108 protein-coding genes, 1 pseudogene, 1 riboswitch and 1 other annotated feature (2 of these 111 only partly in view) are annotated in these 115,343 nt (G+C 49.9%); of the genes and pseudogenes, 39 read left to right on the forward strand and 70 right to left on the reverse strand.

Annotation, left to right across the window (positions count from 1 at the left end; genetic code table 11):
• The 6 genes from KNP04_RS03875 to KNP04_RS03900 form a co-directional block, all read right to left on the reverse strand.
• Positions 1-74 carry the 5' portion of a GAF and HD-GYP domain-containing protein gene (locus tag KNP04_RS03875; RefSeq protein WP_214874712.1) on the reverse strand. 1,162 nt of this gene lie to the left of the window's left edge, so 74 of the gene's 1,236 nt are visible here — the first part of the coding sequence; its start codon is at positions 72-74; the stop codon falls past the left edge of the window.
• Positions 75-200: 126 nt separating this feature from the next.
• Positions 201-665, reverse strand: coding sequence for a 6,7-dimethyl-8-ribityllumazine synthase (ribH, locus tag KNP04_RS03880; RefSeq protein WP_214745735.1), 465 nt, complete (start codon positions 663-665; stop codon positions 201-203).
• Positions 666-670: 5 nt separating this feature from the next.
• On the reverse strand, positions 671-1,846 hold the full coding sequence (gene ribA, locus KNP04_RS03885; RefSeq protein ID WP_214874713.1) for a GTP cyclohydrolase II: 1,176 nt from the start codon (positions 1,844-1,846) through the stop codon (positions 671-673).
• A complete protein-coding gene (ribE, locus tag KNP04_RS03890; protein WP_214874714.1) occupies positions 1,846-2,487 on the reverse strand; it encodes a riboflavin synthase in 642 nt (213 codons plus the stop codon). Before ribE ends, ribA begins: the two co-directional genes overlap by 1 nt.
• On the reverse strand, positions 2,487-3,551 hold the full coding sequence (gene ribD / locus KNP04_RS03895; RefSeq protein ID WP_214874715.1) for a bifunctional diaminohydroxyphosphoribosylaminopyrimidine deaminase/5-amino-6-(5-phosphoribosylamino)uracil reductase RibD: 1,065 nt from the start codon (positions 3,549-3,551) through the stop codon (positions 2,487-2,489). Before ribD ends, ribE begins: the two co-directional genes overlap by 1 nt.
• Before the next feature lie 154 nt (positions 3,552-3,705).
• Positions 3,706-3,847: riboswitch (FMN riboswitch) on the reverse strand.
• An 80-nt stretch (positions 3,848-3,927) separates the two neighbouring features.
• The gene (locus KNP04_RS03900; protein ID WP_214874716.1) at positions 3,928-4,740 is read right to left on the reverse strand and encodes an undecaprenyl-diphosphate phosphatase; all 813 of its coding nucleotides are present in this window, start codon (positions 4,738-4,740) and stop codon (positions 3,928-3,930) included.
• A 453-nt stretch (positions 4,741-5,193) separates the two neighbouring features.
• Here KNP04_RS03900 and KNP04_RS03905 point away from each other — a divergent pair, with 453 nt between their 5' ends.
• Positions 5,194-5,835, forward strand: coding sequence for a homing endonuclease associated repeat-containing protein (locus KNP04_RS03905; protein WP_074036465.1), 642 nt, complete (start codon positions 5,194-5,196; stop codon positions 5,833-5,835).
• Positions 5,836-5,880: 45 nt separating this feature from the next.
• Here KNP04_RS03905 and KNP04_RS03910 read toward each other — a convergent pair whose 3' ends face one another.
• Positions 5,881-7,560, reverse strand: coding sequence for a sensor domain-containing diguanylate cyclase (locus tag KNP04_RS03910; RefSeq protein WP_214874717.1), 1,680 nt, complete (start codon positions 7,558-7,560; stop codon positions 5,881-5,883).
• A 297-nt stretch (positions 7,561-7,857) separates the two neighbouring features.
• A complete protein-coding gene (locus KNP04_RS03915) occupies positions 7,858-8,688 on the reverse strand; it encodes a DegV family protein (protein ID WP_214874718.1) in 831 nt (276 codons plus the stop codon).
• A 160-nt stretch (positions 8,689-8,848) separates the two neighbouring features.
• Between KNP04_RS03915 and KNP04_RS03920 the strand changes: the two genes are divergently transcribed.
• From KNP04_RS03920 to KNP04_RS03930, 3 genes are all read left to right on the forward strand, one after another.
• The gene (locus tag KNP04_RS03920) at positions 8,849-9,547 is read left to right on the forward strand and encodes an ABC transporter ATP-binding protein (RefSeq protein WP_214874719.1); all 699 of its coding nucleotides are present in this window, start codon (positions 8,849-8,851) and stop codon (positions 9,545-9,547) included.
• Between the two features lie 12 nt (positions 9,548-9,559).
• Complete coding sequence (locus KNP04_RS03925) at positions 9,560-11,881, forward strand: ABC transporter permease (protein ID WP_214874720.1); 2,322 nt, start codon at positions 9,560-9,562, stop codon at positions 11,879-11,881.
• Between the two features lie 84 nt (positions 11,882-11,965).
• Positions 11,966-12,691: a DUF4261 domain-containing protein gene (locus tag KNP04_RS03930; RefSeq protein ID WP_214693859.1), complete on the forward strand. Its 726-nt coding sequence runs from the start codon at positions 11,966-11,968 to the stop codon at positions 12,689-12,691.
• Positions 12,692-12,729: 38 nt separating this feature from the next.
• Here KNP04_RS03930 and KNP04_RS03935 read toward each other — a convergent pair whose 3' ends face one another.
• The 5 genes from KNP04_RS03935 to KNP04_RS03955 all read right to left on the reverse strand — a co-directional run bounded on the left by KNP04_RS03935 (position 12,730) and on the right by KNP04_RS03955 (position 15,597).
• Positions 12,730-13,002 carry a GNAT family N-acetyltransferase gene (locus tag KNP04_RS03935; protein ID WP_214874721.1) on the reverse strand — a complete coding sequence of 91 codons (273 nt, stop codon included), beginning with the start codon at positions 13,000-13,002 and terminating at the stop codon, positions 12,730-12,732.
• Positions 13,003-13,896 carry a DUF5996 family protein gene (locus KNP04_RS03940; protein ID WP_214874722.1) on the reverse strand — a complete coding sequence of 298 codons (894 nt, stop codon included), beginning with the start codon at positions 13,894-13,896 and terminating at the stop codon, positions 13,003-13,005. It lies immediately after the preceding gene.
• A 14-nt stretch (positions 13,897-13,910) separates the two neighbouring features.
• Positions 13,911-14,312 (reverse strand): (4Fe-4S)-binding protein, encoded by a 402-nt coding sequence (locus KNP04_RS03945; RefSeq protein ID WP_214874723.1) that lies wholly within the window; start codon positions 14,310-14,312, stop codon positions 13,911-13,913.
• A gap of 87 nt (positions 14,313-14,399) precedes the next feature.
• Positions 14,400-14,726, reverse strand: a complete 327-nt coding sequence (locus KNP04_RS03950; RefSeq protein ID WP_074036441.1) for a thioredoxin family protein — start codon at positions 14,724-14,726, stop codon at positions 14,400-14,402.
• Between the two features lie 19 nt (positions 14,727-14,745).
• Positions 14,746-15,597, reverse strand: coding sequence for a DegV family protein (locus KNP04_RS03955; protein WP_214874724.1), 852 nt, complete (start codon positions 15,595-15,597; stop codon positions 14,746-14,748).
• Positions 15,598-15,839: 242 nt separating this feature from the next.
• Here KNP04_RS03955 and tnpB point away from each other — a divergent pair, with 242 nt between their 5' ends.
• Complete coding sequence (gene tnpB, locus KNP04_RS03960; RefSeq protein ID WP_214874725.1) at positions 15,840-16,928, forward strand: IS200/IS605 family element RNA-guided endonuclease TnpB; 1,089 nt, start codon at positions 15,840-15,842, stop codon at positions 16,926-16,928.
• Positions 16,929-17,145: 217 nt separating this feature from the next.
• Here the strand turns inward: tnpB and KNP04_RS03965 are convergent, their stop codons facing one another.
• From KNP04_RS03965 to KNP04_RS04010, 10 genes are all read right to left on the reverse strand, one after another.
• Entirely contained in the window at positions 17,146-17,565 is a 420-nt protein-coding gene (locus KNP04_RS03965; RefSeq protein ID WP_214874726.1) for an RDD family protein, read from the reverse strand.
• Positions 17,566-17,579: 14 nt separating this feature from the next.
• Complete coding sequence (locus KNP04_RS03970) at positions 17,580-18,656, reverse strand: nitric oxide synthase oxygenase (protein WP_214874727.1); 1,077 nt, start codon at positions 18,654-18,656, stop codon at positions 17,580-17,582.
• A 95-nt stretch (positions 18,657-18,751) separates the two neighbouring features.
• Complete coding sequence (locus KNP04_RS03975; protein ID WP_214874728.1) at positions 18,752-21,583, reverse strand: EAL domain-containing protein; 2,832 nt, start codon at positions 21,581-21,583, stop codon at positions 18,752-18,754.
• Positions 21,584-21,729: 146 nt separating this feature from the next.
• Positions 21,730-24,651 carry a type I pullulanase gene (gene pulA, locus KNP04_RS03980; protein ID WP_214874729.1) on the reverse strand — a complete coding sequence of 974 codons (2,922 nt, stop codon included), beginning with the start codon at positions 24,649-24,651 and terminating at the stop codon, positions 21,730-21,732.
• A 236-nt stretch (positions 24,652-24,887) separates the two neighbouring features.
• The gene (locus KNP04_RS03985; RefSeq protein WP_214874730.1) at positions 24,888-26,546 is read right to left on the reverse strand and encodes an FAD-dependent oxidoreductase; all 1,659 of its coding nucleotides are present in this window, start codon (positions 26,544-26,546) and stop codon (positions 24,888-24,890) included.
• A 12-nt stretch (positions 26,547-26,558) separates the two neighbouring features.
• Positions 26,559-27,845 carry an arsenic transporter gene (locus tag KNP04_RS03990; RefSeq protein WP_214874731.1) on the reverse strand — a complete coding sequence of 429 codons (1,287 nt, stop codon included), beginning with the start codon at positions 27,843-27,845 and terminating at the stop codon, positions 26,559-26,561.
• Positions 27,846-27,878: 33 nt separating this feature from the next.
• Positions 27,879-28,157 carry a Fe-S cluster assembly protein HesB gene (locus tag KNP04_RS03995; RefSeq protein WP_074036419.1) on the reverse strand — a complete coding sequence of 93 codons (279 nt, stop codon included), beginning with the start codon at positions 28,155-28,157 and terminating at the stop codon, positions 27,879-27,881.
• Positions 28,154-29,920 (reverse strand): arsenical pump-driving ATPase, encoded by a 1,767-nt coding sequence (gene arsA / locus KNP04_RS04000; protein WP_214875158.1) that lies wholly within the window; start codon positions 29,918-29,920, stop codon positions 28,154-28,156. Before arsA ends, KNP04_RS03995 begins: the two co-directional genes overlap by 4 nt.
• Before the next feature lie 4 nt (positions 29,921-29,924).
• A complete protein-coding gene (arsD, locus tag KNP04_RS04005) occupies positions 29,925-30,284 on the reverse strand; it encodes an arsenite efflux transporter metallochaperone ArsD (protein ID WP_483297963.1) in 360 nt (119 codons plus the stop codon).
• A gap of 12 nt (positions 30,285-30,296) precedes the next feature.
• Positions 30,297-30,614 (reverse strand): ArsR/SmtB family transcription factor, encoded by a 318-nt coding sequence (locus tag KNP04_RS04010; protein ID WP_214874733.1) that lies wholly within the window; start codon positions 30,612-30,614, stop codon positions 30,297-30,299.
• Positions 30,615-30,813: 199 nt separating this feature from the next.
• Between KNP04_RS04010 and KNP04_RS04015 the strand changes: the two genes are divergently transcribed.
• The 8 genes from KNP04_RS04015 (at position 30,814) to KNP04_RS04050 (ending at position 38,851) form a co-directional block, all read left to right on the forward strand.
• Positions 30,814-32,295, forward strand: coding sequence for a SulP family inorganic anion transporter (locus KNP04_RS04015; RefSeq protein ID WP_214874734.1), 1,482 nt, complete (start codon positions 30,814-30,816; stop codon positions 32,293-32,295).
• Between the two features lie 69 nt (positions 32,296-32,364).
• Positions 32,365-32,778 (forward strand): universal stress protein, encoded by a 414-nt coding sequence (locus tag KNP04_RS04020; RefSeq protein ID WP_214693889.1) that lies wholly within the window; start codon positions 32,365-32,367, stop codon positions 32,776-32,778.
• Between the two features lie 112 nt (positions 32,779-32,890).
• Positions 32,891-33,097 (forward strand): PLD nuclease N-terminal domain-containing protein, encoded by a 207-nt coding sequence (locus KNP04_RS04025; RefSeq protein WP_078147432.1) that lies wholly within the window; start codon positions 32,891-32,893, stop codon positions 33,095-33,097.
• A complete protein-coding gene (locus KNP04_RS04030) occupies positions 33,094-33,942 on the forward strand; it encodes an ABC transporter ATP-binding protein (RefSeq protein ID WP_214874735.1) in 849 nt (282 codons plus the stop codon). Before KNP04_RS04025 ends, KNP04_RS04030 begins: the two co-directional genes overlap by 4 nt.
• Positions 33,942-34,700, forward strand: a complete 759-nt coding sequence (locus KNP04_RS04035) for an ABC transporter permease (RefSeq protein ID WP_214874736.1) — start codon at positions 33,942-33,944, stop codon at positions 34,698-34,700. The genes KNP04_RS04030 and KNP04_RS04035 overlap by 1 nt, the downstream gene beginning before the upstream one ends.
• A gap of 92 nt (positions 34,701-34,792) precedes the next feature.
• The gene (locus KNP04_RS04040) at positions 34,793-36,427 is read left to right on the forward strand and encodes a C39 family peptidase (protein WP_214874737.1); all 1,635 of its coding nucleotides are present in this window, start codon (positions 34,793-34,795) and stop codon (positions 36,425-36,427) included.
• 197 nt (positions 36,428-36,624) lie between these two features.
• Entirely contained in the window at positions 36,625-37,839 is a 1,215-nt protein-coding gene (locus KNP04_RS04045; protein ID WP_251129857.1) for an exo-beta-N-acetylmuramidase NamZ family protein, read from the forward strand.
• 124 nt (positions 37,840-37,963) lie between these two features.
• Positions 37,964-38,851 carry a CAP domain-containing protein gene (locus KNP04_RS04050; RefSeq protein ID WP_214874739.1) on the forward strand — a complete coding sequence of 296 codons (888 nt, stop codon included), beginning with the start codon at positions 37,964-37,966 and terminating at the stop codon, positions 38,849-38,851.
• 81 nt (positions 38,852-38,932) lie between these two features.
• Here the strand turns inward: KNP04_RS04050 and KNP04_RS04055 are convergent, their stop codons facing one another.
• Entirely contained in the window at positions 38,933-39,331 is a 399-nt protein-coding gene (locus KNP04_RS04055) for a hypothetical protein (RefSeq protein WP_214744182.1), read from the reverse strand.
• 144 nt (positions 39,332-39,475) lie between these two features.
• On the opposite strand from KNP04_RS04055, the gene KNP04_RS04060 reads away from it, so the two are divergent.
• The 3 genes from KNP04_RS04060 to KNP04_RS04070 are packed head-to-tail and all read left to right on the forward strand — an operon-like array spanning position 39,476 to position 42,640.
• Complete coding sequence (locus tag KNP04_RS04060) at positions 39,476-40,408, forward strand: ABC transporter ATP-binding protein (RefSeq protein ID WP_214874740.1); 933 nt, start codon at positions 39,476-39,478, stop codon at positions 40,406-40,408.
• 11 nt (positions 40,409-40,419) lie between these two features.
• Positions 40,420-41,553 carry an ABC transporter permease gene (locus KNP04_RS04065; RefSeq protein ID WP_214874741.1) on the forward strand — a complete coding sequence of 378 codons (1,134 nt, stop codon included), beginning with the start codon at positions 40,420-40,422 and terminating at the stop codon, positions 41,551-41,553.
• Positions 41,540-42,640: an ABC transporter permease gene (locus KNP04_RS04070; protein ID WP_214874742.1), complete on the forward strand. Its 1,101-nt coding sequence runs from the start codon at positions 41,540-41,542 to the stop codon at positions 42,638-42,640. The genes KNP04_RS04065 and KNP04_RS04070 overlap by 14 nt, the downstream gene beginning before the upstream one ends.
• A 39-nt stretch (positions 42,641-42,679) precedes the next feature.
• Here the strand turns inward: KNP04_RS04070 and KNP04_RS04075 are convergent, their stop codons facing one another.
• Positions 42,680-45,364 (reverse strand): sensor domain-containing diguanylate cyclase/phosphohydrolase, encoded by a 2,685-nt coding sequence (locus KNP04_RS04075; protein ID WP_353047899.1) that lies wholly within the window; start codon positions 45,362-45,364, stop codon positions 42,680-42,682.
• 200 nt (positions 45,365-45,564) lie between these two features.
• On the opposite strand from KNP04_RS04075, the gene KNP04_RS04080 reads away from it, so the two are divergent.
• The 3 genes from KNP04_RS04080 to KNP04_RS04090 all read left to right on the forward strand — a co-directional run bounded on the left by KNP04_RS04080 (position 45,565) and on the right by KNP04_RS04090 (position 49,037).
• Positions 45,565-45,873 (forward strand): PadR family transcriptional regulator, encoded by a 309-nt coding sequence (locus KNP04_RS04080; RefSeq protein ID WP_214874743.1) that lies wholly within the window; start codon positions 45,565-45,567, stop codon positions 45,871-45,873.
• A gap of 4 nt (positions 45,874-45,877) precedes the next feature.
• Positions 45,878-47,062 carry a chromate efflux transporter gene (chrA, locus tag KNP04_RS04085; protein WP_214874744.1) on the forward strand — a complete coding sequence of 395 codons (1,185 nt, stop codon included), beginning with the start codon at positions 45,878-45,880 and terminating at the stop codon, positions 47,060-47,062.
• Positions 47,063-47,216: 154 nt separating this feature from the next.
• The gene (locus KNP04_RS04090; protein WP_214874745.1) at positions 47,217-49,037 is read left to right on the forward strand and encodes an acyltransferase family protein; all 1,821 of its coding nucleotides are present in this window, start codon (positions 47,217-47,219) and stop codon (positions 49,035-49,037) included.
• Between the two features lie 20 nt (positions 49,038-49,057).
• Here KNP04_RS04090 and KNP04_RS04095 read toward each other — a convergent pair whose 3' ends face one another.
• Positions 49,058-49,555 (reverse strand): YdcF family protein, encoded by a 498-nt coding sequence (locus KNP04_RS04095; protein ID WP_214874746.1) that lies wholly within the window; start codon positions 49,553-49,555, stop codon positions 49,058-49,060.
• Between the two features lie 183 nt (positions 49,556-49,738).
• On the opposite strand from KNP04_RS04095, the gene KNP04_RS04100 reads away from it, so the two are divergent.
• Both KNP04_RS04100 and KNP04_RS04105 read left to right on the forward strand, forming a co-directional pair.
• Positions 49,739-50,032, forward strand: a complete 294-nt coding sequence (locus KNP04_RS04100) for a hypothetical protein (RefSeq protein ID WP_074036371.1) — start codon at positions 49,739-49,741, stop codon at positions 50,030-50,032.
• Positions 50,033-50,166: 134 nt separating this feature from the next.
• Positions 50,167-51,438, forward strand: a complete 1,272-nt coding sequence (locus KNP04_RS04105; protein ID WP_214874747.1) for an alginate O-acetyltransferase AlgX-related protein — start codon at positions 50,167-50,169, stop codon at positions 51,436-51,438.
• Between the two features lie 197 nt (positions 51,439-51,635).
• Here KNP04_RS04105 and KNP04_RS04110 read toward each other — a convergent pair whose 3' ends face one another.
• The 17 genes and pseudogenes from KNP04_RS04110 to KNP04_RS04190 all read right to left on the reverse strand — a co-directional run bounded on the left by KNP04_RS04110 (position 51,636) and on the right by KNP04_RS04190 (position 81,986).
• A complete protein-coding gene (locus KNP04_RS04110) occupies positions 51,636-53,066 on the reverse strand; it encodes an MBOAT family O-acyltransferase (protein ID WP_214874748.1) in 1,431 nt (476 codons plus the stop codon).
• A 58-nt stretch (positions 53,067-53,124) separates the two neighbouring features.
• Positions 53,125-54,234, reverse strand: a complete 1,110-nt coding sequence (gene wecB, locus KNP04_RS04115; protein ID WP_214874749.1) for a non-hydrolyzing UDP-N-acetylglucosamine 2-epimerase — start codon at positions 54,232-54,234, stop codon at positions 53,125-53,127.
• 80 nt (positions 54,235-54,314) lie between these two features.
• A pseudogene (gene tagH, locus KNP04_RS04120) lies at positions 54,315-55,088 on the reverse strand (teichoic acids export ABC transporter ATP-binding subunit TagH); the annotation flags it as partial.
• 13 nt (positions 55,089-55,101) lie between these two features.
• Positions 55,102-55,899, reverse strand: coding sequence for an ABC transporter permease (locus KNP04_RS04125; RefSeq protein ID WP_214693935.1), 798 nt, complete (start codon positions 55,897-55,899; stop codon positions 55,102-55,104).
• Positions 55,900-55,916: 17 nt separating this feature from the next.
• Complete coding sequence (locus tag KNP04_RS04130) at positions 55,917-57,206, reverse strand: nucleotide sugar dehydrogenase (RefSeq protein WP_074036359.1); 1,290 nt, start codon at positions 57,204-57,206, stop codon at positions 55,917-55,919.
• Between the two features lie 145 nt (positions 57,207-57,351).
• Positions 57,352-58,650, reverse strand: coding sequence for a glycosyltransferase family 2 protein (locus tag KNP04_RS04135; RefSeq protein ID WP_214874750.1), 1,299 nt, complete (start codon positions 58,648-58,650; stop codon positions 57,352-57,354).
• Positions 58,647-59,000 (reverse strand): hypothetical protein, encoded by a 354-nt coding sequence (locus tag KNP04_RS04140; RefSeq protein ID WP_214820851.1) that lies wholly within the window; start codon positions 58,998-59,000, stop codon positions 58,647-58,649. The genes KNP04_RS04135 and KNP04_RS04140 overlap by 4 nt, the downstream gene beginning before the upstream one ends.
• Positions 59,001-59,011: 11 nt before the next feature.
• Positions 59,012-60,973, reverse strand: coding sequence for a hypothetical protein (locus tag KNP04_RS04145; protein WP_214874751.1), 1,962 nt, complete (start codon positions 60,971-60,973; stop codon positions 59,012-59,014).
• A gap of 60 nt (positions 60,974-61,033) precedes the next feature.
• Complete coding sequence (locus KNP04_RS04150; RefSeq protein WP_214874752.1) at positions 61,034-63,199, reverse strand: glycosyltransferase; 2,166 nt, start codon at positions 63,197-63,199, stop codon at positions 61,034-61,036.
• A complete protein-coding gene (locus KNP04_RS04155; RefSeq protein WP_214874753.1) occupies positions 63,196-66,279 on the reverse strand; it encodes a CgeB family protein in 3,084 nt (1,027 codons plus the stop codon). The genes KNP04_RS04150 and KNP04_RS04155 overlap by 4 nt, the downstream gene beginning before the upstream one ends.
• A 221-nt stretch (positions 66,280-66,500) precedes the next feature.
• The gene (locus KNP04_RS04160; RefSeq protein WP_214874754.1) at positions 66,501-68,567 is read right to left on the reverse strand and encodes a bifunctional metallophosphatase/5'-nucleotidase; all 2,067 of its coding nucleotides are present in this window, start codon (positions 68,565-68,567) and stop codon (positions 66,501-66,503) included.
• A gap of 241 nt (positions 68,568-68,808) precedes the next feature.
• Entirely contained in the window at positions 68,809-70,920 is a 2,112-nt protein-coding gene (locus KNP04_RS04165; RefSeq protein ID WP_214874755.1) for a heparinase II/III family protein, read from the reverse strand.
• Between the two features lie 171 nt (positions 70,921-71,091).
• Positions 71,092-73,656, reverse strand: a complete 2,565-nt coding sequence (locus KNP04_RS04170; protein ID WP_214874756.1) for an immunoglobulin domain-containing protein — start codon at positions 73,654-73,656, stop codon at positions 71,092-71,094.
• Between the two features lie 226 nt (positions 73,657-73,882).
• A complete protein-coding gene (locus KNP04_RS04175) occupies positions 73,883-76,561 on the reverse strand; it encodes a hypothetical protein (protein WP_214874757.1) in 2,679 nt (892 codons plus the stop codon).
• Between the two features lie 631 nt (positions 76,562-77,192).
• Positions 77,193-78,509, reverse strand: a complete 1,317-nt coding sequence (locus KNP04_RS04180; RefSeq protein ID WP_214874758.1) for an Ig-like domain-containing protein — start codon at positions 78,507-78,509, stop codon at positions 77,193-77,195.
• 215 nt (positions 78,510-78,724) lie between these two features.
• Complete coding sequence (locus tag KNP04_RS04185; RefSeq protein ID WP_214874759.1) at positions 78,725-81,454, reverse strand: S8 family peptidase; 2,730 nt, start codon at positions 81,452-81,454, stop codon at positions 78,725-78,727.
• Positions 81,455-81,614: 160 nt separating this feature from the next.
• Positions 81,615-81,986, reverse strand: coding sequence for a nuclear transport factor 2 family protein (locus KNP04_RS04190; protein WP_251129823.1), 372 nt, complete (start codon positions 81,984-81,986; stop codon positions 81,615-81,617).
• A gap of 118 nt (positions 81,987-82,104) precedes the next feature.
• Positions 82,105-82,336 (forward strand) — a binding site (T-box leader).
• 54 nt (positions 82,337-82,390) lie between these two features.
• On the opposite strand from KNP04_RS04190, the gene trpE reads away from it, so the two are divergent.
• Together trpE and KNP04_RS04200 are read left to right on the forward strand one after the other, a co-directional pair.
• Positions 82,391-83,722, forward strand: a complete 1,332-nt coding sequence (gene trpE, locus KNP04_RS04195) for an anthranilate synthase component I (protein WP_214874760.1) — start codon at positions 82,391-82,393, stop codon at positions 83,720-83,722.
• On the forward strand, positions 83,719-84,294 hold the full coding sequence (locus KNP04_RS04200; RefSeq protein WP_214874761.1) for an anthranilate synthase component II: 576 nt from the start codon (positions 83,719-83,721) through the stop codon (positions 84,292-84,294). Before trpE ends, KNP04_RS04200 begins: the two co-directional genes overlap by 4 nt.
• Before the next feature lie 3 nt (positions 84,295-84,297).
• Here KNP04_RS04200 and KNP04_RS04205 read toward each other — a convergent pair whose 3' ends face one another.
• The 8 genes from KNP04_RS04205 to KNP04_RS04240 all read right to left on the reverse strand — a co-directional run bounded on the left by KNP04_RS04205 (position 84,298) and on the right by KNP04_RS04240 (position 90,213).
• Positions 84,298-84,993 (reverse strand): ferredoxin--NADP reductase, encoded by a 696-nt coding sequence (locus KNP04_RS04205; RefSeq protein WP_214874762.1) that lies wholly within the window; start codon positions 84,991-84,993, stop codon positions 84,298-84,300.
• Positions 84,994-85,080: 87 nt separating this feature from the next.
• Positions 85,081-85,833, reverse strand: a complete 753-nt coding sequence (locus KNP04_RS04210; RefSeq protein WP_214874763.1) for an iron ABC transporter ATP-binding protein — start codon at positions 85,831-85,833, stop codon at positions 85,081-85,083.
• Complete coding sequence (locus KNP04_RS04215) at positions 85,830-86,888, reverse strand: iron chelate uptake ABC transporter family permease subunit (RefSeq protein WP_214874764.1); 1,059 nt, start codon at positions 86,886-86,888, stop codon at positions 85,830-85,832. Before KNP04_RS04215 ends, KNP04_RS04210 begins: the two co-directional genes overlap by 4 nt.
• Positions 86,885-87,889, reverse strand: a complete 1,005-nt coding sequence (locus tag KNP04_RS04220; RefSeq protein WP_214874765.1) for an ABC transporter permease — start codon at positions 87,887-87,889, stop codon at positions 86,885-86,887. The genes KNP04_RS04215 and KNP04_RS04220 overlap by 4 nt, the downstream gene beginning before the upstream one ends.
• 9 nt (positions 87,890-87,898) lie before the next feature.
• Positions 87,899-88,909: a siderophore ABC transporter substrate-binding protein gene (locus KNP04_RS04225; protein WP_214759601.1), complete on the reverse strand. Its 1,011-nt coding sequence runs from the start codon at positions 88,907-88,909 to the stop codon at positions 87,899-87,901.
• Between the two features lie 229 nt (positions 88,910-89,138).
• The gene (locus KNP04_RS04230; protein ID WP_214820890.1) at positions 89,139-89,357 is read right to left on the reverse strand and encodes a hypothetical protein; all 219 of its coding nucleotides are present in this window, start codon (positions 89,355-89,357) and stop codon (positions 89,139-89,141) included.
• Between the two features lie 5 nt (positions 89,358-89,362).
• A complete protein-coding gene (locus tag KNP04_RS04235) occupies positions 89,363-89,650 on the reverse strand; it encodes a hypothetical protein (protein ID WP_214820892.1) in 288 nt (95 codons plus the stop codon).
• Positions 89,647-90,213, reverse strand: a complete 567-nt coding sequence (locus tag KNP04_RS04240; protein WP_214820894.1) for a zinc dependent phospholipase C family protein — start codon at positions 90,211-90,213, stop codon at positions 89,647-89,649. The genes KNP04_RS04235 and KNP04_RS04240 overlap by 4 nt, the downstream gene beginning before the upstream one ends.
• A gap of 116 nt (positions 90,214-90,329) precedes the next feature.
• Here KNP04_RS04240 and KNP04_RS04245 point away from each other — a divergent pair, with 116 nt between their 5' ends.
• From KNP04_RS04245 to KNP04_RS04270, 6 genes are all read left to right on the forward strand, one after another.
• On the forward strand, positions 90,330-90,857 hold the full coding sequence (locus KNP04_RS04245) for a TetR/AcrR family transcriptional regulator (protein WP_214820896.1): 528 nt from the start codon (positions 90,330-90,332) through the stop codon (positions 90,855-90,857).
• A gap of 1 nt (position 90,858) precedes the next feature.
• Positions 90,859-91,167, forward strand: a complete 309-nt coding sequence (locus KNP04_RS04250) for a DMT family transporter (protein WP_214820898.1) — start codon at positions 90,859-90,861, stop codon at positions 91,165-91,167.
• 11 nt (positions 91,168-91,178) lie between these two features.
• On the forward strand, positions 91,179-91,511 hold the full coding sequence (locus KNP04_RS04255) for a DMT family transporter (RefSeq protein WP_214694091.1): 333 nt from the start codon (positions 91,179-91,181) through the stop codon (positions 91,509-91,511).
• Positions 91,508-91,867, forward strand: a complete 360-nt coding sequence (locus tag KNP04_RS04260; protein ID WP_214874766.1) for a nuclear transport factor 2 family protein — start codon at positions 91,508-91,510, stop codon at positions 91,865-91,867. Before KNP04_RS04255 ends, KNP04_RS04260 begins: the two co-directional genes overlap by 4 nt.
• Before the next feature lie 69 nt (positions 91,868-91,936).
• Positions 91,937-92,536 (forward strand): short chain dehydrogenase, encoded by a 600-nt coding sequence (locus KNP04_RS04265; RefSeq protein ID WP_214874767.1) that lies wholly within the window; start codon positions 91,937-91,939, stop codon positions 92,534-92,536.
• Positions 92,537-92,655: 119 nt separating this feature from the next.
• Positions 92,656-93,114 (forward strand): hypothetical protein, encoded by a 459-nt coding sequence (locus KNP04_RS04270; RefSeq protein ID WP_214874768.1) that lies wholly within the window; start codon positions 92,656-92,658, stop codon positions 93,112-93,114.
• Positions 93,115-93,155: 41 nt separating this feature from the next.
• Here the strand turns inward: KNP04_RS04270 and KNP04_RS04275 are convergent, their stop codons facing one another.
• The 6 genes from KNP04_RS04275 to KNP04_RS04300 all read right to left on the reverse strand — a co-directional run bounded on the left by KNP04_RS04275 (position 93,156) and on the right by KNP04_RS04300 (position 97,067).
• Entirely contained in the window at positions 93,156-93,518 is a 363-nt protein-coding gene (locus KNP04_RS04275) for a VOC family protein (RefSeq protein ID WP_214874769.1), read from the reverse strand.
• Between the two features lie 3 nt (positions 93,519-93,521).
• On the reverse strand, positions 93,522-94,289 hold the full coding sequence (locus tag KNP04_RS04280; protein WP_074035973.1) for an ABC transporter permease: 768 nt from the start codon (positions 94,287-94,289) through the stop codon (positions 93,522-93,524).
• On the reverse strand, positions 94,289-94,990 hold the full coding sequence (locus KNP04_RS04285; RefSeq protein WP_214874770.1) for an ABC transporter ATP-binding protein: 702 nt from the start codon (positions 94,988-94,990) through the stop codon (positions 94,289-94,291). The genes KNP04_RS04280 and KNP04_RS04285 overlap by 1 nt, the downstream gene beginning before the upstream one ends.
• A 124-nt stretch (positions 94,991-95,114) precedes the next feature.
• The gene (locus KNP04_RS04290) at positions 95,115-95,525 is read right to left on the reverse strand and encodes a WapI family immunity protein (RefSeq protein WP_214874771.1); all 411 of its coding nucleotides are present in this window, start codon (positions 95,523-95,525) and stop codon (positions 95,115-95,117) included.
• A gap of 32 nt (positions 95,526-95,557) precedes the next feature.
• Positions 95,558-95,962, reverse strand: a complete 405-nt coding sequence (locus tag KNP04_RS04295) for a hypothetical protein (RefSeq protein ID WP_214874772.1) — start codon at positions 95,960-95,962, stop codon at positions 95,558-95,560.
• 388 nt (positions 95,963-96,350) lie between these two features.
• Complete coding sequence (locus KNP04_RS04300) at positions 96,351-97,067, reverse strand: GntR family transcriptional regulator (protein ID WP_214694104.1); 717 nt, start codon at positions 97,065-97,067, stop codon at positions 96,351-96,353.
• Positions 97,068-97,241: 174 nt separating this feature from the next.
• Between KNP04_RS04300 and KNP04_RS04305 the strand changes: the two genes are divergently transcribed.
• The 5 genes from KNP04_RS04305 to KNP04_RS04325 are packed head-to-tail and all read left to right on the forward strand — an operon-like array spanning position 97,242 to position 101,184.
• Positions 97,242-98,561 carry a 6-phospho-beta-glucosidase gene (locus KNP04_RS04305; RefSeq protein ID WP_214820919.1) on the forward strand — a complete coding sequence of 440 codons (1,320 nt, stop codon included), beginning with the start codon at positions 97,242-97,244 and terminating at the stop codon, positions 98,559-98,561.
• Positions 98,558-99,877 carry a PTS sugar transporter subunit IIC gene (locus KNP04_RS04310; RefSeq protein WP_214874773.1) on the forward strand — a complete coding sequence of 440 codons (1,320 nt, stop codon included), beginning with the start codon at positions 98,558-98,560 and terminating at the stop codon, positions 99,875-99,877. Before KNP04_RS04305 ends, KNP04_RS04310 begins: the two co-directional genes overlap by 4 nt.
• 29 nt (positions 99,878-99,906) lie before the next feature.
• Complete coding sequence (locus KNP04_RS04315; protein ID WP_214875161.1) at positions 99,907-100,206, forward strand: PTS sugar transporter subunit IIA; 300 nt, start codon at positions 99,907-99,909, stop codon at positions 100,204-100,206.
• Positions 100,203-100,496, forward strand: a complete 294-nt coding sequence (locus KNP04_RS04320) for a PTS sugar transporter subunit IIB (protein ID WP_214694114.1) — start codon at positions 100,203-100,205, stop codon at positions 100,494-100,496. The genes KNP04_RS04315 and KNP04_RS04320 overlap by 4 nt, the downstream gene beginning before the upstream one ends.
• Positions 100,489-101,184: a carbohydrate deacetylase gene (locus tag KNP04_RS04325; RefSeq protein WP_214874774.1), complete on the forward strand. Its 696-nt coding sequence runs from the start codon at positions 100,489-100,491 to the stop codon at positions 101,182-101,184. Before KNP04_RS04320 ends, KNP04_RS04325 begins: the two co-directional genes overlap by 8 nt.
• A gap of 35 nt (positions 101,185-101,219) precedes the next feature.
• Here the strand turns inward: KNP04_RS04325 and KNP04_RS04330 are convergent, their stop codons facing one another.
• The gene (locus KNP04_RS04330; protein WP_214874775.1) at positions 101,220-101,780 is read right to left on the reverse strand and encodes an AAA family ATPase; all 561 of its coding nucleotides are present in this window, start codon (positions 101,778-101,780) and stop codon (positions 101,220-101,222) included.
• 133 nt (positions 101,781-101,913) lie between these two features.
• Between KNP04_RS04330 and KNP04_RS04335 the strand changes: the two genes are divergently transcribed.
• Positions 101,914-103,104: a S1 family serine peptidase gene (locus tag KNP04_RS04335; protein ID WP_214874776.1), complete on the forward strand. Its 1,191-nt coding sequence runs from the start codon at positions 101,914-101,916 to the stop codon at positions 103,102-103,104.
• An 11-nt stretch (positions 103,105-103,115) separates the two neighbouring features.
• Here KNP04_RS04335 and KNP04_RS04340 read toward each other — a convergent pair whose 3' ends face one another.
• Both KNP04_RS04340 and KNP04_RS04345 read right to left on the reverse strand, forming a co-directional pair.
• Positions 103,116-103,280, reverse strand: a complete 165-nt coding sequence (locus KNP04_RS04340; protein ID WP_214694121.1) for a hypothetical protein — start codon at positions 103,278-103,280, stop codon at positions 103,116-103,118.
• Between the two features lie 19 nt (positions 103,281-103,299).
• A complete protein-coding gene (locus KNP04_RS04345) occupies positions 103,300-103,524 on the reverse strand; it encodes a YobA family protein (protein WP_214874777.1) in 225 nt (74 codons plus the stop codon).
• A 118-nt stretch (positions 103,525-103,642) separates the two neighbouring features.
• On the opposite strand from KNP04_RS04345, the gene KNP04_RS04350 reads away from it, so the two are divergent.
• Entirely contained in the window at positions 103,643-104,518 is an 876-nt protein-coding gene (locus KNP04_RS04350) for a tetratricopeptide repeat protein (protein ID WP_214744284.1), read from the forward strand.
• Positions 104,519-104,553: 35 nt separating this feature from the next.
• Here KNP04_RS04350 and KNP04_RS04355 read toward each other — a convergent pair whose 3' ends face one another.
• From KNP04_RS04355 to KNP04_RS04385, 7 genes are all read right to left on the reverse strand, one after another.
• Positions 104,554-105,303, reverse strand: a complete 750-nt coding sequence (locus KNP04_RS04355) for an SDR family NAD(P)-dependent oxidoreductase (RefSeq protein WP_214744286.1) — start codon at positions 105,301-105,303, stop codon at positions 104,554-104,556.
• A 118-nt stretch (positions 105,304-105,421) separates the two neighbouring features.
• Complete coding sequence (locus KNP04_RS04360) at positions 105,422-107,128, reverse strand: methyl-accepting chemotaxis protein (protein ID WP_353047900.1); 1,707 nt, start codon at positions 107,126-107,128, stop codon at positions 105,422-105,424.
• 181 nt (positions 107,129-107,309) lie between these two features.
• The gene (locus tag KNP04_RS04365) at positions 107,310-109,154 is read right to left on the reverse strand and encodes a methyl-accepting chemotaxis protein (RefSeq protein WP_214874778.1); all 1,845 of its coding nucleotides are present in this window, start codon (positions 109,152-109,154) and stop codon (positions 107,310-107,312) included.
• Positions 109,155-109,284: 130 nt separating this feature from the next.
• Positions 109,285-109,497, reverse strand: a complete 213-nt coding sequence (locus tag KNP04_RS04370; protein ID WP_074036279.1) for a DUF2922 family protein — start codon at positions 109,495-109,497, stop codon at positions 109,285-109,287.
• A gap of 26 nt (positions 109,498-109,523) precedes the next feature.
• Positions 109,524-109,736, reverse strand: a complete 213-nt coding sequence (locus tag KNP04_RS04375) for a hypothetical protein (protein ID WP_074036277.1) — start codon at positions 109,734-109,736, stop codon at positions 109,524-109,526.
• 27 nt (positions 109,737-109,763) lie between these two features.
• Positions 109,764-109,904, reverse strand: coding sequence for a YvrJ family protein (locus KNP04_RS04380; RefSeq protein WP_214694127.1), 141 nt, complete (start codon positions 109,902-109,904; stop codon positions 109,764-109,766).
• A 68-nt stretch (positions 109,905-109,972) separates the two neighbouring features.
• Positions 109,973-110,182, reverse strand: coding sequence for a hypothetical protein (locus KNP04_RS04385; RefSeq protein WP_214744297.1), 210 nt, complete (start codon positions 110,180-110,182; stop codon positions 109,973-109,975).
• Between the two features lie 317 nt (positions 110,183-110,499).
• Here KNP04_RS04385 and KNP04_RS04390 point away from each other — a divergent pair, with 317 nt between their 5' ends.
• Positions 110,500-110,943 carry a MerR family transcriptional regulator gene (locus tag KNP04_RS04390; RefSeq protein WP_214816838.1) on the forward strand — a complete coding sequence of 148 codons (444 nt, stop codon included), beginning with the start codon at positions 110,500-110,502 and terminating at the stop codon, positions 110,941-110,943.
• Between the two features lie 48 nt (positions 110,944-110,991).
• Here the strand turns inward: KNP04_RS04390 and KNP04_RS04395 are convergent, their stop codons facing one another.
• From KNP04_RS04395 to KNP04_RS04405, 3 genes are read right to left on the reverse strand one after another with little or no spacing between them, the layout of a single operon-like run.
• A complete protein-coding gene (locus tag KNP04_RS04395) occupies positions 110,992-111,336 on the reverse strand; it encodes a YxeA family protein (protein ID WP_214874779.1) in 345 nt (114 codons plus the stop codon).
• A gap of 13 nt (positions 111,337-111,349) precedes the next feature.
• Positions 111,350-113,182, reverse strand: a complete 1,833-nt coding sequence (locus KNP04_RS04400) for an ABC transporter permease (RefSeq protein WP_214874780.1) — start codon at positions 113,180-113,182, stop codon at positions 111,350-111,352.
• Entirely contained in the window at positions 113,169-113,930 is a 762-nt protein-coding gene (locus KNP04_RS04405; protein ID WP_214874781.1) for an ABC transporter ATP-binding protein, read from the reverse strand. The genes KNP04_RS04400 and KNP04_RS04405 overlap by 14 nt, the downstream gene beginning before the upstream one ends.
• Before the next feature lie 106 nt (positions 113,931-114,036).
• Here KNP04_RS04405 and KNP04_RS04410 point away from each other — a divergent pair, with 106 nt between their 5' ends.
• Positions 114,037-114,723: a response regulator transcription factor gene (locus KNP04_RS04410; RefSeq protein ID WP_214874782.1), complete on the forward strand. Its 687-nt coding sequence runs from the start codon at positions 114,037-114,039 to the stop codon at positions 114,721-114,723.
• Between the two features lie 12 nt (positions 114,724-114,735).
• On the forward strand, positions 114,736-115,343 hold the 5' end (the start) of the coding sequence (locus KNP04_RS04415) for a sensor histidine kinase (protein WP_353047901.1). Its footprint extends 763 nt past the window's final position; 608 of the gene's 1,371 nt are visible here — the first part of the coding sequence; it begins with the start codon at positions 114,736-114,738; the stop codon falls past the right edge of the window.

Raw genomic sequence — 115,343 nt, forward strand, 5'->3', positions numbered from 1 at the left:
AGTGACGAAAGCAGGTGATGGAGTCGCTCTTGTTGTTGTAACTGTAACGTCAATGATTCATGCGAAGTTGCCATGTGCCAAACCTCCCTTTTGCCTGGAATATATGCAATCGTTCCATGAGTTTATTTTACCCAATTTTCAGTCTTTTTACCCTGCTTATCCCAATTGAAAAACCGGGCGACGATGCACCCGGTTCTTCATCAAACTTGCTTCAATAAATTCGCCATTTCAATGGCTGACGTTGCTGCTTCCCAGCCTTTATTTCCTGCTTTCGTACCAGCCCGTTCAATCGCCTGCTCGATCGTCTCCGTCGTCAATACGCCAAAAATGACCGGGACCTCCGATTGATAGCTCGCCTGTGCGATTCCTTTCGCAGCTTCATTGCACACATAATCAAAGTGTGGCGTCGCACCACGGATGACGGCCCCTAGTGTGATGACCGCATCATATTTTTGACTCATCGCCATTTTTTTCGCAACGAGTGGGAGCTCAAACGCACCCGGGACAAATGCAAGTGACACGTCTTCTTCTTTCACCCCATGACGCTTCAACGCATCTTTCGCACCGTCTAGAAGACGCATCGTAATCAAGTCGTTGAATCGACCGACGACGATTCCAATCTTTAAGCCTTCTCCTACTAAATTACCTTCAAATGTATATGTCATCTCATTCATCCTCCAATATGGTTCATTTTGAGTTGTTTCGTCATGCGATAAGATTCGTTTGCTTCGTGCTCCCCAACATGAAGCGGGACACGTTCGACAACGGTGATGCCACACGATTCAAGGGCATCGACTTTTTCAGGGTTGTTCGTCATGAGTCGTACTCGGGTCACCCCGAGGTCGCGGAGCATCGCCGCACTGACACGATAGTCACGCATGTCAGGATGGAATCCGAGTGCCTCGTTCGCCTCGACCGTATCTAACCCTTCCTCTTGTAAGGCGTATGCTTTCAGTTTGTTCACGAGTCCGATCCCTCGACCTTCCTGACGCATATAAAGGACGATGCCCGACTCCCGTTCGATTCTCTCGATGGCGGTATCAAGTTGCGGGCCACAGTCACATCGGAACGACCCGAAGACGTCTCCCGTCAAACATTCCGAATGAATCCGAACGAGCGGGACGTCTGTAATCGTCTCGGTCACGAGTGCCACATGCTCTTGTCGGTCGAATCGATTCTTGTATCCGATCATCCGAAACGTTCCTTTCGATGAAGGGAGTGATACGTCCGCTTCACGCGTGACAAGGCTCGTTTCTATATACCGAACCAATGCTTCGATTGTAATGAACGCCAAATCATGACGTTTTGCGACTTCAACCAAGTCCGGGACGCGCGCCATTTCTCCGTCTTCACGAATGATTTCACAGATGACGGCTACCGGCTCACTGTCTGCAAGTCGTGCCAAATCAACAGATGCTTCCGTGTGACCACGGCGTACCGAGACCCCTCCTTTTTTGGCGATGAGCGGGAAGAGATGTCCCGGGCGTTGAAAGTCAGATGGGCGTGATGACGGGTTCGCTAATTCACGAACGGTATGGGAGCGCTCGCTCGCCGATATGCCTGTCGTCGAATCGATATGATCGACACTGACCGTGAACGCCGTACCATGTGGGTCCGTGCTATTCGTCACCATTGGTGCGAGCTCAAGGCGTGCCGCTACTTCTTCGGCGATGGCCGCACAAACAAGTCCTTTCCCTTCTGTGATTAAAAAGTTCATCGTCTCGGGTGTCATTTTGTCACCGAGCACGACAAAATCACCTTCATTCTCACGATTCTCGTCATCGACGACGATGATGGGACGTCCGCGTCTTAATTCCTCAATGGCCCGTTCAATCGAATCAAACATTACCATCCCGCCTTTCCATAACCTTGTGATGCCAAAGATTCGAGTGTCATCTTCGACTGTCCGACTAGTTTTTCCATATATTTTGCCAACAAGTCACATTCCAAATTGACGGTGTCACCGACGTGCTTCGACCCGAGAACGGTCTCACTATACGTGTGCGGAATCAACGACAGCGTAAATCCACGTTCGGATACGTCGAATACGGTCAGACTCGTTCCGTCCACCGAAATCGAGCCTTTTGGCACGATGTATGGGAGAAGCGAAGGGTCGCATTGAATGTCGACATATACGGCATTTGCGAGTGGACGCTTCTTGGTGATGCGCCCGACGCCGTCAACATGTCCGGACACGAAATGCCCGCCGAATCGTCCGTTCGCCGGCATCGCTCGCTCGAGATTGACGCGTGTTCCTGGTTTCACGCCATCTAGGCTGGATGCTTTCAGTGTCTCTGGCATCACATCAACGGCGAATGTCGACGCATCAAATGTTGTGACCGTCAAACAAATCCCATTTACCGAAATGCTGTCGCCGATTTTTACGTCATCGAGCACCTTCGCTCCCGATAGGACGAGTCGTAAGGACCGACCGTTTCGTTTCACCGATTTGACCGAACCGATTTCTTCTACGATTCCTGTAAACATCAGAGCGCCCCCTTTCGAAGGACGACTTTCAAATCAAGTCCAATCGTCTCGACCTGATTAATCTCAAAACGAGAAATCGCATCCAGCGAGCCTTCCTGTTGTGAACGGTAGACACTATTTTTTCCGCCGAACACGCGCGGTGATTGATAGGCGACCCATTCATCTACGTACCCTCCGTCAAGAAGGGACGTGACAAGTGTCGGTCCCGCCTCGATCAATAAACGTCCAACCCCGTTCGCGTAAAGTGTCTCGAGCACGTTTCCGAGCGACGTATAATCGAATAACTCGATTCCCATGGCACGAACCTGTTCCCGTTTCTCTCTGTCGTCTGACGAAGTGAACAAGAGCACTGGGACGTCTTCGGCCGTTCGTGCAAGCGTGCTTGCGAGTGGCAAGCGAAGGTCACGGTCGAGGACGACTCGCTTCGGTTGACGTGTCTCACGGTCTAATCGAACAGTCAGTGCCGGGTCATCCGCAAGCACCGTTCCGATCCCCGTTAAAATCGCATCAGTTTTGGCGCGTAGTTCATGGACGTCACGACGGGCTTCCGGACTTGTCACCCATTGACTCTCACCAGAATCCAAGGAAACTTTTCCATCGAGACTCGTCGCCGTCTTTAAGATGACGTATGGTCGCTTCGTCTCAAGCGCTCGTAAGAACGCTGGATTTAGTGCCCGTGCCTCCTCTTCAAGTAACCCGACTTCCACCTCGACGCCAGCCGATTTGAGACGCATGATCCCTTTCCCGGCAACGAGTGGGTTCGGGTCTTTCATGGCGATGACGACTCGTTTGACTCCGGATTCAACAATCAAGTCGGCACACGGTGGTGTCTTCCCGTGATGCGAGCACGGCTCAAGCGTGACGTAAAGTGTCGCCCCATACGCTGCCGCACCTGCCATCTTGATTGCGTGAACCTCGGCATGCGGTTCGCCCGCCTTGAGATGGGCACCTAGCCCGACGACGCGACCGTATTTGACGAGAACGGCGCCGACGAGCGGGTTCACACCCGTCTGTCCGTCGGCAGATTTCGCCAATTGGATGGCTTGTTGCATGTACTGTTTCATCGTTCTCCCTCCTTTTTTCCGTACAAACAAAAGACCCTAAGGAACGGTCCTTAGGGTCTTGGTGGGAGGGTTTCGTCGTTTTTGGGCAAGCCAAATAAACGTTTTCTTTACAGAAAAGCGTACGACGAATTACAGGTCATGTGGACCTGTTTTTTTGTTCCTTCTCCCATCCAGACTATACTGTCGGCTCTAGAGTCTCACTAGATCCACCGTTCGCACACGTGCGCCCGGGTCACGGACTTAGGGCATGGCCCATCACCGCCGGTTGGGAATTTCACCCGACCCCGAAGGAATATTTGTTTGTACAGATTTACTGTATCGCAATTGTTTTTATTTCGCAAAACAAAAAACGCTACCCGTGAGAGTAGCGCCTCGATTATGCGAGAAAGAGGACGACAAGAAGCCCGACAATCCAGCAATAATATGAGAAATACTTTAATTCGCCTTTTGCCATGATGTGCTGGAACCACTTCAACGAAATTGCAGTCAACGCATAAGAAGCGATGAACGCCAAGATGAGCGGACCGAACAAGTCACGTGTTTCTGGGTTCGTAAATAACGCCGGACCGTCCAAAATCATCGTTCCGAGACTGATTGGAATGAACAAGAAGAATGAAAAGCGAAGTGCTGATTCCTGCTTGATCCCGAGTAACATCGCCATGACGATGGTTGCTCCAGAGCGACTGATCCCTGGGATGAGCGCCACCGCTTGGGCGAGTCCAATCAAGACGGCGTCACGTAACGTGATCCCGCCGTCCCCTTTATTCCCGCGCATGTTTCGAATGAACCAAAGCGCGAGACCTGTGATGATGAGCGTGTAGCCGACCGTCGCGACGCCACCGAGTACTTCTCCAATCCAATCACCAAAAATGACACCGAGCACACCGGCCGGAACCGTTGCGACGAGCAGCAATCCAATAAACTTCACATCGACCATCGTCTCATCTGACCGATCTTTTTTGAATAGGAACGTCCACAAACTGACGATGAGGCGGACGATATCTTTACGATAGACCGTTAAGACCGCGAGGAGCGAAGCAAAATTTACGAAAACTTCAAATGACAATCCCGGCAAGTCGATGTTAAATAACTCTTGGAAGATAACAAGATGTCCACTCGATGAAATCGGGATCGGCTCCGTGAATCCCTGGATTAATCCGAGCAACGTATAAAATAACCAAACTGTCATAATGGTAATCCTCTTTTCTGTTTTTCACTCAATGCGCCTATTTTAGCAGAATTGGACTTTCGTTGACCAGCTGTTAAAAATTTTTTGATGTAATTTCAATATTCGATTGATTAGTCTGAAAATTAAATTTATTATAGAAGGGTACTCATCTGGAGCGAAGGCGATGACCCCATTTCTCCAGTTGGGTACTTTTTTATAAAAATATGACATTTTTGGTTGATTAAAACTTTTTGTTTACATTTATCTCGAAATTCGATTTAATTTGTAATAGAACTGTTACCATTTTTTGAAATGTTTATCTGTGACTTTAGACCTATCCAATTCTTAGAAATTGTTTGATATTTTTCAAAATCACGTTAATAAATCCGAAAAACCATCCGATAGTATGATTGTAGGAGCATTTTTTTCATCTTTGTCGGTTCAGAATTGAGTCCACGGAAGGAGGAACCATCATTGAGTCAAACGCTAACCACTAAATCCCATCACCTGTCCACCGAACAGCAGAGGATGATCCATTGCATCCGCCTTCTCGGGGACTTGTTGAAGGAACGTCCACGCCGCTCTGTCTACCGTCGCTTTGCCATGGAACAGAATTGGCCATCTCCTGAATCTATCATCAGACAGTTCGGGTCATGGGCTGAGGCACTTGCCATCGCAGGCTATGAATGGCATGGAGAAGCAACTGTCGAATTGCCAGACAAAATGCCGAAGTATACACGTGAGGACATTATCGAGACGCTTGCACTTTATTCGCGAGACATGGGCTCGATCATCACCTTGAAGAAGTATCAGCAATGGCGAAAGCTCCATCCGAAGGCACCGAGCCACTATCACATCGTCAAGACGTTCGGTTCGTGGCATGATGCCTGTGCCGAGGCAGGACTTGAGGCGAGTGTCACCTATTCGAAAACAGAATTATCCAACGCGCTACGTGAAGCCATTCAGGAAATGGGCTTTTCCCTCTCGTTCGAAGCATATCGGGAGTGGGCGAAGCGTAACAACAAGCCTTCGACAAAAGCGATCCTGCATCGCTACGGCTCTTGGTCAGCCGCCGTTCACGCGGTGGAATCAGAACTTTATAATACGAACTCATAATCTTTTCATACAAAAGGAGGATCCGCCATTTGGTGGATCCTCCTTTCATCTGACTTCTGTGGATAGTTCTTGATAGTGGGCAACCCGATCACGACCATTGAACTTAGCCCCGACATACATAGCTCGGTCCGCATGCCGAAGTACCGTATCAAGGTCTTCATATTCATGAATCGTCTCAATCCCAATACTCGCCGTCACCGTGATGCGCGTCCCTTCCGTACCAAAATCGTGGCGTCTCAGCGCTTTCCGTATCTTTTCACCGACCAGATGGGCTGCCGCCTCATCCATTCGGGGGAACACGAATACAAATTCTTCCCCGCCATACCGCGTCACCAAATCCGTCGCCCGAACGCTGCGCGTGAACAATTGTCCTGCCTCAATCAATACCTCATCCCCGAACGCATGTCCATACGTATCGTTAATCGACTTGAAATGATCCAAGTCAACTAGGAAGAGCGAGAGTGGATAAGAAGCCACGTCATTCAATCGTTCTTTCGTCCAACTACGTAACGCCCGCTGATTATGTAGACCCGTCAACGGGTCTGTCAAACTCTCATACTGCAGGCGATCCCGCTCATCAATTCGCTCGATCGACCACGACAATGTTTTAAGGAGCCGGTTCACTTCGATGGCAATCGGTGTTTCATACGCGCCGTTGGCTGTCGTCGATACCATACAGCTGACGGCCGTTGCTGCTCCCCAAACGGGCTGGATGACGAGCGCTGAATGATGCAGCTCTTGTTGCTGTTGCTGTAGCTCGGGATGCCATTCATGTAACGAGTCATAGACGAAACATGGCTCATCTTCGTCATGATAACGCTCGATCGTATAGGCGTCCGGCACACTCGGGATGATGCGTCCCGTCATGTCGTAAAACGTTCGCTCCCCTTTTCGGTTAACCTGCAGCCATCCACGTTCGACTTCCACAATATCACGCAGTCCGTTCCAAAACTTTTCAATCAACAGTTGCTCGCTATCGACACGGTATAGCTGTTCTTTCAATCGCTCGACCTGATCGACTTTTGTTTTCGTCTCTTCTGTCTCCGTTGCTTTTGACATCGTCATTTTTAAGACGGATAGCACGAAGAACGTGACGATGAGTCCGACGTACCCAAAGACAAGATACGATTCGATGGCGATCATCGTGAACAACAACTCGAGTGACACGACAAGCCAATCGAATCGGATCAATCGCCACATAATTGGGAACGGGATCCGCTCCCCGACCATGAAGTAAGACAAGGCAAAACTCATCGTCAGGACGAGGAAAAGTGTTCCTAAGAACGCCAACATCGCTACTCCCTCTTGCATCAAATGAACAGGCTCCCCGATGCGTCCACCGAGCCCGATATAAGCCAGTCCCGGTAACAGGACGAGAAGGCACTCGATCACCGTATTCAGCGGATAGAAATGTAAGAAACGCCGCCGCCCGACCCGACGATTGAACGTCCTCGCTTGAAAGGTGAACAAGAGGAGTTGACCCATCAGAAGGGCCGGGGCAAGCCCGTAGAGGAAGAACGTGATAAAGACAAACATCTCATGGAATGTAAAATGGAGATGTCTACGCTTGAGTGGATTCATGACGAACAAAGCGCCTAGCGTATAGATAAACCAAAACAACGGCCAGTCGAACGTTTCTAGGTGATGTAAGGTCAAATACGTCACACCTGTGAAGACGATTGCCCATGCGAGCCAGCTCCGAACTAGATACTTCCGAAATCGCATCGTCTTCTCCCCTTTTCTCGTTCATTTTTTCTAGTATGACCCGTAATGCAAAAACATTCCAGCAATTGTTTGAAAGTTGAGACAATGAAATATTGAAAAGATTCCCAATCAGAAGTTTTATAGACATGAATGTCGGCAACAGTCAATGAAAGGAGGCTATAACGATGGATCTTTCCATGTTCCTCATCACGTTCCTACTCATTTATTCGCTAACAATCACATTTCTATTTTTACGAAAGCAAAAACAGAATTGAAGCATACAAAAGGCGATTCTCTCACGAGAACCGCCTTCACGTCTTATTTCGCTTTCAAATACGAGATTCCAATCGACCCAGATCCGGTATGCGCACCGAGGAGCGGTGCGAGTGTGTCGACCCGAATCGGAATGTTGTCACCGAGTCGCTCTTTCCACTCTTGTGCGAGTTCAGGAACGTTGCCGTGGAAAATCGAGACGTCTTTACACTCACCAGACTCAATCGCTGCACGCAACACTTCGAATAAGTGAGCCTGTGCTTTCTTATACGTGCGGACCGTCTGATACGGGACAATCAACCCGTCCTCGAATCGGAGCACCGGTTTCAATTGAAGCATGTTACCGATTAACGCTTTCGATTTTGAGATTCGTCCGCCTTTTTGCATCTGCGTCAAATTTTGAAGCGTCAGCTCGATGCGTACGTCCTCGACGCGTTCTTTCATGTAGGCCTCCACGTCTTCGAGTGCGTCGCCTCGTTCGACTCGTTCAATCAACTCTTCAAGCATGAGCCCCATCGTATAGATTCCCGCTCGTGAATCAATAGCGAGTAACTTGAATTCTGCTATTTCAGCACCTTGTACAGACGCCGAGTACGTTCCACTCAAGTCAGAAGACAGATGAATCGCAATTCCCATGTCGTACTCTTTCTTCAACTCCTCATAAAGTGTGACAAAATCTCCGATGGCTGGCTGGCTCGTCGAAACGCGCTCCCCGGCATCAATCCATTCATAGACGGTCGTGGCATCGACTTCAATCCCATCCTTATACGGTTGATCCCCTTTGACGACATAGAGCGGGACGATATGAATATCCGGGTGGTTCACTAAAGCATCTGGAAGGACGATCGTGCTGTCCGTGATGTATGCGATTTTCATGAAAAGTTCTCCCTTAAAAAAGTTTTTAGTACCTGGTTATATTATTTTATCACAGGTGAAGCGGTTTCACTATTTTTTCAAAACATCCTATGTGTAACTTGTCCAATCTGACTTCGAAAAGGGTACATGATACATAACGAATAAAGGAGGCGAACGAGACATGATCCAGCTCGAGAACGTCAATAAAATCTATAAGACCGGCGACGTGGAAACAGCTGCCTTGAAAGAGATTGACCTAAGCATTCGTGACGGCGCGTTCGTTGTCATCCTCGGACCGAGCGGAAGCGGGAAAAGTACGCTACTCAACGTCATCAGCGGACTCGATACCGTGACGAGCGGCAAAATCACGTTCGGAGACACGGTGCTCACCGGCTTGTCCCCCGAACAGATGACAGCGTTTCGGCGCGACCATCTTGGATTCATTTTTCAACAATATAATCTCCTTCAAAACTTGACCGTCTATGAGAATGTACAAATCGGGTCCGATTTGACGAAAGACCCGCTCCCCATCGATGAATTGCTCGACCAAGTCGGGCTCGCAGCAGCGCGAGACAAATATCCCTATCAATTATCCGGTGGTGAACAACAACGGGTGTCCGTCGCCCGGAGTCTCGCTAAAAATCCAGCCATCGTCTTCTGTGACGAACCGACGGGATCGCTCGATGAGGAGAATTCGAAGAAAGTGCTTGAGCTGTTGGAGCGGTTGAACGAGACGTATCAAAAGACGATCGTCGTCATCACACACAATAACGGAATCAGTGACATGGCAGACGACGTCATCAAGATGAACTCCGGTCGGATCGTCGAAGTGACCCATAATGACACCCGCGTCGCGGCGCGCGACATTCGTTGGGGATAAGGAGGTGGCGACATGCTGTACAAAAATGTGTGGAAGACGCTCGGCAAGAAATGGATGCAACTGCTCGCCATCGCCATCATCATCATCATGAGTTCGCTCACGTACACGATGATGTTTTATGGGATTAGCGGAATCGAAGTCCCGACCGAAGAGTACTTGGAAGAATCGAACCAAGAAGACTTCGCTATCGAGATGCTCAACCGGGTGACGGAAGATGAATTACGTGATCCCGATGTCGCCGCACTCGCTGAAGCCGGAATGTTCACACTAGCTGACATTAAGCAGGCAGACGAGGAAACGTTCAATCGTTTAATTGCATCACGCATCGGTGCGGTCGAACAAGAGATGCCAGAGGCGACGATTGAACTCCGTGACCTAAAAGCCATCACGTACACACTCGGTGACGCGGAACATCGCGGTCTCTTGCTAAAAGAATCCGATACAATTAACCGCTCCTATGTGGAGGCAGGAGCAAGACCAAGCACGAACGACGAGGTCGCCCTGAACAAAAAATATGCTGAAGAGAACGGGATTGAAATCGGGGACACAATCGATTTAGGAAGACCGTTCACCGTCAGCGGGTTCGTTCTCTTTCCGGACTATACACTCCCCCTCTTCGACGACAATTTTTTCAATCTAGATCCCGGCTCCCAAACGCTCTTACTCATGACAGATGAATCGTTCGAATCGACCGTCGGACAAGAATCGTTCCGCCTCTCCGGTGTGACGGACCAGACCGTCATGACCGATCTCGACCTACCGTTTGTCGTGTCTGTCATGGAGACGGAAAATATTATCCGAAGCGGTGCGATTTATAGTGAAATCTCATCTGGGAAAGCGATGGCGCTCGGACTCAGCCTCTTTATCGTTTCCATCGCCGTTATCATCGTCGCTATCCTGATCTCGAATATGCTTGAAGCGGAACGCGGTCAAATCGGACTGTTGAAAGCGATCGGATACAGTCGTCTACAAATCGCAGCACCTTATCTCGTTCTCATCTTAATCTTCGCTTTCTTCATGCTAATCATCGGCTATTTCCTTGGTCTTTATTTTGCAGACCCGTTGAAAGAACTGTATCTCGATTTTTATCTCTTACCGTCCATCACCATCGCGCAAAGTCCACTCGTCTTTTTAACGGCCGTATTTGCGCCACTGCTTTTCTTCGCACTTGTCGCGGGAGCGGTTATCTACAAGATCATGGGAGAAAGCGCCCTCGCCCTCCTATCGCCTCGGGACAATGTTTCCTTGAATCGCCTGAGCCGGCTCGTCAGTCGACTACTAAAACGAGCGAGCGGCAAGACGAAGTTCAAATACTTGTATGCGGTCAAGAGCACGGGAAGCTTCCTCATTTTCTTCCTCGGCATCTTGTTCTCGACCATCCTCATCGTCTTCGCCCTCATGATGAACGGGGCCGTCGATCGAATGACCGTGGGTGGTTTGAATGAAGCAGTGTATGAATACGAAGCCTATACGGACGGTTCACCGGCAATCGAAGACGGACAAGAGCCGTTCCTCACTTATCCGTTCGCATTTGTTGAAGAGAAATTGATTACGTTGAAAGGTTTAGAGATTGACAATACCTTGTTCCCGCTACGTAACGAAGATGGTGACACATTGACACTTGAACCCGACGGACTGATTGTCTCCTCATCCCTCGCCCTCAAACTCGGGCTTGAAGTCGGTCAGGACATCGATATCGAACTGAACGAAGAGACGCTGACCTATCCGATTGTCGGGATTGCTGATGAATTCTCTGGAGACTTCGCCTATTTACCTCGGGCGACGTTAAGTGAATTGCTTACCGACGGCGCGGCGGATGAGTTGTTCAATGGCATATATGCAACGGAGCGTCCGAACGACTCAGACTATCCGACCATCCTGTCCCGTCAAGGATTGATTGAACAATCCGAGTCCATCAATCAATATATGAATTTCATGATGAATGTCTTGATTGGTGGTGCGTCTCTCATCGCCTTCAGCATCCTGTTCGTCCTGACGGCGCTGACGGTCGAGAAGAACTACTACGTCATCTCTTTATTGAAAGTGATGGGATACCAAAAACGGGAAGTGCGTTCGATGATTCTAAACAGCTACTTCATCTATGCGCTCGTCTCGGCCCTCTTGAGTATTCCAATCGCCTTGTTGACGCTTCGGGTCATCATCGTCGTATTCGCAGAGGATTACGGGCTTGTCCTCCCGCTTGAATTCGAATGGATGTATATCGTCTATACGCTCGGTGCGATCGTTCTCCTCTTCTTCTTGAGCACGTTCGTCAGCCGACGGAAGATTGATCAAATCCCACTTCAGGAAGTATTAAAGACATATCAAGAATAATTTATGCCAAAATAGGGCATAATAAGAGATAGACCAGGCCTCTCTAGAAGAGGGGCCTGACTTTTGCAGAAAAGGATGATTGACATGAATCGTACACAAGTAATGCTCGCCATTCCCGGGAACTGGTCTTCCGCGGAAGGCGTGAACGAACAAATCAGTTTACATAGTGAAGGCTACACAATGGCCGGCTTATTGCTACTCGAAGATGAGACGGGCAAAGCGTTCACCGTAGAAGTCGTGGAACGTGACCCGGCTCTCGCCGAGGCCATGATCCACGCGAGTTCTGGTGGATTCACACCGAAAGTCGCAAAAGGAATCGCCCGTCACACGCATGTCGTCTACTTGATTGTCGACGTCAACGATTTGACAGACGTCGCCGCCGCGCGTCGTGCCGCGAATGCCGTCTTGAATGCTGGTGGGGTCGGTGTCATGGTCGAGTCGGCTGGTGTTTCCTTCTCGAAAGACGAATGGCAAGAGTCAAAAGAAGAAGACCTTGCGCTTGACTACTCGCTGTTGACGGCGATTACAGAAGAAGAGAATGCTTATATGTCGTGGGGAATGAAAGCGTTTGGACATGCGGACGTGGCCGTACCGATGACACTCGAGATCGAAGATGCCATCCACGTGATTCACTCGTTCAACTTTCACCTTATCTCAGGCGGAGCGATGTTCGGTGATGGCGACCATTTCGCATTCGAAGACGGACGTGCTTTCACGGTCGAGATGGGTGAAGACGAGCGGACGACAATCGACAACTTGTTGCACAACCCGTTCGGATTAATCTACCTCGTCCCACAAGCAGCAGAATAACAAAATGGAGCGCCCAGTGGCGCTCCATTTTTATATATTCACGTCGCCAACACGTCGTGATACTCCTCGTGACGGTCGAACTGATTTTTCGTGAACGGACAGAGCGGGATGATTGTTTTCCCTTGCTCCCGTGCATATTCGACGACAGTGAGGACGAGCTTCTCCCCGACCCCTTGTCCTCTCAGGTCATCACTCACATACGTATGGTCGACAATCAGTTTGTCGGGTCCCGTCGGTACGTAATGTAATTCTGCAGATGGCTTCGCCTCCTCGCCGACATAAAACGTATTTTCTTTTTGTTTGATGTCCATTCACTCAGCACTCTCCTCGTCTAATTTTAGTGGGATAAAGAAATGATCACGCGTCGTCCACTCCATCTCACGCATCAAAATATCAAACGAGGTGGACAAAAAGTCTTGTACGTGACCACTCGTCGCTTCATCAAGTGGCAAGAAAAATTCGCTCTTCTCCGCATCATAATAACCCGCTTCCGGCTTCAATGTCTCCGTTGGTAACGATCTGAACAAAAACGGATACGGTAACACAAAATAACTCGGACGATCCGTCACGTCGTCTCCGAGCCAAAATCCAAATTCGACAAATTGTTCATCGAAGGCGACACGTTCGATTATTTTATCTTCCGGAAACGGATGTTCAATCGGATAGATGACAAGTGATGAGACATCAAACGTTCCCCAAAAGAGAGCCGGTTTGATTTTCCGACATCGCAATTTCGATAAATATGTTAGTTGTTCGTGCGCCGCCCGCTGAAACAGTCTCAATCCTTTCCGAGCATACGTCGCGTCATAGTCGAGCGGTGTCTCATCCGTATCGAGTAACCCTTTGAAGGCCATCTCTTGTGGTTTCGGATTGATGGTGATGTGTACCCCGTGTTCACGAAGGCGCGCGAACAAGTCATCATAATAAGACTTAATCGTTTTGCCCGCTTCAATCGGAATGGCGTCCGTCTGTTCCTCGACATGGACGACGAGGCAAGACGTCAATAAGTCCACATCAATCTGTAGCGCCCGCTCTCCTTCAAATAACAACCCTGTCGTGAAACCTTGCACCGTGAGCGGCAACGAGACGTGTCCCCATTGCGGTTCCGGTGGTGCCAGTTTGAGTTTGATCTTTCCGAGAAGCTGCGAAATCAAATGTAAGGTCAATTTCGTATCGTGCCATTCTGAATGCAGTGGAATGTGCATCCCCCATCATCCTCTCATCCTTTACACGCACCACTATGGTCACAGATCGGACGTTTCCCAGATTGTCCGCATCCACATAGTGTCGCTCGGTAAGTCGAAATGACCTCATCGCCTTGATTGATTTGAAGATCACCCCGCACTTCGATTTGTTGCCAATCGTTTAATTTTACGGATGTCGGTACATCTGGTGTCTCCGCATCCCCTCCATCTTTTCGGACGAATTGGAGGGCACCGCTCGGACAACGTTCAATCACCGTCGCGACATCTGGTGCCTCGGCACCATCCGGTAAAATCCACGGTTTTCGTTTCGTATCAAACACTTCCGGTAACCCACGGACACATTCTGCCGCATGTACGCAGAGCGACACATCGTAGTACACATCAATCGATTCTCCCACGTATTGTTTGCCTCGCATCGAATCACCCCTTATGTGTTTGCGGGTCTTTACCCGTTCACTTACGAAAAAAACCCATCATCCTCTAAATAGGATGATGGGTTGATTTTAGGCTTGTCTCATTTCTTGCATGCGTTCGAGTTGATGCGTCAGTTCACCAATTGGGACGAATCGTGCCCGGCGTAGCATCTCTTTCCCATTGATGAAAAAGAGGACGACCGGTACCGTGAAAATGGAGAAAGATCCCGCAACTTCCGGGACTTCGTCCGAATCCACCGCGACCGCCTCGATGTCGGGGAATTGATGAAGCATCTCTTCGATTTGAGGTTTCAGCGCATGACAGACACTACATCCTGGATGTGATACGTAGACGAGCAGTTGTTCCGTGCTCGCAATCCGTTCATTCAATCCAGTCAAGGTTGTCATTGCTTCCATCTTACATTCCTCCTATTGATTAAGCGTCGAGCCACAAGACACCGACCGTCTCAAACCCAGCATGTACCGCGATCGATGGACAGAATCGTGTCCGTACCACTTCAAGACCTGGTAATTTTGACTCGATGAGCGTGACAAGGTCGTCTTGCATCTTCGGTGCGAGTGCCGTCTGGACGAACACCCGGTTATCCTTCACACCGTTCTCCGCGTGGCGACGTTCGAGTTCACCGACCATTTCCGCATAGGCTTTCTTCAACGAGCGCGCTTTTTTGAACGGGATGACTTTCCCTGTCTCATCGAGCGTGATAATCGGTTTAATGTTCAAGATGTTCGCAAGGAACAGCTCACCCGAAGAAACGCGACCGCCGCGGCGCATCGTTTCCATGTTTCCGATAATCATGAAGAAGTTTTTCTTATCGCGCCATGCTTCAAGCAATGCGACAATCTCTTCGACGGATTTGCCTTCTTGTTCAGCAGCTTTTCCGATTCGAACGAGCTCTTGTTGCGCTTCGAGCGCAGCGTGCGAGTCGATCGTATACACTTTGAAGTCAGCCGCCTCTGCCGCTGCTTTTGAGTTTTTCGCCGTGCTGCTCAATCCGTTTGAACAGTGGACGGCAATGGCGCAGTCATATCCTTCTTCTTTCAAGCGTTCGTAGCGGCCGATGAAATCTCCGAAAATCGGTTGTGACGTCTTCGCTTCTTTCTTTTGGTCAATCATATACCGATGCAAGTCTTCAAGCGAGAGATTTGTTTCACTATAGCCGTTGCCATCCACAATCAATTGAATCGGGACGATATCGACACCGAGACGTGATGCCTCTTCTTGTGAGAAGTTGGCCATACTGTCGGTAATCCATGCGATTTTTGTCATAACTAAAAAGCCTCCAATGGTCGTTCATTTTAACTAAATCAGGCGAGAATTCTCCCTCCTCTAAGCGTCTCGGGGCGTAGCCCAGCGTAGGCGGGAGATGAATCGCCCGGTCCAATAGTCTTCTCCTCCTGTGACAGATATGACGAACAAAAGTTCGTGATTCCGTCAGATTCTCCCTCCCCCTCCGCGGGTAACGGATGAGGAAGACACATCACGATCTTCTGGAGGGAGAAGGGACGGACATGCTGAAAGGTTTCACATACAGGCTCCATCCGACGCCTGCACAGGCCGAGTTCTTCATCAAGACGATCGGCTGCGCCCGGTTCATCTACAACAAGCTGCTCGAGGACCGCATCGCCATCCGCGAGGAGGCGAAAACGGGGAGCGGAACGAGACGGAAACCGGCGACACCCGCCTCCTACAAGCCCCTGTTCCCGTTCCTCGCCGAGGCGGACAGTCTCGCGCTCGCGAATGCGAAGCTGAACCTGGACACCGCGTTCGCGAAGTTCTTCGCCGGGACGGGCGGCTTCCCGGTGTTCAAATCGAGACGACGGTCGCGCGCCTCCTACACGACGAACAACCAGCATGGCACGATCCGCATCGAGTCGGGAAAAGTCCGGCTGCCGAAGGTCGGGTTCGTGCGGTTCACACAACATCGCCCGTTCGAGGGCGTCATCCGGTCCGCGACGGTCTCGATGACAAGGACAGGCAAGTTCTTCGTCTCCATCCTCGTCGAACAGGACGATGAACCACGGATCCCAGCCAAGAACAAGGTCGGGATCGATCTTGGCCTGGAACACTTCGCCGTCATGACGAACGATGCGATGGTCTCCGAAAAGGTCGAAAACCCTCGCTTTCTCCGACAATCCGAAGCAAAGGTCAAGAAGGCACAACGCGCGCTGTCGCGAAAGAAGATCGGGAGCAAGAATCGTGAGAAGGCCAGGTTGATCCTCGCCAAGAAACACGAAAAGATTGCCAACCAACGCAAGGACTTCCTTCACAAACTATCGAGACGGATCGTTGACGAGAACCAAGTCATCGTCGTGGAGACATTGAAATCGAGCAACATAATGAAGAACCGACGCTTAGCCAAATCGGTTGGCGATGTCAGTTGGTACGAGTTCGTCCGGCAACTCGAGTACAAATCAAACTTCTTCGGACGAACGCTCATCAAGGCAGACCCTTGGTACGCATCCACTCAGATCTGTTCCACTTGCGGCGTGAAAGGTCAGAAGAAGGCGATGGATGTCCGTGAATGGACATGTGCCTGTGGCGCGCATCATGACCGTGACATCAACGCGAGCATCAATCTGTTGATGCTGGCAAACTAAAACGAATTCCTTCAGGGTGGGAACCACCCAACGAGCTTGGTAAACAACCGTGGCTGGTAAGAGCACGGTCTTCCCAAGAAGCTCCCCCTTCAATTTGCGAAGCAAATAAGTGGCGAGTAGTTCACTCCAACCTCATTATACCTTATTTTCTATCCCGATTCCTAGCCGACCGAATGAGACGCAAAAACAGAGCGACACGCGGTCGCCCTGCTTCTTTTCACTTTGTCGAAATCAGTTTCGTATGGGCGAATTCGTCATGCGGCAGTTCGAGGTTTTTATTCGACTTCATCTGTTGAAGCGCTCGAATGAGTGGGATCCCAAGCGTCGCTGGATAAACGACGTCTTTATAAAGCGTTCGTTTGATGACCTGCTCAAAGGAGAGCGGGCGTCCGTCCGCACTCACGACTTTAATTCCGACGACCCGGTCTCCGAGTGTCTGACCGTTTTGGTACAGCATACAGTAAACCTCTCCGGCCATCGTCACAACGGTCGGTAAGTAATACCGCTTCACTTCCTTGTCGGGCCATACCTTTTTACGGATGGCCTTTTCAATCAATTTGGCCGGCGTCTGAAAGACGACTTGGTCGATTTGACCGGCGACGGCTCGTTTCCAAAGTGGGACTGCCACAGCAATCATCCTTTCTCTCGGTTCTAGCCTTTTATTTCCTCTTTTACCGGCTGACGAAACCCAGAGAACGGACATCCGCTTCGTGCGAACAAGTTCGGCGTCTTGATGATGTTGTCATAATGTTCATGGAAGACGTGCGTCGTCGCAGGCGATAGAGGCGGGATGAGCCAGCTCCACTGCCCTGTGACGTCACGCCCCGCTTCCCGTTCATTCTTTTCGAATCGTTTGAACTGTTTGGCGGCGGTATGATGATCAACGATCGTGACACCCGCCCGCTCGAACGACTGGAGGACGGCGATATTCAATTCAACGAGCGCGCGGTCCCGCCAGAGCGAGCGCTCTTTCGACGTATCAAGCCCGAGTGAGCGGCCGACGAGCGGCAACAAGTCGTAGCGATCCGTGTCTGCTAAGTTACGCGCACCGATTTCTGTCTCCATATACCATCCGTTGAACGGCACTGACGTAAAACGGAGACCGCCGATTTCAAGTTCCATGTCAGCGATAGCCGGAATGGCATGCCATTTAATCGGGCGACCATCAAACAAGTCAAACTCCTCGTGAACGATGTCGACTTCGAGCACGGCATCACTCGGCAAGTCATATAGACGAACGTCCTGACCGTCCGTAATCATGAGCGGTAACTTATCAAACGGCGTGCCGGTCCCGACCCATCCGAGTTGTTCTGCCCGTTTCGTCATCGCCACGGACATCGGGTCCCCGATGATTCCTTCCGGTGTCTCATATCCGGCATACCGAATCAATTGCGTGTTCAACAGTTTGAACTTGTTCGGAAGGACCGTCATCGTCGAGCGGATTTTTCCACCGTTTGTGGCGAAATGAAGATGTTCCACAAGCCGAGCGTAGACGTCATCAAACGTTTTCGCATCCCGGGCATCGATCACATGAAGCGTCTGCCAAAACAATCGTCCGATGCAACGGTTTGAGTTCCGCCATGCCACTTTTGCGCCTTCACACAACTCCTCCGTCGTCAACGAATACGTACCCGTGCGTTCAATTTCTTGTTCGATTTCTCGCAAACGTTCAGAAGGGTCATCTTGCCACTGTCGCATCCACTCGCTCGCTTGTTCATACAAATTCATGTCTTAAGTCTCCTCATTTGTTCTCTCTTCTCCATCTTAGAGAAAAGGAGACCTTCGTTTCAACTATCCGTCCTCGTACGTGACAGGTTACGTCATCACGAGCCATCTGCTTGATGAACGAGTTGCATGTAATCGGTGATTCCTTCGTTCCCCGTCACTTCCGTTTCAAGGGAAGTGAGTTGCGTCTCAATCATCAGGCTCGATTCGTATGCAGCGGCGTATTGGTAAACTCCATTCGTCACTTCCGTCATCCGACGCAAGCGAACGGGTAAATCCGCTCCAGACGCGAAACGAATGATGAACTCAACCTCGCCATCTAAAGGAAGACGGAGCGCAGCGTAAAAATGAAGATGCTGGTCCGAACGCGATGTCAACACAATCGAAGAGATTCCGACCGATACGGGTTGCTCGCGAATCGTCGTGATGGTGATTCCCGCTTGAATGTAGCGATTCGTCGCCATCTCGTGGTCATCGAGCGGGTCGGCAATCAGTTTTCCGGTATGCATCATCTTCTCGAACACCTCTCCACGGACAGGTGGACTGAACAGATACCCTTGAATCGTTTTGCATCCGAGTTGACGCAACAGCAATAAATCATCCATCTGTTCGATACCTTCCACGACGACTTCGAGATCAAATTCTTTTGCCAAGACGACAAGACTATGAATGATGGCGCGGGCTTGCTTGTTCTCGGATACGCCGTGACCGAAAATCCGGTCAATCTTGATCGTGTTGACTTGGAATTGTTGCAAATAGGCAAGTGATGAGTACCCTTTCCCGAAGTCGTCGAGTGCGAGCTGAATCCCGAGTGCTTTCAGTGAAGAAAAGACGTTCATGATATGGTGCGTTTCATCTAGTTGTGACGTCTCGGCCACCTCAATTTCAATCCAATCTAACGGGACATCATGTCGCAGACTTGCTCCTTCAAACGTATGCAGCAACTGCTCGTGATACAAGTACTTCGGGGAGACGTTCAACGAGATGGGGACCTTTTTCGGTAACGTCGCCAAATAGCGAAACACCTCATCAATCAAATAGTCCGTCAATCGAATGAACAGATTGCTCTCTTCAGCGAGTGGGATGAAGTCGAGCGGGGACACCACACCCCATGTCGGGTGATCCCACCGCATCAACGCCTCCGCTCCCGTGATTTCTCCCGTCCACGCATTCACTTTCGGTTGATATAAGAGATAGAATTCATTTCGATCAATGGCGTTCGGCAAGTCACGCAACAATTCGAACCGCTTCAACTCATCGAGATTCATGTGCGAGGCATACAACGAAATGGGAGCCGCTCCCGACTTCCCCGCTCGCCCCATCGCCATATAACTACGGCGAATGAGTGTCGTCTCGTCATCCGCGTCGTTCGGATAGCGACTGACCCCGATTTGCATATTCGGGTACACGGAATACGGTTCGAGTTGAAAACAGTATTTGGATAAAGTCGTGAGTCGCTTCCCGATTTGAAACAACTGTTCATCCTCGTGATGACCCGGCATGATGACGAGATACGTATCCCCGTCCAAATGGCCGACGACCGCTTCGTCCGGTACACTTTGGAGCAATCGGTGACCCGTTTGGATCCGCCATTCATCGCCATATTCATAGCCGAAAGCTCGATTGATGTCCCCAATCCGATTGAACGTGACCGTGAATAGGACGAATGCAAGCTCCGTCTGAATCAATCGAGTGATGGACTGAAACATCGTCTCGCGGTTCGGAAGATTCGTCATCGGGTCGAATTCAATCAGTCGAAGGACTTCCGCTTCCTGTTCCCTCACTTCGGTCAGATCGCGAATCAACGCCTGAAACCCTCGCACGCGTCCCGTCTCATCGTACAGATGCTGACGAACCTCCTGAATCCATTTCTGCTTCTTCCCGACAAAAATCCGATATTCAAGCTGAACCGGGGTCTCATGACGTGTTTTCTCATTTGCGCGATTGACTTTTTCCAAGTCATCTTGATTGATGACGACTTTCCAATAATCTGGATGGGCATTGAACTGTTTCACCGAAAAACCGAAGATGGTTTGATACTGTCCTGTCGCAAACTCGATTTGGCGCGTGTCGTAACTGTAATCACAAATCGCCATGTCCGAAGCCTCACAGACACGACGCAACAGCTCATCTTTATCAGTCAATTCATGCTCGATGCGTTGCTGGTCTTTCGTCGAAAAAATAACGTACGTGAACACATTCCGTTCGAGAGACAGTGCACCCCGTACCGTTACAGGTAATTCTTCATTAGTCACCTGATGAAGAAGGCGAATCTCAATCGCGAAGTCTGCCCCTTCTCCGGCTGTTCGCAATGTTCGAATCGCTTGTGTGAGTCGTTCCCAATCATCAGAATGGACAATTTCACGAATTTCGTCTAGCGTCATATCCTTCAAGCGTCGTCTCGAAAGACCAAGGAATGATGACACTTGCGAAGAGAAAGAAAACGTATCCTCACCAAGATGTGCCTCGATCATCATGAGTCCTGGCACTTGTTCAAGCAATTCACGTCCTACTTTCATAATGGCATAACGATTTTGCGTCTCCCATTCCGCGCTCATGTCTTTGACAATCCCATATACGCCTTGAATGAGTTGATCTTTATAAAGAGGGGTACACGTGACCGCAAGTTTACGTTTTTGCCCCTCATATGTTTTGACTAGTTCAAAATGAACCGTTTCTCCGACTAACGCCTGCCCGTGATAGGGAGCAAACTCTTCTGACTCCGCCGGGGAAAGGGCGAGATTGTCAAACAAAAGTCCCATCTTTTCGTTTGAATCGATCAAGCGACCGTTTGTATCGAGTACGTAGATGGCATAAGGATATTGTTCAATCAACAAGGAGTCCACATGAAATGCAGGGATTGCTCCTTTAGAAAGGATTTCCGTGTCGTCTCCATTGACGCGATGAATCCACTTCTTGAAAATCGCCATACAATCTCTCCTTTCGAAAGAGATGGAAATTCCAAACGTAAACTCTCGTGTTCATACAAAAAGACTAGTTTTTTAAACATTAATTACCAAATACCCATAATCGTGCCATACGAAAACCCCACTTGTTTACAAGTGGGGTCAATGAATTAGTTACGCTCGAGAACAAACGTATGGTATGCAGGGACTGTGACTCTGCCCGTCGTACGTTTAATCGTCTTCGTTCCAGCGCGGTCCCCGTCGACAATCACGTTCCACGTTCCTTTTGGAAGTTTCACGGATACAGCGTTCGGGTTTGCGTTATGTGTGATGTACAAGTCGTTCTTTTGTCCTGGTGCGTTTTCATCAATCAAGTACGTGATGACGTTCGCCTCAGACTTGTAGAATTTCAAGAAGCGCTTCACATCAGTCGCTTTCGTCATGCGGAGACCAGGATTTGCTTTCCGCATCTCAATCAAGCCTTTCATGTATTGGACATCCGCCTTACGGTCGGCTGCCCGCTTCCAGTCGAGCTGGTTGATCGAGTCCGGCGATTTGTACGAGTTATGGTCGCCTTCTTTCGTACGCATGAACTCCTGACCAGCGTGAAGGAATGTCGTACCTTGGCTCGTCAAGAGAATGCTAGAAGCGAGGCGGTGCATGTCTGTACGCACTTCTTCAGAGGCGTCAGGATTCGTCAATTCTAACTTATCCCAAAGCGTATGGTTATCGTGCGCTTCGATATATGTGATCGCTTGCGTCGGTTCTTTCGTGAACCCTTTGATCATGTCGTTATACGTGATTTCACCGACGATTCCTGTCTTCACGCGGTTCTCCATACCTTCTTTTCCGTTGATGAAGCCATTGTCCTCATCGTAGAAGACGCTACCTTTCAATCCATCACGGATGTTGTCATTGAAGTGAGCAACACCAGGCATGTCGTAGGCGTTCTTTTGGTTCGCTTTGAGTTCGGCGTCAAGTGGCGTGCCGAGATCCCAGCCTTCACCGAAGACGAGAATCGATTTGTCGACTTTATTCAATTCCGCACGAACTTTGTTCATCGTATCGACATCGTGGATTCCCATCAAGTCGAAGCGGAAGCCGTCCCAATGGTATTCTTTTGCCCAGTAGACGACTGAATCGACAATGAGTTTTTGCATCATCGCACGCTCAGACGCTGTATCGTTCCCGACACCTGTTCCGTTTGCGAAGTCGCCACCTGCCGTATAACGGTAGTAGTAACCCGGTACGATTTTGTGAAGGTTAGATGCTTGCGCGTCGAACATGTGGTTGTAGACAACATCCATGACGGCACGTAAGTTGTTGTCATGTAGCCCTTGAATCATTTCTTTCATCTGACTGATCCGCACTTTGGCATCGTAAGGATTCGTTGAATACGATCCTTCTGGTGCGTTGTAGTTTTTCGGATCGTAGCCCCAGTTGTATGTTGCCGTCGGGTTCGTTTCGTCGACAGAAGCGGTGTTGTAGTCATAGACCGGGATGAACTGGACGTGTGTCACGCCAAGGTCTTTGACGTGGTCGAGTCCCGTCTTTGTCGCTGTCTTCTTCCCGTTCTCAATCAAGCGAGTTCCTGGTTGAACGACACCGAGGTATTTGCCTTTATGGCGGATTCCTGAATCGTATGTGTTCGATGTGACATCAAAAATCGAGAAGTCGCGGACATGTGTCTCATAGATGATGGCGTCCGTCGCATTTTTCAACTTCGGCTTCATCGAGTTCCAACGTTTCGGATCTGTTTCTTTCAAGTCGACGATGACCCCTTGGTCTCCATTTACACCGACAGCTGTCGCATACGGATCGACCGCACGGACTTTCCCTGTCGCATGTGTCACTTGATACGTATACCCGACACCATCGAGGTCACCGCGTACTTCAGCCACCCACGTGCCACGTTCCCCACGTTTCATCTGGATGACTTTTTTCAAGTCTTTGTCGTTCGCTGGTCGGTCTTTCGGCATGTTCCATAGCTCGAGCTCGACTTGCTGAGCTGTCGGTGCCCAAAGAACAAATTGAGTTTTTGATTTTTGGTACGTGATGCCGAGTTTTCCATTATAGGCATACTTCGCATCAAACTCTTTTGAACGAAGTACTTTTCCTGCTTGAAGCGTCTGTTCACCAAACTCAGGATGTGAGGCTTTGATGACTTTTGCTAAATCGATATCTTCTTTGAATTCAATTGTGACTGATTTGTCACCAGCCTTTGTGATGGCAGCGACAGTTGCACCATCTACCGTCACTTCATCGATGAACGCATCTGTAATGACGCGGTTCGTCGTGAGTGTTGCTTGACGGAACGTGTCCGCCGAGAATGAGACGAGTTTCGGTGAGCGATCGATTTCAGGTTCTGAATAGTAAATCGTTGAATCTCCTTCAACGAGCCAAATTTCTTTCGCTGAACCAAGAACGAAGCGATCTTCCCCGTCTTTCTCCGTCCATTCTCCTTTTTTCGTGATCAAGCCCATAAGTTTTTTCGACTCTGGGTTGGCGAGCTTGACGTTCGCCACGCCACCGAATGCATCTGTCTCGTCAAACGCGATGCTCTGACCGTCCCCACCGTCTGGCCAAGTCCATAGGCCCCATTCCGTGTATGTATTGTCGTAACGGAAATAGTGAACTTTCATATCGATTTCCGTTGAAGTCGTCTCCCCGTCTGGGTTCGACGTATAAATCTTCGGATCACCTGACTTGATCCACACTTCTGCGACACCATCTTGAATCATGTCGCTTGTGATGAAGCGGTCGTTCTCTGACCCTTTATCTTTGTCCCAGTTGTCCGTTCGAACGATGAGACCAATTTTTTCAGGTGAATCGACCGGGAATTCGTAAGCCGCCACCTTTCCGAATGCATCTTCCCCATTAAACGTGAATCCTTTGTTCGGGAAGTAATCTGGGCCATTCGCCCAAAGCCATAAGTTCCAATCCTTTTCGTTATCCGGCGCCTCTTGATAATGGACGACGACGAGTGTCGACTTCCCTTTTTCTAAAGCGGACGTCGGCATCGGAAACATTGACAGAATTAGTGCAAACGTTAGCACAACTGCCCATACGGGTTTCCATTGCTTTTTGACCATGAGGGTCCCTCCTTGTAGCACTATTTTGAGAAAACGCTTACACAAAAAATTGTAAACGGTTTCCTTTATCGAAGCAACGTTATTTTAGAAAAGGGTCAATTGGCATCATTCTTCTTACAAATCAACTAAGAACAATGAACTAAAAAGACAACCGTCAATATTCATCACGTTCTTTCTGCTGTTCCGTTGAAAGGTCAATGTACAAAAAACGACGCCCGCAATGGACGTCGCCTTGTTTAGTTCCCGTATTTTTTGAACAACTGATAGTTCTTGTTCCCGCCTGACAAGTTGTACACGTCAGTGAATCCGAGGTTGCGGAGCACGTTTTGTGCCGCGTTCCCTGTCACCCCACCGTTACAGTAAACGACGGTCGGCTTTTCCTTGTCCATGTCTTTCGCCGCTTCGCGGAGGTTACCGAGTGGGACGTTGACCGCACAATCGACACACGCCTTCTCGAACTGCGCCGCTTTACGCGTATCGATGATTTGCATGTCTTCCCCTGCATCGATTCGTGTCTGCAGCTCGGCCGGTGTGATGAGTCGTGCCGCCTTGTCGATACTGTTTGAAAGGACCATCCCTGTATACATGACCGGATCTTTCGTCGTCGAGAACGGCGGTGCGTATGCGAGGTCGAGGTGGAACAAGTCATCCACTTTCGCCTTCAGTGTAATGGCCGTGACGAAGACGTCGATTCGTTTGTCGACTCCTTCGAACCCGACGATTTGGATGCCGAGCAATTGACGTGTCGAACGATCCGCGATCGCTTTTATCGTCATGTCTTTCCCACCCATGTAGGCAGGCTTATCCGGTTTCGTGTTATGAAGCACCTCGATGTCGTAACCGAGTTCGCGTGCTTCCTTCTCGGAAAGTCCCGTCTGCGCCACAGAAAGTCCGAACACTTTGAAGATACCCGTTCCGAGAATACCGCGATGCTCGAGATGACCGCCTGTGATCACGTCCCCAGCGGTCCGCCCCATCTTGTTCGCTGTCGAACCGAGCGGGCGCCAAATTGGTTTTCCTGTCACAATCGAGAAGCTCTCCGCGACGTCCCCGGCCGCATACACGTCCGGGATGTTCGTTTCCATACGTTCATTGACGGCAATCGCACCCGTCTCACCTAGTTTGACTCCCATGTTCATCGCAAGCTCGACGTTCGGACGGACGCCGACCGATAAGATGACGAAGTCGGTCTCGATCGTCTTGCCGCTATCCGTGACGACACGCTCCACATGTCCATCACCGACAAGTTCCGTCACCGTCTCCCCGAGCATAAGTTCGATTCCGTTCTTCTCGAGGTGTTCCTCGACGCGGCACACCATGTCTTTATCAAGTGGTGGCATCACCTGCGGCACGCGCTCGATGATTGTCACGTCCACACCACGAAGCTTCAACTGTTCGGCCATCTCAAGACCGATGAAACCGGCACCGATGATGGTCGCATGTTTCGGGTTCGTCGAGTCGACGAACGAACGTGTCGCTTCGGCATGCTGAATGTTTCGGATCGGGAAGACGTTATCCGACTTCACACCCGGAATCGGTGGAATGATGCTTGTCGCCCCTGTCGCAAGGACGAGGACATCATAGGAGTCCGTGAACGTGTCACCTGTCTCTAAGTTTTCCACCGTCACCGTCTTCGCGTCCTTGTCGACTGTCGTCACGTTATGACGTGTCATGACATCGATGTTGTAGCGTTTCTTGAAGAACGCCGCGTCACGAGGTGTCAAATCGTCACGTGACTCCACTTCTCCGCCGACGTAGTACGGAATGCCGCAACCTGAGTACGAGATATCATAATCCCTGTCGTAAATCGTAATCTGGGCGTCCTCGTTATTCCGACGTGCTTTCGCTGCGACCGATGTCCCGGCAGCAACTGATCCAATGATGACTAATTTCATATAACTCACTCCTTAATAAAGTAATAAGCTGATATAGAGGCCGAACAACGTGATGGCTAATGTCGGAATCGTCAAGATGATCCCGACTTTGAAATACTCACCCCATCCGATTTTGAGGCCTTTCGTGCGGAGCACATGGAGCCATAGAAGCGTCGCAAGCGACCCGATTGGGGTAATCTTTGGTCCAAGGTCGGACCCGATGACGTTCGCATAGATTAACGCTTCCCGAATCTGACCGGTCGTATGCGTCAAGTCGATGGCGAGCGCATCAATCATGACGGTCGGCATGTTGTTCATGACAGACGATAGAATCGCTGCCAAGAAACCCATCCCGAACGTCGCACTGAATGCGTTCACTGCAAACCAGTCAATGAAGTTGGCAAGTACTTGTGTCAGTCCCGCGTTTTGTAAACCGTAAACGACGATATACATCCCGAGCGAGAAAAAGACGATGGCCCAAGGTGCACCTTTGACGACTTGAGTCGTCTCTACGGCAGATGATCGATTCGCCATCACGAGGAAGAACAAGGCGATGACACCGGCGACGAGCGAGACCGGGATGCCGAGCAAGTCACTCGTGAAATACCCGATGACTAGCAAAGCGAGTACGACCCACGACAAGCGGAACATCGTATGGTCTTTAATGACCGACGTCGGTTCGGCCAACTGAGACGCGTCATATTGTTTCGGGATGTCTTTTTTGAAATAGAGATACAAGACGAGTAGACTACCTGCGACTGCGAACACGTTGACGAATACCATCCGCGCCGCATACTCAGCAAACCCGATACCGAAGAAGTCAGCCGAGACGATATTGACCAGGTTCGAGACGATGAACGGGAGACTTGCCGTGTCGGCGATGAAGCCGGATGCCATCACATACGCCAACACGACCGCGTCCGGCAGTTTGAGTGCTCGCACCATCGCCAAGACGATTGGTGTCAAAATGAGCGCGGCCCCGTCGTTCGCGAACAATGCTGCGACGAGCGCGCCGAGTAAGGTGATGTAGACAAACAGCTTCACCCCACCGCCTTTAGCGATTCGTGCCATATGTAAAGCGGCCCATTCAAAAAATCCAATCTCATCTAAAATAAGTGAGATCAAAATCACGGCTATGAACGTGAACGTTGCGTTCCAGATGATGCCCCATACCGTTCCGACGTCATCGAGGTTGACGACGCCTGAAAGGAGGGCGATGACGGCCATCGCCATCGCCGAGTAACCGATGCCGAGGCCTTTCGGTTGCTTGATGATGAGAAAGAGCGTCACCAAAAAAATTAAACTAGCAATCCACTGCACAATGAGTTCCTCCAATAATCTCTATTTATTTCATTAACAAGATGGTTGTAAACCGTGCAACACGAGCGTGATGCCATCTTCTGTCGATTCGACGTCGAGCGTAACATTTTCCGCCAACGCTTCTGCTTCCTTCGCAACAGCAAACGTGAGCGTGTCGAATTGCTTCACTTCGTCTGTCTCTTCTGGTGTCGCAACGGCTAGACCGAGCGTCGGTCCACAGCAACCTGCCTCTGTGATGATGCGGACAGATTTCGTTTCCTCCTCTTCAAGTGCCGTCTTCAAAAAATCGATTGCTTCGTTTGTGATGTTCATTGTATTTTCTCCTTTAATAATTGAGATAATGCCGAGTATCCAACCGGCAGTTGTTCTTGCCATGCGAGAATCGTCGGGCGTGGATTATTGTTCACACGTTCGAGCCATGTCGCCTCGCTCGCGACTTTCGATGTCAGCAGCTTGCTTGTGACGTCGAGTGGCGTAAACGATTGATTGACGACCCAAGCGAACGGTTGAATCGCTGCCCGTTGTAAGTCGGCCGTGAGACGCTCCGCTTCATATACCGGCGTCGCCTCAGGCAGTGTCGTGATGATGATGTGCGTTTGTTTCGGGTCGCGCAGTTTCGGCAGTAACGTTCGGACCGCTTCCGGAACGACGCCGGTCGACCGTTCAAGTTCACGATGATAGCTCTCCGTCGCATCTAATAACAGAAGTGTATGCCCAGTTGGAGCTGTATCGATGACGACGAAGCGGTCTCTCGCTTTCGCCACTTGATCAGCAAAGGCTCGGAAGACGGCAATCTCTTCTGTACACGGTGAGCGCAAGTCCTCTTCGAGCATCATGCGTTGCTCTTCGTTCATGTCCCCTGCTTCCCGGAACACATCCGTCCGATACTTCTCAATCTCGGCTTTCGGATCAATGGCATCGACGGTGAACGTATCTGAAACGTCTGCGCCAATTGTGAGTGCGACATGAGCGGCCGGGTCTGTTGTCGTCAAATGGACAGCATGCCCTCGTTCGTGAAGCGCGACAGCAAGAAGCGAGGCGAGTGTCGTCTTCCCGACCCCACCTTTCCCCATCGTCATAATCACGCTAGGACCGTCCGCTTCCATTTCGTCGACGAGTTGATCGATCGAGCCGTAACGACTCGTATCATAACGTGCATCCGAGATCACGACCGACTCCCCGCCCACAAAACGCTGGAGCGCCGAAACCCCGACGAGATTCTCATACGCATACGGGAGCGTAAACGTCTCGAGGTCGACGATTCCATGCGGGAGATCATCGAGTGCTTGTTGTTGACGTTCGATGAACCGCTTCGTGTAACGGTCTGTCCCTTTACCTGACTCGACGACACCGTTGATGATGAGCTGCATTCGCTCGATGCCGATGGCCCGAAGCTCGGTCGCGGCCCGTGCCGCTTCGACAAGCGTCGACTTTTCGGGACGAGCGACGAGCAATAACGTCGTCTCGTTGTCATCGATGAGCGTCTCGACGGCTCGTTTGTACTGCACTTGTTTATCCGCAAGACCAGCCAATGGACCAAGACAAGACGCACCCGTCGTATTCGTCTCTAAAAATTCATCCCATGCGCTCGGTAGGGTCAGTAATCGGAGCGTATGCCCGGTCGGTGCCGTATCAAAGATGATATGGTCGTATCGTTCCCGTGCCGCCTCGGACGTCAACAGATCCGTGAATTGATCGAACGCCGCAATCTCTACCGTACAGGCGCCAGACAACTGTTCTTCCACCGATTGGATGGCAACGTCCGGTAAAACGCCCCGATACGGACCGACCATGCGTTCCATATACTGTTTTGCCGCCTGTTCCGGGTCAAAGTTGGCAATCGCAAGCGTCGTTCCTGTAACGAGACGCGGTGTCTCATCGAGCTCCATCTCAAAGACGTCTTGTAGATTACTCGCCGGGTCGGTCGAGACGAGTAAAATCTGTTTTCCACGATTGGCGAGCGTCAAGGCGAGACTCGATGCCGTCGACGTCTTCCCAACGCCACCTTTCCCGGTCAAAAACACATAGCGGGTCGGTTCAATCGTCTGAAAATCAAATGGCTTCACTGTGAGCATCTCCTTATTTTTTGAGTGAGATTCGAACTTTCGGTTTTTCTCCATCTTGTTTGGTGAATGCGGCAATCGGTAATCCCGTCAATTCCGCCATCTCTTCATTCGTCAAATAGGTGCCCCGTTTCACAATCTCTCCGTCGACGAGCGTCATCGGGAGCACATCGAGCCCGTTCATGATTTCAGCTTGGACGATGGTATTCTCGACGAATCGGTTCGGTTCCGATGCGAGATTATAGCGTGACACATCAAAGCCCCGTTGCTGTAACACGTAATGGATAGTCGCCACCCGTGTCAGTTCCGGGTCGATGGACGGTCCACACAATCCGGTCGGACAACACATGGCTGGTTCGAACACTTCAAGTTTCATCTTCATCTCTCCTTAAACGGCACAATTCGGCTCGCAATCACAGCTCGGCTCAGTCGTCTCTAAATTCGCTAATAAATCTTTGACGAGCGGATAAAACGGACTCGTCTCGTTCAATCGATAATGGATCCACTGTTTGTCCCGACGCTCGAGCAAGAGCCCCGCCTGGCGTAACATCTTCAAATGGCGACTGATTGCTGGTTGCGAAATATCGAAACAATCGACGAAACTACAGGCGCACTGTTCGCCTGCTTCCATCTGTTTCAACATCGTCAATCGGGTCGGGTCACCTAGCACTTTGAGAACTTTACTTAATTCTTTCACGGTATACATGACTACTCCCCACCTTTCATATAACTTTTCCGTTATATAACCTATACGTTATGAAATTACCATAGTTTTTCACACGAATCAATTGTCATTTTGGACTAGATTCGGTATGATGAAACACGTTGAAAATGAACGGATTCCATTATTTTGATTTTCGTGAGACTCGAAAATCAAATCATTTTATACAGAAAGGTGTGTTCTTTTGGAAAGATTGAATACGTTGAAACATGAATGGTTCGGAAACGTCCGAGCCGACATTTTAGCCGGGATTGTCGTCGCTTTGGCGCTCATCCCGGAAGCCATCGCCTTCTCCCTCATCGCTGGCGTCAACCCGATGGTAGGGCTTTATGCCTCATTCATCATCGCCATGGTCATCTCGATTGCCGGAGGTCGTCCAGCCATGATTTCCGCTGCGACCGGTGCGATGGCGCTCGTCGTCGTCTCGCTCGTTGCCGACCACGGTCTGCAGTATTTGCTCGCTGCCGGTATTTTGACCGGAATTATTCAAATCATCCTCGGTTATCTCGGCATCGCCCGCTTGATGAAATTCATTCCCCGTGCCGTCATGGTCGGTTTCGTCAACGCGCTTGCCATTTTGATTTTCCAAGCGCAGTTGTCAAACTTTGAAGGGGAAAGCTGGATCATCTGGGCAATCGTCGCGGCGTCACTCGCCATCATCTTCTTGTTCCCACGTGTCACGAAAGCAATTCCTGCGCCGCTCGTCGCCATCGTCGTCATGACGATTCTCGCGATCACGCTCGGTCTCGATACGAAAAACATCGGGGACATGGGAACGATCTCAGCGACACTTCCGGACTTCTTATTCCCGGATGTGCCGTTCACGCTTGAGACACTCATGATCATCTTGCCGTACTCGATCTCACTCGCGTTCGTCGGCTTGATTGAATCGCTCTTGACGGCCCAAATCGTCGATGACATGACAGGAACGGACTCGAATAAGAACCGCGAGTCGCGTGGTCAAGGGATTTCGAACATCATTGCCGGATTCTTCGGTGGGATGCCAGGATGCGCGATGATCGGTCAATCGGTCATTAACGTCTCCTCAGGTGCGCGCGGTCGTCTCTCGACATTCACCGCAGGACTCGCCCTCTTCATCATGATCATGACGATCAGTGATGTGCTCATGCTAATTCCTGTCGGCGCGCTCGTCGGTGTCATGTTCTTCGTATCGTATGCGACGTTCGACTGGGGCTCGCTCAAAGCGATGCGTACCGCTCAAAAGTCAGACACGGTCGTCATGCTCGTCACGGTCATCGTCACGGTCTTCACGCACGACTTGTCACTCGGTGTGCTCGGTGGAATTTTGACGGCTGCGATTTTGTTCGCTGCCAAAATTTCGAAAATCGACCTCGGTCGCCACGTCACGTCACATCGCGTAGACTATACGGTAAACGGACAATTGTTCTTCGCCTCGACGTCTGAATTCGTCAACCAGTTTGATGTGACAGAAGACGTGGATGCAGGTGTCAAACAGGTCACCATCGATTTTGCGAATACGCATCTTTGGGATGACTCGGCCATCGGCGCCATCGATAAGGTCGTCTTCAAATACCGTGAAGTCGGAATTGAACCTGAACTTCTCAATTTGAATAAAGACTCTGAAAAACTGCTCAACACGCTCGCGCTTCATTTGAAGCAACAAGACGCGAACGCAGGACATTGATTCGGCATTCCCCCGCTTCACCAAATCACCTATACTAAATGTAGAACGTGCGAAAGAGGAGGAGTTTTCATGGGAAAGGTATTTTTAGCGGCAGATGGTTCTGCCCACTCGAAACGTGCGCTTGAAAAGGCGATTCAACTCGCAAAGGCGTCCAATGCGTCGATTGACATCGTCCATGTCATCAGTGCGAAAGAATCAAAAGAGGCCGCCCTCAACTCGACGGGCAAAATCGACTTGGAAACAAAACGGAAGCAGATGCTCAAACCGTTGTTCGATTTGACGGAAGCAGAAGGCATCCCTTACGAGTACATCGAACTTCGTGGTGAACCGGACGTTGAGCTCGTCAAATATGCGAACCACGAGCCGTACGAATATGTCGTCGTCGGATCGCGTGGATTGAACACGTTCCAAGAGTTCGTGCTCGGTAGCGTCAGTCATAAACTCGCCAAACGTGCACTCGCTCCTGTCATCATCGTCAAATGATTCATCTTCCCCGTCTCTTCGTGAGATGGGGATTTTTTGTGTCTCATACAGGGGACGCCCTGTTCGTGTAGAATGTGTAAGGACAGTCTAATTACTGAAGGAGGTTCTCGCTATGGATATCGCAAACGACCCGAATACACTTTTTCTCATCCTGTTACCTGTACTCATCCTGCAACTGATCTTACTCGTCGTCGCTTTGATCGACTTGTTCAAACGGGACATGACGAACGGCCCGAAATGGGTATGGCTCCTCGTCATCGTCTTCATCAACATTCTCGGCCCGATCATCTACTTCTTATGGGGACGGACGCCGCGATGAAAGTCACACGGTTAACCAAACGATTCGGTTCCTTCACGGCCCTCGATGATGTCAGCTTTGAGCTGCGCCCAGGTTGCACCTCGTTACTCGGAGAAAATGGTGCCGGGAAGACTACTTTGTTGAACTTGCTCGCCCGCGTCACGGACCCGACGAGTGGCGATATGAGCGGACATGACCAGATTCGGGTTGGCTATTTGCCACAACGCCCTGCCCTCTATCCGTCCCTCACGCCTGTCGAGACGATTCGCTACGCTGCTGAATTGACGGGAACGAAACATATTGATCCTATCCAACTATTAAAACGCGTCGGTCTTGAGCCGGTCGATCGTCCAGCCTCGAACTTATCGGGCGGGATGCGTCAGCGTCTAGGCATCGCCCAGGCACTCGTCCATGACCCTGAATTACTGTTACTCGACGAGCCGGTCTCAGCTTTAGATCCACGCGGTCGACGGGAAGTGCTCGACTTGTTGAGCGACTTGAAACGAGAGCGAATGATTCTCTATTCGACACACGTCCTCCCGGATGCTGAAGAAGCGAGCGACTGGGTGCTCTTGCTTCGACAAGGTAAACTACTGATGGAAGGCACGGTGACCGACTTGCTCGGATCGAAATCCACGATTGAATTACGTCTCTTCGACGACCCGACGAGTGGGACAGATTGGAATACGCTAGCCGGTGTGCGTCGTGTGACGAAGAATGGCTCGACGTGGACGTTCGAGTCGACGAACCGGTATATCGCTGAACGTGCAATCTTGAACCGGATCCTTGAACTGAACGTCACCGTCCAATCGTTACACGTCGGGCATCCGTCACTCGAGTCCTTGTTCTTGGAGGTGAACGCCTGATGCGCACGGCAATTTTCAAACAAGAATGGCGGGAGTCGTGGGCGAACAAGCGACTCATCTGGATTCCGATCGCTCTCATGCTCCTCGCCTCCATGCAGCCGCTCACGCTTTATTTCTTACCCGATATTCTCGCATCCGGTGGGAACTTACCGGACGGTGCCGTCATTGAAATTCCGACACCGACACCGGAAGAAGTATTGATTTCTGTCAGCGAACAGCTTCGCCAAATCGGGCTCCTCGTCGTCTTATTGTCGGCGATGCATACGTTCAGCCATGAACGGACAAACGGGACCCTCGCCTGGCTCAAGTCGTTACAAATCCCGACGTCACGCATCGTCGTCAGTAAATGGGGACATTACGCCCTACTAAGCGTCGGCAGCATCTTGCTCGCACAAACGGCAGCCGCCTATTATACGGTCATTTTGTTCGACGCATTCGATTGGCTCGACTTTCTCATATCGACCACACTCCTCATCTGTCATTTTGTTGTTCAGTTATCGATTTTCTTCCTTATCGCCGCGATGTTGGAAAGTGGTGTCGTCGCGGTCGTGTTGACGCTCGGCCTCCATTTCGTCATGTCGCTCCTCATCGGTTGGGTCGACCTCGATTGGATGCCTTGGATGCTCGGGCCGCTTTCGAGCGAAGTGCTCCTGACAGAAGTAGATCTCATGTGGCCGCTCATGACCGGAATGCTCGTCGTCATCCTCTCGCTTTATGTGGCGTCGAAACGTCTTCGGTTCATGAGCCATTCGGCGTAAACGTCTGATCCTTCAATTGAATCCTTTGACTCAGCTTGACATTGGATAAATATGGGTATCTCTTCTGTATTCGTATGGAGGAGGTTCAATCGATGGCATGGAAAAGGAAAATCGGTATCGGATTTTTAATGGGTGCCTTATGGGTGAGTCCCCAACTCGTTTCCGCTGAAGGGTCGTTTCAACAGACCGAAGACGGGATTGTTTACACGTCGAGTGACGGGACGCTGTTGACGGGGTGGCAACAAATTGATAGCAATATATATTATCTCGATGCGGAAGGGATCCTTCTCACTGGATGGCAACAAATCGAAGAAGCTACATATTATTTTGAAACGGATGGTCGCCTCGTCACCGGCAGCTATTCCATCGACGGAACGATCTATACCTTTGGTGAAGACGGAAAACTGCTGACCGGATGGCAAGAACGAGATAGGCTCCTCTATTATTACGATGAGACTGGTCAGCCCGTCACAGGATTCCAGACGATTGACGACAAGCGCTACTATTTCACAGACAAAGGCGTTCGCCTCTCCGGTTGGCAGCAAATCGCCGGGGCAAAGCATTACATCTTTTCAGACGGGACGATTCGTACCGGTATGTATACGCTCGGTGGAAAATCATATTTCCTGCTGAATGACGGAAAAGTCGCGACCGGATGGCAAACAATCAAAACCCGTTCCTACTACTTTGGAAATGACGGGGTCCGTCGCCAAGGCCTGGCCTGGGTCGGGAAAGACGTATATGGATTTCACCCGACTTACGGACATAGCCTGAAAGGGGCATATCGGTTGCGCGACCGCAATTACTTATTCGATTCAACAGGAAAGCGGCTATATGGGTTACAACGGATTAATGGCAAAACATACGGTTTCCATCCCCAGTATGGATATCGTCTAAAAGGGAAATTCAAGATGGGCAACGAAACGTACTTCTTTCATTCGACCGGCGTACAAGAGACCGGATGGAAATACTCGACACGCTATGAGTACTTCGCACCGGCACTGACGAAGAAAACGGACTGGCAGCTGATCAAAGGACAATGGTACTACTTCGATGCCAATGGACGCATGTACCAAAACAAACGTGTCGGCAATGCCTCGTTTGATGCGAAAGGAGTCTATTCCCCTCGGCTATCGATGTATAAGATGAGCGTCCCAATCTATCGTCAGTTCCCGATGGGGTATCCGTCCGGTTGTGAATTCTTCTCGCTCAAAATGGCGCTTGAAGAAAAAGGTCGTGCTGTCAGCGCATCGACCTTATACAACGAGATGCCGAAGAGTATGTGGAACGCGCGTTATGAGAATCGGTTATATCGCTGGGTCGACCCGAACGTCATGTTCACCGGCGACCCGCGCCGTACATTAGGCAAATACAAGAACTACGGCATTTACCCGAAAGGCATGATTGGATTTTCTAGTAAATATCGCCCGGTAAAAGACTTGTCGGGGCAAGGGCTCGCTTCAATCGAACGTGAGCTGGCGATGGGCAACCCCGTCATCGTCTGGGCAAGTGTCGACTTCAATAAACCTTACGGCTATTTCAATTGGTACACTGCTTCAAACAAGAAGTTCACCGGTTACGTCAACTATCATGTCATGTTGGCGACCGGTTATGACAAATCAAATCTATATATCAATGACCCATATCGCGGTCGACTCGTCGTCCCGAAATCGAAAGTGAGTGCCGTCATGGGCGCCACGGGATGGAAAGCGCTCGCGGTTAGATAAGTAGAAACGTGTCTTTCATGAGAGAGACACGTTTTTTGCTGTCTAATTAGGAGAATAGTACGAAAATCAGAAATATAAATTCCTATTTTAATTCATAAATATTGAAATTAAATTTCTAAATGGTACACTCCCTTTATGTATTTGAAGCGCTTACATTTTTCTAAGGAGGAACTCTCATGAAAAAATGGATTGGTGGTATGGCAGTATTGACGCTACTCTCGACTTCAATCGTCTTGCTGGATGCGGACGCGAAATCTGAACCGAAAAAGCCTAAGGTCGAGCTTGGTGTCGACCGCTTGATGGAGAATCCGGATATCTTGAAAGGAAAACGAGTCGGGCTGATCACAAATCCGACCGGGATCAACGCGGAGCGGACGAGCATCGTCGATTTGTTCGATCAGTCCGATGACTTTGAATTGACGGCACTTTATGGACCTGAGCACGGCGTTCGAGGGGATGCCCAGGCCGGCTCCACTGTCAGCTCTTACATCGATGAGGTGACGGGTTTGCCCGTATATAGTCTATATGGCGCCACAAAAAAACCGACTCCTGAAATGTTAGAACATGTGGATGTGCTCGTCTTTGACATTCAAGACGTCGGGACTCGCTATTATACGTATATCTACACGATGGCCTATGCGATGGAAGCCGCTGCCGAGAATGGGATTCCATTCGTCGTCCTCGACCGCCCGAACCCTCAAGGTGGTCTTCGCGTCGATGGTCCGGTGCTCGACCCTGACTATTCCAGCTTCATCGGGCTCTATCCGATTCCCTTGAAGCATGGAATGACCGTCGGCGAACTCGCGCAGTTGTTCAACAGCGAGTATCACATTCAGGCCGACCTCGAAGTCGTCAAAATGAAGGGATGGAAGCGTTCGATGATGTATGAGGATACGGGGCTTCCATTCGTCATGCCGTCCCCAAACATGCCGACGACTGACACAGTCAACGTCTATCCTGCGACCGGATTATTTGAAGGAACGAATTTATCTGAAGGGCGCGGGACGACAAAACCGTTCCAGTTGATCGGCGCCCCGTATATACAAGCACACGAGTATGCGAAAGAGCTGAACGACCTTGACTTGCCTGGTGTCGCTTTCCGGGCTGCCTCGTTCACGCCGACATTCTCCAAACATGCGGGCAAACTGACGCACGGGGTCGAGGTCTATGTCACCGACCCGACTCGATTCGAATCAACGAAAACTGGGATTGCGATGATTCAAACGGCACACGATTTGTATCCGGATGATTTTGAGTTTTTAGCGAACGACTTCATCACGAAGTTGACAGGAAATGTCTATGTGAAAGACATGATTCTCGAAGGAGCTCCGCTTGATGAGATCCTGACTAAAGTCGAGGACGAACGGGATGCATTCCTCCCAATCCGAAAAGAGTATTTACTGTACAAATAATGAAGGGAGGATGGGCTCACAAAGAGACCATCCTTTTGTAATGAAATGGTAAAACCAAAAATCAACCAAATAATATAGAATATAAGAAGTTTAACAAAAGGAGTCGATCCATTTGAGAAAAATCATGACCGCTATCCTCTTGACCTTCTTCATGTCGCTATCGGCAACGTTGTCGCAACAATCCATCGTTGCACATGCGTATACGGAAGTATCGGTCAATACGAAAGGGTATGTGACGAATATTAGTAAATTATACGCGCGCCCCACACCATCGCTCGGTGCCACACGACTGAATGCCATTCCTCGTGACGGCTCGATGCACGTACGCACCACCTTTTTTGTGAATGGAGAGCGTTGGTACAAGATTCAATGGGGCAGCGGCTATGCCTATGTGCCTGGGGATTATGTCCGTTTGTCTACTGCCGAAGTTCGTTTCACGACTCCAACCTACGTCAAACCTTCGAGCGTGTATGTGAAGTCTGCACCGCTGACGACTTCGTCGAACGTCAAATTTTTACGCCAAGGCACGGCACTCGAAACAATCTCGTATCGCTATACGGGAACGTCTCGATGGTATAAAGTCCGTTACGGCTCGTACGTCGGGTATCTTCAAGCCAAGCATGTCAGCTTCACGTCGCCAGTCAACGTGTTAACAGAGACGAACAAAGAACGACAGGCAGCCGGCTTATCGCTACTCGCCGCTTCGAACGAAGCAAACCGTGTCGCACAAGTCCGAGCGGATGAAATGGCTCGGACAGGTCAGTTCTCCCATACGTTGAAGGAGAACGGTACGCCTGGTGATACATTACGTGCCTATGGCGTGTCGTACCGGGGATGGGGAGAAAACATTTATAAAGGCTCGAGCGACCCGGTCCGGGCGGTGGACGCCTGGATGAACAGCAGCGGTCACCGTGCCAACATCTTGAACGCGAACTATACACATCTCGGGATTGGGAAAGCGACCGATGCCCAAGGATCGACCATTCACGTTCAAATCTTTTTGACGAAATAATCAATGGGAGCCAGTCACGTCGGTGGCTGGTTTTTTGGCACAAAAATGAGCGGGTCTGCACCCGCTCCACCTCCTATCCACTCATACCTCATGCTCTTTCACGAGCACACGAAAACGCGGTCGGACGGTCAATTCGATTGACGTCACGGTCCGCTTCCGGTCTTCTGCGAGGACGATCAATAGCTCCGCATGGTCACGTCGGTCTTCTAAGATTTCGACCTTGCTGACGGTCCGAAGCAACTGATAGTAAAGGAGTTCCCCGTCTCGGTCTTTCACATTGATTTCAAACTCGTGATAGCTCGGGGAAATTTTAAAGTAGAACGTTTCCTCTTTTTTATTAGTGAATCGAAAAATCGACTCGTCATAATAAAACGGTAACGTCGAATCCATCCGTTTCGGTTCGACTGTACAAAATGCAGACAGTACGATTTCGTCCGGGAATAACGCCCCCTCATGTTTATTGAATTGCCACCCTTTCATCCCAATCCCTCATTTCAACACAATAATTATCTGAATAATTAGATTATTGCACATTTTCATGAATCCGGACAGGTATATTCGTGACAATCCACGAACACCTATATGTAGAATGATGAGTCTTTCACATGAGAAAGGAGTACATCTATGTCGATCATCTCGCTCGATCATGTCACGAAACGGTTCGGGGACACAGCCGCCTTGAACGACCTTAGTCTGAATGTCGAAAAAGGCGAGCTGTTCGGTCTTCTCGGTCCGAACGGTGCCGGTAAGACGACGGCCATCTCCGTCATGTTGAATCTATATGAGGCGGATTCCGGATCCATTCACATCTTTGGACAATCGATGCCGAAAGACGAACTGTCCATTAAGCGACGTGTCGGGATTGTTCCGCAACACGTCTCTGTCTATGACCAGCTGACCGTTTATGAGAACATTCAATTCTTCGCCGAATTATACGGATTCAGTCCAAAAGAAGCGAAACAAAAGACCGAGGCCGCGATTGCGTTCGTCGAACTCGATACCCATCAAAAGAAACGCCCACCTGAACTGTCCGGCGGTCTCCTCCGCCGCCTCAACATCGCATGCGGAATCGTCCATGAGCCGGAACTCATCTTCATGGATGAGCCGACCGTCGCCATCGATCCGCAATCACGAAACACAATCTTAGAGAACATCCGTGAACTGAACCGTCGTGGGGCCACAATCATTTATACGTCACACTACATGGAAGAGGTCGAGCTACTCTGCGACCGTATCGCCATCGTCGACGAAGGGAAAATCATCGCCGAAGGGACGCAAGATGAACTGAAAGACCGCGTCATGACGCTCGAGACGGCCCGTATCAAAGTCGATGCACTCACGCCTCATCTGCTCGAACGGCTCGATGCACTCGACCACGTTCAAAAAGTGCAATATGAGGAACCGTATATCGAAGTGTCGCTCGATAAAGATACGCCGCTCGCCCCACTCCTGGATACGCTTCATCAGGAACATGTTCACTTCACGTCCATCACGGTCGACCGTCCTTCCCTCAATACCGTCTTTTTGGCATTGACCGGGAAGACGCTCCGGGAATAGGAGGTCCTTTCATGTGGACTTTTATCAAATACGATGTGAAACAGCGGCTCCGGGATCGTGCGACACTTTTTTGGATGCTCCTCTTCCCGCTCATCCTCATCTTCGGACTTGGGACGATGCTATCGGCCGTCTTCAGTGACACGTTCAAACTCCCCGTCACAAACGTCGCGTACGTCGAAGCATCGACCGACCAGTATCGAGAACCGCTTGAGAACTTTTTGAACGATGAAGACATTCAGGCGTTCATCCGCCTTGTCCCTTATGAAGACATCGCGTCAGCCGAACAAGGGGTGAACGATGGGGATGCAGACGTCATCTTACGGCTCGACGGCAGTGACCTCACGCTGTTATATGAAGAACCGACGACCGTCGAGTTTGACGTCCTTGAAGCCATTCTCGGTCAGTATACGGCAATCGCCAACCAACAGATTACGCTCGCGGAGTCCGGTCTTTCGGCCCCGTATGAGAATGAGGCGTGGCTTGATACAGAGAGCGTCGATTTAGCGGGACGGACCCCTTCGTCGCTCGAATATTTCACCGTCACCATCTCCATCATGACCGCTCTATTCGGTTCGTTTTATATCACGGCGATGGCACGGGAAGAACAACCGAATATCGGCAGCTATTTACGAATTCAAGCCGCTCCTGTCCGAACGATCCAATATCGACTCGCTCGGACGTTCAGCCGCTACGTCATCATTTTGCTTCAGCTCATCTTGTTATTCTGGTTCAGTCATTTCGTCTATCGGACGTTTGATTTGGCAAATATCCAGTTCGGTTATTTGATTCTCGCTTGGCTCGCCTTAACCGCATATGGGGTCGCCATCGGGTTTGTCATCGTCAACCTGCCGAAGTTGAGTACGACGACGAAAGATGCGGTCGTCAACGGATTTGTCGCCATCATCATGATTTTATCAGGCGGCTATGTCCCCGGATTCGATCAAGTAACGCTGAACTATGCGCCGTGGGCCGCATATGTGTTCATGCCGATTTTTATGCGCGACGGGATGCTCGCCGTCATGCTTCGGGAAGGCGACATGAGCGTCTATTGGGAAAGCCTCGGTTTACTTGGGATTCATTTGCTCATCTTTATCGCACTCAGCTATCTTCTATCGAAAGGGGTGAGACGTCATGGTACTCATTAGACACGTGGCCAAACGGATGCTCCGAAAGAAAGGATTATGGGTGTTCACGTTTGTCTCGATGTTCGGGTTTGCGCTCATCCTCTCCTTCGTCGGTGGGACGTCGAGTCTTAATGCGTCGATTGGAATTGTCGATGAGGACGGGGGCATTCTCGCCGAACGTCTCATTGAAGAAGCCGAACGTTTTGGCCGCGTCACCATGCTCGAGACGAGTGGAGAAGACGTCTTGTTAGAAGGAGAAGACATCGTACTTCTCATTCCTGAAGATTTTACAGAACAATCGTTCAACGGCGATATGCCTCGCCTCTCGTTCTTCGCAATCGCCGGTAGTGACGCCGCTCTAATCGAACAGGCATTGAACGGTCACTTGTCACGTGAACGCCAGCTTCTTGAGGCGAGTGGATATGACGAAGCCACATTCACCCAACTCGCGACCGAGGAGACAGATAACGGGTACACGCTCTCTAGCGAACCGTTCCAAGAGAGCGTCGCCACGACTGCACGCACACAAGCTTTTTTCGGTCTATTATCGTTCATCATGATGTCGACGTTCCTCCAGTTCATCCCGATGTTTGTCGCGGATGACCGGGACGAGAAGATTTATGCCCGCCTGTTCGCCTCACCGGTGACACCTCGGCGGTATTTCGCATCACTTCTCCTCGCTTTCTATCTCGTCGGCTTCGTCTATGTCATGCTTTTGATCGGCGTAAGCCTCGTCCTTTACGGGGAAGACGTGTGGACCCATCTCCCGACCGTCTTCGCCTTGTTCTCGGCCTATCTGCTCGTCTGTCTGGCATTCGGTGGCCTCATCGCGGTATTTGCGACGAATCGAGAGAAGGCGAACATCTTTCAAATATCGGTCACGATGGCATCCGCCATCACCGGAGGTGCGTTCATCAGTTTGCTTTGGTTACCGGATTCGTTGAAGCTCATCGGACGCTTCCTACCGACATATTGGCTAAATAACGGGATCATTACGACGTATGAAGGACAGTTCCCGCTCCTCTCCATCCTCGTCATGATTGGCATGACCGGCATCGTCTTCTTGTTGACGGTTCTCGTATTGAAGAAGCGTCCGCTTACCGTTTGAAAAAGCGAGTCCTCCCAAAATAAGAGAGGACTCGCTTGTTTATTGTTGTAGGGTTGGGACGACTTTTTCAAAGAAGACATCGACGAGCGTCGGATCGAACTGTTTGCCCGCCTCTTGTTGAATGATGGCAAGCGCCTCATCAATCGACTTCGCCTGTCGATAAGGACGACCCGTCACCATGACGTCGAACGTGTCTGCGATCGAGATGATGCGGGAAGCGAGCGGAATCTCATATTCACTCATCCCTTTCGGATATCCTTTCCCATCCCATCGTTCGTGATGGGCCAAAACAATTTCAGACAGGGCGACATATTCAGGAACCGTACTTAAAATATTGTAACTGACCTCAGGATGTCGTTTGATTTCGCGCCACTCGGATTCCGTCAAGGCACCCGGTTTATCTAAAATATCGTTACTAATCGCTACTTTTCCGATGTCGTGCAAAATAGCGGCCGTACGAATTTCATTTACTTCGGCGCTCGTGAAGCCCATCGCTTCTGCGAGCTTTCCAGACAAATTCGCAACACGCTGAGAGTGCGCCTCTTCACGAGGAATTTTTTCATACAGCGTCCGCATGATCAGTTGAATCGAGTGATGACGGCGACTCTGCTTCTCAGACACTTTATGGTGATACATTCGGTCTTCCGCTAAGTTGAAGACGTCTGTTAATCCAATGGTCGCGTCGTGCTTGACCGCCTCACCGAACGATGCTGAAATCGGAAGCCCTTCTACCGTTTGTCCGAGGAAGAGCCGGCTCAAACGATCGGACAAGTGCTTCGCCTCATCAAGTGTCGTATTCGGCGAGATGACGACGAACTCATCCCCACCGATACGTGCCACCTCATCTTTCGCTCGCAATTCATACCGTAAAATATTCGCCGCTTCGACGAGCAGCCGGTCTCCTATTAAGTGTCCGAACGCATCGTTCGTTAACTTCAGTCCGTTAATATCGATGACGATCAATGACAATGGATAAAACGCATCGTCGTCATAACGTTCCAGCGCTTCTTCAAAGTAACGACGATTTTTGACGCCCGTCAACTGGTCGTGATAACTTAAATACTCGATTTCCTTCTCATACTTTTTCTTCTCTGTAACGTCACCGATATAGCCGTGCCAGAGGACATGACCGTCAGCAATCTTCTCAGGGCGGGACGATCCTAGAATCCAAATTATTCGTCCATCCTCGGCCAATACACGAAACTCCGCGTCCCAAATCGTCAAATTCCGATACGATTCATCAATCGACTGCATGACGTGAGGATAGTCATCGGGATGCATCCGTCGGAAGACGAGGCCGGCATCTGCCTGCACTTCTTCGGCAGTAATCCCTAGCATGTCTTCAAAACCTCGACTGAAGAATGGGAAGTTGAAGCTACCGTCCGGCAACAACTCAAACTGATAGATGGCTCCCGGAATTTGGTCAGATAGTTTTGTCAACAGACGGTCCCGTTCGGCCAATTTTTCTTCCAACTGAACGCGATCCGTCACATCTTTCGCCACGGCGTAAATATAGTTCCCTTGAAGCTTACAGTGCCATTCAATCGAACGATAGGTGTCATCAATCGTTCGGAAGCGATTGACGAAGCGGAACAGTTCTCCCCTTTCTTCGAGTTCTGCAAAGCCCGCTTCTGTGATGACATCATCGTCTGGATGAATCAAGCTAAGAAAATCCATATTTTCAAGTTCATCAAGCGAATAGCCAAGCACCCGCTCCCACGTATCATTCAAATGTAAGACTTGGCGCGTATGGAGCGCCATAATGCATTCCAGGTCAAGTGTCGTAAATCCATCGAACATCGATTTCTTCGTCTCCCCGACTTGGTGATCCGCTTTGACCAATTGTTCGAGCACATGGACCAGATACAACTCGACAAGTCCAAGTCGATTCGCCGATTGACCTTTGCTCATAACAATGGTCAAGTCCCCATAGAAAACTCCGTCTTTTTCGATTTTAAAGAGGACGACCTCTCCGAGTGAAAAGATACGAAGTAAATTGTTGACGAGCCGTTTCGGAAGTGCACCGTCAATCAACGGATCGATTCCCTCAAACACAATGGGATTTGATTGATTGAATAACTCTTTTCGTTGCTTAGTCATCGGCCACTTCTTCCCTACCGGATGAAACCCTAACACATCGAGACTTCGTTCTAACATCTCGTCCATGCCTGACAACGCGACCGTTGTATAAGTTTCCCCGTCGGTCTCCATCAAGTTGAGTGCGACGGCTTTCGCTCCAGTGAAATCTCGAATCTGGTCAAGAAACTGTTGGTTCATCAATAAGTCGCTTCCCGTTGAAACGAAACGATGCGATACGTTCACGAGTTGCTTCAAGGCATTGTTTTCTTGTACATGCCGGGTGATGTCATGGAACATGACGGAGACAAAGTCTTTTCGTTCACTAAAGACGGACATCTCGTACCATGATTTATTTCGGCGTGAGAAATGTTCAAACGTCACGGTACCGCCATCGCTGACGACCCGTGCCACTTGAATCATCCACTCCCGCTCGCTATATTCAAAATCTTTCAGTGCCGTCGACACTTTCTGCCCGATAAAATGTTTTCGTTTTCCCTTCATCATCTTCTCAAAGGCGGCGTTCACTTCAAAGAATTCATAGTCAATCGGCTCCGAAGCGTCGTCGTAAATCACTTTAAACTCGACGTAGCCTTGGGGCATATGGCGTAACAATGTAGCGTATGAAGAATGGATAGGGTTTGTCACGTCACTTCCTCCTCAGCAATTAATCTCAACATCTAGTTTACCTCATTTGTGATTGATTCCCTATTTTTTCCGAACTCATTCCCATCTTCTTATTATAAGTTTTCGTAAACTGTATACAGATCCCTTGTTACCTCCTCGATCATTTGTTAGACTGATTTCGAAAATCGATATCGGAATTCGATAACAAGGAGATGACACGTATGGAAGACCGCGTTCTACGGAAACTGTTCCTCGGATTCATCCACATTCATATCTTGCATCATGCTGCGGAACATCCGGTGTACGGAGCATGGATGGTCGATGAGCTAAGGGAGCACGGATATGAAATCAGTGCCGGTACGCTCTATCCGATTTTACACGGGATGGAGAAAGACGGTCTCCTCGTCCGGGAAAATGAGACGGTCGATGGACACGTCCGCAAAAATTATGTGACGACCGGAAAAGGGCTCTTGGTGTTGCAAGAAGCCCGTCAAAAAGCTTATGAGTTATTTAAAGAAATTAAGGAGTGAAGATATGACGACACAACGTGTGACGTTCAAGACGTTACTAGAGATTTTATTCGTTTCGACCCGACTCGGGCTGACATCGTTCGGCGGACCGGTCGCCCACCTCGGCTATTTCCATGAGGAATATGTGAGACGGCGCAAATGGATGGATGAGAAAGCATACGCCGATCTCGTCGCCTTATGTCAATTCTTACCTGGACCTGCAAGTTCGCAAGTCGGAATCGGCATCGGTATCGTCCGTGGCGGGATACTAGGTGGCATCACCTCGTTCATCGGCTTCACGACCCCGTCGGTCATCGCGCTCATGCTGTTTGCTTTGGCACTGTCTGGTCTCGACGTCTCCGATGCCGGTTGGTTGTACGGATTGAAAGTCGTCGCCGTCGCCATCGTCGCCCATGCGATTTTAGGCATGGCGAGTAAGCTCACACCTGATCCAAAGACGAAGACGATTGCCTTCTTCGCACTTGCCGGCGTATTACTTTGGCAGACGACGTTTAGCCAAGTGCTCGTCATTCTCGTTGCTGCTGTCGCTGGATTCTTGTTGTTCAAGCCAGATCGTCTCGATGCGAAATCAAGCACGTTCCCGATTTCAAAACGCCTTGGTGCCGTCTTGCTTTCGGTATTCGGGGCACTTCTCGTCATCTTGCCGATTTTACGGGAAACGTTTGAAAACCAGGCGATTGCCTTGTTCGATAGTTTTTATCGCGCCGGTGCACTCGTCTTCGGTGGCGGACACGTTGTCTTGCCACTTCTCGAGCGTGAACTCGTCCCAGCAGGTTTCTTAAGTGAAGAAGCGTTCCTCGCAGGATACGGTGCCGCACAGGCTGTTCCGGGACCATTGTTCACATTCGCTTCCTACCTCGGGACAGTCATCAATGGGATTCCGGGTGGGATTTTGGCGACAGTCGCCATTTTCTTGCCGGCGTTCTTGCTCATTCTTGGGGCACTTCCGTTCTGGGATGCGCTCCGCCACAACCCGAAAGTCGCTGGAGCCTTGATCGGGGTGAACGCTGCGGTCGTCGGTATTTTGATTGCGGCATTTTATAGCCCAATCTTCACAAGTACCGTCAACGGTGCGATCGACTTCGTCTTTGCCGCTTTCTTGTTCGTCATGATCGCCTATTGGAAATTACCACCTTGGGCACTCGTCATCGTCGGCGTCATCGGTGGAATATTGATCAATCTGGTGTAATCACTAAGGGACCTTGCGTCCCTTTTTTTGTGGACTTTTTCGCTTAGTTGATTGTTAATCTTTTGAAACCATTCCCTCTCCTCCACTCGTTATACTGAAGAATGGATTCTAAAAAAAGGGAAATGTCCGCTTTGACTAGAAAGGAAGTGGGGGCATGAAACCACTTAAACATACAACGTATATGCCCGGTCTGGACGGCTTACGCACGTTCGCTGTTTTGGCTGTCATTTTATATCATTTAAACGTACCTTACATATCCGGGGGATTCCTCGGTGTCGATGTCTTCTTCGTCCTGTCCGGTTATTTGATTACCGGTATTCTCATTCGAGAGTGGACGAAGAGCGGCACGATCGACTTAAAAAGATTCTATATCGCCCGTTTCCGTCGACTGCTCCCGGCGCTCGTCTTGATGTTGTCTCTCGTGATGACATACGTCACGCTCTTTGACCGCTCGTTGCTTGAGACGGTACGGCAAGATTCACTCGCCGCGCTCGCTTACGTGAACAACTGGTGGTACATCTTCCATGAAGTGTCATATTTCGAGAGCTTCGGGAAACCGTCACCACTTCAAAACTTATGGTCTCTCTCCATTGAAGAACAGTTTTACGCGGTCTGGCCGCTCATTTTACTCGTCGGCCTCGCCTTCCGGAAACGATTGCTTCAATTGGTCGCGGCACTCTTACTCGTCTCCGCGACATGGATGGCGTTCCGCTACGTTCCAGAAGCGGACCCGAGCCGTGTCTACTACGGGACGGATACACGCCTGTTCGGTCTGCTCATGGGTGCCATGCTCGCATTCGGCTGGCGACCAGATACGTTCAAAGCGGTCATCCCAAACATCGGACGACATATTTTGAATGTGGCTGGTGCGATTTCTCTCATCGGAATCGTCGGGATCATCGTCACGGTGAATGCGTATGACGCGTTCCTCTATTATGGAGGCTTCTTGCTCGTCGCCTTCTTGTCCGCAATCTTGATTGCCGCGGTCGCCCATCCGGCGACGATCTGGTCACGCCTATTTGGAAGCGCTTGGCTTCGTGTGATCGGCACGCGGACGTACGGGATTTATTTATGGCACTATCCGGTCATCATCTTGTCGACGCCACTCGAACGACTTGGAACGTTTTCACCGCTCCTTGCGGTCGGTCAAGTCGCCCTCACGCTGTTGATCGCCGAGTTGTCGTATCGCTATATCGAGACACCGATTCGGCGGAACGGATTTATCGCCTCGTTCCGTCAACTCGTCTCGACACCGACGCACCCAAGTGCCCGTTTCGCGGCCACGGCTTGTGCGACGGCACTCTCACTCGTACTCGTCGGCAACTTGACCATCTTGGCCTTCTCTGAATCAAAGCCGGCACAAGATGAGATTCCGATAGTAAAAGTGCCGATGCCAAAAGAAGAGACACCTGACGTACCGAAAGAACCCGAAACAGACGATTCGGAAGAAGCGGTCACAGAGGTGACGCCTCCACCAACTGAAACACCAGAGGAAAAGAGTTGTCCACCGGCCCTTGCGATCGGTGATTCGGTCATGCTCGGATTGAACGAGTACTTGGCAGATGCGTTTCCGAATATGACCATTGATGCTGAAATCGGGCGCCAAGTCCGCGATGCCATTCCGGTCGCATCTCAGTATGCATCGTATAACGCGCCAGGTCATGTCGTCTTCCTTCATCTCGGAACGAACGGGGCGTTCAAAATGGAACAACTCGACACGCTCCTCAAACAGTTCGAGCGCGCGGACCATATTTATTTAATCAATACCCGCGTCCCTCGTCCGTGGGAGAGCGAGGTCAATGAGAAGCTCGCTCGGGCAAGCGAACTTCACGAGAACGTTTCTCTCATCGATTGGCATGGTCAATCCGTCGGGAAGGAATCTTATTTCGAGAGCGATGGCGTCCATCTGAATGTGGAAGGCGCCGAAGCGTTCGGTGAAGTTTTAAATCAAGAAATCGGCTGTCAATCAAACTAGGCTCTTGCGGATGCAAGAGCCTAGTTTTTTTCTTTGAACAGGTAGCGGACGAGTAGTTTCACATAAGCTAACACCTCACGGATCACGTATCGCCCTTTTGCAAGTGGCGGAGTCGGTGCATATAGGGCATCGCTCTCGAGTTGGAAATAGAGCTTCGCAATGAGACGTGCTCGCGGAACATGAAAGTCATTCGTCACGATGGTGAGCCCCGTCTCGCCTTCCCAAAACGGTCGGCTATGCCGAAAGTTTTCGATTGTCGAGGTAGAGATCGCTTCAACATGGATCCGGTATGGTTCAATGCCACGCGCCATCAGTTCCCGTTCAATCACAAGTGCCTCGGCCATACCTTCGTCTGGTCCTTGTCCCCCAGTTGCAATGAGTTCTACAGTTGGATGCGCCTTCGCATAGTCAGCCGCGACGTCAATCCGATGCCGGAGCGCTCTCGATGGAGAGGTACCGTTGACCTTTGCTCCAAGAATCAATACGAAGCGATAATCCCCCGTTGCGTTCGTTCTCATGTGGTCACCTACATTTCATACATTCTCTTATAACCATACTCTAAAGAAAGAAACGAATGCACGGATTCGGCACTTTTACAAATTTAAGTAAATATGTTGGGATTAATATGAAATAAGATTCCCAATATCCAAAAAATGTTTTATGATAATGGTAATGAGACTTTGAAAGGGGACAGGTGACCCATGACTGATTCTGATAAATGGTTGTCCACCCGCTTCTTATATACACGTGATGCACGACTGTTCGCAGAGATTGAAGTCATTGAGCTCGACCCGTCGCACTATAAGTTCGTCATTCATCCGACACCACTCGGAGCCGATGAATCGTCTTATATGCGACAAGGTCCTCTCGACTCGGATCACCTTCCTTCTGCGTTCGCCGATGTGAGTCGGGTGTATGCAAGACAGCTTGATTGTTTACGTGCCGCAACCCGACTCGTGTCGTCGATCGGACCGGCCCGCTTTACCGCTCACTAAAAACGTTTAGAGTGACGTCATGTCGCTTTAAGCGTTTTTTCGTATCACTTTGCTGATACATAATTGTTACAGTTACAGAAGCAAATATATGGTAGAATGAGACTCGGATTAATCTAGTAACAAAGGAGTTCTCTATGCAAAACTTAAACGTTGATTCTCATAAACAGGACCCCCGCTCCAATCGAAAAAGACGCAATCATCCGAAAATCATCCTTCAACTCGTATTGATTTTATCCTTTGTCGCCTTTTTGGTCGGAGGTGCCTATTTGACGCTCTCTTCTGAGAAACGAGACGTATCTGACATGGAAAACCGAAAGCTTGCACAAAGCCCGGATTCTCCTACATTTGCACACATCATGTCAGGTTCATATATGAAACAAACGGAGTCTTTCGTCACCGACCAAATCTTCAATCGCGATGCTTGGATCAGCTTGAACGCTTTTTTAAATAAAGATGTCTTTAAGCAAACCGTCAAAAACGGAATCTACGTGTCAGATGACGGGACGATGGAATCTCCGATGAAGGAATCGATTGATACCGATACGCTCGTGAACGACTTGACGACGTTTACGTCCCGCCTCGAAGAGCGTGGCACTGAGGTATATTTCGGACTCGCTCCGAACAAGGCTTCGATGGCGAGCGTCGAACCTCACATGCCAGACTATATGGGCAATGAAGCCCCTCGTATTTACCAAACGGTCCGTGATCAATTGTCGACAGTGCCCGGTCTGAACGTGATGGACTATCGGAAGTCATTGAACGAAGCGCAACAGTTAAGTGACGTCTTTTTCAAGACCGACTATCACTGGAACATGAACGGGGCCTATGCGGCTTACGCACAGACAGTCAACACGATGTCGAAAAATCATCCTGAAATGGGTCTAACCTTAAAACCGAACCAACTTCGGACGAAAACGCACGAACAACCTTACTACGGTTCATACGCACGAAGCACGACACTCCAATACGTGAAAGATGGTGACACGTTCGAATGGATGGTACCGAAAGAAGGCTTCACGCCGAGTTCGGTCTGCTTCAATCGGGCGACCCCTTGTAAACCGATCACGAGCATCATCAACAAAAAGCCACTCAAATCGGAAGAAACGTATACGGAAATGTATTCGCTCTTCCTCCATCGGAACTGGCCAATCGTGACGATGGACCAGGAACAACCGGTCAATGACACCCGGACGCTCATCTTGAAAGACTCGTATGCGAATCCGATGCTCACCTTGTTACCTGAGCATTTCGGACATGTGTCCGTCATTGATGTCCGTCATTTCGAGGAGTCTACTATCGAATCATATGTAAATGAGAACGACATCGACGTCGTCTTGTTCATCCACAACGTCAACTTGAACGAGTTCGTGGACCTGTATCATGAAAAATTGAATGAACCCACATAAAAAGTCGTTCTCCATTGTGAGAACGACTTTTTATACGTCATACAAGTTTTGTTTAACTCGTACTTTCGGCGACCCTGGTTTCCGCAGAGAGTCCCGGAGCCGCATCGCAAACATCGCTGCTGGGTCTCCGTCGGACTCTTATTCTGCAGGAGTCATGTCGCCACGGACGAGTCAAAACCTTGTACTCTCTTTTTTCGTTAGAATCTGAAATAAATAAACGGGTTAAAGCTACTCGCGACGACATACGAAATCGCAAAGATAAAGATGGTTGCCAAGAATCCGATTCGCATGAAGCCAGCCGTGTAGTTGACCCATAGTTTTCTACTGTTTTGTTCAAGCAAGAGCACTTTCTCGCCGAACCATTTCGGAATCGGTGTCGCAGCAATCATCGCAATCGATAGAATCACCCCGTATTGAACGAAGTAGAACATCGCTTCCTGATCCCATACCGGTCCACCGTTCAAATGGAACATGGCCGACAAGTACGAAAGCGCGTATGGGAAGTTATCGGCTCGGAAGAAGACCCAACCGATGATGACGACAAATAGCGTGAACGCATGCGCAAGTGCCGCTGGGAGCGCTTTTAGCCAAGCACCGAGGAACGCTCGCTCCAACATGATGAATACGCCATAATAGGCGCCCCATGCGATAAAGGTCCAACTCGCACCGTGCCAGACACCGGTCAGTACCCAGACGACCGCTAAGTTGCGATAGAGCTTCCACGCACTTCCCCGATTCCCGCCGAGTGGGATGTATACGTAATCTCGGAACCAGCTACCGAGTGAGATATGCCAGCGCCGCCAAAATTCAGAGACGGACTTCGAGATGTACGGATAGTTGAAATTCTCGAGGAAGTGGAACCCAAACATCCGACCTAATCCGATGGCCATATCGGAATATCCGGAGAAGTCAAAGTAGATTTGGAGCGAATAGGCGATAATTCCAATCCAGGCGAGCCCCATCGACATGTTGTCTGTACTTTGTGAGAAAATCTGGTCCGCCACGTATCCGGCATTGTTCGCGAGAAGCATCTTTTTCGCCAAACCGATGACAAACCGTTGCACCCCGCTCGCAAAGTCATCCATCGTCTCTTTACGATCATTGATCTCATCTGCGACCGTCTGATAACGGACAATCGGTCCGGCAATCAATTGTGGGAACAAGGAGATGTATAAAGCAAGGTCGAGAGGGTTCCGTTGAACTTTCCCATCCTTCCGGTATACATCGATCACATAACTCATCGCTTGAAAGGTGAAGAAGGACACACCAATCGGAAGTGGAATTTTCGGGTCGGTCAATTCGAGTCCCGTGATGGCATTCACGTTTTCGATGATGAAGCTCGTGTATTTGAACACAGACAACAGGAGTACGTTGGCCGCGACCATGAGCCCGACGATCCACTTCGCTTTCTTCTTCTCTTCCCGATAGCGGTCAACATAGATTCCGAACAAATAGTTCATCACAATCGACGTCAGCATAACGGCTGTATAAATCGGTTCTCCCCAAGCGTAAAACAAGAGACTGGCAATCAGCAGGATCGTGTTTTTCAAAAAACGTGGAGATACATAGTATAAGATCAAAACAATCGGTAAAAACCAAAATAAAAAAATCGTTGAACTGAAAAGCATGGATTCCCTCCTTTCTCAAAAAAAGAATAGACTGCCCCGAGGGACAGTCTATCATCAATCAACGTGTGAAACGTTCGACGATTGCGTCGACGATTCGGCGTGACGCCTCCCCGTCCCCGTAAGGGTTAGACGCTTTTGCCATACTTTCATATGCGGCTTGATCCGATAACAATTCATCGGCGAGTCCGAAAATGACTTCTTCCTCGACTCCAGCGAGTTTCAACGTTCCTGCTGCAACGCCTTCCGGACGCTCTGTCGTGTCGCGAAGAACGAGAACCGGTACACCGAGTGACGGTGCTTCTTCTTGTACGCCACCTGAATCCGTCAAGATGAGGTGCGAGCGTGATGCGTAGTTGTGGAAATCAAAGACATCGAGCGGTTCAATCAAGTGAACGCGGTCTAGGTCATTTAAGATTTCACCAGCAAGTTCGCGTACGATCGGGTTCATGTGAACCGGGTACACGACTTCGATGTCATCATACTTTTCAATCAAACGACGAACCGCGCGGAACATGTTGCGCATCGGCTCTCCAAGGTTTTCACGACGGTGTGCCGTCAAGAGGACGAGACGCTTGTCTTGACCCGTGATCTCGTTGAGTAACTCACTGTCGTAGTCTTCTTGAACTGTCGTTTTCAAGGCATCGATTGCCGTATTCCCTGTCACGAAAATATCGGCTTCTTTCTTGTTCTCACGAAGCAAGTTTTCAGCTGATGTGTCCGTCGGAGCGAAATGAAGGTCTGCCATGACGCCTGTCAATTGACGGTTCATTTCCTCAGGGTAAGGTGAATACTTGTTGTATGTGCGAAGCCCTGCTTCTACGTGACCGATTGCAATCTGGTTATAGAATGCAGCGAGTGATGCCGCGAACGTCGTCGTCGTATCACCGTGAACGAGAACGATATCCGGTTTCGCTTCTTTCATGACTTCATCAAGTCCGTGAAGGACACGTGTCGTCACATCGAAGAGCGTTTGGTTTTTCTTCATCACGTCCAAATCATAGTCCGGTGTGATTTTGAAAAGTTGAAGGACTTGATCGAGCATCTCACGATGTTGAGCTGTGACGACGACAATCGGTTCGATCCCTTCACGTTGTTTGAGCTCTAACACGAGCGGGGCCATTTTGATAGCCTCAGGGCGTGTACCGAATACGGTCATAACTTTAATCATACAGATTCTCCTTTAAGCGTTTTTCGCGGCAAGATAATCGTCTCACCGACGTCATCCTGGTCCACAATCGTCGTACGTTGCGCCATCTTCTGTTGCTTGAATTCCGATTGACGCTTCGCATCCAACGTGCGGAACCATTTCAAGAATTTCATATACTCGTCTGCGACCTCATCCACGGGTCCATATTCGCGAATCTCTCCGTACTCGAGCCAGATGGCTTGTGTACAGAATTGACGCACTTGGGATACCGAGTGACTGATGAAGAAAATCGTCTTCCCTTGATCTTTGAACTCGTTCATCTTGACGAGACACCGATCGGTGAACGTTTGGTCCCCAACGGACAACGCTTCATCGATGACAAGGATATCAGGGTCGATGTTGATGGAGATGGCGAAGCCAAGACGTGACTTCATCCCGCTCGAGTACGTTTTAACCGGTTGATCGATGAAATCGCCGATATCGGCAAACTCGATAATTTCCGGGGTAATGTCTTTGATTTGCTGCTTGTTCATCCCGAGCATGAGACATTTCAGTTCAATGTTCTCCATCCCCGTCAAATTACCGTTTAGTCCAGAGGAGATGGCAATCAATGACGGTTTGCCTCGAAGCTCGATCCGTCCGTGTGTCGGTGGAATCACGTCAGAGAGAAGGTTCGACATCGTCGATTTCCCAGAACCGTTAATCCCTAAAATCCCGACCACCTCTCCGGGCGGAACTTCGAACGTCACGTTACGAAGCGCATAAAACTGTTTCCCGTTCGCACGGTTGAACAAGACTTCTTTCAATTTGTCACTTTGCTTACGATACAACGTGTATCGCTTCGAGACATTTTCGAATTTGACTTGATAGCTCATACGTCACTGCTCCTTAAATATAGTCGATAAAGTAGCGACGGAAACGCACGTGAATCGCTGAACCAATGAGGAACGTCACGAGGGTGAAGCCCCAGAAGTAAAGACCATAAGTGAGATTTTGCATAATCCAATCCGTTCCGAGGAACATCGAGCGATAGCCTTCTACAAGGTAATAGAGCGGGTTGGCCATCAAAATCAATTCTAGTTTCCCGGACGGTTGCCAAAAAATCGGTAACAGATACAGCATCATCCGAATAATTTGTGACAGCAAATTTTGAAAATCTCGGATGATTGTGGCTAATGCGGAAGTCAACAATGCGAACGCATATAAAAACGCAAGCGCACTGATCAATAAGTACGGGAGGAACAAGATGTTCCATCCTTCACTGATCCCAAACGCCATCATTAAGATAAAGGCGATGACGACCATGGCCACGTGTCGGTATAGCTCCGACAAAATGACATAGGCCGGAATCGTACTGATTGGAAAACTCATCTTCGAGACGAGGGCAATCTTAGAAAAAACGGATCGAGATCCGCTGACAATGGCCGGTCCAAAGAAGAACCATGGCACAATCCCTGAGACGAGCCATGGTAAGAACGGGACATCCCCAACGTCTCGACCCGCACGTAAACCGAATCCGAAGACGAGCCAATAGATGGCGATTTGAATAATTGGTGTGATGATTTCCCACAAGTAGCCAAAATACTGCATCGAGTAACGACTTTTCGTTTCATAGACAGAGAGTCTCAAAATGAGATAGAGACTCTCCCAAAGTTCAATGAAAACTTGTTTCGATGCTTTGATCATATTGGGCACCTAACGGTTTAGGCCAACGTGACTTTCCCGTTGACGTAGTTGTAAAGGTTTCCGTAGTTTACAACGGCAAGGTCGCTGTCATCGGCCTTCACGATATTACGTGTGTCGAAGATCATTGGGCGACGCATCGCGCCGTTCAATTCTGCGAAGTCGAGTGCTTTGAACTCGTTGTGGTCAACGAGGACGAGGACGAGGTCCGCATCTTGGATCGCTTCTTCTTTCGAGACGAGGTCGAAATGTTTCGAAGAAGAGACTTCGACGTGTGGGTCGTGGACGGCTACGTTCATGCCGTCAGCGAGCATCAATTCGATGATGTCGACCGCTGGGCTTTCACGCATGTCGTCGACGTTTCCTTTGTACGTTACGCCGAACGCCGCGATTTTCGCATTGTCTTGTCCTGCGACGAGTTTCTTGACGTTCTCGACGACGTAAGCAGGCATCGATACGTTCGTGTCACGTGACAACTTGATGATCTTCGCGAGGTCTGGTTGCTTCGCGACGATGAAGTATGGGTCGACCGCGAGACAGTGGCCACCTACACCCGGTCCTGGGCTATGCAAGTTGACGCGTGGGTGTTTGTTTGCCATCTCGATGACGTCAAGCACGTTGATGTCGAGGGCGTTACATACTTTCGCGAGTTCGTTCGCGAGGGCGATGTTCACGTCACGGAATGTGTTTTCCATGAGTTTAGACATCTCAGCCGTTTTGGCATCCGTCTTAATGATTTCACCTTTAACGAACGTACCGTACACTTTTGCACCAGCTTCCGCACATGCTTCCGTGATTCCACCGACGATACGGTTGTTGTGAACGAGCTCATGCAAGATTTGTCCTGGGAGGACGCGCTCTGGGCAGTGTACGAGGAAGATGTCTTCGCCGACTGTGAACCCAGCAGCTTCGACGAGCGGCTTCACATGGTCGTCCATCGTACGTGGCTCGATTGTTGATTCCACGATGATGACGTTTCCTTTTTCAACGTGTGGAAGCACGCGTTTCGTTGCTTCAAGAACGTATGTGAGGTCACATGATTTGTGCTCGTCGTCGTTGTTTGGTGTCGGTACCGCGATGATGAACGCGTCCGCTTTTTCTGGCTCGAGTGACGCACGGAATTTACCGTTTGCGACAACTTCTTTCACGACTTCACCAAGACCTGGCTCTTCGATGTGAATCTCGCCACGGTTCAATTTATCCACGACGGACTGATGAATGTCTACACCGAGTACGTCTACGCCATACTGGGCGAAAACGGCTGATGTAGGGAGTCCGATATATCCTAATCCGATTGTACAAACTTTCATAATTGAAATAACCTCCATAGATTAGTGACACGTGTCACCGAATGTTGCAAAACATTTCATATTGTTTAGGATTTCACCAAAAATCAAACCCATTATACTCCCGATACGAATTGAGAAGCAATTACATTTTCATGACAATACTGTATTAACGGGATGGGACCGAGTAAGATTTTACACCTAAATGATGTTCTGTGCATAATGCGACGGCACGCACATCCCCACTACTATAACAAACTTCAGGCAATATTGACCAATTCGGTAGCGACATATTCGCAAACGTCAGTCGCTCAAATTGTTCATCCGTCACATGGCTCCGCAGTTCCTGACGCGTATACGGCGCCATCAAATAGACACGGATGACGACGTCTTCGGGGAATTCGGCAATGAGTGTGCCGGCCCGCTCGAGGTGTTCGCCGATGACGATCCCCCGTTCCGCTGCATGTTGATTCAATATACTAAATGAAAAATAACGAAGCGCTGCTTCCCGTACCGACGCACGGATATACGCGCGTTGTTCAGGAACCGTCTCATAAAATAAACTCATCATCGAGGTCTGAGCGTCGATTTTCCGCTCGATGAAGCGTCGAATCGAGGCTTCTTTCGTCGGAATGGCATCGAGCCGCTTGATGACGGAAAGACGTTGGTCGACCGAGAAGTCTTGACTGACCGCTTGGCGAGAGACAGAACGCTCTCGCACTTGGCGATAATAGATCGCATCCGTCTCGGAAGGCAATATCTTCACTTCAGGCGTATACGTGGAGAACAGCGTTGAGAAATAAACGACATCTTCCCCGCTCCTTAAGGTCGGTTCGTAACGCACTTGTTTCGCATAGACGGCTGGGACAAGTTTACACGCGTTGAGCGTCAGGAGTTGTGACATTTGCTCGTACGTTGTCTCTTGTCCTGTCAGGCGTTCGAACTCCCGATGGAGGGGTGAAGGAAGTGCTTCGCCCGATGGACTACGGTCTTGAATATCGGCAATCACGATTCGATTCGGTAATGCTTGTTCGAATAGTCGCTCGACATAAGTCGGGCTGAACGTATCGTCCTCGTCTAAAAACGTCACATACTGCCGTGTCGACGCGTCAATGCCTTGATTTCGGGCGATACTGACATTCGCCTCTTCAACTTCGAGACGGACGACGTCGACATCTCGACCGAACGACTCACTGACGGCTCGCAATGCCTCACGGTTCGGCCCGTTGAAGACGAGCACCCATTCAATCAATGAGGCATGGATCGTTTGGGCTTCTAGTGACGCAAGGCAAGCACGCAACAATTCTTCCGAATCATGTGAAGCGACGATGACACTGACGCCACGCTTGATGGAAGAACCGTCGAGCCAATTCGGGGTCGGCATCGTCTCAAAGTGACGATTGACGGTCTGCGCCCATGCCTTTTTCTCCAATTGGATGTCGTTTAGCTGTTCCTCATACGTTTTCATGATGGATTCCCTTCACGCTCAATCTTTGTGATGAGCTTACCGGCGAGCGGGATGGCTTTCGCACGATCAATCACATGCTTCATCCGCTCCACTTCTTCCGTCATCGTTTTCACTTTGTTCTGCTCAGAAGCTGCCGTCTTCCGCCACTTTTCGGCGTTCGCTTGGGCTTGACGCAATTCTTTTTCGAGTTCTTTCATCTTTTGGACCGTGTTCTCTTTTCCTCGAATCTGTTTCGCGCCCTCTTCGAGCACTTCTTGTCTCAACGTTTCCATCTGGTCTGTCATCATTTGCAACTGCTCACGTAAAAAAGCATTCTCACGTTCTACATATTCAACTTGTTGACGTTCCATACTCGATGTCCTCAGCTTTCTATGTCCCATGCACCCATTCGGAGACGGACCGCATGTTGATCATTTTGGAATTTGATGGCGAGCTTCATATACTTGGCGTCCAACTCTTTCGGGACACGTTGTTGTAACGTGTTTACTCCCGTCCGAAGCGTTTGACCAAAGGCTGCCTTCTTCAGATTTTTCTTTGCATCATATTGCATGATGTACAATTCAATCGGCGTGTCTTCATCTGACAACAATTCAATCGTCCCTGACACTTGGATGAACGGTGCGTTCCCGAGCGTCGCATCCTTTAAGAACTCACTTGACGGAGGTGAACTGAAGCTCTGGTTAAAGAGCTGGATATATCCATTCTCTCCATGTAACGGCTCGACGTCGACCTCTGCCTTGAATTGATTCTCTCTCAGGCGAAACAACTCTGTGTTGAACGGGACGAAATAGTGATAGATGAACGGTTTGATCGTCACCGATCGCGGTTGGTGCGCTTCTGGAATCTCCAGTTCGACCTGTTCCGTTTCAATCGCCGTCTCTTCCAACAAATGCGACCAGTTTTGCGCCGTCCAGTCATTCCAAATGGACACGACCTGATGGTTCGGCTTGTCGCCCTTCGGCATCGCTTGGCGGACTGAGTCTTCCACGTGAAGGAGCTCATGCATCCGCTCGACTTGGCTCGGCACGACCGCATCGAGCATCAACCGCCAGTTCAGTGGCGCCGGCGTGACGGTCGGTAAGAGCGGTGAATCGCTCCAGGCGAAACTCTCTTTGACCAGATGTGGAGGCGTAAGGCCGAACACTTCATCGAAGGCGACCTTCATGAGGTGACCTTGTCGTTTCAGTTCATATGGTGCTTCTAGAATATGGCCCAGCACGTCACGGTCGAACAGTGGTTGAACGAGCAACATCTCATCCATGAAACCTTGTCGTGCATACGCATGGAAGTGCTCCACTTTCAACTCGAACCACGCCGCCTCGAGACGTCCGCTCCAATCCCGGTCTTCATACGTGTCAAACAATCGTTCCAGCATCGCCTCGACTTGTTCGCGCTCTGCTTCACCAAACCCTTCGAACGGACGAATCGCCCGTCTCGAGAGTTGTTGTTTCGCCTCATGCTCATCCATCGTCTCTTTTAAGAAAATATGCTTGCCGTAAAGCCAGTCCGAACCGTGTTTCCCGATTTCAACGTAGTCCGTATCACGTGTCCGTCCAGTCGGAATCGACTCGTACGCGCTCAAGTTCCCTTCTGTCACATCGAACGACTGTGCCACTCGTTTCGATAGCGACAAGTGGATGTCTGTCACCGGCGGCTCCGCCTCGACAAGTTCGGCTTCCTCAAATAATTGGCGTGCCAGTTCTGCTTCGTTTCCATCTAATGAAGGAACGTGAAGGCGCACCGTCTTCCCTGCCTCGAGTGCAAGCTTGGTGAAGACGAGGTCAAACGCCGAACCCGCAAACGGAAGATTCAAAGTTTGATAAGGTGGAATCGATTGACGTAACGCCTTGATCCACGTCGCATCAAAATCTTCCCGTAATGTGTTCGTCCCCATCGGCAGGTCGTCCCATTTCTCGATGGTCACGTCCCCATCTTTGACAGTGAGACGCTCGCCTGCAGCGAGTCGCTTCACGCCTTGGATGCGCGTGTTACGTCCAAACACATGACCGACAAATCGCATTTGCGAGACAGCTTCAGACGACACTTCCGTTTTACCGGCCCGCTCTGCCACTTGACGGAGCGATGTACCGACGACAATCGGGTCCGTCGTGTAGTAGACCGGGATGACGTTATTGAATGGGACCGTTACGGTGAACGTCTCTTCGAATTGAAGGGAGATATAGTGACCGTGTGGCTCGTCACGTGTTGCGTCAAACCAGCCGATGCGTGCATCGAGCGGTTTTTTCGACAACACATGGGTCACCCCGTCACGCTCTGTCAACTCGACGTGTCGGGTAGTGGCTTCATACAAAAAATAACTCATGGGATGCTCCCCTTCTCTTTGTTTTCAAAAGAAGCAAACCCGCGATGGCGGGCTTGCTGATTATGAATGGACGGCATTCAGTTCTGCTAGTAAGAGCTCCTCTAATTTCGGAGCAAGCGTTTCAATCGCGAAATGGTGATGCGCATACGCTTTATAGGCCTCTGTCGCTTCCAAAAGACGCGCTGAGTCCCCTTTGAACGAACGAATGATGTCGACGCCTTCTAACACGTTTTCCATCAACACATCGTCCGGATAAATCGTCTCACTTCCCGTCCAATGACGGATAATCGGATACGTACCAGACGTCATCGCTTCAGCCGGTGCCAAGTGGAAACTTTCCAAGTCACTCGTCGACAGCACGAAGCCGATTTTCGTCAACCATTCCGGAACGTCATCTCCGTGTCCGTCAAAGCGGACGCTCTCTTTGAAGATTGGTTGCTCCAATCGCTCGAGCAAGCGGTCGTAGTAGGCACGCTCGTCTTCTCGCTTGTTGATCCAGTAGATGTCGTTTGGATGATGGCCTTTGATAAAGAGTTTGTATCGTGGGTCATCTTGTAACAACGTTTCGAGCATATCGAGCGCAAGGTCGAGACGCTTCAATTTCGGGTTGACCCCGATCATACCTAAGTGGAACGTCAAGTCTTCCGTTTCTTTCGGTTGGACGAGACGCTTCCCGTCGACCGCGTTATAAATCATCGTCATCTTGTGACGCGGGATGCGGAAGAGACGATACATCTCCTCAAGCATATATGGCGACACTAAAATGATGCGGTCGATGTTATGAAGATTGTATTCACGTGGGAACGGTGTTTCTTTCTCTTGGCGGTGGATGCGGACGATCATCGTCTGGTGCGGCTTCTTATGATGCGAGTACCAGACGGCATTCCCGAGACCCCATTCACAGAAGATGATGTCTGCTTGCTCGAGACATGCCTTACTGTGATTCACGTCATGAATCTTATGTCCTTCCCATTGGTCAATCAAGACGTTGAAGCGCGGGTTGTTCTGGAAGTAGTCCATGAACAGGCGCAAGAACTTGAAGTCATGACCAGCGAAGAGAAGATTGATCTTTTTCATCGACCAAAGCTCGTCACGAAGACGTGCGTACGTGTTACTGAACGTATAATACTGCGACATCTCATAGAGACGCTTCGCCGCGTCAGCGTACACATCCTCATCTGTAAGCGCGAGACGCGCCTTCTCAATGAATGCTTCTTCCGAGTTGACGAAGAGCGGATAGTCTTCCCCGAGAATGAGTTCGTGCATCGGGTTACGGTTCAAGAGGACCGGTTTACCGAGCGAACCGTATTCGAGCAATTTCGTCGAAAGCTCAAGACTCGCGTCGAGTTCAGGATGACGCCACGATACACCGATCGCACTACGGTCGATGAGCGTCTCGACGTCCGCTCGCGGAATCCCTTTGAGCCAATGAATCCCTTCCTCCGACTTCAGACGCGCTAACGTCTCTTGTTTGAAGTTCGGGTTGTTCGGGTCTTGGTTGAACTTGTCGCCCGCAATATGAAGCTCGGCCGGATACGTCTCGCGTAACTTCGCGAATGCGTCTAAAATCTCGGTCGTGTACCAAAGCGGCGCGAACTTCCCTGTATAGACGAGGCGGTCGTTCGGTTTCATGAACGTCGGCTGCGTCCCCTTCCCGTTCGGAATCATCGGATTCAGAATCAAGAACGGGCGGTCCGTCGGCAAGAACGACTCGAAGTACGTCTTCATCGCCTCGGTTTGACAAAGCATACGGGCCGAACGCGACGCAATCTGACGAAGGCGTGCGAGTTCTTCTTCCGACGCTTGTGTATGGTCGTGCGTGAAATCCGTGATATATGTCCACGTCTTCGCCATCGTCTGTTCATATTGAGACAGATCATACGCCAACTGGAATCCACGGACGAACGCCAAGTCATATCCGTCTTTTGTCATCAACTCATCGATCACTTGTGCTGCCTCATCCGCTTGAAGGACGCCACGTTCGTGATAAGGCGTCCCTTTCTTCGGTGAGTTCGCTCCGAACAAATCGATGAAGCGAACGTTCGGCAACTCTTTGATGCCTGCCGTGACTTCTGGTTTGGTGATTGAGCGTTTGAGGAGGACATCGACGTGAATCGATGGGTCCTGCTTCAACATCGAGACGACGGAAGTCAGCCAGATGGCCGACCCGTCAATCAAGTTTAAGTTGACATCCCCATAAACGAGGACGCGAAGTGGTGTCGTCATAATTGTACCTCCTGAGCGACTGCTGTTGGCATCTCGCTCCCTGCTTTTACATATTGATATGGGTCTGTACTAAAGATTCGTTCACCGGATTGAGCCAACTCTTTTAGCGTCGCATCTGTCGCGAGGACGTCAAGCGCTTCCCGGACACTATAGAAGCGGAGAACGTCCGGCTTCATGATCGAACGTGAAGGCGTCGCGTCGAACACATAGCGATATGTGCCGTCCGAATCGACCTTCTCGAGCGAATCGTTCCAAGTGAAGTAGTCCTCTTTCGTCAAAATGTTCGCTTCCGCATAGCGCGTCGCCAACATGTAGTCGGAGATGTAAGAAGGACCATAGTAATCTGTCGTCTGAATGTAGGCCATCCAATCAAAGCCGTCCATGATTTCAGACAAGGCGTTGTACTGCGGCAAGTAGCTGAGCATGAATGTCGAGATATCCTCGGTGTTGTATGCCTCGTATACATCTAAATGTCCTTCGAACTTGTCGAGGAAGACGACGAGATGTTTGTGCTCATAATCCTGTGCACGGAACGTGTCGACGACACGGTTCATCTCTTCTGTCGAGCGGACGAATGCGACGAGCGCGACTTTCGGATGGTCGACGCGATACGGAAGACCGATCGTGCTGACGACTTGTGCGAGACGTTGCGTGTACGTGTGGTTCTTGAGCACGTGACGCATGCCACCCATCGCCACGTCCTCATAGAACGCATCGTCAGTGAGCAATTTACGGAACGTCTCTTCGAGCATCTCATCGCCCTCATCGAGGAAGACATAGTCGCCGAGCATCTGCTTGACACCGACCGAACGCGTACTGACGACCGGTGTCGCACATGCAAGTCCTTCAAAGACACGGCGTGAGAACATCGTCGGTGAATCGTTGACCGAGTTGACGTTCAGCATGACTTTAAAGCCTTTATACGCTTTGGCGATTTGATTATATTTCAAGCTACCACGGATCGATTGACGGAACTGTTCAGGGAACTGAAGCTGGTCCGTCTCGCCACGCTGGTTCATCTCGTAGTTGCGGTCATAAATGACGAGACCATACTTGTCAGCAGCTGCGAACAAGCGGTCCATGTCAATCCGACGCGACTCGTGACGATTGGCGTAATAAGAGCCCGCGAAACAAGCGTACGGTTCACGCGTGCCCGGAAGGCGAATCGGGTTATGCTCTTTCGGCTGTGCCGCAAACGGCAATGCGCCGACACGATCATGTCCGCAGTCACGCTTATAGTTCTCGAGGATGTTCGCATCCGTCGTATAGACGAAGTCGAAGCGTTTCGCCGTCTCGATGAAGCGGTCGTAGTGAATCGGGTCCTCTTTGTTCCAGAAGACGGTCGGCACATTGTTCAGACGGCACCAGTCAAGAAGTGCATCGAGGTCTTCCCACGTGTTCGTCCCATATTTGACGATCTTCTTCTCCCACGTCTTGTCGTTCCCTTTCCATGCGGACTCGACCATGAGGAAGTCAGGCTGACGGTCAGCCAAGACGGCTGGCCAATCGTCTGGTGAGAAGGTGATCAACTCACATTCTGGACGATACGATGCCGTCGTGAACTCATCGAAGATGGCCGCGACTTTCATCTCATGCAACTCACGTGGTGTCGTCTCAAATAGACGTGCCTCACGCGGGTCCACCCATTCCGGCACTTGCGTGCGGTCGGTGATGATCTCTTCACTGACACGGATGCCTGTGACGAGTGTCTCACCTTGTCCATCCACACGGAGGGCAAAACGGAGGTAGCGGACATCTTTTCCGAATTCGAAAATCTTCTCGCTACCGAGCTGAACTTGTTGCATCGACAATCGTTCCGTCAAAGAGTACGAAATGATATAAAGGACGACGCCTGTATTCGCACCGAGCTCGCCATCGACTGTGACGCGATAGCGATGGTTCGGTCGGACCGTATACGGGTTCTCTTTCGGGAGAACCGTGAAGCGGTTATTCGTCTCCATATAAGAAACGTAACGGCGTACGTCTGGCTCGACGTCCAAGACAAGACGAAGACCGTTCGGATCTTGTTTCAATTTAATCGACTCCGGTGTCGGAATCGTCCAATACGTTGGATCTAAATCGAACTGCTCCGTACGACGGACACTGTTCTCACGGATGACACCAAGCTTGAGGTCTGAAATCACACCATCACCGTAGAAACGAATGAAGTAACGGACCGATTCGTGGCTAGGTGTCAGGCTCAAGACGTTACTGAAGCCAAGTGGTACTTCAATCAGTTGATCACGTTCGCCGTGTGCATACGTCGCCACAAACAATGTCGCTTTCGCCGTTTGAGACGCATCTCCTTTTAAATAGAAGCGATAGACATAGTCGTCCATATCGGCAAGCGAGAAGTCGATACCGCGCTTCGTATCCACGTGTGGAAGAGCCGCTTCTTGCACGCCGTAGTGCTCGTACTGACTACCTTGTCCTGTCACGATGATGGCCTCGTCTGAAAAGTCGACAATGCGTCCAACAGGAGAAATCAATTCAAGCGTCGAGGCATCAAGCTCGATCATCGCGTCAAAGTCGGCATCGGCAACGGCACTACCCATCCCTTCCACGTTCCATAGCGGTTGGCCATCAACGAGGAGTGATTGGATGAGGGCGCGACCCTTACCTTGTGTTTGAATGACGAAGCGTGTCTTCGCCTCATTTTCACGAAGGGCGACTGTCGTGCGAACACCGTCACTCACACGGACGACACGCGTCCGTTCTTCGTCGTTATACAACATCACGAGTAGTGTGACTTCGATGTCACCACTTTTTTCAACGTTCAAGCTCGCGTCAAATTCACGAATCGACGGGTTGAGCTGGAACGAATCCGGGCCAGGGACGCCACGGAACGACGAGGCACGTTCGCCATACGTCAAAAATTGCTTCTCAGCCATCGTTGAAACGAGCGCTGCACCATCGAGTTCGTAGTTTGCAGATGTACGTGCGTACCAAGATGGGACGACCTCGACGAACTGTCTCGTCTGGACTTGCGTCTGTGTCCCTTTCATCAACCGACGACCGATGCGTTTGCCGCGCTGCATGCCTAAATAGACACCGCGTTTCACTTTTCGTTTCCAACTCATGGGGGTTCCTCCAAATTCATTATGGCATCGTTTTCTCTTTAGCCGATGCCCTGTTATTTGAAACATCACGTTTCGACACCCATTGATTATAGCAAACGCTCAATTCAAAAGGCAAAATCAACTGAATGACAAATCGAATACAAAGAGGACATATTGTTTGTTTCGATTGAATTCACAACAAAAATCAGGACACCCGTAAAGGATGTCCTGATTGAACCATCTTATTTTGCTACGTCGACGATACGACCTTCAACCGTTGGTGTGATCTCACCAAGGTCGAGCATGTGGTCGCGGAGGTTTTCCCAGTCGCTAAGACCGAGGTCCGTCACACGTGCATCTTTGAATGCTGCTTCGAACTCGACATAGTTGTCGCCGCCCGTCGCTGTGTAGTAGTTTGTCGCAACTTTATACATACCGTTCGGGTCGATGGCAACATCAGTCGTTCCGTTGTTGTATGTCACTTTCACGATACGTTCGTTCGCTGGTTTCGAGCTGTCGAACTCGACTTTCAATCCTGATACTTGGAGGAAGCCGCCGCTCTCACGTGGGTAAACACTCACGCTGCGTTCGAGTGCCGCGAGCAACTCAGAACCTTTGAGATTCATGACAGCAAGCGTGTTACCGAACGGAAGGACCGTGATGACTTCACCTGTCGTGACAGGACCTGCATCGATGCTTGAACGAATACCGCCTGAGTTTTGAACTGCCGCGATAACATCTGCATCGTAGTCTTTCGCTTTCTCGAGCATGCCGTCTGCGATCAAGTTACCGAGAGCCGTCTCTTGTTTACGCACACTTGGGGCTGAGATGTCACCTTCGTCACGTGGGTTTTCAAGTGCCGCTGTCAACGTGACACCGATCGGGTCGTTGCTGATCTTGTCGACATCTTCTTTAAATGGTGCAAGAAGTGAAACCGCGCGAGCGTCTGGCTCGAGTACTTTCACGTCGATCAACTTACCAGCATGTGAAACGATTTTTCCGTCTTTGTCGAACTCGACATCAAGCGTACCGAGGAATTCACTGTACTGGAAGGCTTGAACGATGAGCGTCGGCTCTGTTTTATTTTCTGAGATGACAACAGGTGTGCTCAAGCGTGAATGCGTGTGGCCACCGATGATGACATCGATGCCGTCAACGTTTTCAGCGAGAAGCAAGTCGTTGTCGACTGTCGGGTTGTCGTTGTAACCGAGGTGCGAGACCGCGACGATTTGATGGACGCCCATGTCTTCGAACGCCTTGACCGCTTTCTTCGCCTCATCGATATAGTTTTGGAACTTGATTGGACCTGGGCTAGCGATGTCAGCCGTTTCTTCTGTCGTCAAACCGAAGAATCCGACTTTTTTCCCGTCAACCACTTTGATGACGCCCTCATAGAGACGACCGTTGTAAGCCTTCTCAGTCGTTTCATCACGGTACAAGTTCTTCATGTACTGATCGCCAGAATAATCGACGTTCGAGCTGACGAACGGGAAGTTCGCATAACGAACGAATTGTGACAATTCTTTATGACCTTCTTCTGTTCCGAGGTCGAACTCGTGGTTACCAGGTACCATCAAGTCGTACTTCATGTAGTTCATCAACTTGAGGTCAGCTTGTCCTTTGAACTCGTTGAAGTAAAGTGAACCAGAGAAGACGTCTCCCGCATCGATCAACAAGCTATCTGGTTTTTCAGCACGAACTTGTTTGACAGCTGTCGCACGGTTCGGAGCGTACTTGAGCGCCGCATGCGTATCGTTCGTATGCATAATTGAGAGGTCGTATCCTTCTACTTTATAAGGAACGTCGAGTGTCACGGTGCGGCCTTTATGCGTGTAAGAAGCCGTCGCGACGAATTCACCAATCTTGTCTGTCGAAAGGTTTGTCCATTTCACCGGTTGACGGAGGACACGGTCGACAAATTGGATTTGAAGCGTGTTCAACTGGCCAGTCAATTGCTCGCCATGTTTGAACGTCCAGTCCCCTTTTGGAGGAATGATGGCTTTCGGATAGTTAACGACGCGTACTTTTTTCTCGAAGTACTGGTTCTTCCATTTAATGTATCCTTTAGCAACTTGATATGTACCGAGTTTGTCCATGTCGACTGTCGATTTGTACCAATAGATTTTGTTACCTTGATACGTTTTGTCGAGCGCTGCGTCAAGATCCCCGTCTGTGACGAAAGCCGCTTTCAACTTGATTGTCTTTTTGGCAGGAGCCGCTTCTGTCACGACCGCCGGGGCGATCACCGATGCCGTGAGCGTTGCTGCGAGCATTCCTTGATAGAACTTGCGTGTTTTTGAGTTCAACATGCAGATATTCCTCCTTTGAATATGTATGAGTCGACCGTACCGAAGTCACACCCTCGATTTTCACCCCCTCTGACAGATGTCTGACATCAAGCCAATGGAAGCGATTACAAAACCTGTATAGACTTCATCTTTAAAGATACGCAATCTCACAAAATAACACAATTACTTTTCTGTAAATATTTCGTTATTTCTTGTCAGAATTGAAAAAGAAGATACCAATTGGCATCTCCTCCTCATTTCCTTATAGCGTCTCACTTATTTCCTCACTCACACCTTTCGGCATTTCGACGGTACGAGATTGTCCGTTCGACAAGGAGTAGTTCACGACGTAAGCCGTCTCCGTCTCCATTACGTTCGAGAACGTAACGCGCGTCCCTGTCTTCGAAAGATGGAACAAGGTGACGAACGAGGTTCCTTTTCCAGTTTTTGTCGAAACGACTTGGTGACGTGGCTTCCATTCGAAATCACGATAGGCGACAAAACTCGGTTCGATTCGCACCGTCCCCGTCGAAGCGATCGGCAGTTGAATCATTTGGAGCGTTCGCCCTTCCGCATCACGGAAAAGCATTTCACCCTCACGTTCTTCAACTGGTTCAAGACCGACTCCGAGATGGAATCGTTGCGTGAACGGGACGCGGGCGTCACTTTGAATCGTATCCGCGACGAGCACGGTGCCGTCTAAATCGTGTGCGATGCTCCGCGTATGATGAATCCCTTGCCCCATCAAGTCACTGAATCCGCTCGCACGTTGTAATCCATCGACTTCCTCGACCGAAGTGATCCCGCTTTTCCCGATCGTGCTCGAATGGAGCGTGAGCTGACGAGATCCCATGTTCACCGTGTTATGCGCTTCGACACGGACAGCGGTATCTCGCTCCGGTCGGTTCGTATACCCATATCGTCCGGTCTCAACGATAAAATCGCGGCCGTAACCGTACAGGTCGATGCTGAGATCATCTTGATGTTTATGGGCCGTATTATGGAACCCTGCCGTCATCATGAGCAAGACCGCATCGACGAAGGGCTCATTCTCTCCCCAATGTTCGCGCAACACCGCGTATTGCGTATCGAGTTGCTTCACGCGTTCCGTCGGTCTTGTCCCTTCCGCTCCTCCCGTCACCGCATAGAGCAGTTCAGGATAGTCACGCAATGTCGAAATCATCGACGTCGTCCGCGGTTCCCCCGTCGTGTCTCCGAAGAGTGGAAGCGTCCGGTTTGGTTTCATCAAATGGACGAGCGTCTCTGGCATTCGTTTGACGGCCTCTAAGCGAGTGGATGTCACGAAGCCGTTCGCTTCGATCCATCGGTTGAAGCGATACAGCATCTCATACGTATACACCTGATAACCCGGCGAATGCTCCAGATGGACGTTGTCAGGACTTAAGGAGTGGTCCAACTGTGTCGTCAACCGCGTAGTCGCAAGCTCATTCCAAACACTTGATTGTTCGAGCTCAGGGAACGTCTGGGCGATATCGGTCAACGCCATGTCTTGGAAGATCCCGTGATTGTGTCGCTCCCGATAAAACTTCGCGTCCGCCAGGATTTCGCCGTGCCCTTCGATCGTTCGGAGCACGCGAGCGCTGAACGTTGCGTCATTATTTAAAGGAGACTTCTTGTATTGATTCCAAAAGTTGATGAGATGAAATGTTCGAATCGCCGTCCCTTGTTGGTGATACGCGTTCGGGTAACGACGATACGAGTCGGTCGGATATTGCTTGACCCAACTATCGACGAATGCCTTTCCGTAAGCTAAATAGCTCGTGTCTTTCGTATAGTGATACGCCATCGTCAGTTGGTTCAATACCATCCAGTACTGCATTTGGAACATGAACGACGTCGAATCACCGACAGTGATGTCACGCTCCCAGTCGAACGTGTGAACGTCTTCCACGATTTGTTTGCCCGGGGTTGCCCCGATGCGCCACACCCCGTTCATGGCCGAGTCTGCTTGACTAACGGCTTGCGATTTTGTCAGAAATCCATAGTAATACGGGACCTCACGTCTTTCGACACGCGCCGTATAGTTATGAAGCAATCGTTCGTATTGTCCGTCAGAGACGACAGCTTTCGTCAATAGTTGAGCCTTCAGCGGGATCTCTTGCTTTTTGACGTACGTGCGTCGCCCGTTCACCTCGACTTGATAATAGCCACCAGACACACCGACGACCGCATATTGTTCATTCGGAAGCAGTTTCCCGACCGGCTTCATCGTCTTATCCGGCAACAATCGATACACGGTTGTTTCTTTTGATACTTCTGTAAAGAACGGACGTGCCACCTCTTCTGCACCAACAGAAGTTGTCGTGAGAAGTAGCGCCGTGGAAAAGAGCGCACCTTTTACATATGTATTCATCCAATACCTCATTTATCTTTTTTTACCATCATAACATGATTAAAAGGGATTTTTTTCAAAAAGAAGAAAAGCGAATTTTAAATTTGACTATGTAACAAAAACTTACATTAACCAATCATAAAACCTATATAAAAAACGTCTATCCCAATTGAATGAGATAGACGTTGAATGTTAGCGCACCGTGACGTAAATCGTCTGTGAACGACCTTTTGGCGTCGTCATCCGAACCGTCAAACGTGCGCCTGATTTTTGAGCTGCCATCGAGACAGATGTCGTTTTTGACGTCACCGTCTTCGATGCGAGGAGTGTGGATCCGCGATGGATTGTCACTTTGCCATAATCGATGTTGGCGTTCACCGTGACAGAACGTGACGAGCTCGTCGGCGTCGTCACCGTGAACTTCGGTGTCAGCCCCGCCTTCACGTAGACCGTCTGAACGAAACGATACACACCTCGCTTACTGACGAGTGTGACTTTCGACTTGATCGGTTGAGGCGCCAAGTTCATGACGACACGTCCTGTCGATGAACTCTTCCCGCTCGCAATCCGTGTCGAGCCGTTTTGCAACGTGACAGAGCTGTTTGGAAGTACCATACCGATCCATGTCTTTTGCTCGTCATGGAGACGGATGTTGCTGAACGTGACTTTCGGTAACGCAAGACGCGTATCTAGCTTTTGACCTCCACGGACGAGACGAACGAGGACGATATCACCAGGTCGTGCCGGAACTGTGAATCGCGTCGAGGAGACCGGCGTCGCCGTCGTACGTTTGCCATTGATATAGAACTGAAGGTCCGCCTTCACGTCACGACGAACGCTCACGACCGTATGTGTCGCCGTCATTGCGACATCTGTCACTTGAAGAATCGTCGGTCCGACTGCAACAACACGATGCTCCGTTGTTGTCGAGCGGTCTCCTGCCGTAGCGACAGTACGAATGACGTCACCATCTTGAAGTGCCTTCGGTAACACAAGCGTGCGACCGTCCCCGACGAGCACGTCGTTGACATACGTCTTGTACGTAATGCCTTTAGCTGTAGACGCATAGGATAATGTCGCATCCCCTGCGTTCGGCGTAACCTGGAACGTGAAGGTCGGTTCAGCCCGCTCAAAGACCACAAGCTCCTTCTCCACCCCTTCCGTGCTCGCTGGTGCATACGTCACGCTGACGCCTTTTGCGAGCGGATCGACTGTTCCCGTCACGCGCGCAATGCCTGAGGCGTCTGCTTGAATCGTGTCGTACCACGAATGAAACTGTTCTTTGACGAAGACATCAATTTTCCCGTTCGGCACGGTTTTAAACATGACACCCGTTTCGACAGAGTCTCCTAACACTTCAATCGTGTTGGCTTCTGGATTCGGAACCGGTACGGTGAACGGTTGGCGATACACCGCTGTCCTGCTCGCCAGGCTCGTCACCGTGAACGTCGTCCCTGGCGCTAGTCGTTCCGTCGTCATTCGGAATTCACCAGATAACGTCGCTTTCGTTGAATATTGGATCGGTTCTTTTCCGTCTTGATGAACTCGTACCGTCACACCTGCGCGTGGTGCCGTTTGTCCAACGATTTCACCCGCAAGTCCAAATTTACGAATCGAAACATCCCCAAGATTGTAGGAGAAGAGCGTCCCACTGAACGTTTTCCCCATGTACGTGAGGTCATAGTTGACGTCTGTTACGTACGAAAATACTTGTGGTGAAGTGACTTCATTCGATTTATTCGTTCTTAAGCGCTCAAACGGAATCGTTTCGGTCACCCCGTCCAGATTTGTCGATTTGAACGTTATTGGATATGCGCGGTCGACATATAGGTATGGGTCACCTTCCGTGTTTGCCCCTTTATCCACTTCGAATTCTAGTTGCGTTGGCATTTGTTTATAAGAAGAAAGCGGAATCGTCTGATCCGAGAACGCTAAAACGCCAGGGAATAGCGTCGGGTAGACGATTGGATCATACGTCTTCAATTCTCCAGTTGCAGTATGTAAGACCCCATACATACCTTGCGAATACCAATGCAAGAACCCATCTTCTTCTGCATACTGTACGTTATACCACTCAGGAAGCGCGACAAGCTGTCGTTGTGCCTCAAGATAGACATAACCTTGTTCCGGATAAGCGATGACACCGTCAAAGGCGAGCGCTTCTTTGTCACGGACTTGGACCTTCACATCAAAGGTTTGAGTTGACTCCGTTTCACCTGTCACTGCGTTCACACGGTCAATTTTTAACAAGTCATGCTGTGCCGCAATGACGGTCTGACCATTGGTAGATAACGTGACGGCGGTCCCGAGGTCGGAACGCTTCCAAAGGACATCACCTTGAAGGTTCGTCATGATCACTTCTGTCCACGTCGCCCATAAAAGTCGATCGTGCGAGACGTCTGCTCCGACGATTCGATAATTTTCTGGGACATGATGCGATGTGATTTGACCATCAAGATCAATGATGTAACTGCTCGTTGAACAAATACCACATCCGATGGTAAGGACAAGATGCTGACCGTCCACACTCATCACAGCATTTTTATCATTAGACCAGTGTAAATCCAATTCGGCCGATAACGGAATGCGTTCCCCCGTCACCACGTGATAAAGTTGCTTTCCATCCATTGTGATGACGTAAGGACTGTTAGAGATTCGATAATGGTTCGGAAGCGGCTCACCCGCTTCTACCGAATCAGGCAAACTGAATATAGGAAGAAAAACGGCAATCAGAAGTACCCACAACAATTGTTTCACGTACATTTCCTCTTTTCTTAAAAAATGGTAAAAGATTAATTTGATGACAATAAAAGTATAATTTGTTTTGTAGAAAAGGGGAATTGTTTTTTAGGATAAAAACAAAAAACCGATAGTGCCGAGGCACTATCGGTTTACAAGATGGCTCCGTCTGAAGACGTTGCTCTATTTAACCCTAAGGGAGGGTCAACAATTTTTAGCGAACTTTTAATTGCGTCACAATTGATCAGTTGTTTGAGATAACAACTTTTCCAGGAGCGTACAATGCATTTTTAGCTTCATCTTTAATGTCGATTGTGTTCAATGCTTGTAATGAGAGTCCTTTTGTCAATTGTTCTGCAGTTACATTTGAAGACAATGTAATTGTTGCAGATAAACCATTCTCTGCTAATGCAACATCGTTAGATACCACTGAAACCGCATCTGAACCTGCGTATACGTTAAAGTCTGCACCTGCGTCATCAGTAACTTTTTCTGAGAATGTAAGCTTGATTGTGTTAAGAGAATCAAGTTTAGCAGTAACTTTAGGAGCGATGTTCTCTTTGAAATCAAGTGCTTTCGTTACTGACTCCATCGCAACAGTTGATCCAGCCGCTTTAACGTTTTGTACAGTAACGTTACGCAAACCAGAGAATGTATTCGAGTCAGCTTTGAGTGTAAGGATCACTTGGTTAAGAGCACCAGCTTTAACAGTAGCTGATTCAACAACTGCACCACCGATGATGTAGTTCGATGTCATTGTAGCAGATGCAGCATCTACGCTCTTATCGAAAGTGATTGTTACTTTGCTCGGATTCATATCATCTTGAACAATAGCATTTTCTTCAACAAGTTTAATTACTTCTTTGTTTACAGCGGCACCGTCTTTACCACGCGTGAATGTAGTAGAAGCTGAGTTGATTGCTACGTCATATTCACTTACAACTTTAGTGAAAGAGAGGTTTAATGAATAACGAGCATTTTCCACATCTTGGTTATCGAGCAAGTTGTCTAAAGCTACGCGAACAACCTTCTTGCTAACTGAAGCATCTTTATAAGAGAGTGTTTCAGCACCAAGTGAAATGTTAGGTGTTGTAACATAATCTTTAACGAAAGATCCAGTAGCAGAAACTTTTGATCCAGAATCAACTTTTACATCTTTATCAAATGTAAGTTCAAGATACTCTTGTTTGTCAGTTGCATCAACTACAACAGCTGAAGACACCAATACTGGAGCAGAAGAATCTTTAACGAACTTGACAACGCGATTAGTAGAAGCTTGAACTTCTCCACTTCCATCTACAGCACCAGCTACTGTTACAATCTTCTCACCATCTAGGACAGAAGGTGCTGTAACGATAACTTTTTTAGCATCTTTAGAGTCGATTACCACACTAGCAGGGTCTACTGTTGTGCCTGCGATGGAAACAGTTGGCTTCCCAGCAAGTACTTCAGAGAATAGGATTTCAAATGTTTTCGCTCCTGTTTGAGATACAGATGTTACTGATGGAGCCACTCCGTCTTTATCACCTTTTTGAATAGAAACTGTAGCTGGGTTTGGTGTAAGAAGGTTTCCAGCTTTGTCAGAAGCACCAATCAATGTTGCAACAATCTCTTTACCTGTAGGTACCGAAGATGCTCCGAGGTTAAGAATGATTGCTTGGTCACCATCCACAAGTTTACCTTGTCCAGTAATTCCAGTAACTGCAGTTCCGTCTGCAAGTTTGAAAGTAATTGAACCTGGGTTATTCATTGGTTCTGAGAATTTAACTTTTACTTGTGTAGCAGTAATACGCTCAGATCCCAAAATTGAAGGTGCAGTCATATCTTTAGTAAGCGATACGATTTTCGCATACTTCTCAACTGCATCACCTTTAACTGTTTTTACTTTATCGATTACGACATCGTAACGTTTCTCAAGTTGCTCTGTACTTGTAACAGTAAGTGTCATGCCGTCAGCTGAAAGAGCACCTTTGAAAGTAGGTTGCGGAAGTTGTCCATCAATTGCACGCATTGTGAACACATTAGCTTTGAAATCACCATTAGATTCAAGCAATGTAGACTTATCTACCGCTTTGTTGAATTTAACTTGAACTTGTGTGCCGTTCAATTGGTTAATTTCTTTGACCATTGGTGCTTCAACAGAGAAGTTCATAGCTTCAGATACAACTTCACCTGATTTAAGTACGAATGAATGATCTCCAGCAGGAAGACCAGCCGCTTCAGCAGTCAATTTACCATCTTTGATTGTCGCTGGGACTGTAACAGCTTTCGACATATCTTTGAATGGATAGATAACTAGGTCAGCTTTCGTGTCAGCTTTAGCATTTTTAACTTCAGCAGATACAGAAAGTTTGTTTTCAGCTTGATCAACTGAAGACATTACTTTATCGAATTCAACTTCTCCAGCAACAACTGTGTAAGTCAAGAATGAAGTGATGCGGTTCCCGTTGTGGTTGTAAGAGATGAGAACTTTTTGCTCGCCTTCATCTTTCGTGTTGTACGTTGAGCTCATTGTGAAGCGTTCAGGAGCTTGTGTGTAAACTTTTCCGTCGCGGTACATAACGCGGATTGATGGCTTCTCGAGTTCAGAACCAGCTTCTACTTCACCAAGATCTTGGTCAAGGATGTAGAGTGGGTAGTTACGAGCGTAAAGTTTCTTGATGTAAGTCTTTCCATCAGAACCTTGACCTTTAACTGTTTGCCATTTGTTGATTGCAGTAACGAGGTGTTTGCCCCATTTGATCTCAACGCCAGCTGGTGTGTTGAGTGCGAGTGCTTCCTTGAACTTCCCGCCGAGTACAACCTCTGCTTTGAGTTCAACTGTTGAAGTTGATGCTTCTGCTGCCATTACTGGTGTAAGGGCTGCTGCCGTCACAGCAAGAGCTGCTGACGCTTTGACTAGCTTGAATGATTTCTTAGCCATCTTGTGTAAATCCTCCCTTTGGTTATGTTACGTGTTTGTCTCTACTCGTCTACGTCGACGCTCCCCCCGCTAAAGATCCCATATGTATACGCCGCTCATACGAATGACTTATGCAACTTGATCGTTTAGGTCTTGAGCTTCATCGAAACGGGTAGGTATTCTTTCAAGAGGTGACCCTTGAACAATTTACCAAGTATGAACTTGGAAAACCTTACATCCATAATATACATAACGCTTCCAGCTAGCACAAGCGTTTTTTTTCGCAAAAATGGGAATGATTTTGAATTTCTCGTTATTAGAGATTATTCAATATTAAATTTACCTATTTTACAAATGTCGAAATGCGTCGAAAAAGGGCGAATTTAAGCCATTTATCATTCGTAAATTCATTTATATACATTATTTGTATATTTAAATGAATAATATGGATTTATGTATAATTTCCATGTCTATTTTTTGATTTGTGTATTTTTTGACTTTATTTAATCCTAAATTTTACATTGACCAAACTTTTAAAACCATTTCGAGGGAATCCCTACTCGTCACCACTCCTCCATTAGACCTATCCACGAAATACAAAAAAAGCCGCAGGTGAATGACTCACCTACGGCTAATAACTTATTTCTTCTTATTAATAACCTGCGTATTGAAGCGACTCGATGAAGGCACGCTTCTCGCCAGCAATCAACGCCCATTCCACATCATAGTCGTATCCTTCGATCGTGATGACGATCCGGTTCTCTGGACGAACGTGTTGTTTGATGAAAGCAATCATCTTCGCGCTCGGGATAAACCAGTATGATTCTTCTACTGATCCGTCTTCGTACTCATAGTAATCGACATCCCACTCATCGATTGCTTCTGTGTATGTCGCATTCCCTACACGGATGCGAAGCTTATTGAATCCAACCACATCTTCATATTCTGTGTAGTTGCTCAGTAAGAACAACATATTCGATTTCGTCGGACGGTCGATAAAGAATGGTGCGAATGTTTCTGCGTAACGTGTCGATCCATCCCATGTGAATACTTCTTTATGGAAAACTGCACGGAATCCTTCATCCGTCACACGATAGAAGTTGTTGAAGAGTGCGTGTTGAACCGTCAACGTTTCAGAGGCACTGTAGTTACCAGCACCATCACGTACCGCGAGGGTCATCTTCTTACCGAGTGGTTGTTTTGGAATCGGAAGCACGAACTTCCCAGTTGACATGACCGGTGCTGAGTATGCTTTTCCGTCGATTGTTACGACAACTGTCGCGAGCGGTTCCGCCGTTCCCGCGATTCCGTTCGATGTCGTCGTCACGGCTTGTGTCAAACGAGCTTTTGCAGGTGCCACCTTGTCAGCAACGACCGTTGTTTGAACGAGTTCACTGAGTGCCCCACTCTTCGCTTTCGCTTGTGCTGATAACGGTGTTCCTACTTTTTGAAGCGCAATCACGCGACGGTATTGACCGTTCGCATCAAATGATCCGTTGAACGTGCTTCCTCCGACAGTCACCGTTACGCCCACTCCAGGTGTTCCTGTAACAACGATCGCACGTGCCGAGTTATCGACCGTGTTGATGACCGGTGCTTCCGGACGCTGCTCTGGATCTTCTGCGACCACGACACGTGTTTCTTCACTTACATTTCCGCTCGCATCGACGAGACGGACTGTGATCACGCGACCGACAGGCTGTGGTGACATCGTGAAGATCGCTTCCCCTGTTGAACGCACGACGCGCTCATATGTCTTGTTCGCGACGAGAATCTCCGCTTTCGTCCCGACTTCTCCTGTAATTTTTAATGAAGTCGACGTATGAAGCAGTGTTTCTACGACTGGTGCTTCTGGTGCCGTCGTATCGACGACCGTTTCATTCGTCTCTGCTGCAACGAATGTTGGAGCGAAACCGCCGAGAACGAGTGTCCCCGCTAAGAATAAAGATAAGTACTTTGGTTGTTTCATGAAAAGATGTTCCTCCTAAATAATGTTTTCTTCAGACAACATCTTTATTTTAATGGATTATTTTAAAAATAGGTACATAATTTTCTATTTTTAATCATATTTTTTAAAAACACAAAAGGACTCCTTATTTAATAGGAATCCCATTGTGTCGCGCTGTATGCATACTCGATTACATATTGAAGAATCGCGTATGATTTTTCAGTAATTTCCTTTTCTTATCGAACCGTGATTGTTGTGACCGGACTAACCTTCTTCGTCACGTCCTCGACATGAACCATCAGGCGTTCGCCTTTCTTCAACACTCGTGTCTTCACGACATATGTGCCATTCAACGTCACTTTTGATTTACCGATGACTTGTTTCTTCTGGTCGCGAATGACGACCGTCATCCCAGCCTGAGCTTTACCTGTCACTTGTTTTGTCTTCGCACGCACGGCGTTCACTTGTGCCGTTTTCGGACGGAGTCCTTTCATGACAAGGAGGCGCTCGTTCGTACTGAATTTACCATTTGTGTAGAGAGCCGTCAGTACAGCCCCTTCTTGTTGAGGTGCGATCGACATCGTGACTGTACCATTTTTTGAAACGCCAGAACCGATACGCTTCGTTCCGTTATAGAGCGTAACGCGCGTCCCAGATTTGACTTTAGCCGAGAAAACTGGCGCATTGTCATAAATCCGATTCGGTTTCGGTGCGAGTTGAAGCATGGATTCAGCGCGATAGACATCTACTTTCCCGTATCCGCTCACGACATCATAGTACGGAAGAAGTGGACGATCTAATTCATCGAGCACATACTGTAACCCATCTTCCATTCGTGGATCACGTGGTGCATCGCCACCTGAGAATGCGAGAGGTTGTGCCGTACGGCGCAGGATCGAGCGTGCCCCTTCGACCGTCATATTCGGATGCTGTGATTTCAAGAGCGCGACAGCAGCCGCGACGTGTGGTGTCGCCATGCTCGTCCCGTCCATATAAACGACGTTTCCGTCTGGAACAAGACTCGCCACTTTAGAACCTGGTGCGACGACATCGACATCAATCCCATAGTTTGAGTAATCCGAGACGATCCCGAACGAGTTCGTTGCCCCGACTGAAATCGTGTATTTCGAAGACGCCGGATAAGACACACGTGACTGTCCGTCATTCCCCGTCGCCGCCACGATGATGACACCACGGTCATGTGCATACTTCAGCATATATCCGAGTGTACGGCTCTCATTTCCACCGAGGCTCATGTTGATGACTTTCGCCCCAGCGTCGACTGCATATTTGATGCCCAGTGCGATTTGATCCGTATCCCCATAACCACCCGCATCAAGTACTTTCACAGGTAAGATCGAGACGTTCGGAACAATCCCACGCATCGAGACACCGTTGTCTCGGATGGCACCGATGACACCGGCGACATGCGTACCGTGCCCATGGTCATCAATCGCGTCGCCTTCACCGTTCGGGTCGACAAAGTTCTTCGCGTTGGCGATATCGACCTTCCCTTGTAAATCGAGCAGACGATGGTCGACTCCTGTATCGAGAACGGCCACTTTCACGGCACGTCCCGGTAATCGTAACGATTCATAGCGATCAAGACCGATTCCCGCATCCTGGAACGGTTTGAGAATCGACTTCGAATTGATGGCCCATTGGTAATCGAGACTCACATCCGTTGCGAACGATTTGTACGTCTGAACCGGTTCGATGTACTCCACGTTCTGGTCTGATTCGAGCGTCGACTTCGCTTGTGCCTGCATCTTCGTAGAAGCTTCCTCTACATCGACGAGCGCAAAGTAATCCGATGGCGAACCGATGGCGATTCGCTCAGCCGACACGTTATTCATGGCATTCATCTTGCCAAGGGACTTACTCGGTGATGATTTGTATTTGACGATATAACGCGGTGCGTCCTGACCGTCCGTTTGAATCGTCATGCCGATTTTTCCAAAGAGGTCGGATACAGGTGTTCCTGCGAGCGAGTCCATTTCGAGCACCGTCGCAATTTCACCAATCTCACTTTGGAGCGCCGTCGGAACGCTTCCATCCACAAGTGCATGGAGACGTTTGATTGCCGCTGCATCTTGCGTCTTCAGCGTGTGATCCTTTTTGTCGACAAGCGCCGTCAACAATGGACGGAGTGTCTTCAAGTCTGTGAGTGCCGCTTTTCGTTTTTCTCCATCAAACGTGATCGCTTTGACGATGTAAGGCGAAGCACGGTAATAGAGGGCCGATAAGTCCCGACCTTCTTGTGATTTACCGAGTACCTCAGACTGCACACGACGGATGAGCTTGAGCATCGAATCACGCTCCGGTGCCGGTTGTACGATTGATTCGACGGCACACATGTCACCACCGACTTCTTCGTACTTCACCGGAAGTTTAACCGGATTGACGACGAGCTTGATGTCTGAAGCGAACATCGAGAGATCCGGTGATGGTGGCTCTTCCCCTTCTCCTGGTTCTCCTTCTGTCGGTTCCCCGCCTTCTGCTAGTTCTTCACCGACTGGCATCTCTTCTGCCGGAATATCCATCATCCCGTCACCGAGGTCCATCGGCATATACTCGACCTTGATGTAGTATGGACCTTCCCAAGCGAATGGGAACGGAATCTTGGCCGTCTGTTCTCCCTCTTCTTTCGTCGCACTCGCGCGATAGCGATCGAACGTCTCATCCTTCGCCGCCATCTCGGCGCTCGGATAGATGCTGATGTTCGCGAGTTTGGAAGATTCGAACGTGACTTCCATATGTGTCATCGTTGACGCGACACGTTCCATCTTGAACCAATACGTGTTGACCGGTTCGATTCCGGTCGTGAACTCGACCGCCTCTCCCGGATTGAGTAAGGTGGCCTCCTTCATGCCTTCCCCTTTGTCGGCTGACACCGGTGGGAGGAACGACAGGACGAGGACGAGGATCGTCATCATCGCCACGAACTGCTTGAATCTCGTTTTCATAGTTTCCCCTCTTTCATTTCGTCTTGGAGTGTATGCTCCAAATCGTTCTACGGAATATATCGGTTAATGTTTCAAAAATGTAACAAAAATGTTTCGACAATGTTTCGACAAGTAAATTTGCTCAAAAAAAGACACCTCTTTTTCAAGAAGTGTCTACCCATTATTCGTTGATCATCGTCGCTTGACCGCCTTGCCATAGCCAGTCATCGCCTTCTTTTATATACAGGTGGAGCGCCCAAAAGCGTCCTTCGTATGCATTCGTTCCTAGAATAAACCGTTCTTCGAGCAAGACTTTCACGATTGCGAGGTCCGTCGTCACGGTTTCATCGAACGTCACCGTTTCTTGGGCAATCCATTGAATCGCAGCCGGGTCGACGTATTGGTCGAGGAACGTCTCTTTATCAAACTGACGCCCGCTCGAGTCGACATATCGAAACGAGTCATGCATCAAGTCACGCATCGCGTCGAGGTCACCTGCGACTTGTTTCGTCGCGCGGTCGTCAGAAAGTTGTTTCATGTTGAGTGTCTCCATCGGTGCACCTTCCTTTCACCATCCATCATAGCATAATTTATCTATTTTCAAATGTCTGTCGCGTTTTGAGTCTTGACAAGAAAGCTTCATCCCGTTAAAGTAACGATAACATTCATACGAACTCGCGATGAGAAAGAAGAGTAGCGCGAAGGGACGTCTCCAGAAAGCCGGTGGTCGATGCGAACCGGTGTCGTGCCTTGCGTGAATGGGCTTTTGAGCGTTCAGACCGACATGTAGGCTCTGACGGGTCCTCCCGTTATCGGGGACAGCGAATGATGGTTCGCGATGAGTGGGAAGACAAGGCGTCTTTCAACGAAGGTGGCAACACGGGGAATCTCCTCGTCCTTCATGTCCAATCGGGCATGTGGGACGGGGAGATTTTTTAGTTTAAGGAGGAGATTTCGATGCAACAACTGATCATCAATGGCGACGAATTGACACCGGTGGCAATCTTTCACCGTCTGCAAGGTGAACGTAAGGTCCTGCTCGAGAGTCGGGCGGAAGGCAAGCACGGACGCTATTCCATCATCGCGGCGAATCCGGTCGAGACAATCCGAGTCGATGGGAACGACGTGACAGATTCAACCGGCACTATCTATGCGGACGACCCGCTCCATGCTCTATCTGAACGTATCACACGTGAAGATATCACTGCACCGTATCCGTTCATCGGGGGTGCCGTCGGTTATATCGGATATGATTTACTCCGAGTATATGAACCGATTCCGAACACGCCGACCGAGACACGTGATTTACCGGACGCCCTCTTCCAGCGCTATGAGACAGTCGTCTTATACGACCATCTCGAAGAACAGGTCGTCTTGATTGATACGAGTGAGACCGATGCGACCGAGCGACTCGAGTCCATTCGTGAACAGCTCGAAACACCGGAGACACACGCCCTCGAACCGGTCGTTCGGACGAGCGAACAGCTTTTGACGACAAAAGATGAGTTTATCGACCGTGTGCTCCAGGCGAAGGAGGCGATTCTTGCTGGCGAGGTGTTCCAACTCGTCTTGTCGCAACGTATCGACGCGACGTTCACCGGTGACCCGTTCCACTTTTACCGGACGCTCCGCAAACAAAACCCGAGCCCCTACTTATTCTATATCGACCTCGGGGAGGCCATCGTCCTCGGCGCCTCACCTGAGAGTCTCGTCCGGGTCGAGAACGGCAAAGTGACGACGAACCCCATCGCCGGCACACGTCCACGTGGGAAGACGGTTGAGGAAGACATGCGTCACGCGGAGTCACTTCTAAAAGACGAAAAGGAACTCGCCGAACATCGGATGCTTCTCGACCTCGGACGGAACGATATCGGTCGTGTCGCCAAAGTCGGCACGGTCACGATCCCGAAACACATCGAACTCGAACGGTTCAAAAATGTGATGCATCTCGTCTCCGAAGTCGAAGGTGAACTGCGGGCAGACGTGACGCCAATCGATGCGCTCCGCGCCTGTCTTCCAGCTGGTACCGTCTCGGGTGCCCCGAAGATTCGGGCGATGCAACTCATTGACGAGCTCGAGGCGGTGAAGCGCGAAGTGTACGCCGGAGCGGTCGGTTATCTCGACGTCCGGGGCGGATTCGACTTTGCGCTCGCCATTCGGACGATGGTCATCCAAGGTGACACGGCGCACGTCCAAGCAGGTGCAGGCATCGTCTATGATTCGGATCCTGTATCAGAGTATGAAGAAACGTTGCATAAAGCCAAATCCCTTTTGGAGGTGTTCGCATGATTCTCCTCATCGACAACTATGATTCGTTCACGTATAACGTCTATCAGGATGTCGCCCGATTCAGTGATGTCTGTGTCATCCGGAACGATGAACATACTATAGAAGAAATCCGTCGCATGAACCCGAGTGGGATCATCCTTTCTCCAGGTCCCGGTGGTCCAAAAGATGCCGGTGTCTCGCTTGCGGTCGTTCGACAATTGTCCGGATACGTCCCGATCCTCGGGGTCTGTCTCGGTCATCAAGTCATCGCCGAAGCGTTCGGCGGTGTCGTCGGTCGGGCGAACGAGGTCATGCATGGGAAAGTCTCACGGATCAATACGGTGCCAGGCGTCCTTTTCGAAGGATTGTCGATGGATGTCATGCGCTATCACTCGCTCATCGTACAAGAGACGGAACTGATTATCACGGCAGAGACGACAGATGGTGTCATCATGGCACTCGAACATCCGACCCATCCGACGTATGGCGTCCAGTTCCATCCCGAGTCGATTGGGACACCAGATGGTCGCAGTATCTTCGAGCGATTCGTCCAGGTGTGCACGAAAAAACCGGGGAATGTTTCCCCGGTTTGAGTGTCAGCCTAAAAAGTCTTCACGCTGAAAATCGTGCTTATCGATTTTAATGTTGTCACAGGCCACCCCGTTCGTCCGGAGCACGTGAATCGTCTCGCGTAACAGTTCGTCACTGCCGACGACATAGAATAATCCATCTTGATCGGCAGCCAACGCTTCAATTCGTTCATAGTAGTCTTTCCGACTCGGCACGAACTCGGACGTGAAGCGTTCGTTTGATTCGAAGACGTCACCAAACAGATACGCTTTCGACGAATCGACGTTCAATGAATAAAGATGCGGGACGCCTTCCCCGTTCGCCAAGTACTCGAGGACGATCGGACGGAATGTCGCAAGTCCGACACCGGCCGATAACAGATAGACGTTCTTTCCGCTCCGTTCGAGCGGGACGTTCGAATGTGTCTTGAACAAGGCGACCTTGTCCCCAGGTACCATGTCCCGAAGAATGGATTTGAACGTCGAACATTCTGACTTGATGCGGGTCGTGATCCCGATTGCCCCTTCGTGCGGCAATGTGGAGATCGACATATGGCGGACGAGGCTTCGGTTCGGCTTGTCCCCGGCGTTAAATCCTTCGAGCGCGAGATGCGTGTGCGCCCCTTCTTGCCACGTGAACTCAGGAGGTAACGCGAGATGGAACGTGTATGTATCGGGTGCTTCGTTTACGACTTTTGTGATGGGTGTCCAATCAATTTTCATATGAATTCTCCTTAGTTTTATGTAACCGAAGTACTGGAAATACTGCGGTTTAAAGTCACCGTTGTACAGCGATTCAATTCCAATGGCTCAGTACACCGCAATCGGCCCGTACGGCCCTTCGATGATTTCGAGTTTCGTCTCAAAAATATCCGATAAAATCTTTGCGTCCATGATTTCCTCGACCGTTCCGAATGCAGCGATTTGCCCGTCCTTCATCGCACAGATGCGATCCGAATATTTCGCCGCGAAATTGATATCGTGCAGCACCGTGACAATCGTCCGACCAAACTCGTCCGCGACGTGGCGCAAATATTCCATCATCTGCACTGAACGAGCGATATCTAAGTTATTGAGCGGCTCATCGAGGAGGACGTATTCCGTTTCCTGACAGAGTACCATCGCCACATAGGCGCGTTGACGCTGCCCACCTGACAGTTCGTCGAGATAACGATTCTCGAGCTCGGTTAAGTCGAGGAAGTCGATATATTTCGAGATGATGGCCTCGTCCTCTTTCGTTAATCTCCCTTTTGAATACGGGAATCGACCGAATCCGGCGAGTTGTCGAACCGTGAGCCGCGTCACGAAATGGTTCTCTTGACGAAGAATCGTGATGATTTTCGCCACGTCTTTCGACTTCGTGCTCGACACGTCCATTCCAGCGACTTGAATCTGTCCCTCGTCTAAGTTGAGTAACCGTCCAATCATCATGAGCGTCGTCGACTTCCCTGCCCCGTTCGGTCCAATGAGTGAAGTGAACCCGGCTTTTGGGATGTCGAGCGTGAGCGGTCCGATGTGGACGTCATCTGTATACGATTTTTTGACTTGTTCGATTTGAATCATAGCGACCTCTTTCGTAGAATGACAGCCAAGAAGATGAGTCCGCCGAACAACTCGATGATGACGGAGACGACACTTGGCGTCTGGAATATGTGATACATAAAGAAATACGCGCTCGTCAGGACGAAGAATCCTAGGGCGAACGCCATCGGGAAGACGTATTTATGATCATACGTCGACGCGACCTGGTAGCTGAGCGTCGCCACTAAAAATCCGAAGAACGTGAGCGGGCCGATGAGTGCCGTCGACACCGACATGAGGAGTGAAATCAGGACGAGCGTATAGATGACGCTTCTCCGATGATTCACGCCGAATGTCGTCGCGACATCCTTACCGAGCGCCACGATATTGAGTCGGTTCGAAAACAAGAACAACAGTGTCCCGGCGATGACGACAATCGGAATGACGATTGGAAAATAGGCCACGTCGGCATTCGTCACCGATCCGAACAGTCGTGCCTGCAAGATATCGAATTCGGACGGTGCGAGCATGCGGCGCATGAAAGACGATACCGAGTTCAGTCCCGTCCCGATGATAATTCCAACGAGCAACATGAGCTGAAGATTGGCGTACTTCCCCGATAAGAGCCATCCGTATAAGAGAAGACTCATCGTCACCATGAGCCCGACTTGCGTCAAAAAGGCGCCTGTTCCCGAAAATCCAATAAGGGCCCCTGCCCCGAAGAAGAACACCATGCTCGTCTGGATCGTCGAGTAGAGCGCATCGAATCCGAGAAGCGATGGTGTGATAATTCGGTTGTTCGTCACGGAATGAAACGCGACCGTTGCAAGACTTTGGCACAGTGCCGCGATGAGCATCGTCACGATAGCGACGATTCGCCGTTCGACGACCGGCACGAATGACGGCGAGTCCATCGGAACCGGATTGTTGTAAAGGAGAAGGCCGAGCGCACACAACAGTCCTCCGAGAATAAAGGCACTTAAAAAGAACCAGTAGCGCCGTGCTGCTCGCTTTGATTGAAACGCCGAAGCATGACGTTCTTCTGTCAATGCCCCAACTTTCACTTCAACGCCATCTCGTTCAATGACCGTACTCATCGAACCCCTCCTTTTTTGCGTTGCCGCAATAGAATCATAATGAAGACGAACGCACCGACCGTTCCAAGAATAAGCGAGACGGGGAGTTCGAACGGCATGATAATCGTCCTTGAGATTAAGTCACTGACGAGAATTGCGCCCATCCCGACAAGACAGACCCACGGCAAGTTGCTGCGTAGATCATCCCCTCGAAACATCGAGACGAGGTTCGGGACGATGAGGCCGAGGAACGGTAAATTCCCGATGACCGTCGCCACGACCCCGACCGATAAGGCGATAAGTCCGGTCGCGATCATCATCAATTGGTTATAGTTCACGCCGAGACTCGTCGCGATGTCTTCCCCGAGCCCAGCTAGCGTCAAGCGGTTCGCCAGTAGAAAGATAAGCACCGTCACGATGATGATGACCCATAAATATTCGTAACGTCCGATTTGTACCGAGGCGAATGAGCCGACGAACCATCCTTCGATCGCCTGACTTGCGCGGAAGAACAAGCCAAGGAACGTCGAGATAGCGGAGATGACCGCCCCTAGCATGAGTCCGATAATCGGGACGATGAGCGACGAGCGGAGTTTGACCGAACGTAAGAACCAGAAGAACACCATCGTTCCGATGAACGAGAAGACGATTGCCCCGGTCATCCGCATCATGAGACTCGGTGCCGGAACGAGCAAGTACACGGTAAGCAAGCCCAGCCCTGCCCATTCAAGCGTCCCCGTCGTCGTCGGTTCGACGAGTCGGTTTTGCGTGATGAGCTGCATGACGAGCCCCGCCATCGCCATCGCAGCTCCCGTCAGCATGAGCGCGACCGTACGAGGGACGCGGGTGATCCAAAACATATCGAAGCCGTCTGTCCGTGATAAGTCATATACTCCTGTGAAGAGCGACAGCACCGCCAAACCGAGGACGATGATAGCGGTGAATACGAACGACTTCGTCCACAATTTAGAAAAGGAGGGCTGAGACATCGTCTCAACCCTGGCTGTCAACGGTTTTTGCATAACGAACCCTTACTTCGTGAGTGCTTCTGCGACACTGTTGAAGAATTCAGAATACGTTTGAATCGATTCGTTCAAGTACGTGTCTTTCGGCGCGTAAACGATTTGGTCTTCTGTTACAGCCGTCGTCTTTTGAAGGGCAGGTGCGTTGTCGATGACATCTTCAGCCGGTACCGCTCCTTCTGCGTCACCAAGTGGTGCATCACGGTCTAGGACGAACAACCAGTCCGGGTTACTTTCCGCGATGGCTTCCACCGACACTTCATCACCTTCGTGATCCCCCGTCGTCTTCTCGACTTCGAGTGCCGGTACCCAACCAAAGATATCGTACATCGGTCCGAACACGCGTCCCGTCACCGGTGCTGAGAATCCGATGTCGCCGCCCGACACGATGACGGACATGATTGTGTCTTCTCCGTTATATGCTGCTTTCGCGTCTTCGATTGATTTGTCGAGGTCAGCGACGATTTGTGCTGCATCTTCGTTCTTGTCAAAGATTTGACCGAGCGTAAGTGTCGTATCTTTTAATCCTTTAACCAAGATCTCACCCGGTGTCCCTGCATCTTCTGGAATCTCGATGTTCAAGTCGATGACCGCTGCTTCTGGTACCAACTTTTTGATGTCTTCATAGTAATCCGCGAAACGTTGACCGACGATGACGACGTCCGGGTCCACTCCCGCAATCGCCTCTAAGTTCGGTTCAAAGTGCATACCGACGTCTGCGATGTCTTTGTCTGATGCGTATGGTGACTCCGCTGGAAGGAGTCCGATTGGTGCCGCCACCAAGTCAATATCCCACGCTGCCAATGTTTCGAACGTACGGTTATCAAGGGCAACGACTTTCTCCGGATTGACCGGTACCTCGATTGTGCCGTGCGCGTCTGTAATCTCGACTGTCTCTGTTTTTGTTGCACCGTCGACGTTCTCTTCTTGCTTCGTCTCACTCGTTCCGCCACATGCGGCGAGTACGAAGACGAGTAACGTCAACATGAGTGAAAGTTTAAATTTCCCCACTTCATCCATCTCCTCTGTATGTAAGTTTCAATGATTCTCCCACCAAAAACGAGTTATGTTGGTTATGTATGTCTCTTTTCTTTCTCGTTATCAGTGATAATGATTATCATTGTCGTTTTCATCAAGTAGCATATCAAACAAAAAAAGGATACGCAATGCCAAATTGTCAAGATTCGGATAGGTAAAATTTTCTTTCTATAAAGAGCACAAAAAAAAGAAAGTGGAAATTTCCGCTTTCTTAAATCAAATAATAAAGTAGGCCATCTGTAGAATAGTCGAGAACGTCGAGTAACGTGAAGAAGAGCGCAGCAATCAAATAGATGATTCGTTCATCTCGTTCCAAGCGTCTCCACATGAACAGCAGAATCACCAATCCAATTGGTCCAAAAATCAGACAACCAATCAAAAATGGGACTGCTTGAGCCACAAAAGGTAATTTTTTCTCGGTTTCAGTCATGCAACTCATGCCTCCGAAATCCCGTTCGCCAACAGCAACAAGAAAGTCCAAATCGACAATGGAATCATCAACCCGATTGTCGCAAGCAACGTGTAGATTTTAATAATTCGATCTTTCGTGAACAGACCCCAAATCAACGTGGCGAACAAGGCAATGTCAATCGTGAGATATACCCAGATGACCGTCATCAACTCAAGGTTCGGAAACACTCGACCGTTCAAGGTGAAGAAGGTGATCACCGTCACGATAAAGAGTCCGAGCGTTGCGTATAGTGGTGCGTAGCGCCTCTTCATACGAGCATCGCCCGCTTCCGTTTGATCATCTCCAGGCAGCGCCGAACACACGTATCGACATAGCCATCCAATTGATGCGGGAGGAACATCGTGTATGTGCCCTCCTCCGTCATCGCCGCGTCCCGCTCGACTTTCTCGACCAGTTCAACGAGCTCTGGATTTCCTTTCAAGCGTTCAAAATCGAACGTCCCGAGGCGTTCCGACAGCCGAGCATTGTACGCATCAAAGTCCGCATAATAGGCCGCCTGTTTTGAGGGGTCCTGAGTGATGAGCTCTTTCAACCACCCTTTATAGAACCCCTGCAACCAGATCTCATCCGCGACGAGGTGCGCGTAATAGCCGAGTCGATACGAGAAGTCTTCCTCCTTGCTATCAAGCCAGTACTGTTCGAAATCGAGACGACGTGATAAATCGTCGTGTCTTCCCGCATAGTAATGCGAATCTCCTTTTTCGGTCGTCGCGTCCGGCGCAAGACTTCCGAGTGTGAATGCAACTTCATCGAGTTCTCGTAACTCGTTTATCATCTCGTTTGCGATAACGAGATGCATCAAATGTGAGCCCATACCGACACCCCCTTTCCCACATTATTCCATCAGTCATTTCGCTAGACAACCTGAATCATTATTTGGTAGGATGACTTTACTAAACGGTCAGTAAAGTGAAAGTGGGGTGTAAATCGATGAGTAAAAAACAATTGTTGTTGCAGACGGCCGCCCAGATGATTCGAGAGGACGGCATCAGTCAATTGTCACTCGAACGATTGGCGACGAAAGCAGGAATCACGAAAGCCGGTGTCCTTTATCATTTTGATAGCAAGGCCAACTTATTGCGTCAGATGAACGAACTCGCGATTGAGACGTTCGAAACACGAATCACCGACCATTTGTCGGATGGTCCGTATCCGTTCACTCGCGCCTATGCACTGGCGACATTAGATGATGTCGATCATGGTGATACGGATCTCATCGCCGTCTTCATCTCCTCACAGGAAGATGCTGCGAGCGAGTCGATTTGGAGTAACGTCTCGACCGGGTGGAACGAACGGTTCGCAGCCGACGGTCCCGACCAAGATGCGATTTTAAAACTCCGTCTCCTCTGTGACGGTTTTTGGTTCGCCGTTTTGTATGGATATAGCGAATCGTTCAAGGATCGTGCGGCGACACTCATCCGAGAGGCGTGTGATGAGTTACTTAAAGGAGGTGGCTGACATGGGGTTCATCTATTTGATTGGGGCCATCGTTTCTGAACTATTCGGATCGAGCATGTTGAAAGTGAACGCCACCTCGACGAATCGACTTCCGATTCTCGGGGTCGCCGTCGGCTACGGGACGGCATTTTATTTGTTATCACTGGCGCTCTTCACCATCCCGCTTAGCTTCGCCTATGCGTTTTGGAGCGGTGTCGGGACGGCGCTCACGGCTGTGATCGGCTTTGTCGTCTTCCACGAAAAAGTGAGTCGTCAAAAAGTTACCGGAATTGCGCTCGTGATCATCGGGCTCGTCTTTATGAAATTGTGAGGTGATTCAAGATGAAAGCTTATTTTTTACTGTTCTTTTCCATCGCATTCGAGGTACTCGGAACGTCGATGTTGAAGCTATCGGACGGATTCACGAACTTTGTGCCGAGCGTCATTCTTTTAGTTAGTTTCGCCGCCTCATTCACCCTCATGGGCATCGTCTTGAAGACAATCCCGCTCAGTATCGCCTATAGCATCTGGGCCGGACTCGGTACGGTGGCGACGGGTCTAATCGGCGTGTTCGTATATGGAGAAGTCCTCTCCGCATTGAACGGGATTGGTCTGTTATTGATTGTCCTCGGGGTCATCGTGATGAATCAACAACGAAAAGAGGTTGTCACATGAACAAGTTGGCGTATCATCTTCAAACGCTTGAAGAAGCGTTACTGACGACGGAAGTCAGACAGTCGACGGACCGCTTACGTGAACTGTTGACCGACTATTTTTTTGAAATCGGCAGCTCGGGACGAATCCTGTATCAAGACTGGGATCAAACGACACTCCAAATCGATCCGATTGAGGCGGTGTTATCCGAATTCACTATGCATCCGTTAACGGAAGGACACGTTTTGGTGACGTATCGTCTCGTTCAACCGAAACTAAATCGTGTGACACGTCGCAGCTCGATTTGGGTACTCGTGGACGGTCGTTGGAAGATGCGTTTCCATCAAGGAACGGTTGTCCCATCAGAAGCAACTTGATTGCCGAACGTCCTCGCCTTCCGCTACTCTGAAAAGGAATCTAAGCGTGACGAAAGGGGCAGTTTTCACATGAATATTTTACTCGTAGGGGCAAGCGGTACGGTCGGTCAGGCCGTCGCAAACGAATTGGAGAAAACACATACAATCATCCGAGCTGGGCGTAACGGAGCGGACGTGCAAGTCGACCTCGCTTCTGAAGACAGCATCCGTCAGATGTACGAGACAGTCGGTCGCGTCGATGCGGTCATCAGTACGGCGGGCAGCACACATTTCGGTCCACTTTCCGAGATGACGCCGGCAGATAATCAGAAGAGTATCGACAGCAAGATCAAAGGGCAGGTCAACCTCGTCCTTCTCGGGCTCGATTATGTGAACGATGGTGGCAGTTTCACACTGACAAGCGGAATCTTGATGGACGATCCCATCAAAGAAGGCGCATCGGCCGCACTCGCGAACGGTGCCATCAAAGGCTTTGTCACCGGAGCGGCGATTGAGATGCCACGGGGCATCCGTATTAACAACGTCAGCCCGAACGTTCTCGTCGAAGCACTCGATTCGTATGGACCGTATTTCCGTGGCTACGAAGCGGTGCCGGGTGAACGGGTCGCCCTCGCCTATGTGAAGAGCGTCGAAGGCGCGCAGACGGGACAAACGTACGAAGTGTATTAACAGCAAAGCATCTCGTTGAGAGGTGCTTTTCTTCGTACCTTGAACGTTATTTTACCTGCTCATTCATATGAACTCCGCTATACTCAGGACAACTTATATGCGAGAAAGGTTGAATGTTCATGAATCACAAAACACTGCGCGATCTTTTTGACATTCCTCCACCATTCGTCCGCCACCCGTTCCCAAGTCGACTACTTCGCTTCACCAGTCGATTGAAGCGTCCGGAACAATCGTCCATTGAGGCCGTTTTTCGTGTCGGTGGCTTTGGTGTGTTTGATGTGAGTACCCTGACCTTTTTTGAAAATGGTACCGTCCTTCGTCACGTCGATCAATCCGCCCTTTCGATATCCGAGGAATTCGAAGGCGAAGAAGCAGAACAAATTCATATGAAGTTTGAATCACTCGGAACGCACCGCTGGCCAGTCGTGTTCGAAGAACCCGAAGACGTCATCACTGTAGATGGTACGCAGTGGAACCTCAGCGTATACGCTAACGGAAAACTCATTCATGAACATAGCGGTAGTAACGCCTATCCCGACCAATGGAGACAATTGACTCAGCTATTCTGTATTTCTTGAAGAACGACAAAGGGAGCATCCGCGCAGGATACTCCCTTTCGTCAAAGTGCTTGAATCATTTCGACCCGATTGCCGAACGGATCCCGAAACTCGAATCGATCGAACCCTGGGATTGGGATGCCTTCGGAGTATACAATCTCGTTTTCTGTGAGGGCCGCCTTCCAATGACCTAAATCCGTCACAGCATACGCGATATGCGCTTTCGTCTTCTGTCGTTCGACGCCGTCCTCAGTACCAACATGGACGGAACGGTCGCCGACTTGAAGCCAAAACCCGCCACGTCCTTTCAACGACTCTGGCTTCTCGATTTCACGTAGACCGAGAAAGTCACAATAAAACGCTTTCGCCTCTCGTTCCGCTCCAGTTGGAATCGTGAGCTGTACATGATGAATCCCTGTGATCATGCTTCATTTCCCCTTCCGATAGGTCAATCCGATATACTGCATCTTCTCGTTAAACAGACGCGGATACGCCAAGTAACCGACGAGTGTCGCCGAGATGGAAGCAGTCGTCAAAATCAAGAACAGAATCAAGAGTTGGTACAGCACCGCTTCCATCGGATCAGCCCCACCGATGATGAGACCGCTCATCATTCCCGGTAGCTGGACGAGCCCCATCGTCTTTTGCGCTTCGACGGTCGGGATCATGCTCGTGCGAATCGCGTTCTTCAAGCTACGGTCGATGGCCACTTTCGGTGTCCCTCCAAGTGAGAGGATGAGTTCGATGACATCGTCACTCCGTTCGACCTCGTCTTTGAACTTATTCAGGAAGAGGAGCGACAACACCATGCTATTCCCGATGACCATCCCGCTGATTGGAATGACCTTTTCCGGTTCAAACGGGATGATGCCGAGTCCGAGCATGAGACCCATCGTCAGCGCTTCGATCGTCACGAGCGTCAAGACGATAATCCACATGATGCCCGGAATCCCGTCCCCTTTCCGTCGAATGTTCTGCGTTGCCGCGACAATCATGAGTAAAATCATCAACAGCATGAAGATTGGACTGTCGCTCTCAAAGACGAACGTCAAGATATAGCCGATAATCAACAGTTGAATGATGGAACGGACGGTCGCGATGATAATATCTCGCTCGAGCCCGAGTCGTAGGACAAGCGTCAGGGCGAGCGGGATAACGACGAAGATGAGCGCCGTTGCCAGTTCAATGTATGACATCAATCTTCCCCCCTGACGAATTGTTGAATGACAGGATCGTCCGATTCATCGATGAACGATGCGTCCCCATACGCAAGCAGTTCCCCGTCTTTCAAGAACCACATGTCGTCACTCACCCGACGCGCCTGATCTAAGTCATGGGTGATCCAGATGACGGTCACGCCATACGATTGTTGCAGTTTTCGGATGAGTCGCTCAATCTCTTTCACTGTCCGGTAATCAAGGCTCGCCGTGATCTCATCAAGTAAAAGCACGTCCGGTTTATTGACGAGCGTCCGGGCGATGGCGACCCGACTCCGCTCCCCACCCGACAGTGATTTGACGGGTTGGTCGAGGAGCGCCTCACTCAAGTCGACGCGATGGAGCAACTCGGCAGCCCGGTCGCGGTCGAGTCTCTCGTCGAAGATGGCTTTCGGGAGATTTAAGTTGTCGTACACCGACCCTTGAATCATCGGCGCACTTTGGAACGCCATCCCGATTTTTTTTCGTAGTTCGAGGATGTCCATCTCTGCGATGTCTTCCCCTTTAAATAAAATCGTGCCCGTGTCCGGTGACAGCAATCCGTTGATATGCTTCAGACACGTCGTCTTGCCGGCACCGCTTGGTCCGACGAACGTCGTGATTCGCCCTTCCCGAAACGTCCCGGACACATGGTGCAGGATGTCTTGATGACTCACATCTTTGAATTCAATGATTGACATGCTTCTCTCGCCTCCTGCTTCTAGTGTACAAAAAAGAGAGGATAAGGTGGTCCAGAATGCAGTCTGGAATCGGCTGTCCAAGAAAATCAATCATTAGCAGTTTACTGTTTCGGTATGTACATTTCTAAGGCAGAAATGGCGGAGGAAGGATTTGAGTCATTTCTTCTTCTAATTCCTCTTTGAATCTATTTATTTCACAATCATTCATATAAAAAATTAATTCACGTGGTGTACCTGTCTGGAAACGGAGCATGAACCTATAAAGAATTTCCTCTTCACGTTCAATTGTCATTCTAAAAATCGGTTCAACAGGATTGAGAATGAATTTGTTCAGTTCTCCATCTAACATGAGCGCAATTTGTGAAATCAGATATTCATACTCCGATTTCATGAGTAAAGCACCATAAAAATGAAAACTCCCTCTCGATTCGACCGATAACGCTAACGTTGAAAAAATAAATGGATCGTCTTCCTTTTCTTCATATTTTCGAGGAAAGAGTTCAAAAAACAATCCAGCACGCTCTACAATCGCCATTCCTTACACCTTCTTTGCAAATAACATCTACGTTAGACCATCTTTGTTATAGTTGGAGGATCAGCGGATAGCACTTCAATCACATCATTTGATGTCAGAAAAACATAGTGCTCCACTTCACCCATGCCCTCATATCGTTCAAATGACTCTTGGGCAAACCATTCCAGATAACTAGATTTTTTCATTTTGAATAACGTCCAATTCCCGTACTCAAGATGTGCATAATGTTTATCTAAATGCTCTAACATTCTGATTCGTGAACCTTCGTCCGAGTTTCTGTAAGAAAGTAAAAGACCATCAAACAGAAATGAATATTTCTGCCCCTCTGTTTCGTCACTTACTATAATTCGCAGAGAATCACCATCATCAATTAATGACTCTTTATATAGACGTGCTGGAATAGACTCTAACGGAATCCATTTTTCCCATTCATTCATCTAGCTTCCTCCACTCGCCATCCATTACTTGAATTTATTCTCTTCAATCTTTTGAACGAATTCCCAACCCTAAAAGTAAGAGACCAAAAATTAATACACCAACAAATGTAGTTACGGTCATATTTTGTCACCTCTCGAATCATGTCATCTGTTACAACATTCGAGTTACATTTTGAAATCCCTTGTCCGTCTAATTCGTTCATTTCGTACTCATTTCCTTGATAAACATAGTCATCTCAGACCAAAATGAACATGATTATCGTGTTTAAACATGTTCATTTATGCTTAAACATAGTCATTTCCAATCAAAATGACCATGATTCTTTTTGTTATAGGTTAAACCAAAAAGCGCCCGAACGTTTCCAAACGAAACAGACGAGCGCTTTTGTTAGTTATAATTCCGTTCGATGACGAAGCTCGTCTTATCCCCACGGAAGTACGAGCGTGAATATTCAATCGCTCGTCCCGACTCATCTTCTGTCACCGTCTCGATATGGAAACATGGTGACCCGAGTGGACAGTTGAGGAGCGTACTCACCTTCTCGTCAGCAAGGGCAATCTCCAATGCCTCCGTCGTCTTCGCGACATGGACGTCGTGGACTTCAGCGAGTGTTCGGAAAAGCGAATGCTCCGCCTGTTCTTTCGTGATCCCCGGTGCAATCTTCCACGGGATGAATGAGACCTCATACTGTGTCGGTTCTCCGTCCGCATGACGAATCCGCTCAATTTTTTGAATCGGCGCATTGTCCTCTGCTTCAAACACCGAAGCGATTTGACCGGATGCCGAGATGACGGAGATGTCGATCAACGCGACCTGACCACGCTTCCCTTGAACGGCGAGCTGGGCCGCATAGTTGTTCGGTGTATACGACAATGTCTGTTGTACTTTCTTTCCGGCGACGAACGTGCCGCGACCTTGTTGGCGGACTAAATATCCTTCCGTCGTCAACTGATTGAGGGCGCCACGCACCGTCGTTCGGCTCACATCGAACTCCTCGCAAAGCGCGTACTCGGTCGGAAATTTCTCCCCTTCTTTATAATGCCCACTTTTGATGCGGGACAACAATTCATCCTTGATTGCGGTTTGGAGCGTCGATTGCGACATACCTCCATCTCCTTTACGTTAGGTTGGTTCCTTTATTGTGATACAGCAATCATACAATTGCAAATACAAAAAACTAATTGTATTATTTGTATTTTTTATATTGCTGAAAGTTGTACTATTTGTTATATTTGTTACGACAAAAAGAAATCGCTTTCAAAAGGAGGAGTTGACACCATGGCAGTCAAGGTCGTCATCATCGGCGGTGGGTCTAGTTACACCCCGGAAATCATCGAAGGATTGATTGATCGGCAAGCATCGTTCCCCGTTCGGGAGATCGTGCTCGTCGATATCGAAGAAGGGAGGGAGAAACTAGAGATTGTCGGTCGTCTCGCTCAGCGGATGATCGAGAAGGCCAACGCCGAGATCACACTCAGTTGGACGCTCGACCGAAGAGCCGCACTCGTCGGCGCAGATTTTGTTTCGACACAGATTCGGGTCGGTGGACTCAAGGCACGGGCTCTCGATGAACGCATCCCGCTCAAGCATGGCTTCATCGGACAAGAGACGAACGGCGCAGGTGGATTATTCAAAGCGTTCCGCACGATCCCCGTTTTAATCGACTTGGCCAATGAAGTCGCCGAGATTTGTCCGGACGCCTGGCTTGTCAACTTCACCAATCCGGCGGGCATCGTCACCGAGGCCGTACTCAAGCACTCATCTCATAAGAAGGTCATCGGTGTCTGCAACATCCCGTTCAACATGCGGAACTCGGTCGCAGAGATTCTCAAGACGCCGGTCGAACGAGTCGCGATTGAATTTATCGGATTGAACCATTTCGTCTTCGGTCGTCATGTTTGGGTCGACGGCGTGGATCGGACAGGTGACGTCCTTTCTTCGCTCAACGCTGGGAACGATTACTCGCCAGCGAACATCGTCGGTCTCGGATGGAGCGAATCGTTCCTATCGTCACTCGGCATGTTACCAAACCCGTATCACCAGTACTATTTCCAGACGAAAGACGTGTTGAAAAAAGACCTCGAGGCGTACGAACAAAACGGCACCCGTGCCGAAGTCGTCCAACAAGTCGAGGCGCAATTGTTTGAGAAATATAAAGACGTCGATCTCGCCGTCAAACCGGAAGAGCTTGAAAAACGTGGAGGCGCCTACTATTCAGACGCCGCCTGCAATTTGATGGACTCGATTCACAACGACCGTGGCGACATCCAGACGGTCAACACGCTCAACAACGGAACGATTCGAGACTTACCAGACGACGCGGTCATCGAAGTGAACGCCGTCATCACGAAGTCTGGCCCTCGTCCGATCTCAATCGGGGCATTACCGCTCCCGATTCGTGGACTCATCACGAACTTAAAAACGTTTGAACAGCTCGCCATCCAGGCGGCTGTATCCGGTTCTTACGAGGACGCCTACCTTGCCTGCCTCATGAACCCGCTCATCCAAGACGAGAAACGGATCGACCCGCTTCTCAAAGAGCTGTTCACAGCGCACGAGGCGTACCTACCCCAATTTAAGAAGGAGGTCTATTCATGAACAAGTTTATTGAAATCGCGGGACGTATCGGGTCCCAAAGGCACTTAGTCGCCATCCGTGACGGGTTCGTTTCCGTCATGCCACTTATCATCGTCGGGTCGCTCGCCGTCCTCATCAACAACTTCCCGGCTGTCAACATCGGTAGTCTCTCGCTCGATTTCGTTGGCTCGATGAACAGTCTATTCGGCGAAGGAAATTGGCAAGGACTCGGCGGAAGCATCTGGAACGCTTCGTTCGCCATACTCGGTCTGCTGATCGCTTTCTCAATCGGCTATAACTTGGCCCGTTCGTACGGAATTGACGGACTTGCGGCGGGGATCTTGTCGCTCGCCTCATACATCATGCTCGTACCGGTCACTGCTGACTGGGGTCTTAGTTTCGCATGGCTCGGTGCCCAAGGGCTCTTCGTCGCCATCATCGTGTCGATTGCGGTCACAGAGATGTTCCGCTATCTCATCAATACGAAATTGACAATCAAGATGCCAGAAGGTGTACCGGGCGGGGTTACACGATCGTTCCAAGCGCTCATCCCATCGATGATCATCTTGACAGTCGTCGCAGGTTTCCAGCTTTTCATGACGCTCGTCGTCGAACTCAGTGTCTTTGAAGTCATCTTCAAGGCGATTCAACAACCGCTCCAAGGTTTCGGGGACTCGCTCCCAGCTGCCCTTGTCATCGCGTTCTTGAACCACATCCTTTGGTTCTTCGGACTTCACGGGACGAACATCATCGGCTCGGTCATCGAACCGGTCTATCTCCCGCTCATCGAACAAAACTTGGCTGCTTTCCAAGCCGGAACGTCAGCGTTTGATGTGCCGTATACGGTCACAAAACCGTTCTTGGATGCATTCGTCTTCATGGGTGGATCGGGTACGACATTCGCGCTCTTGCTCGCCATCTTCATCGTCGTCCGGAAACAACGGAATCACCCGTATCATCAAGTGGCAAAACTCTCGACACCAGCCAGTCTCTTTAACATCAACGAACCGGTCATCTTCGGTCTTCCAATCGTCTTGAACCCGATCATGCTCGTACCGTTCATCTTAGTACCGGTGACACTCACAATCATCTCATACGTCGCCCTCTCGACAGGCATGGTTCCGAAGACGGTCGCCATCGTTCCGTGGACGACGCCACCAATCATCAGCGGATATTTGGTCACTGGCGGTAGCGTACGTGGTGTCTTACTTCAAATCGTCAACTTGTCGATTGCGACTGCGATGTATATTCCATTCGTCATGGCAGGAGCAAGAGCGATGACAGCCGAAATCAACAAAAACAAAGCTACCACTGAGGAAGGAGAAAAGATTTCGTGAAAACCGAAACGATTCAAGAACTCTCATTTATGATTATCCTGCATGCCGGGAATGCCCGTTCGTCGGCATTCGAAGCCATCGCTGCTGCAAAACGCGGTGAAGCGGACGAGGCGACAGCCAAATTAAAAGAAGCCGATGCGGCTTTTCTAGAAGCACATAAACTTCAGACCGAACTGTTACAAGAAGAGGCACGGGGGACGACGAGTGATATGAGCGTCCTCCTCGTCCACGCTCAAGACCATCTCATGACGGCGATGACGGTGAAAGAACTCGCTGTCGAAATGATTGACATGATCACCCGTTTGAATCGATTGGAGGAAACAACATGAACATCTTACTCGTCTGCTCGGCAGGTATGTCGACATCAATCTTAGTGGAAAAAATGCGTAAAGAAGCTGCGAACCGCGGAATCGACGCGTCCATTGATGCCATCCCCGAGTCTCGTTTGAAAGAACAGACGAACGTTGACGTCATCTTGATTGGACCACAAGTTCGTTACCTTGAAGGGAAGATCAAATCGTCCGTCGACGTACCGGTCGCGGTCATCGACAATATGGCGTACGGAATGATGAAAGGTGACCTCGTCCTTGACCAGGCACTCGGTCTCGTCAATGCCTAAGACGTTCGTCTTGGTCAACGCCGATGATTTCGGATTGACGACAGGTGTGAACGCCGGCACCTTGGAGAGTCATCTGAATGGAATCGTGAATTCGGCGACGATGATCATGAACGGGTATGCCGTCGAGGAAGCCGTTCAACTCGCGAAACAGCATCCATCGCTTCGCGTCGGGGTCCATCTCGTCTTGTCTTGGGGCAAACCGCTCGCCGACACGAGTGCCCCCCTTACAAAAGAAGACGGCACGTTCCGCTACACGAGTCGTTTCTTGAACGAGACACCACCTGACCCAGAGCTCGTCTATCTCGAGTGGAAAGCCCAGATCAAGGCTTTTCTCGCGACAGGTCTTCCGCTCGACCATCTCGACAGTCATCATCATGTTCACGGCTGGCCGGTCCTGCATGACGTCATCATTCGTCTCGCCGAAGAATATGACACGACGTTTCGGGCCTTAACGACGCTCGGGTCGCGCCGAGACTTGTGGGTGACCGAACGGTTCAGTGATCAATTTTATGCGGACGGTGTCTCCCATGCGACGCTTGATGCCATCGAACCTGGAGAGTCCATCGAAGTGATGGTCCATCCGGCCGACCTAGACGATGATCTTCCGAGCATCACCTCTTACCTTGTGCCACGCCTCCTCGAAAAACAGGTGTTGGTCGACTATCAACGCCCCGATTGGTGGGCATGACAAAAGCGGGTTCCCTTTCACGGGGACCCGCTTTTTCATAGGTCAAACGCTCGTTGAATCTGTGCCGCTGTCTCTTCCGGACTTAGATTCGTGTTATCGATACGGAGATAATGCTCGACGTCCAATTCCCCAGGACGCGAGTTCAGTCGATACATCGTCGCCGTCTGTTTCAGTTCCGCCTCGGACCAGGCGATATCCCGCTTCGACGGTTTATGCGTGAGACGATTTTCGGTCGTATTGCGCGCGAGCCGCTCTTCCATCTCCGCCTCGAGCTCGACGTAGTAAATGTCCGCCCCATGTGATTCGAACAAGTCCGTCACGTTTTTCACGTAATCCCAGTCTTCCTGCATATCGAACGCCCAGACGAACGTGAAGATCATACCGGGTAGATCACTCTTGGCGACCGACTCGAACAGTTCTTGGCGAAAGTGTTGGACAAGTCGCTTCCCTTCTGCCGTCCCGTAATTGAAGAACGGTCCGACGAGATCGATCGTCATATGGTTATGGAATAACTTGAGCCCGGTTCGGTCGGCGAGTGCCTGTCCGACCGTCATCTTGCCGACGGCTTGTGGACCGAATAAGATGATAAACTTCATTGAATCTCCTCCTGCGCTTTTGACGATTTTACCACGAACGTTCGAGTGGAGAAGCCTCCTAAAATATTTGTTTACCTCTTTCCAATTGAAGGAATAAGCATAACATCGAACTTTTTAGAAAGAAGGTGCCCCCGTGACTTGTCCCCACTGCGGAAAGAAGACACGATCGAAAACGGTCTGTCCGACGTGTGGCCGCCGCTCACGTCGCACAATTTGGTTACTCGTCGCCCCGCTCGCCATTGCACTCATTGCTTTTGCCACCTTCATTGGAAACGCCTATTTCACGGATATGTTGCGTTCGACCGACTCGCTCGCCGATCAGGTCGACTTACCGATTGGTGAGGATACCGTTTCTGCTGACGAAGCAACGACCGCCGACTTCGATACGTTACAGGAAAGTCTCTTCTCCGTCAGTTATGGGACCGGCTTTTTGGTCAGTTCCCGTGATGTCGTCACCGCGGCCTCGAACGTAGCCGGCTTGACAAACATCATCATGTACCATGACGGACAGGCCGTCTCCGGAACAGTCGTCGGTCGTACGAGTTTCATTGCCGTCATTCGGATTGAAGAAACCGACAAAACACCGTTCTTGCTGACACAAGCCATCGCCGCAGAAGATGAAAACCTTATCACATTGACCATGAAGGAACGCATGAATGGTACGGTCACATTCGCAGAGAACGGCTACATCCGAAACTTTGAATTGCCACGTCATGCGTATGGCAGTCCGCTCCTTTCAGCATCCGGTCGGGTCGTCGCGATTCATTTACGAGGGATTGCCTTACCGACCGCCTTGTTCGAACGAGATCTCCGTACGTTGATCGACTCAGACGTAGCCGCACCACCACCGGTCGAACTCGCACCCGTCGAGCCGATCCGACCTGATTTGACAGAAGAACCGGTCGTCATCCCGGAAGCTCCAAGCGTTCCAGAGACACAGCCTGAGCTACCGCCAGCGACTGAACCGGAAGCACCTGCTGAAGAGAACGTCGAGGAAGAGGTGGTAGAAGAAGAGACCGAACCGGATACGCCTGAGGTGACACCTGAAGAACCAACCGAACCACCTACAGAGCCAACAGAACCAGTTGATCCACCCGAAACGGAAGAGCCAATCGAGGATGACCCTCCGGTGACAGAACCCGAAGTGCCTACTGAACCAGAGAAACCTGTCGAGCCTGAGGAGCCAGCTGAACCGGAGGAACCGACTACACTTGAACCAGATGGTGAAGACGACTCCATCGTCGAGGACGACCCGGTCACGGAAGAAGATGTGGTGGAAGAAGAAAATGTTGAAGAAAACGACACAAGCACACCATCCGAATGATGGTGTGCTTGTCATTTGTCTTGCGTGAATCGTCGTTGCAAATTACCGAGCACGGCCCCGAGTCCGAGGAGCAAGATGGATAATGCCCAAAACGGCAGCGCGTCTTGCAATAACCAGACGACGAGGGCACTGAATCCAATCACGGCTCCGAGCCACAAAAAGTTACGTTGTCCCATATGGTTCACCTCGTTCTCATCATAACACATCGATGCGATGCGCCGTCGTCTGCGGCGGCAAGGAACGCGTCATCCGCTCATCGTGCTCGACTTTTACATACTGACCGACAAGAAATGGTGTTTCTTCAGGAAATGGTTCCTCTAGGTGAAACACGATGCCGTCGAACGGTTCTGCCTCCCGTGACGGAGCGACCCGAATCTTCCTTTCCATTACTTCTGCGATATAACCTGTGAACGTCGCCATGTCCTCCCCTCCTTTTCACACCTTACTTTCCATTTCCCGTTTTTCAAAAAGATGCTACTCCCACGTTTCGAGAACAAGTATAATAAAGCCACACCTATATTCGTGAGGAGGAGATCACATGACGCACACCATCGATTTACACAGCCCAGACTTCCAACGCACGTTTCTTGAGATGATGCTCCTCGCAGAATTAACAGATGCGTATAACACAGAAGCAATTACGGCACTTGCGACACGTGGCGAGACGGCTTTCCCAGAAGATCCATTCTTTCCTGCGATGCGCGCCTATCCGTATATTCGTGAAGGGAACACCGCAAAGGCAAAGGAGTGGCTCGATCGAGCAAGCGAACTCGGTGACCACTTTATCCTTCACATGTTGAACGGGATTGTCAGCGAAGATACGGGCTTCACGTTCGAGGCGGAGCAGCATTTCCTCCGAGGTGTCGAACGCTATCCTGACGTTCCGCTCATGCACCGTGCCATCGCCATTCATTACTTCGAGCGGAAGTTCTACGGAGAGGCCGGCCTTCACGTCATGCATTACGTCCGCCTTGCCGGACTCGGACCGGATACCGTCCCAATGCTTCTCGAGTTTTTCCAAGTATACGATGACATCCCGATTGAGATGGTGGACGAACTGATGAAAACGGCGAGCGGCTATTTGACGGCCAATCCGCATGACTCGCATGCCCATTCTCTATATGCCGCCATCTGCAGTCAACGTTTCGCTTCCCTCTCCGCCGGACTTGAAGACGAGGACCCGCTCACCGAAGAGATGATTTGGATGCTCCTCGAAGTCGAGAACCACGGCATGTGGAGTGCGACTTACGATCGCAGTGAAGACCGGACGTTCCGCCACATGTTCGCGGATTATGTGAACAACGTCATTCTCCCGAACACGTCACAGTTTTACGTATTGCGCCTTCGGATGCGTTATTGGACACGCCGCCTGACACACCGCTTCACAGGTGGCTACACTGTCCCGATGTCATGAAAAAATCACGCCACAAAATGGCGTGATTTTTTAGGTTATCCGGCGTACGGTTTAATCGGTCCGCGTAAACTGAACGAATAGTCCTCTGGATCGACAATCCCGACGACTTCATCTCCTTCGAGAAGGTCATACAAGAACTCAGCCATTTCGCGTGCCGTATGATATTTCGCCACGTTCTCACTATAGTCGAATCCTTCCGTATCGCGTGCCCGGTCGGCAAAGCTCGTCTCGGTCGCAGCCGGTGCGAGCACTTTCGCCCGAAGCTTCGCGCCACTATTCATCAATTCTTGTGCGAGTCCTTCCGTATACGCACTCACGTAAAACTTCGTCGCACAATACGTGACCGAGTTCGGCACGATGCGATAACCACCGACGGAAGACACGTTCAACAGTTGGGCCCCTTCAACATCATGGTAGTCGCGGACGTATAGGCTCGACAAGACCGTGAGCGCCTCAATATTCAGACGAATCATATTCTCAATCTTGCCTAAATCGACATCTTTGATGAGGTCTGCGTCTCCGAACCCGGCATTGTTGATCCACGTCTCGATATCGAGGTCAGCGAGTGATTCATATAGACCGTATACGTTCTCACTGTATGAGAGGTCCGTCGATTTAATGATGACGTCACTATCTGACGAGATGGACTTGATTTCATCTCGCAGCGATTCGAGCTCATCTTTCCGTCTTGCGACGAGGACGAGTGACTTCCCTTTTTCAGCGAGCAGCTTCGCTGTCTCATAACCAATTCCTGAACTTGCTCCTGTAATGACGGTATATTTCATGTGATCCACTCCTTTTTTTCGTTTACCCTGTTTTCATTTCCCTACTTTCTGCCTCATGAATCGTCTCGATATGAATGAAAAAAAATCCTGACTCCGAAGAGACAGGACTTCCCTCACATTATGTCGTGAACTTTCCGATCAACGTCTGTAAGTCGCTCGTCATATTTCCGAGTGACTCCGCAACCCCGTTTAGTTCTTGAATCATCGCAAGCTGTGCGTCAGCCGTTTCTCCGACCGAACGCATCGTTTCGGCCATCGCTTCACTGTCTTGCGACATGTGAAGAGAGGATGTCGCGACTTGCTTCGTTGTCTTCGCAATCTCGTTTGATGCGATACGGATATGTGATGTGTTATCGACCGATGTTTCGAGTTGACGGACAATCTGTTCGAACGCACGTGTCGCTTGTTCGAGTAACTGTGAATTCGTCTCGACACGCTTCGCACTGACGACATGTTGGTCAAGAACAGCATTCGACTGCGCTTGAATCGACTCGATTAGCCCAGCGATTTGTGTCGCCGACTGTTTCGATTGCTCCGCGAGTTTACGCACTTCTTCTGCGACGACCGCGAATCCTTTTCCTTGTTCGCCGGCACGTGCCGCTTCGATGGCTGCATTCAGCGCCAACAAGTTCGTCTGGTCGGTGATTGACTGGATGACTTCTGTGATAAGGGCGATCTCATCTGACTGTTGTTTCAATGCCGAAATCGACTCTCCAGTAAGACGTGTCTCCCGCTCAAGCGCACGCACTTCGTCTTTCGCCTGCGTCATCGTCGTCCCGCCTTCTTCGGCGAGTTTCAAACTTTGTGACACATCATCATCAATCGAACCGATTGAACCGGCGATTCGACCGATGCCTTCGTCCGCAGCTGACACGGCCCGGGCTGAATCACTCGCCTCTTTCGCCTGAGTGACCGTTTCTTCCACGACCCGGTCGATGAGGCGAGTCGTCTCTTCCGTCTGGGACGCCATCTCTTCTGTGCTCGCATACAATTCTTCTGACTGTGCCGTGATTTCTTGTGCATTTTGTGTGACGCGGTCAATCAACTCGCGCAAGTTCCCTTTCATGCGGTTGAAGCCGGTCATCAACTGTCCGATTTCATCTTGCGTGAGTGCTTCGAGGTCTACACGTGTCAGATCACCTTCCGCGACCACGGCCACTTCTTTCGCTAAAAAGCGTAACGGTGCCGTCACCATTCGACTGATGGCATATCCTGCCCCCACCATCAATACAACACTCACGATGGCGATGACGATTGAATACAAGAAGGCACGCTCACCCGCCTGTTGGAGTTCCGCTTGCATCGCCAACATGTCTTTCTCTGTTTCAGCTTGAAGCGTCTCTCCTGTCGATGAGATCGACTTCGTGACGTCCGGCATGAGACGGAGCGTCAAGCGGTCAATCGCCTCTTGATCATTCTCATCGATCGCGGTGATCGCTTGTGTCGCGAGCGCATCGTATCCGGTCGCATATTCCAGCAATGCTTCAAACTCGTTCCGTTCAGCTTCATTGTCTGCGAGTTCAATCAATGATTCGATGGCCGTTTTCTTTTCTTCTCCACCTTGGGTGATTTGTTGTTTGCGTTCATCATCCTGAACTAAGACATAACCACGGACTCCATATGCTTGGCGTACCATTCCTAGCGCCAAATCGTCCGCTGCTTTCATTTTCATGACATCGTTTGAGATCATCTGCTCATACTGACTCGTCATGCGTTCGAGCGTCCATAGATTGTATCCCATCCCGACGAACGTCAAGATGAGGAGCAATCCGATGCTTGCCATAATTTTTTTGGACAACGTCCATTTGTTGAATACTGTTTTCACGACTTACGAGGAGTCTTCTCCTCTTCCACCTCTTTTTCTCTCTGTGTATGTACTGCCTTTTTCTATATCGGACATCACAGCCTAATTTGTACCAACAATTTGAAATTCACAAATGCATTGACCTACCTTTTGAAAAGACAGCAAAAAAAGAACCAGACGGATGCCTGGTTCTGATTACTGATTATAGTTTGAATTGAGCGACACGATTCGATAGTTCGCTCGCACGTTTTTCCGTTTCACTCATCTTCGCCTGGACATCGTTGAAGCGTTCGACCGAAAGTTGAACTTTCTCTGAAATCGACTGCGTTCCGTCCGCGCCCTCTGTCACAGTCGTCGCTACTTCTTGAATGACACCGAGAATGTTGTCTGTCATATGTCGGAGTTGAAGCGCATTGCCTTCGAACGTTTTCGCCGTCTCCCCGAATACCGTTGCATCTTGTTCATATTGCGTTGCGGCCTCTTCGAGACGATCGTAGTCGGCCATGACTTTCGTGTTCAAGAACGTCAACATGTCAGCCGAACTCGTGTTGAGGCGCTCGACCGAATCGATGACCGTGTTCGATACGTCACGAATCTCGTTCACCGTCTGACGTGAGTTTTCTGCAAGTTTGCGAATTTCAGAAGCAACGACCGCAAACCCACGACCTGCTTCACCTGCTCGTGCTGCTTCAATCGATGCGTTCAATGCAAGCAAGTTCGTCTGGTCGGCGATGGCGAGAATGGCCGTCGTCAAGACGCGGATCTCTTCAACAGACTGCGCTCCCTTGATCGCTTCCGCGAGTTCAACCTGTTTCTTCTCGATAATCGTCACGGCCTCCGTTTTCGAGACGACAGCCTGTTCACGCATCTCGTGAGCACGTGTCTCGACCCGTGTCGCCGTTTCTGCGCTATCGTTGGATAAGTCGACGATGGAATCAATCGAGCTACCCATCTCGGTCGTCGAGGCACTCATCTCTTGCGAAGAAGCTGCCGTTTCTTCCATACCAGCCGTCAATTCTTCCACCGTTCCAGATGTCTCTTCCATATAGTGACTGAGTCGCGTCACTTCGGCAGATACATCTTTTGAAGAGGACAGGACGACTTTTGCCGTCTCGTCAACATCAATCATAATTTCGCGCAATATCCCGAGGAAAGTGTTGAACGAGCGACTGACTTGGGCAATCTCATCGTTCGACGTCACCGGGATTGTCATCGTCAAATCGCCGCCTTGTGTTGCGAGCTCATCGAAGCGAGTTTGCAGTGTTTGCATCGGTCGGATAATCGAGCGTAACAAGCTGAGTCCGAGGAATAATAGAATGACCACTGCTCCGACCGTCACGGCGACGAGCGCCATGAGTGACTGCATGAATTCACGCTCCATGTTCTGCCCGACACGTTGCGATCCTTCTGAGTTGTAGTCGACGAGATTTGCTAATTTTTGTGTGAAGTTATCATACGTCGACTGCGACTGAGCATCATAATATGATCGTGCCATTCCCGTGTTGCCAGTCGTGCTGAACGTCAACATATTGTCCGAGACACGTTGGTACATCTCCCATTGACGTGAGAAGTTATAGAAGAGTTCTTTGTCCTCTTCATTCACGGCTCTATCTTCGTACTTCGGCGCTATCGTATTGATTTCATCCCGAATCTCTTTCATCTGCGTCATCAATTCTTCTTTTTGTGTCGCATCCTCTGTCACGATGTGATCGAGTTCGAGCGTACGGTAGTTCGCTGCGAGCGTGTTCAGTTCATGGGCATAGTCGAGCCCTTTGTTCCAGTTATTGACGATATCGTCCGCTTGACGGTTCGCGTCACTCATAGAAAATAATGCATATCCGCCGACGCCAATGACTAGGACGAGTGAGATGAGGACGAGTCCCCATAACTTTTGACGAATCGTCAAGTTCTTCCCGACGTTCGCTCCGAAAGATGTCGTGCGTTCACGCTTCTCTCCGCGTTTTCGTTTGAGTATCGGTTTCCACGTCCATGTCGGTTTTCGCTTGATCCGACTGAGTGTCTTAGACCAGATTGATTTCCATGCCATCTATGTATTCCCCTCTCAATCATGCAGTGTTTCCTATACTATCGACAATTTTCTGAAAATAGTGAAGGGGATTGACCAAACTTAAAAAAGGCGACTCCAATTGCAAGAGTCGCCAGCCGCTAGATTTAGATTATTTCGCACTCAATACCGTCTGCGTGCCTTCAATCATTTTGATTTCCGTCCATTCCATCACGTTTTTCGCAAGTGGATCGTTGGCGACCATAAAGTCCGCCAATGCTTCGATTTTTTGTGAGTCGACGGGTTGCTTCACGTTGTTTAGGCGGAACCGAACGACTTTATGGAATGCGTCTAAAAATGAGATTTCAAGTTTTGTGTCAGTCATGGGTTATGTCCTCCTTAGGGTATGGGTTAGACTAGATCGTATTCGCGGATGATGCCGAGGTCTGCGTCTTCTTGAATCACTAAATCGATCAAGAGACGACCGAACGCGTTGACCGTATCGGCTGTGAGGTCGGCACGAACTGGACCGAACCGTTGTGCTTTTTTCGTCGGTTTTGCCGTTTCAATGTCGTGGTGTGTCGTCAAGACGAGTGTCGCTTTCTTTTCCGTTAAGACAGCCATAGGGGGATGGCTCCTTTCAATGGGGGATTAGGTTTCTGATAAGGTCGAATCATCCATGCGCTCGAGGAGCTGGATCATCCGATCGAGCTTCGTCTCGATTCGATGAAGTAAATAGAGCGAAACGACGATCGGGAACCCGAGATTCGAGATGAGTTCTGGCCAACTCATGTGACCACCTGCTCATCATGCCGAATGTCGGTGCCGGTACGAGTGAGGTTCTGCATAAGTCCTCCGTGTTAATACACGATCGATTCTTTAGCGACGACGTAATTGACGGATTCGACATCGATGAGTGCCGTCAGTAAATCTCCGAACTGCCGCATCAACGTTTCATCCATTTGACCGCCGAGCGGTCCGTAGCGAACGAGCTGCTTCTTCTCTTTCCCATCCACGAGTCGACGAGTGTCCAAATAAAACATCGTCGCCACTTCTTCGTAAGTTGCCATCTGTCTCACCTCCTTCGCCCTTATTAACCGTCGAGGAGATGAATATGCTCAATCTATTTTCAAGTTGAAATCAAGACAAAAGTCCCATATTGTCTGAATTTTTATTCATTTTTCAGATTTTTACTGCTAAGCTTGAGTTTTGATACCAATTAGGGTATCTTAATGTTCGACAGACATCGTTCAAAATTACGCCAAAAGTCCCATGAATCATTTCCCCACTTTGAAAAAACTGTAAGTTAAAATCTTGTAAATGGGGTACGATACGTAAGAAGACATTTTGAAATGACCAGTCAGTCTTGAAGAAGGAGATCCATCATATGAACAGCTTAGACCTCGCACGTACTACTTCTATTCCTTCCGCTCAACACGACTTCGACCAGGCCGACCTGACGTTTTCAGCGACCGAATGGGATACATACCGACCGGAACAAGGAAAACCAATCTCGTATCAAGAGCAACATTTGATTGTCTATCCGCTCAAAGAATTGAGCCGTGCCTTTAGTGTGGCCGGCATCCCACGCAGCCAACAACAGTTGATCAAATGGGAGACAGATGGCGTATTGCCAGCTACCCCATTCACGTTCGGCCGGAAGCGATTCTATACGGAAAATCAGATTCGTACCATTGTCGACATCGCATTGGAATGCGGATTGCGTCCACGGACACATGTCAAAAAGACAAACTTCTCTGAATTGGCGCATCATGAATTAACGTACATATTACAACTCGAATTGAACGCTTATGAAGCGCCTGTCATCTGAGCAGGCAAAAGCCATCCGACATGATGCTCATGACGAATGGCTTTTTTGTTACTGATTTCGAATGACCGGATCCGGTACGTCCTCGCGGGAGACTTCGTCATACGACGTGACAGTGTCCCCGTCCTTAACGTATAAGCGCAAATACGCGCCTTCTCGAAGTTCTTTTCCTGCGGTAAACGTGACTTCTTTCGACTCCCCTTCTGGTGTATAAGCAGGTTGGATGTACACATACCGTGTCATCACATCCCCATTTTCAAGTGTCGTCTCTTCCACGTCACTCGCCGCCTGAACTTCCACAAACAAGGTTTCCTTTCCAAATCGATTCCAGTCTACTTGCAGCAAAACTGCGAGGAGTAAAATAGCAAGTACTCCCATTCCAATCCATTTCTTCATCTTTCTTCTCTCCTTATCGAATGGCCGTCATGAACCGACGAACCGTGATCCCGTAATAGGCCGCATAGATGGCCGTATAGACACCCATCCATGCGAGAACGGGCACCGTAAAATTCATACTTAACAAGTTTGAAAAGGCGATGAGGGCGACCGTCGCATGCAAAATCCCGAGTGCGAACGGTGCGAGGAAGACGACGATGATCTGTTGACGCACCGTCCGTCGCACGTCTCGATCGGATATCCCGATTTTTTGTAAGATGGCGTACTTCGCCCGGTCATCCTCAGCTTCCGTCATCGTTTTGAAGTAGATGACGCTGCCTGTCGCGACGAGGAAGACGAGTCCGAGGAACGTTCCGACAAAGAGAAGGGCCCCGTTCATCGCCATCGTTTCCGCATATACGTCTGGTGCGCTCGTAAACGATTCGAGCTCGAGATTCGCCAAACGTTCAGATTGAACTTGTTGATCTTTGAACGACTCCGTGAGGGCGACGTGATACGTCTCGCTCGGCTCCGTCATCGTTTGGAACACATCATCCGCAACGACGAGGAACGTTCCACCGAACGTCATGACGTTGAGTGGTGAAGTTTCGGCACGTGTCGCGACGTCAAACGTCCCTGCTGAAAGTTCGACCGATTCGAGGTCCTCCGAGTAACGCTCGTCATAAAACGGGTCGACCCACAACACCTCGTCCTTCGGGAACAATGCAGGTTCTTCTTGCCCGAGACCTTCGAGAAGACGACGATAGGTCGACTCATCGATGACGCCAAGCTCTCGTTCTCCGTATTGTGCTTCCATTCGGATTGTCTTTTGTTCCATGCTTGATTCGAACGTCGCCCCCTTCACATCGACCGCTTCCCCTTTCCAGGCGTACGTGTACGGTGTATAGGATGACACATTCTCTTCTGCATAATAGTAGACACTGAAGATGGCACCGCCGGCCGTGATCGCCGTCGCACTGATGATACTGATCAGTGTTAGCGTCTTGGCATTACCACGGATGCGATAGAGAAGTTGTGACGTCGTCAACAAGTTGAGTCGTTTCCACGACCAGCGCTCATGTTGTTTGAGCCACGCTAACGCAAAAATCAACACGCTATGGAATAAGAGCGCCGAACCGATGACGCTCAATCCGATGATGAGTAGCGGCATCGCGAGCCCGAGCGTTCTCCAAAGTGAGGACGTCATCAAGTCTTGAAGCGCGAGCCAATAGGCAACGCCAATCGTGAGGACACCCATCAAAGCGACCCATCCTCTCGCCGTCGGCACACCTTCCCCGCTCTTATCCGCATGGAACAGCTCGATCAACTTGAAGCGATAGATGACCCGATACCCTTGGAACGAAGTAAAGAGGAAAATGGCAAGAAACACGAGGAACGTCTCCACGAGTGCCGACGCCGAGAAGGCGAATCCGATGTCGAGGTCGCTCTTCATGAGACGCATCAACAGTTGAAGAAGCGCATTCGACCCGAAGAGTCCGAGAACGATTCCGACAATCAAAGACACCGCTCCGATGACGATGTTCTCAAACAAGAGCAAAAGTCCGATTTGTTTCTTTCGAACCCCGAGTAGCGAATAGAGCCCGACTTCCCGCTTACGTCCTCTCAAGAAGAAGGCGTTCGAATAGGCGATGAAGAGCGCGACGAACAACATGAGGATGAACGTCGACGTGCTCATCAATCCACTGATTTTCTTTGACGTCTCCGCGAGTGCACTGATTTCATGGCTATGTTTGAGCGTCGCGAACGTGAAGTAAATGACGATGGAGAAGATCGTCGTCCCGACGTAGAGCGCGTATCGCGACAAATTACGTGCGACGTTCTTCTTCGCGAGCTCAAATAGCGTCATCGACGGCACCGCCTTTCGCCAACTCCTCGAGGATTGTTTGGTAGAACGCATCCCGTGAGGCGTTGCCACGAATCAGTTCCTTATTTAAACGCCCGTCCTGGATATAGAGGACACGGCGACAGAAACTTGCTGCGAAGGCGTCATGCGTCACCATCATGATGGTCGTCTCGGCCTCGTTTAAGCGTGCGAGCGTATCCAACAAATCCGTCGCTGACTTCGAGTCGAGCGCACCGGTCGGTTCATCGGCGAAGATGAGTTTCGGGTCCGAGATCAAGGCACGACAGACGGCCGTTCGTTGTTTCTGTCCCCCTGAGATTTGATACGGATATTGCTCGAGGATCCCTTCAAGCCCGAACCGCTTCGCCAACCGTTCGACTTTCTCTCGTGTCTCGTGAACCGGCGTCTTCGAGACGGCGAGCGGGAGCAACATGTTTTCCCGTACCGTCAACGAGTCGAGCAGATTATAGTCTTGGAAAATAAAGCCGAGGTGGTCGCGCCGAAAGTCGGCGAGCGCCTCTTCGTTCATCGACGCGATATCTTCGCCTTCCACGAGAATCTCACCTGACGTTGGCGTATCGATTGTCGCGAGGACGTTCAGTAGCGTCGACTTTCCTGCCCCGGATGGTCCCATGATTCCGACGAACTCACCGTGTTCGATCGTGAACGAGACGTCATCGAGCGCCCGAAACGTCGTATTTCCTTTTCCATATGTCTTTTGAATCGATTTCACTTGTAATAATGTTTCCATGTTCAGCACCTCTTTCTGACTCTTACATTACGCCCCCAGTCTTAACTTCAACTCACGCGTACCTTACAAAATCCTTACATGATATGCTTGAAAAGAGGTGATGACGATGGAACAACCACGGATTCTCATCGTGGATGATGAACAAGATTTATGTACGTTGATGCAACGGGCACTTGAAAAGGAAGGATTCACGCAAATCCGGACCGCCCACACGTTGAAGGACGGGTATGACGTCTTTGAGACGTTTCATCCGCATTTGGCGATTTTGGACGTCATGCTACCGGACGGGGAAGGTTATCAACTTTGCCAACAGATGCGAGCACACTCGAACATTCCCATCCTCTTCCTATCCGCTAAATCGGAAGAGGTCGACAAACTGCTCGGACTCGCCATAGGTGGGGACGATTACATCACGAAGCCGTTTAGTCCGAAAGAAGTGGCCTTCCGTGTCAAAGCACAGCTACGACGAGTGTCGATGATGGAAGCACCGATGGAAGAGACAACCGTCGGACCATTCCTCATGAATGAAGATGAGACGGAAGTGTATATGAACGGCGAACGATTGGAATTGACGGCGAAGGAAGTCGGTCTCCTCGCCTGCTTTTTACGAAACCCGAATCGAATCCTCAGCAAGGAGACGCTCTTCACACAAGTATGGGGAGAATCGTTTTTCGGTTCGGATAACACGGTCATGGTCCATATCCGACGCTTACGTGAAAAAATCGAGCCGAACCCGTCTGCCCCGACCTACATCAAGACGGTCAAAGGTCTCGGCTATCGGTTGACGGTGTAAGGAGCGATCATGATGAAATGGAAGCTGACCGGTCGCTATTTACTGTCGATTGTATTGATTGTCGCCATCGTCGTCTTTCTGAACATCGTCATCTTATTTGTGCTACTCAACGACCGAACAGGTATCGATGATGTCGAAAGCAACTCAGGGGAGACGTTCACCCGTAACTTCAGTACGTACCTGTCGCTTGAGGACGGAGAACCCGTCGTCTCAACTGAAGGTCAAGAGGCGCTCGAGCAGTATGGGGCGTTCATCCGCTTTTTAGATGAGACGGGACGAGTCGTCAGTGAGGTCGATGCACCGAGTGGGTTGCCAGACGCCTATTCGCCCATCGATCTGATTCAAATTTATAAATATATGGATGATGAGCTTCGCCTCTACTTCATCGGAGAGTTTGACGATTATAGCTACCTCATCGGTGTCCCAGACGCTAGCGAACGCCGGGCACTCTTTATGCTAGATGAACAAGCAATCCTCGCTTATATGGCAAAGGCATTCCTCTGGATTCTCGTCGTCGACTTGCTCGTGGCCGCTCTGATTGGTCTTTTGTTTAGCTCCAGATTGACCCGTCCCGTCTATCGACTGACCGAGCGAATCCAACAACTGAAGCAACGCGATTT

Origin of the sequence: Exiguobacterium sp. CH10 (assembly GCF_018617635.1) — a bacterium.
GTDB classification, from domain to species: Bacteria; Bacillota; Bacilli; order Exiguobacteriales; family Exiguobacteriaceae; genus Exiguobacterium; species Exiguobacterium aestuarii_A.

What these genes read in the sequence shown, in the direction of transcription:
- KNP04_RS04140 (WP_214820851.1), bottom strand. Translation starts at nt 59,000, where the DNA reads ATGGAACGTCAACAAGTTGAATATGTAGAACGTGAGAATGCTTTTTTA.
- KNP04_RS04175 (WP_214874757.1), bottom strand. Translation starts at nt 76,561, where the DNA reads ATGGCTAAGAAATCATTCAAGCTAGTCAAAGCGTCAGCAGCTCTTGCT.
- KNP04_RS03900 (WP_214874716.1), bottom strand. Translation starts at nt 4,740, where the DNA reads ATGACAGTTTGGTTATTTTATACGTTGCTCGGATTAATCCAGGGATTC.
- KNP04_RS04370 (WP_074036279.1), bottom strand. Translation starts at nt 109,497, where the DNA reads ATGACTGACACAAAACTTGAAATCTCATTTTTAGACGCATTCCATAAA.
- KNP04_RS04030 (WP_214874735.1), top strand. Translation starts at nt 33,094, where the DNA reads ATGAAAGTCACACGGTTAACCAAACGATTCGGTTCCTTCACGGCCCTC.
- KNP04_RS04210 (WP_214874763.1), bottom strand. Translation starts at nt 85,833, where the DNA reads ATGATTCAAATCGAACAAGTCAAAAAATCGTATACAGATGACGTCCAC.
- KNP04_RS04165 (WP_214874755.1), bottom strand. Translation starts at nt 70,920, where the DNA reads ATGAATACATATGTAAAAGGTGCGCTCTTTTCCACGGCGCTACTTCTC.
- chrA (WP_214874744.1), top strand. Translation starts at nt 45,878, where the DNA reads ATGACGACACAACGTGTGACGTTCAAGACGTTACTAGAGATTTTATTC.
- KNP04_RS04245 (WP_214820896.1), top strand. Translation starts at nt 90,330, where the DNA reads ATGAGTAAAAAACAATTGTTGTTGCAGACGGCCGCCCAGATGATTCGA.
- KNP04_RS04340 (WP_214694121.1), bottom strand. Translation starts at nt 103,280, where the DNA reads ATGGGACAACGTAACTTTTTGTGGCTCGGAGCCGTGATTGGATTCAGT.
- KNP04_RS04300 (WP_214694104.1), bottom strand. Translation starts at nt 97,067, where the DNA reads ATGTCGCAATCGACGCTCCAAACCGCAATCAAGGATGAATTGTTGTCC.
- KNP04_RS03995 (WP_074036419.1), bottom strand. Translation starts at nt 28,157, where the DNA reads ATGAACATCACAAACGAAGCAATCGATTTTTTGAAGACGGCACTTGAA.
- KNP04_RS04275 (WP_214874769.1), bottom strand. Translation starts at nt 93,518, where the DNA reads ATGATCACAGGGATTCATCATGTACAGCTCACGATTCCAACTGGAGCG.
- wecB (WP_214874749.1), bottom strand. Translation starts at nt 54,234, where the DNA reads ATGATTAAAGTTATGACCGTATTCGGTACACGCCCTGAGGCTATCAAA.
- KNP04_RS03985 (WP_214874730.1), bottom strand. Translation starts at nt 26,546, where the DNA reads ATGAAATTAGTCATCATTGGATCAGTTGCTGCCGGGACATCGGTCGCA.
- KNP04_RS04395 (WP_214874779.1), bottom strand. Translation starts at nt 111,336, where the DNA reads ATGAAGAAATGGATTGGAATGGGAGTACTTGCTATTTTACTCCTCGCA.
- KNP04_RS04265 (WP_214874767.1), top strand. Translation starts at nt 91,937, where the DNA reads ATGAATATTTTACTCGTAGGGGCAAGCGGTACGGTCGGTCAGGCCGTC.
- KNP04_RS04160 (WP_214874754.1), bottom strand. Translation starts at nt 68,567, where the DNA reads ATGTTGAACTCAAAAACACGCAAGTTCTATCAAGGAATGCTCGCAGCA.
- KNP04_RS04270 (WP_214874768.1), top strand. Translation starts at nt 92,656, where the DNA reads ATGAATCACAAAACACTGCGCGATCTTTTTGACATTCCTCCACCATTC.
- KNP04_RS04375 (WP_074036277.1), bottom strand. Translation starts at nt 109,736, where the DNA reads ATGGCTGTCTTAACGGAAAAGAAAGCGACACTCGTCTTGACGACACAC.
- KNP04_RS04355 (WP_214744286.1), bottom strand. Translation starts at nt 105,303, where the DNA reads ATGAAATATACCGTCATTACAGGAGCAAGTTCAGGAATTGGTTATGAG.
- KNP04_RS04185 (WP_214874759.1), bottom strand. Translation starts at nt 81,454, where the DNA reads ATGAAAACGAGATTCAAGCAGTTCGTGGCGATGATGACGATCCTCGTC.
- KNP04_RS04080 (WP_214874743.1), top strand. Translation starts at nt 45,565, where the DNA reads ATGGAAGACCGCGTTCTACGGAAACTGTTCCTCGGATTCATCCACATT.
- KNP04_RS03965 (WP_214874726.1), bottom strand. Translation starts at nt 17,565, where the DNA reads ATGATTGCTGTGGCAGTCCCACTTTGGAAACGAGCCGTCGCCGGTCAA.
- arsA (WP_214875158.1), bottom strand. Translation starts at nt 29,920, where the DNA reads ATGCTCACAGTGAAGCCATTTGATTTTCAGACGATTGAACCGACCCGC.
- KNP04_RS03915 (WP_214874718.1), bottom strand. Translation starts at nt 8,688, where the DNA reads ATGAAAATCGCATACATCACGGACAGCACGATCGTCCTTCCAGATGCT.
- ribH (WP_214745735.1), bottom strand. Translation starts at nt 665, where the DNA reads ATGACATATACATTTGAAGGTAATTTAGTAGGAGAAGGCTTAAAGATT.
- KNP04_RS04125 (WP_214693935.1), bottom strand. Translation starts at nt 55,899, where the DNA reads ATGATCAAAGCATCGAAACAAGTTTTCATTGAACTTTGGGAGAGTCTC.
- KNP04_RS04405 (WP_214874781.1), bottom strand. Translation starts at nt 113,930, where the DNA reads ATGGAAACATTATTACAAGTGAAATCGATTCAAAAGACATATGGAAAA.
- KNP04_RS04285 (WP_214874770.1), bottom strand. Translation starts at nt 94,990, where the DNA reads ATGTCAATCATTGAATTCAAAGATGTGAGTCATCAAGACATCCTGCAC.
- KNP04_RS03930 (WP_214693859.1), top strand. Translation starts at nt 11,966, where the DNA reads ATGAATCGTACACAAGTAATGCTCGCCATTCCCGGGAACTGGTCTTCC.
- KNP04_RS04240 (WP_214820894.1), bottom strand. Translation starts at nt 90,213, where the DNA reads ATGGGCTCACATTTGATGCATCTCGTTATCGCAAACGAGATGATAAAC.
- KNP04_RS04310 (WP_214874773.1), top strand. Translation starts at nt 98,558, where the DNA reads ATGAACAAGTTTATTGAAATCGCGGGACGTATCGGGTCCCAAAGGCAC.
- KNP04_RS04385 (WP_214744297.1), bottom strand. Translation starts at nt 110,182, where the DNA reads ATGGCAACTTACGAAGAAGTGGCGACGATGTTTTATTTGGACACTCGT.
- KNP04_RS04230 (WP_214820890.1), bottom strand. Translation starts at nt 89,357, where the DNA reads ATGACTGAAACCGAGAAAAAATTACCTTTTGTGGCTCAAGCAGTCCCA.
- KNP04_RS04320 (WP_214694114.1), top strand. Translation starts at nt 100,203, where the DNA reads ATGAACATCTTACTCGTCTGCTCGGCAGGTATGTCGACATCAATCTTA.
- KNP04_RS04045 (WP_251129857.1), top strand. Translation starts at nt 36,625, where the DNA reads ATGGCAGTATTGACGCTACTCTCGACTTCAATCGTCTTGCTGGATGCG.
- KNP04_RS03950 (WP_074036441.1), bottom strand. Translation starts at nt 14,726, where the DNA reads ATGGAAGCAATGACAACCTTGACTGGATTGAATGAACGGATTGCGAGC.
- KNP04_RS04055 (WP_214744182.1), bottom strand. Translation starts at nt 39,331, where the DNA reads ATGAAAGGGTGGCAATTCAATAAACATGAGGGGGCGTTATTCCCGGAC.
- KNP04_RS04205 (WP_214874762.1), bottom strand. Translation starts at nt 84,993, where the DNA reads ATGAAAATTGATTGGACACCCATCACAAAAGTCGTAAACGAAGCACCC.
- KNP04_RS04040 (WP_214874737.1), top strand. Translation starts at nt 34,793, where the DNA reads ATGGCATGGAAAAGGAAAATCGGTATCGGATTTTTAATGGGTGCCTTA.
- KNP04_RS03935 (WP_214874721.1), bottom strand. Translation starts at nt 13,002, where the DNA reads ATGGACATCAAACAAAAAGAAAATACGTTTTATGTCGGCGAGGAGGCG.
- arsD (WP_483297963.1), bottom strand. Translation starts at nt 30,284, where the DNA reads ATGAAACTTGAAGTGTTCGAACCAGCCATGTGTTGTCCGACCGGATTG.
- KNP04_RS04345 (WP_214874777.1), bottom strand. Translation starts at nt 103,524, where the DNA reads ATGGCGACGTTCACAGGTTATATCGCAGAAGTAATGGAAAGGAAGATT.
- KNP04_RS04220 (WP_214874765.1), bottom strand. Translation starts at nt 87,889, where the DNA reads ATGCAAAAACCGTTGACAGCCAGGGTTGAGACGATGTCTCAGCCCTCC.
- KNP04_RS04010 (WP_214874733.1), bottom strand. Translation starts at nt 30,614, where the DNA reads ATGTATACCGTGAAAGAATTAAGTAAAGTTCTCAAAGTGCTAGGTGAC.
- KNP04_RS04215 (WP_214874764.1), bottom strand. Translation starts at nt 86,888, where the DNA reads ATGAGTACGGTCATTGAACGAGATGGCGTTGAAGTGAAAGTTGGGGCA.
- KNP04_RS03970 (WP_214874727.1), bottom strand. Translation starts at nt 18,656, where the DNA reads ATGAATTTGTATGAACAAGCGAGCGAGTGGATGCGACAGTGGCAAGAT.
- KNP04_RS04400 (WP_214874780.1), bottom strand. Translation starts at nt 113,182, where the DNA reads ATGACGCTATTTGAGCTCGCGAAGAAGAACGTCGCACGTAATTTGTCG.
- KNP04_RS04020 (WP_214693889.1), top strand. Translation starts at nt 32,365, where the DNA reads ATGGGAAAGGTATTTTTAGCGGCAGATGGTTCTGCCCACTCGAAACGT.
- trpE (WP_214874760.1), top strand. Translation starts at nt 82,391, where the DNA reads ATGCAACAACTGATCATCAATGGCGACGAATTGACACCGGTGGCAATC.
- KNP04_RS04225 (WP_214759601.1), bottom strand. Translation starts at nt 88,909, where the DNA reads ATGGATGAAGTGGGGAAATTTAAACTTTCACTCATGTTGACGTTACTC.
- KNP04_RS03940 (WP_214874722.1), bottom strand. Translation starts at nt 13,896, where the DNA reads ATGCACATTCCACTGCATTCAGAATGGCACGATACGAAATTGACCTTA.
- KNP04_RS04090 (WP_214874745.1), top strand. Translation starts at nt 47,217, where the DNA reads ATGAAACCACTTAAACATACAACGTATATGCCCGGTCTGGACGGCTTA.
- KNP04_RS04380 (WP_214694127.1), bottom strand. Translation starts at nt 109,904, where the DNA reads ATGAGTTGGCCAGAACTCATCTCGAATCTCGGGTTCCCGATCGTCGTT.
- KNP04_RS04250 (WP_214820898.1), top strand. Translation starts at nt 90,859, where the DNA reads ATGGGGTTCATCTATTTGATTGGGGCCATCGTTTCTGAACTATTCGGA.
- KNP04_RS03925 (WP_214874720.1), top strand. Translation starts at nt 9,560, where the DNA reads ATGCTGTACAAAAATGTGTGGAAGACGCTCGGCAAGAAATGGATGCAA.
- KNP04_RS04105 (WP_214874747.1), top strand. Translation starts at nt 50,167, where the DNA reads ATGCAAAACTTAAACGTTGATTCTCATAAACAGGACCCCCGCTCCAAT.
- KNP04_RS04110 (WP_214874748.1), bottom strand. Translation starts at nt 53,066, where the DNA reads ATGCTTTTCAGTTCAACGATTTTTTTATTTTGGTTTTTACCGATTGTT.
- KNP04_RS04255 (WP_214694091.1), top strand. Translation starts at nt 91,179, where the DNA reads ATGAAAGCTTATTTTTTACTGTTCTTTTCCATCGCATTCGAGGTACTC.
- KNP04_RS04365 (WP_214874778.1), bottom strand. Translation starts at nt 109,154, where the DNA reads ATGGCATGGAAATCAATCTGGTCTAAGACACTCAGTCGGATCAAGCGA.
- KNP04_RS03945 (WP_214874723.1), bottom strand. Translation starts at nt 14,312, where the DNA reads ATGCGAGGCAAACAATACGTGGGAGAATCGATTGATGTGTACTACGAT.
- KNP04_RS04260 (WP_214874766.1), top strand. Translation starts at nt 91,508, where the DNA reads ATGAACAAGTTGGCGTATCATCTTCAAACGCTTGAAGAAGCGTTACTG.
- KNP04_RS04130 (WP_074036359.1), bottom strand. Translation starts at nt 57,206, where the DNA reads ATGAAAGTTTGTACAATCGGATTAGGATATATCGGACTCCCTACATCA.
- KNP04_RS04200 (WP_214874761.1), top strand. Translation starts at nt 83,719, where the DNA reads ATGATTCTCCTCATCGACAACTATGATTCGTTCACGTATAACGTCTAT.
- KNP04_RS04155 (WP_214874753.1), bottom strand. Translation starts at nt 66,279, where the DNA reads ATGAGTTGGAAACGAAAAGTGAAACGCGGTGTCTATTTAGGCATGCAG.
- KNP04_RS04390 (WP_214816838.1), top strand. Translation starts at nt 110,500, where the DNA reads ATGAACAGCTTAGACCTCGCACGTACTACTTCTATTCCTTCCGCTCAA.
- KNP04_RS04180 (WP_214874758.1), bottom strand. Translation starts at nt 78,509, where the DNA reads ATGAAACAACCAAAGTACTTATCTTTATTCTTAGCGGGGACACTCGTT.
- ribE (WP_214874714.1), bottom strand. Translation starts at nt 2,487, where the DNA reads ATGTTTACAGGAATCGTAGAAGAAATCGGTTCGGTCAAATCGGTGAAA.
- KNP04_RS04350 (WP_214744284.1), top strand. Translation starts at nt 103,643, where the DNA reads ATGACGCACACCATCGATTTACACAGCCCAGACTTCCAACGCACGTTT.
- KNP04_RS04410 (WP_214874782.1), top strand. Translation starts at nt 114,037, where the DNA reads ATGGAACAACCACGGATTCTCATCGTGGATGATGAACAAGATTTATGT.
- KNP04_RS04290 (WP_214874771.1), bottom strand. Translation starts at nt 95,525, where the DNA reads ATGGCGATTGTAGAGCGTGCTGGATTGTTTTTTGAACTCTTTCCTCGA.
- KNP04_RS04190 (WP_251129823.1), bottom strand. Translation starts at nt 81,986, where the DNA reads ATGGAGACACTCAACATGAAACAACTTTCTGACGACCGCGCGACGAAA.
- pulA (WP_214874729.1), bottom strand. Translation starts at nt 24,651, where the DNA reads ATGGTCAAAAAGCAATGGAAACCCGTATGGGCAGTTGTGCTAACGTTT.
- KNP04_RS04065 (WP_214874741.1), top strand. Translation starts at nt 40,420, where the DNA reads ATGTGGACTTTTATCAAATACGATGTGAAACAGCGGCTCCGGGATCGT.
- KNP04_RS04070 (WP_214874742.1), top strand. Translation starts at nt 41,540, where the DNA reads ATGGTACTCATTAGACACGTGGCCAAACGGATGCTCCGAAAGAAAGGA.
- KNP04_RS03955 (WP_214874724.1), bottom strand. Translation starts at nt 15,597, where the DNA reads ATGACAAAAATCGCATGGATTACCGACAGTATGGCCAACTTCTCACAA.
- KNP04_RS04330 (WP_214874775.1), bottom strand. Translation starts at nt 101,780, where the DNA reads ATGAAGTTTATCATCTTATTCGGTCCACAAGCCGTCGGCAAGATGACG.
- KNP04_RS04135 (WP_214874750.1), bottom strand. Translation starts at nt 58,650, where the DNA reads ATGAAAACGTATGAGGAACAGCTAAACGACATCCAATTGGAGAAAAAG.
- KNP04_RS03910 (WP_214874717.1), bottom strand. Translation starts at nt 7,560, where the DNA reads ATGCGATTTCGGAAGTATCTAGTTCGGAGCTGGCTCGCATGGGCAATC.
- KNP04_RS04145 (WP_214874751.1), bottom strand. Translation starts at nt 60,973, where the DNA reads ATGAGTTATTTTTTGTATGAAGCCACTACCCGACACGTCGAGTTGACA.
- KNP04_RS03975 (WP_214874728.1), bottom strand. Translation starts at nt 21,583, where the DNA reads ATGGCGATTTTCAAGAAGTGGATTCATCGCGTCAATGGAGACGACACG.
- ribD (WP_214874715.1), bottom strand. Translation starts at nt 3,551, where the DNA reads ATGAAACAGTACATGCAACAAGCCATCCAATTGGCGAAATCTGCCGAC.
- tnpB (WP_214874725.1), top strand. Translation starts at nt 15,840, where the DNA reads ATGCTGAAAGGTTTCACATACAGGCTCCATCCGACGCCTGCACAGGCC.
- KNP04_RS04295 (WP_214874772.1), bottom strand. Translation starts at nt 95,962, where the DNA reads ATGAATGAATGGGAAAAATGGATTCCGTTAGAGTCTATTCCAGCACGT.
- KNP04_RS04150 (WP_214874752.1), bottom strand. Translation starts at nt 63,199, where the DNA reads ATGACGACACCACTTCGCGTCCTCGTTTATGGGGATGTCAACTTAAAC.
- KNP04_RS04035 (WP_214874736.1), top strand. Translation starts at nt 33,942, where the DNA reads ATGCGCACGGCAATTTTCAAACAAGAATGGCGGGAGTCGTGGGCGAAC.
- KNP04_RS04100 (WP_074036371.1), top strand. Translation starts at nt 49,739, where the DNA reads ATGACTGATTCTGATAAATGGTTGTCCACCCGCTTCTTATATACACGT.
- KNP04_RS04025 (WP_078147432.1), top strand. Translation starts at nt 32,891, where the DNA reads ATGGATATCGCAAACGACCCGAATACACTTTTTCTCATCCTGTTACCT.
- KNP04_RS04305 (WP_214820919.1), top strand. Translation starts at nt 97,242, where the DNA reads ATGGCAGTCAAGGTCGTCATCATCGGCGGTGGGTCTAGTTACACCCCG.
- KNP04_RS04280 (WP_074035973.1), bottom strand. Translation starts at nt 94,289, where the DNA reads ATGTCATACATTGAACTGGCAACGGCGCTCATCTTCGTCGTTATCCCG.
- KNP04_RS04095 (WP_214874746.1), bottom strand. Translation starts at nt 49,555, where the DNA reads ATGAGAACGAACGCAACGGGGGATTATCGCTTCGTATTGATTCTTGGA.
- ribA (WP_214874713.1), bottom strand. Translation starts at nt 1,846, where the DNA reads ATGTTTGATTCGATTGAACGGGCCATTGAGGAATTAAGACGCGGACGT.
- KNP04_RS04235 (WP_214820892.1), bottom strand. Translation starts at nt 89,650, where the DNA reads ATGAAGAGGCGCTACGCACCACTATACGCAACGCTCGGACTCTTTATC.
- KNP04_RS04325 (WP_214874774.1), top strand. Translation starts at nt 100,489, where the DNA reads ATGCCTAAGACGTTCGTCTTGGTCAACGCCGATGATTTCGGATTGACG.
- KNP04_RS03920 (WP_214874719.1), top strand. Translation starts at nt 8,849, where the DNA reads ATGATCCAGCTCGAGAACGTCAATAAAATCTATAAGACCGGCGACGTG.
- KNP04_RS04315 (WP_214875161.1), top strand. Translation starts at nt 99,907, where the DNA reads ATGATTATCCTGCATGCCGGGAATGCCCGTTCGTCGGCATTCGAAGCC.
- KNP04_RS04050 (WP_214874739.1), top strand. Translation starts at nt 37,964, where the DNA reads ATGACCGCTATCCTCTTGACCTTCTTCATGTCGCTATCGGCAACGTTG.
- KNP04_RS04060 (WP_214874740.1), top strand. Translation starts at nt 39,476, where the DNA reads ATGTCGATCATCTCGCTCGATCATGTCACGAAACGGTTCGGGGACACA.